Genomic DNA, 112112 nt, shown 5'->3' on the forward strand with positions numbered 1-112112 from the left:
CGGCCTGCCCTCAGAGCGGGTCGGCACCATGCCGCCCGGCCCCTGACCTCCGCCGGTCTCTACTCCTGCCACTCCCGTGAGCGGGTCGGCCCGGGACTCGTGCCCCCGCCGCACCGGTCCCTGTACTCCCGCGCGGATCCGACCCAAGGCAAAAATCGGGCCGCGCGGGCCGGCCCCACAGCGTAGGTCATCCGCCAAGGGGCCAGGGCGGGCGCCGCACCCCCGAGGGGAGCCCGCCCACCACAGCGCCGCCGGGATGGACGCCGCGGCGGCAGCAGGCCCAGAGGCGTCACGTCTCCTCGCCGTGCGGAGGGTCTGCTGGTCGTCCGCCCGGAGCGGACGCCGGGCGGACGACCCCCAAACGGCAGCCTCGGCGGGGGCCTTCTTTACGACTGCGGCGGAGCCTGGCGCAGGAGGTTGCGACGGCCAAAGGGCGTCGCTCTCGTGCCAGGCCACCTGACGGTGCGCGTGTGGTTGTCGGTCAGGTGCTCTGCTTGATGTGCTGAGAGACCTGGAAGGTGATGAACTCGGCTGGGCGGACGAGTGCGACCCCGATCTCGACGAGCAACTTGCCCTCGGCGACCTGCTCGGGCGGGTTGTTGGTCTCGTCGCAGGTCACGTAGAACGCCTCCTCGGGCGACTTTCCTACCAGCATCCCGCGCCGCCACAGCCCTGTCAGGAAGCTGGCGACCATGGCCTTCACGGACGTCTGGAGACGGTCGTCGTCCGGCTCGAAGACCACCCAGTTCGTGCTCTGGAGGATGGACTGCTTGATGAAGTTCACCGAGCGCCGCACATTGATATAGCTGTGCTCGACATCGCCGTCGTCAGCGGCCGCGAGGGTGCGGGCACCCCAGACCAGGATGCCCGCGCCGGGGAACGTCCGGATCGCGTTCACGCCCTGGTTGTTCAGCTCGACCTGCTCGGCGTCGTTGACGTCATGAGCCAGGCCGATCACGCCTCGAAGGGTCTCGTTCGCCGGGGCCTTGTGCACGCCTCGCTCCGCGTCGACCCGCGCCCACACACCCGCCACGTGGCCGGTCGGAGGAACCACCCGCGAGTCACCGTCTCCTTCGTGAGCGAGGATGGTGACCCACGGGTAGTAGACGGTGGTGTATCGCTGCGCCTCGGCGGTTTCGATTCCCAAGTCTTCCGGGGCGTTCTTCTGTGGAACCTCGTTGGGAAGGTGCAGGACCGCGACCCGGTTGCCCATTTTCTGGCAGTGGTCCGCGATCAGCCCGGCGGCCTTCCGGCCCTCCTCCCTCGTCTCACTCCACAGGTCCGGGGCAACGACGATGGTGATCTCCTCAATGCTCTGCAGGGACTGGAGCGGCTCCGGCGAGAGCGTCCTTGCCGCGGACGGGCGCCAAGTAGCACTTTCCGCCCCCGTGGTCGGCGTCGGCGAGGTAGTCGCAGATGAACGCCGTACGCACCGCACGCCCGAGTTCCTCGATCGCCCGGTAGGTGGGGTGCTTGGGTCCGCCGCCGGATGACCCGGCAGACGGTGGCGGGGGAGATCCCGAAGAGTGGGGCGAGCTGCCGCATCGTGAGGTTGGTGCGGTAGTAGACGGCCACCAGCAGCACCCGGTCGGCCAGCGGCAGGCACCACGGGCGACCGCCTCCGGGTCCGTTGCCGCCTCGCTCCCGCACCACCTTCAACAGGCCCGTAAAGCCACGCATCCGCAAGCCCGTGAACGTCTCCACCCACAACCGCTCAGCCCGCAACACCCCACCCATACAGGGAAAATGCCCAACCGACCACGTTCTGCAACACCCTTTAGTTGTTGTGGGGTGGGACGTTGACGACAACGCAGACGGCTATATGACGTCGCTGTGATCCTGGCTCTTGTGGCGCCAAGTCGAGGGGGTGTAGCCGTGGGTGCGCTTGAAGGCGACGCTGAAAGCGAAGGGGTCCCGGTATCCGACGGTGCTCGCTACGGTGGCGACAGTTGCGGTGGTGTCCTGCAGCAGGTCGGCTGCGATGGTCATGCGCCAGTTCGTGAGATAGGTGAGTGGGGGTTGGCCGACACGGTCGGTGAAGCGTGCGGCGAAAGCGGCGCGCGACATGCCGAGTTTGGCTGCCAGGTCGCCGACCGTCCATGGGTGGGCGGGCTGCTCATGGAGGAGTTGTAGTGCGTCGCCGATGGCGGGATCGGTCAACGCTCGGCACCAGGTGGGCAAGGTGGCTTCTGGGCTGACACACCATGCGCGTAGGGCGAGGACGAGCGTGAGGTCCAGGAGGCGGTGCAGGACGGCGTCCTGACCGGGGTCGTCACGGCGCGCTTCGCGGCTGAGCATCTGCAACACCGGTGCTGTCCGCGGTCCGGCTGGCACGATGGCAAGCGGCGGGAGCATGTCCAGCAGCCGATCGGCGACGTCGCCGCGGAGGTGGTAGGCGCCGCGGAGCATGACCGTCGCATCGGACGAGCCGTCACCGTAGGTCCGGGGGGCAAGGCCGTGGTGGTCCGCTGGCACGTCGCCTCTTCCTGCCAGGTGCTTCCGTCCCTTGTGGATGACGTACTGCGGAGGGGTGTCGGGGCTGTCGGCAATCGTGTAACGGTTTGTCCGGGTAATGAGGGCGACCTCACCTGCGTTGAGGTGCGCGGGTGATGGGCCCTCGTCGTCGAGCCGGATTGTGGCGGGGGCGCCGAGCGTCGCGACGACTGTGAGCGGAGGAGCATCGGCGTAGGTAATTGACCAGGGGGGCGGCTGGATGAGCTGTTTGATGTGCGCGTCTCTGGCTTGAGCCCGGAACAGGAGGTCGCTCAGTACGTCCATGCAGTCAACATAGACGGATACAAAGGGATCAGTGACGATCACCTATGGATCGTCTCACCGCGATGGCGTTGTGTGGACAGCATGTCCGATGTGCTCGTCCCTGACGACTTCAAGACCAATCACCACATTGCTCTGCGCTGTCCACGCGCCTCCAAGGAGTCGACCTTGCAGGGGGGATCGTGAACCGGGACGACGCCCAGCGCGTATTGTCTGGCGCTGGGCGAACCTCCGCGCAGGGCACCGCGAGTCTGTGGGCGCGCGACTGGATCGTGCTGGTTCTCACGTGCACGGCGCAGTTCATGTGCGTGCTCGACGACACGATCGTCAACGTCGCGCTGCCCTCGATCCAAGCCCACCTCGGCGTCTCCGACGTGGCTCTGCCGTGGGTGGTCAACGGTTACCTGGTGACCTTCGGCGGCTTGCTATTGCTCGGCGGTCGTGCCGCCGATTTGTTCGTTCGCCGCAACGTGTTCCTGACAGGCCTCGCTGTATTCGGTGCTGCCTCACTCGGGTGCGGCCTGGCGGCAAGCCCGACGATGTTGATCCTGGCCAGGGTCTTGCAGGGTGCGGGCGCGGCGTTGATGTCCTCGGCCGCCTTGACGATCTTGAGCGTGACGTTCACCGGTGCCGAGCGCAGCCGTGCGTTCGGTGTGTGGGGCGCCCTGTCCGGCACGGCGGGAGTCCTGGGCATGCTGCTCGGCGGGACACTGACCACGTGGCTGAGCTGGCGGTGGGTGTTTCTCATCAACGTGCCGATCGTCCTAGCCGTCGCCGCGCTCAGCCCGCGAGCCATTCCCGCAGAACGGACCGGTCAGCGGCGCCCGCTCGACATGCCCGGAGCGATCACCGGTACCGGTGGGATCGCATTGCTCATCTTCACAGTGGTGAACGCCGAGCAGGCGGGGTGGGCTTCTCCGGCCACGCTCGGCTGCTTGGCCGGCGTCGTCGCGCTGCTGATGCTGTTCGTCCTTGTTGAAGCGCGGCATCGCGTACCGCTCCTGCCCTTGCACGTGTTTCGGCGACGCAACGTCACCGGAGGCGTAGTCTGCGGGATTCTCCTCGCCAGTGCGATGCTGGCGTTGTTCTTCTTCCTCACGCTGTACTTGCAGCAGGTCCTGGGCTACAGCGCATTCCAAACTGGTTTGGCCTACCTGCCGATGTCGGGCATGGTGATCTTGGTTGCCGGGAGTATGGCTCCGCGGTTTGTGAGTCGTTTCGGGCGCAGACCCCTCCTAGCCGCCGGATTCACGTTGCTCTCCACATCGCTGGTGTGGTTCGCTCAGATCGACGTCGACACCCATTACTTTCCGGATCTCTTCGTTCCTGCGCTCATTGCTGGGGCCGGGCTCGGCGCAACTCTGGTCGGTGTCGTGATCACGATGATGCAAGCCCTCAGGAGCGAGGACGAGGCTGGGCTTGCCTCCGGTCTCGTCAGCGCCACCCAACAACTGGGTGGCGCACTCGGTGTCGCGTTTCTCTCTGCCGTCGCCTTCGCGCAAGTCGACGTCGACGCAGCAGAGACGCCGAACACGGTGTACGACAGCGCGACGGCACTCACCGAAGGCTTTCAACATGCCTTCTACACCGCGTCGGGGCTCACGCTCGCCGGCATCGCAGTCGCCCTACTCGTCACCACCTCAACCACTACCCATCGACGGTAGTCCTCGCGAATCGACGAGAACCTCGGCGCGACCAGTCAAACAAGATCTCCCCCGAAGGGACCTACAGGGCGCACCCCAAGTCGCCCTTGTCTTTTGAAGGGCGTCGACGCCTCCTCGGAGGCACCGGGCATCGCGCCAAGTGGGACGCCGACTTCGTCCGCGACGACCTGCGCGACTACGTGGTCGAGCACCTCGTCGACGACCAGGCGGTGCTCGTCGTCGACGAGACCGGCGACGTCAAGAAGGGCACCCACACCGTCGGTGTCCAACGCCAGCGGCATGATCGCCCGGTTCCTGGACGCCGGCCACCACGCCCGCTGGGTGGCCGGCGACGAGGTCTACGGCGGCAACCCGAAACTGCGCGCGGCCCTGGAGCAACGCGGCACCGGCTACGTGCTGGCAGTGGCCTGCAGTCACGAAGTCGCCACCCCAGCAGGCAAGTTCCGCGCGGACGCCCTGGCCAAGAAGCTCCCCAGGCGGGCCTGGCAGACGCAACCGCACCACCGGCGAACTCGCCTACTACCGCTGCTACTCGTCTCAGCCGGTGCCACTGACGGCCCTGGTGAAGGTCGCTGGATCGACGTGGCGAGTCGAGGAGACGTCCCAGTCCGGAAAGGGCCTGGCCGGACAGGACGAGCACCAGCTCCGCCGCTATACGTCCTGGTCTCGCTGGGTCACCCTCGCCATGCTCGCCTACGCCTTCCTGGCGGTCGTCCGCGCTGACGAAGGCGCCCGCCATGTGCCGGACGACCTGATCCCGCTTACCTGCAGCGAGATCGCACGTCTGTTCATCACGCTCATCGCCCAGCGCGTCCACGACACGGCCCACCGGCTCCGCTGGTCCCACTGGCGACGCCGCCACCAGGCCCGATCCCGAGCAAGCCACTACCGCCGCCAGGCTGCCGCCCCAACGTGATCACGGGCTACACGCTTTCTACTCTCGCGGCAGCCCGACCTCTCGTCATGCATCAGTCACCCTGCTGGTCCAGCGCGGCGAGCAACTGGCTCGCGCGTCCGTCCGCTGCGGCGAAGGTGAGGTGGTCGTGGAAGTCGCGGGTCTCGACGATCAGGCCGTCCCTGACGCGCAGGACCTGGATGTTGGCGGTACGGAAGGTGCGGCCGGTGGCGGGGTACAGGCCCTCGTAGTCGAACTCCGCGATCACGACCTCCGGGTCGTCGGTCTTGTGGACGTGGATGTTCTCGGCGCGCAGACGGATCGCGTCGGCGGCCTCCAGGGCGGCGAAGCGCTTACGGAGTTCCGCCCGGCCGTGGATACGGCGTGGGGGTACCGGCGAGAAGACGATCTCCACCTCGGCGTCCTCCGCGTAGAGCTCGGTGAGTTCACTCCACTTGCCCGCCGAGATGAGGCCGATCAACCGCCCGAAGATCTCCTGCGGCGTAGTTGGTGCAGACATGGCTGACCTCCATGATCCCGCCACCTATAATCGGATAGGCGACTCCGTTTGTGAACGATACGGATACGCGACTCCGTTTGTCCATGCATGGTGAGGGCCACTTGACGACTGATCAGACTCCCCCCGTCACGAGCGCGAAGCCCTTGCGCGCCGACGCACGGCGAAACCGCGCGCGGCTGCTGGAGGTCGCTGAGGCGGTCTTCACCGCGCGGGGCACCGGCGCGTCCACTGAGGAGATCGCCCGCGATGCGAACGTCGGAATCGCCACCGTGTTCCGGCATTTCCCCACCAAGGAAGCCCTGTTGGAAGCGGTGCTCGTCCGGCGATTGGAACGGCTGGCCGAGGAGGGACGACGCCTGGCGGCCGAGATCGGCCCGACGGACGCTCTCTTCGCGTTCTTCGACCTCGTGCTGGATCAGTCTCCGGTTAAGAATGCCTTCGCTGCGGCGCTCGCGGACGCGGGAGTCGATGTCCGGGCCGCCACCTCCGAGGCTGGACGTGCCCTGGGCGAGGTGCTCACCGGGCTCCTCGATGGCGCCCAGCGGGCTGGCGTGGTGCGACGGGACCTGGAGGTACCGGAGCTGACGGCGATCCTGGTGGGCACCTGCCGCATGCTGGAGCACCTGGACGGCCACTCGGAGTCCGCGAAGCGCGCCCGTGCGGTCGTCCGCGACGGGCTGAAGGCGTGCACCGGGAGCGTTGAAGGACCTTTGCCGCACGGACATTCCTGCTCCTGAAGGCGGAGCGGACAGCCTACGTTCCGGGCAGCCTAAAACCATAGGGATCACGATCTACGGCTGGAGTATTAGCCGTGGGGGACACGCCTTTGTGACTAAGAGGCCGCGCAGATAGGCGGCCGCTCATGGTCGGCGTTGGGGGCGCACATCCCAGCGGTGGGTGGTCCACGCCCGGCGGATCAGGCTACGAACGGTGATGATTGTATCGGCGAGTCGAAGAAGGCTTCGATGACCGTGATCCGGCGTTCGTAACAGCGGGCGAGTCGGTGGAAGGCGTTCTGCCAGGCATGGGTGCGCTCGATGTGCCACCGCTGGGTCGCTAGGACGGGCGCCTTGGTCCTCTTGTAGGCGATCTGACCGTGCAGCCTCCGCTTGCGAAGCACAGCACGGGTCTTGGCGGAGTCGTAGCCGGCATCCAGGTGCACGGTGATCTTGTCGGGCAGCGGTCCAAGAACGCCCAGAAGAACGAGAGTTGGGGCCAGAAGGGGTGAGTCGTGCTGACTGGCGCCGGCCAGGACTCGGCCGAGCGGGATGCCGTAGCCGTCGGTCATATTCGAACGTTTCATGCCCTGCTTGCCTCGGTCGATCGGGGATCGTCCGGCCGCTTCGCCGCCTCCGGGGGCCTTGGTTATGGCGCCGTCGATGGCGGTCTGGTCCAGGACGAGACCTACGACGCGGTCGTAGGCGTCCAGCACGATCTGCTTCAATCGCGCGAACAGGCCCAGGCGTATCCACTCGTCGCGTCGGTTGCGGATGGTCGTGGCCGAACAGGTGGAGTCCGCGATTGCCTCGTATGAGGATCCGAATCGCAGGACCTGGAGCAGCTTGTCGAACACGATCCGGTCATTGATTCGGCGTCGGTGGCAGCCCAGCGGGTGGGCCGGTTCGAACTGTGGTCGCTGCGGCAGCAGGGCAGCGAATTGGTCCCACAGCGGTTCGATCAGCCATGAAGGCAGCGCAGGCACATATTTCTCCAGTGATCACAGAGCGTCGCAACTACTTGATCACGGCACCTGTACCTGCCGCATCCGCCACCAGCCTCCCCGCCGCTTATCTGCAAAGCGTCGTACGACTGCTCAGCGGATCCGTGTGCGCAGGTGCCCCAGCGCCGGTTTCAGCGCGTCTCCGGCCGCGACGGCCAGGTCGGTTCGACGCCGACGCCTTCCCAGTTGGTGCCGGTGACCGGGTTGATCGAGCGGGCAGTGGGAACGGACACCGTAACGTGCGGGGCTACCGGAATACGGGCCGTAGGGTGGGCGCCACCTCGGGTGGTCTGGGCGATCGAGGTGGCGCGCCCCAGCACCTTCCGGTTGTACGCCAGCTCACCTTCGCCGGCGAAGGTGAGGTCGCTGGTCAGCACGGGGACCGGGCGGTCCAGTAGCGCGGGGCGGCGAGGTGTCCCAGGGGCCGTAGTGGCGGGTCACGTCAGTGGCCCGCTCGTAGATGTCGTTCAGGTGCGCGCGGTCATCAGTAAAGAAGTAGCTGCACCACAGTTGCACGCCCTCCGACTACGCTTGGCCCCTGTCGGATGCGCCGACTCTCGGCTGTCGGCCCAGTCCGGGTGCTGTGCCGCCCCCTCCCAGCCCAGCTGCTCGGCTCGTACGAAGTCTCGTCCGTTTGAGGCCGGGGCCGTGAGACAATGCCTGGCCCGGCCGGTGGCCGTCTCCGGACCAGGTGACTTGCCTGTGACCGGTGTTGACCGGACAAACCTGTCCTGGCTGGTGGGGGAGGCGGGATCGTTCCCTCAGAGGTGAGGGTGCAGCAGAGCGACCCGGCTGGCGAAGGTCCAGGGCGCTTCGGGTACAACAGTGTCCGCAGAGGAAAGCGACAGCGTCACCGGTTCCGCGCGGTGCACGCCCCGGCTCCGACCGCCGGTGGTCTCTGCTGCAAAGCCCGCAGGGGCGGCTGTCGGCCGCGGGGCCACGGGGTCGGCGCCACGTGCTTCGGGGCGTGGTGCCAGGTGCGGTACGGAGAGGGGCGGCTGTGCGAGTCATCGCGGACAGGTACGAACTGGTGGCGTTCGTGGGCCGGGGCGGCATGGGGGAGGTCTGGGAGGGCCGGGACAAGGTCATCGGGCGCCGTGTCGCGGTCAAACTGCTACCGGACCAGCAGCACGGCACTGCCTCCGACCTGTTCTTCCGCGAGGCGCGTACCGCGGGTGGCCTGAACCACCGCGGCGTCGTCACCGTCCACGACATGGGCCGCGACCCGCGCGACGGCGCGCTCTACCTCGTCATGGAGTACGTGTCCGGGCGCAACCTCGCCGTCGTCCTGCGCGAGGATGGCCCGCCCCGGCCCGCGGTGAGCGTCGAATGGGCCGCCCAGACCGCCGCGGCGTTGGCCGCGGCGCACGACGCGGGTGTGGTGCACCGGGACCTGAAGCCGGCCAACCTCATGCTGACCGACGGCGGCGAGGTGAAGGTCCTCGACTTCGGCATCGCCCGGTTCATGGCCGCCACCGACAAGTCCAGCCAGGTCATGGGCACCCTGGCCTACATGGCCCCGGAGCGGTTCGGGCAGCACTCCGGCGACGCGCGCAGCGACCTGTACGCGTTCGGCTGCGTCCTGCACGAACTGCTCACCGGGCAGACGCCGTTCACAGGGGGCGACCCGATCTCCCTGATGACCGCGCACTTGCACGAGGCTCCCGACGCGCCGAGTGCGAGGCGCGCCGGGCTTCCCGCCGGCCTCGACGCCCTGGTGCTGCGGCTCCTCGCGAAGGACCCGGCCGACCGCCCGCAGTCCGCGTCCGCCGTCCACGGCGAACTGCGGGCCCTGGACCTGGCCTCGGTGCAGGTGCGGACGCCCACCGTGCCCACACCCACCGCTCCCGCCGCGACTCCGGCCGTCCCCACCCCGGATGCGCCGGGCGGTCCGGGACAGCCGCTCGCGGCACACCAGTTGCCGACCCAGACGGGCACCCCGTTCGCACCGCCCGCATCCCCGGGGCCCGGCGGAACCCCGGCATCCGGGGCGCCCAGGACTCTCGGGCGGCGCAGCGCTTTGTTGCTCGGCCTGGGCGGGGTCGCCGTGGTGGCCGGTGGCATCGGCATCGCCCTGAAGACCGGCGACCACACCCCACCGAAGCCCAAAAAGAAGGTGGACCCGTGGGAATACGCAGTCGAGGGCCCGCACCATGACAATGATCCGCCTCCGTTCGCCGTGGCCGACGGCGCCCTGTACGTCTCCACCGAGGAGACCATCGTCGCCCTGGACGCGCGCACCGGACGCAAGCGCTGGAAAGGTCCCTCCGACTTCTCCCGGGAGTACAGGTTCAGGGACCCCCTCATGGCCAGCGGCGGGGCGGTGTACGCGGCCGGCCAGATCGGCACCACGTATGGCCTGTGCGCACTGGACGCGGACGGCAGGAAGAAGTGGTTCTGCTCCTCCTTCGCCGCCACCGGCCACAGTCCGGTCGTGACTGACGGAATCGTCTACTTCACGGCGGACGGCCATGTGTACGCCGTGCATGCGGACAACGGGCGGAAGCTGTGGAACCATCCGCTGGGGGACAAGGACTCCGGCGGTCTGGCGGTGGCCGACGGCACCGTGTACGTCAGCGGTGGCAAGGCCCTGTACGCGCTGGACGCGGCCGGCGGCGCCAGGAAGTGGGCCTTCCCTCTCGACTCCGGAGCGCGCCTCGACCAGCCACCCGTGGTGTCCGGCGGATTCGTGTACGTCCTCGACGATGTCACGAACCTCCACGCGCTCCACGCCGCCGAGGGCACCAGGAAGTGGTGGCTCAAGTACAACGGGCAGAGCGTCCGCGCCGCAGGTCACACGCTCTACCTCAGCGGCGGCGACGATGCGGGAAACGGAATAGTCCACGCGCTCGACTCGACGACGGGGAAGAGGAAGTGGGGCTACGAGGTGAGCACCAGTCAGCAGTCGGCCACGCAGCTCGCACTGGCGGGTGACCTGCTCTTCGTCGCCAGTACCGAGGACAAGGACGGCACCGTCTACGCCATCGACACCGGCGACGGCTCCCAGCGCTGGTCCACCAGGATCCTGGAAAAGCTGGGCAGCGACATGGCGGCCGCCCACGGCTTCGTGTACGCCTCCGTCACCGGCCGGGTGGTGGCCCTCGACGCGGCCACGGGGGCGGCGCCGACCTGAGCACGACATCGACGGGCGGCACCAGCTCGCCGGGGAACAGCCCGGCGGGATGATGCCGGGCGGCCCTGTGCGGGGCGTCCTTCTGTCGTGTGCGGGGATTCCAGAGCGCACCCACGCCTGGCAGAACTCCTTCCACCGGCTCGCACGCTGCTACGAACGGCGGGTCACCGTCATCGAAGCCTTCTTCGACCTCACCGACGCGATCATCACCGTCCGCAGCCTGATCCGCCGAGCCTGGACCACCCACGGCTGGGACACACGTCCTCGACTCCGACCATGACCGATGCCCGGCGTACGGACGTTCAGGTGTCGGCCGACAGCCGGTGCGGCGCGCCCCGCAGGCGGCGACGCCGGCGGTCAGCACCGTGGCTCCCCAGAGCGCGGCCACTGCCGCACCGACACGCACGACCGGCGCCAGCCAGTCGGCGCCCGCCGCCCGCATTCCCCGCACCGTTACGGCGTGGCAGGGGCCGGGCGGGGGGCGGCGCGGAGGACGAGTGGGTCCGTGAGCATGGGCGCAGGGGGGATGCCGGTGGTGGAGCGGTGCAGCGCCGAGCGGATCGTGGGGGCTGGTGGCGATGGCGTCGGTCGGGCTTCTCGTGGCCGGTGTCAAGTGGACGACGATGCCGTCCCCTCCGCCCTGGTCGAACACCGCGGGCTCCGGTGGTCGACGACTGGCTTCACACCGCAGCGATGTAGGCGACCAGTGCAGTGGGACGCATGCCATAACGTCGCTTGAAGTCGGGGTTGCGGCGGCCGAGTTCGAGGCGGCTGCGGCCGGAGGCAATGGCGTCCTCCATGACTGCGGCGAAGGCGGCGTAGAACGGGCTGAAGCCAGGTGTTGCCGCGTAGTTCACGCCCACCGACCAGAAGTGGTAGCGGTGTTGGTCGAGGAGGGTGATGGCGGATGCGATCAGGTGGCCGGAGCGGCGGAGTTCGATGACTCGGGCGCTGGTGCCCAGGGCCCGTACGAACGTCTGGAAGATTCCTGGGCGGTAGTAGTCGGCATTGCCGTACTTGGCGGCGGTCCGACGGGCGAGCTCGACGAAGCCGTCAAGGTCGGCTTTCTCCGGGGGCAGGACTTCAGTGGTGACTCCGGCTTCATGGGCTCGGCGCAGCACACGGGTGAGGTTTTGCCGGGGCTTGCGCGCCAGCGTGGCCAGGTAGTCATCGAGGCAGTGGAGGGGGGCGAGCCCGAGTCCGTGCCCGGTCTCGACCGGAATCGGTGTCATGCCGAGGCGTTCCAGGGCGGCTGCCGTGGGGCTGTGGGCAGGGACGTTGACGAAGCCGAAATGACCCGCATTCCACTGCTGGGCGAGTTCGCGCAGTGTGCCGGTCACGGCCGCAGTCGCGTCCAGGTCGGCGTCGGTGCCGGGCAGGGTGGTTTCGTAGCAGTGCCAGACATGGGTGAGCAGGACGGGGTGCCGGCGAGCGGCCGGGATGTGATCCGCGAGGACGTTCATCGGGTCCACGCCCTGCTGGAGGGTTACGGGGACGGCGATTCCGGCCCCGTCGTACTCCGGACGCGGGTCGCCGGGCGGTGTGGAGAGGTAGGCGTGGCGCAGTACGGGGTGCAGTGGGGCGTCCTCGAACGCCTGGAGGAAGGAGCGGTGATAGAAGACCGGGGCCGCCGTCACGGCTTCATCCCATCCCGGGGCGCTGCTGATGCGGTCGTGGATCTCGATGCCCATCTACGTGCCGCTCCCTGCCTTGACGCAGTCGGTGATCACCATGTGGGGGTGGGTGAGGTAGTCACGCCAGTACGGTTCCCCGTGCTCGGCGATGCCTTCCTCGGACACGGTGGGGTCGGTCCACCGCGGGCACGTGAAGCCTGCTGCCCGAAGGGTGCCTTCCAAGGTGGCGCGGGTCCAAAAGCGCGCGGTGACGGTCTCGTCGTGGCTCTGGAAGCACAGGTTCAGGGTGACCGGCGATCCGTCCGCCAGCGGCTCCCGGGCCGTCAGCCGGAATCCGTACGAGGTGTAGGAGACGGCGCCGGGGCGGAAACCAGGGTGGATGGGCAGTGTGACGAAGCGGCCGCCGGGCCGCAGCGCATGGGCGGCGGTGTCGCACAGCTGCCGTAGTTCGGCGTGCGTGGTCGCGTACGGGAGCACGTAGACGCCCAGCACCAGGTCGAAGGTGCCCGCCAAGTGGTCGGGCAGGGCGCCGAGGACATAGTCGACACCGACGGGGTCGGCGGCTTCCTGCGCGCGGGCGTGGCCGATCATCCCGGCCGAGACGTCGAGTCCGGTGGCGCGGGCGGCGCCGTGACGCCTGACCCACCTCGTGTAGACGCCGGAGCCGCAGCCCAGGTCGAGTACGGCGGCCCCGCCGAGATCCCCCAGGGCGCGCCGCACGCTCGGGATTTCCAAACAGGTGCGGAACCTGGTGGCGGTGAAGTCCTCATAAGTGGCCGGCAACGTGTCGAACTGACTGGTCATGAGCTCCTCGAGGTGATGGGTACCGGGCCGCGCCTCGCCGGTACTGGGATGGGCCCGGTCAGAGCGCGCAGCCGTGGGCTGTCGCAGTCGAGGGCCTGTGCGACGGTCATGGCCGACCGCACCGCGCTCTCCTGGCTGTCGATGTACGTCAGATGACTGCCGGCGAAGTAGAGGCCGCCCCGTCCCTGATGGCGGTTCAGTACTGTGCGGGCGCGCACTGCGTCGGTCGTGACCACGAGATGACGGAAGCGGCGGACGGCCAGGGATTCGGCGGGCTGGGCGCGATGCGTGATCCAGCTTTTGAAGAGGCCGGTGCCCGGTGCGCCGAGTACGGGGCCGTACCAGTTGCAAGCCTCTGTCCAGCCGTTGTGGCTGTGCAGGTTGACCGTCGACCAGTGGGAGCGGTCGGTGGGCATGTACGCGGGGTCGCGGTGCACGGCGATGGTGACGGGGGAGTAGGGGAATGCCGCGAGGGCACGGCGGCTCTCCTCGCAGCCCGCCACGGGCTCCAGCAGGTGCCGTGCCTCGTATGCGGGGAGGGCGAGGACCAGCCGGTCCACGGTGTGCGTACCGCCGCGTGCGTCGGCGATCTCGAAGTCTCGCTCCAGGCGGCGGAGGCCGACGACCGGGGTGCCGGTGCGCAGGTCGGTGCGGTCGAGCTGATTGCTGATCCGCAGGGCGATGTCCTGCAGTCCACGGGTCGCGTTGGCCCAGGTGGGGGCGTGTCCGGGTGCGGGCGGGGCGAGCGCGAGGAAGAAGGCCGTGGCGGCGCGGGCCGACAGCTGGGGGGCCTGACTGTCGGCGCAGCTGGAGATGTAGGCCATCAGCGGATGGATCACCTGGCGCTTGTGCTCCTCGGGCACGGGCAGCGGGTCGAGCAGTTCGGCGAGTGAGGTGGTCCAGTCGCCGTCGGCGGCGGTGAAGTCGGCGGCCGCGTCCAGGAAGGTGTTCAGTGACTTCCAGGCCGGTCCGGTGACCGGCGTGCGGCTGCCACGGCGTTCGTCGGGCGCGTGCGGGGAGACGATCAGCGGACGGTGGCCGGCGGCGCCCGCCGACATGGTGAACGACACCGGGGCATCGGCCAGTTCGCTGGGGTCGTGTCCCAGTGCCGCCATCAGACGGCCGTGGGTGGGGAAGCCGGCCGGCGAGACGTACTGGGCCCCGAGGTCGACCCGTACCGGGCCGTCCGACGTGGACACGGACACGGTGTCTGCATGCCCGCCGACCTGGTCCCCGGCTTCGAACAGGGTGACATCGTGGCGGGCTTCCAGCAGCCAGGCGGTGGTGAGTCCGGCGATGCCGCCGCCTAGGACTCCGATGTGCACGGGATGCTCCAATCCAGGACGACCTTGCCCGACGTGCCCTCGCGGGCGGTGGTGAAGGCGGCCTCGTAGTGCTCGTAGCCGAAGTGATGGGTGATGACGGGTGTCGGATCGAGGCCGCTGTCGAGCAGGGCCGACGCCATGCGCCAGGTATCGAAGATCCGGCGTCCGTGGATGCCCTGGATGCCGGTCATCCGAAGCACGATGGCGCTCCAGTCGATCTCGACGGCCCGGGCAGGAATGCCCAGCACGGCGATCCGGCCGCCGGGGGCCAGATGTCCCAGCGCGTCATGGATTCCGTCCGGATGGCCCGAGGCCTCCACGGCGAGGGCGAACCCGTCGTCGATCCCCGGTACGAGCGCGGCAAGGCTTTCCGTCAGCGGCCGGTCGCCCGGGTCGATCACACAGTGGGCCCCAACGCTCTGCGCCAGCTTGCGACGGTACGGCTCGGTCTCGGTGACGACGACCCGTCGTGCGCCGAGGTGCCGCGCCACTGCTGCCGACATCAGGCCGATCGGCCCGGCGCCGGTGATCAGTACGTCCTCACCGGTGACGGGGAACGACGTGACCGCATGTACGGCGTTGCCCAACGGATCGAAGAGAACGGCCGTTTCAAGCGCCGTTGTGGGAGGAAGCGTCCATATGTTCTCGGCGGGCAGGGTCATGTATTCGGCGAAGGCCCCGTCCCGTTCCACTCCGATCCGCTCGGTCTGTGGGCACTTATGGCGTCGCCCCGCCCGGCAGGTCCGGCACCGCCCGCACACGACATGCCCTTCGCCGCTGACGAGGGTGCCGGGCGCGGGGCCGCTTGGTGGCCCCGCCTCCACGACCCCGGCGAACTCGTGCCCGGGAACCCGGGGAGTGCACACAGCGCTCCGAGCCCAGTCGTCCCAGGCCTCGATATGCAGGTCGGTGCCGCAGATGCCGGTACGCAGCACGCGGACCAGCACCTCGTCCTCGGCCGGCACCGGCAACGGCAGTTCGCACAGCCGAAACCCGGGGCGGTCCCCGGATTTCAGCAGCGCTTTCATGCGCCCTTTCGACATGTGCTCAGGCCGGCTGGTCGATCGGTCCGATCAGCCAATTGCCCGGAGCATTCTCGTCGGCGCTGAGATAGAACTCGGAGATGGCTGTCCTGAATTCGGCATGGCTGATTTCGCCGCTTCCGTCACGGTCGAGCTTCTTGAAAGCGTCTCCAGAATGCTCAGGGGGAATTCCGAGAGCGCTGTACATGCGCACGTACTCATCCAGGCTCAGCACTCCGTCGCCGTTGGTGTCGAGGGCCCGCATCAGTGCGTCGGCGATCGCCAGGACCGCCCCCTCGAAATGTTCGGGAGAGGTGACGTTGGCCTCCATGACGTCGATGAACTCCTGGCGCGAGATCTGCCCGTCACCGTCCCTGTCGCCGTGCGCCAGCAGCAGCTGCCACCACCGCTCGAAGGCCTCCCGCATGGCCGTGGCATTCGCGTGGTCGTCCTCCGCGGCCAGTCCGGCGAAAAGCCCGGCCATCTCCTGGAAGTCATCGAGCGTGAGCCGGCCGTCCCCACCCTGGTCAAACCAGTCGAAAAGGGTATTGAACTTCTGACTCTTCACTGCGCTGGTCATTCTTACGCCCCTTCTCTCCGTTGGCGGTGCCGAGCGCACCACCACGATCACGGAGGATATTAATAACGAGAGATTTGAAGAGCCATCGCTATCGAGGCTTTCCATCCCTTAGAAGGAAATCCCGATAGGTAAACTTCGGACAGAGAAGCGATGGTCCAGGCGGAATGATGAAATGCGGTCGATGAAGTTTGCACGCCTGGTGCCAGAGGTTCGGGCGGTAAGTAATTTCCGACATTACGGGTGCGGATCGATGCCCGCTGTGCAGGTTCCCATCGCTCGCCGGTTGAGCTTCCGTATCACAGGGTGTGCTGTTTGCCCGGGCAGATCGGCGCCGGTGGGACGGGGAAGCGGTCTGCGCGGGCTGCCGGAGGGGCGACGCCAAAGGGCAATGTGTCGACAGCACCCCTCCGCGCCCGGCGAAGTGGCCGTCCGTGACGATCAGTGAACTGTGGACCCGTGCGACTGCCGACCGCTACGACGCCGAGGAGACCAAGAAGTCCTCGGCCGCCGTTCTCGGACCGACTCTCGCCTTCCTGGCCGAGTTTGCTGGAGACGGCCGGGCACTGGAGTTCGCCATCGGAACGGGACGGGTGGACGTCCCGCTCCGGGAACGCGGCGTGCCGGTGGTGGGCATCGACCTGTCCGAGCACATGGCAGCGGTCCTGCGGCGCACGTTCGACGAGGACACGCTCCCGGTACCCCGGAGCGACACGTCGGATCGGGGTGGGAATGCCAACTTGTCGCCAACCGCTTCGGGCACTTCACACTCTCTTGTGAGCCCGCTCGACGTAGGCGTGCCACCACCTCCCAGCGGTGAGCCGCGGTGTGCCGGGTTGGGCCTCATGTTGGGCACGTAGGCGGCGGTGAGTGCGTCAGGCAGTCCGGTCTCGATGGCGTCGCCCTGCTCGCCGAGGGAGTCGGCGAGGCCGGCGACGGCAGGGTGCTCGACCAGGGGGACACGTACGCCGAGGCGGTCGGTATCGCCCTGGTAGAGCCCGTGCAGAATGCGGCCGGGCTCGTGCCGCTCAAGGTGGCGCCATACGGTCGCCGCTTGCCGCCCGTCCTCCGGCCAGCCTAGCGACTGACGGGCCGCCAGTTGCAACGTTGGTTGACGTGGCGCACGCGAACTCGGTGGACAAGAAGGCGCGTTGGGCCTGCTGTCAGTGCCTGCCGCTACCGTGACCGGCATGACCAACCCTACGAACCCCACCACCGGCCCCGGCGGCGATCCGACCCGGCACCCCGACCTGCTCAGGTGGCTCGGCGAGCGGCAGGCCGACCACGACGCAGGGGCCCCCGGTCTGGAAGCAGCAGCTCCGGTCGCCTACACCGACGCGTTCCTTAACCGGCTGGAAACCCTCATCAAACGCGCCTACGACGAAGGCGACGGCGAGTTCACCAAGCTCACCGCCCACCGCCAAGATCCCCTCGTGCAGGCCGCCCTCTGGTATTTGGGCGAGACCATCCGCCGCCGCAAGGGCTGGGTGTGGAAGTACCTGCCCGACCCCAACTTCGGACTCCAGCCCTTCTACGCCGCCGAGCCGTCCTCCGCCCTTGATCACCCATGCGTAGGGCCCGCAGACGCTCCCGCTGAATCCGAACACCACTGGTACCCGCTCAACATGCTCCGCCGCACCCTCATCTGTGTAGATGACGTCGACAACGAGATTGACGAGTCCCTGGTCGGAATGGTCGAAGGCTGGTACGAGGAAGACGAAGAAGACGACGAGGAATGACGCTGCCGGTTTTCAACAGCGCGACCGTGCTGGTGGTGCTCCCAACCAGTATGCGGACGTCCCTCCGCCTTGCGATGCACCGCATCTGACGCCGCGCGCTGACCCACCAGGGATTACGGGACAACCCTCTGGCAGCGCACCGTCCCAGCACCGGCGGAGCAATACACAGGTAGTCCGGCTGTAGCCCTGAAGGAGATCGGGGTCCGGTCCCGATGGCGTGGCACCGGGACCGCACGCCGGATCCACGACGCGCTCCTGACCACCCGCGACGAACCGTATGTGACGCTGATGGTCAACCCTGCGGCTGGTGAGGGGAAAGTCCACGAGCTGTACCGATCGTGGGGGTATGAGGACATCGGGCAGAGCCAGCCCTCAGTGGCCTCCCCGGTCCTCAAGGTGATGATCCGCGCCACCCGCTGATCAGCGGGTCAGCCGAGCCCGGCGCAGAGGACCGCGGGTTCGGGACGACGTCACTCGCGCGGCTTCGCCTGGATCGCTTGCGTCGGGGCGTGTAGCCATAGGTGCTGGCCGTGCGGAGTGACCTTCAGGCCGAAGGCTTGGTTGTCAGGGCTGCCGAGGGCGGCGTACTCCGCCTCGATCTCTTCGGCCTCCGTCCACAGGTCTCGCGGGCCGTACACCGTCACCGTCCCACCGCTGGCGACGGCCGCTGAGCCGTCCTCGGCCTGGAGCCACACGGTCCGGACGTCCTGGTGGAAACCGTGTGTCATCCGTACGCCCGGTAGGCGGGCGCTGCCGTACAGGGCGAAGCCCAACGGGTAGAGCCTCTCGGGCTCAAGGTCGGTCTCCCGGCGCCGTGCAGTGGTGGTGTCCGGCGGAGCCAGCTTCTCCAGCCGGTGGGAGCGCATCGGCATGTACGAAGCACCGTGGAAGAACCGGCCGACGAGCTCCCCGTTGTCCTCGCGGACCAAGCGGACCGTGGCGCCGCCGTAGAAGACGTTGGTCATCGGGGCCACCAGGACGCCGCCGGGCACGAGCTGGCCAGCCAGGCACTGAGGTACCTCGCGCAGGGCGCACGTGGACAGGATCCGGTCGTACGGTGCGTGGTCGGCGAGACCCATCGAGCCGTCCGTGACCCGCAGGGTGGGGCGCAGCCCCTCGCCTTCGAGATTGGCCTGCGCCTGGTCGCCGAGCACGCCGTCGATCTCGACGCTGAAGACGTTCTCCTCGCCCACACGCCGGCACAGCAGCGCGGCCACGTAGCCGGTGGCTGTGCCGATCTCCAGGACGTGGTGGCCGGGCCGGATGTCCAGGGCGCTGAGCTGTCGGGCGACCATCGAGGGCATCGAGTTGGAGGACGTGGCGATGCCGGGCCCGCCCGGCTGACCGTTGTCCAACTGCGTGACCACGGGCTCATCGCTGTAGATCAGGTCCAACCGCTCGCGGCCGGTCACCAGCTCGCAGCCGCGCCGCAGTTGACGCCAGGCCGGATCCGGGATGAAGTGATGCCGCGGGGTGCGCTCCCAGGCGTCACGCCATTGGGGGGAGAGCAGGCCGCTCTCTGCCAGTTCCCTGACGAGCGCGGCCTGTCCCGGGTGGGCTGGCGAAGACTGTGTGGTCACGGAGCCACTTCCTGGGGGCGGCTGCCGTCGGGGCTCGGCTCCTCGTCCGGCACCGGCCACGGCTGGTCATCCGGCGGACCGCCGTGCCTACCGCCGTCAATCTGGATTACGGCCATGCGGGGAGTTAACACACGTCCTCCTCTGCGGATCAGAAATGTCGTGCTGGCGACGGTAGGACAGCTGGCGGGGGCCGGGAAGGGCGCACGGGGGCAGGCCCCCCGAAAGCGCGGATACCCCCTGATGCTCCCTCGGTCATCGCCCAGGGAGATGCCCTCATCTCGGTGGTTCGCCGTCCGGTTCATGCGGCCGAGGTGAAAGGCCGGGCCGCTGGTTCGCAGGATGCCGCCCGGCTATCGCCAGGGCTCGAGCTACGGCCCGCGCACCGTACCGGGCTGTCGCGCCGTCGTGGCCAATCTCGCCGATGAGCGCCAGCACCTCAACGAGCTCGACACCATCGGGCATCGGCCGGGCGGGACTGCCCGAGCCGGCACCGCACAGCAGGCTCTTCATCTGCTGGTGGTATAGCCAGCGCACCGTGCTGACCAGCGAAAATGGTGGGACGAGCGATATCTTGAAACGAACTGGTCCGGGAAGGGTACGGATCCCGATGTGTGCGATGCAGATGGGGGAGCGGCCCGGGGGTGCGATTCTCAGCCGCCTGAAAGGGCGACCGTCACCCGCAACCATGCCAGTCTGCTCGGACACCGCGCAGGCGGTAGCCGGAGCGGCAGCGATGAGCACGGTGGCACCACCATCCGGAGACGACGCAGCACGTTGCCAGGGGAGGAGCGGCCGGTGCCACTATGTGTTGCTCCACCCGGCTGTGCTGGAGTACGAGTCGAGCAGGTCCACCACGAAGACGAGGGTCGAGCCTGCTGGGATCAACGGTGAGGGTGACTGCTTGCCGTAGCCGAGACGCGGGGGAACGATGATCTCACGCCGGCCGCCGACCTTCATGCCTCTCATCCCCCGGTCCATGCCCTTGATGACCTTGCCACCGCCCAGGGCGAACTTGAACGGCTCGCCCCGGTCCCAGGAGGCGTCGAACTCCTTCCCGGACTCGTACGTCACTCCGACGTAGTGAACCCTGACCACCATGCCCGGCTTCACCTCGGCCCCGTCCCCGACGACCAGGTCCTGGATGGTCAGTTCGGTGGGGGCGTCACCCTCCGGAACGTCGACCTTGGGCTTCGTCGGTTGACTCACTGCAGCCTCATCATTCTCCGTTGGCAGCCCTCGCACGGGCCAACCGGACACGTGGACACTCCACGCTATCGAGAATGCCGATTCCCGGGGAACATCGAACCCAGCGGTGCACGGCGCCAGCCGGCATTCCGCGGGAAGGCCCGGTCCGGTGTGGTGGCCGCGCACGCTGGCGGTCTCGTCGAGGAGACCGATCTGTCTCCCCCGTCGGCGCCCAGCGGCAGAACCGTCTTATAGGGTCACGGGTGCCTTGCGACGAGCGGGCGACGGGTTCCGCGGTCGCTCCGTGCAGGGTCACACTGAGCAGATGGAGTCGACAGACGCCGCCGAGGCGTTCCTTCCCGCGCGCCGACAGCGGACTACTGCCAAGCCGCCCGGCGCCGCTGCCCATCCACTTTCGTACTGAGGCGGAGGGGAGCAGACATCTCAGGCGTTGCGCCTGGGCGCTGTCAGTTCGACGGACGCCTCGACAGCACGGCAACGGCCGGACGGCGCGTCCTCCCGGTACTGGACGATCAGGCGACCGTCGTGTTCGAAGGACGTGTTGTTGACTACTGGCGATCACGGCGATGTCACCTGTGGTGTTCCGACGCTTTCTTCGCCTTGGGGACATGGCCCAGCGTCGGCCGTAGGACCGGTGTCTGGCGGGCCAAGAAGTCCCACAGCTGGTCGGCGACTGGCCCGTGCGGTCGGTCGCGCCGGCGAGCTGCCGAGAGTTCCTCGACCACGCCTGGAAAGTGCCGTCCGGCGATGGAAAGCAGGCTTCCGTCACGCAACTCGGTCTCGATCATGAACCGCGGCACGTGTCCCCACGCCATGCCGTGCAAGATCAGCTCCTTCTTCATGAGGTGATCCGGAACGGAGCTCCGGGGCGCGCCTTCGACCAGGAAATGGCCTTGTTCCGACGGATGCCGCGCCGAATCCCGGACCATGCATTGGGTGAAGGCCTGCATCCGCTGCGGTGTGATGTCGGTGTCCGGAGGGAAGGGCAGGAAACCGGGCGCCACGACGGGCACCAGCGCGACGCGCCCGAGATCGATCCACTCCATCCGCACGTCGCTTTTGGGGACGCGGTGCACGATGAGATCGGCTTCGTCCTCCAGCAGCCGCTCCCAGGGTCCGGTGACCGCCTCGAACTGCAGGTGCAGTCGTGTCTGCGGGCACTGCGCGAAGAAGCGGCTGAGCATCTCCAACACCGGTGGGAGTGGACACAGGTCCCCTAGCACCACTCGCAGTTCGGCCTCTTCGCCCATCGCCAACTGCGCGGCGTAGGTCTGCAGTTCCTCGGCCTCATGCAGCAGGATGCGCACCTTGCGGTGGAAGGCGTGCCCCGCCTCGGTGAGCTGAACCCGATAGCCCGAGCGATCCAGCAGGTCCAGGCCCAGCTGGCGCTCCAGCTTGGCGACTGCTGAGAACACAGAAGGGTGCGAGCGGTGCAGCCGCTCGGCGGCGGCCTGGAAGCCGCCGTCGAGCACAACGGCGTTGAAGCACTGCAACTCGTGGAGCGTGAAGTTTGACATTGTCCAGCAAACCTACAGGGCTCTTTCGATCTTTGTAATAGAACTCTGCAGGTGGCATTCATAGGCTGAGTGCATACTTGCTGGATCACTGGAGCTGACATGACTTCTCAGACCCGTACTGCCATCACGACCGGCGATGGCGTCCGCATCGTCTACCGCTTCGACGGTGACGAGAACAAGCCGGTGCTGCTGCTCTCGAACTCCATCGGCACCGACCTCCACATGTGGGATGGCCAGGTGTCGGCTCTGACCGAGCACTTCCGGCTGCTGCGCTACGACGCGCGCGGCCACGGCGCCTCCGATGTCCCGAGCGGCCCGTATTCCCTGGACCGGCTGGGGCGCGACGTGGTGGAACTGCTGGATGCCCTAGGCCTGCAGCGGGTGCACGTGCTGGGCCTGTCGCTGGGCGGAATCGTCGCGCAGTGGTTGGGGATCCACGTTCCGGAGCGCGTTGATCGCCTGGTGCTCTCCAACACCGCCGCCAACCTCGGCCCGGCGAATCAGTGGGACCGACCGATCGCCGAACTGCTGGAAGCCCCCGACATGCAGGTCACCGCGGAGAGGTTCCTGCACAACTGGTTCCCGGCCCGCATGCTGCAGGGCGACGACGAGGTTGTCGAGGGCTTTCGCCGCACCCTGCTTGCCACGCAGCGCGAGGGCGTGGCTGGGAGCTGGGCTGCGGTGCGCGACTACGACCTGCGCCGCACGGCTGCGCTCATCCACAACCCGACACTGGTCATCGCGGGCGAGCACGACAGCGTCACGACCGCCGATCACGGGAAGGAGCTCGCCGCGACCGTCCCCGGCGCGCGGTTCATCGTCCTGCCCACGGTGCACATGGCGAACGTCGAAGGGCAGGCGGAGTTCGTGGACGCTGTGGTGGCCTTCCTCACGGAACAGTCTTGACAGCTACTGCGTTGTGTCGCGGCGGCTCCTTCCCGCTGTCCCGACCAACAGGCTCTGACAAGCCCCTGTCGTCCGATCCGGACCTCGCCGTTGATCGAACAGGGACCTGAATCCAATGAGTTGGCGCCCGTACGCGCATGAAGAGAGCGCCTCCTGGTAGCTCGCGGTTGTCGAAGCCAAAGCGAGCAGGAGGGGCGAGGCCCTGCGTCCTAGCTCCCCATGGCCAGTTTCGCCGTGTGCTCCGGGGCGGCATCTATCTTCGGGCGGTGATCGCCTTGCTAATGGGGAGAGGGAGGGCCGTCGGCGTTGGGGGGCTGGGTGGTGCGTGCCATTCGCTTGGGCCGTCGGCCGGCGATGACCGAGGCGGCGAGGCAGAGGGCGCCTGCGCCGTAGGCCCATGAGGCGGAGCGGGCGACGGCGACAGCGAAGAAGACCACGCCCAGCCCGGCGAGGGCGGCTTTGAGCAGCGGGGTGCGGGCGGTGGGCTGCCGGTTACCGGGTGCCATAGCGGTTCTCCTGATGTTCTGTGGCAGTCCGGTGCGACACGCACGGCTCGCCATCTGGGGGAGCGGACGGCGAGCCGAGCGAGAGGGTTCCAGCCTTCTGCGCCGCGGTGCCGACCGCTCCCCAGCTGCCGATCCTCTGGCCGTTGTTGGCGACCAGAGCGGCCTGGGTGGCGGTGTTCCACCTCATGAGCACCTTGGACTCGTCCCTGCGCGCATCGCGCTGAGGAATCCCACACCCTCCCGGGATGAGGGGCCCTGGTGATGCGCAGCGCGTGCTGGTGCGCTCGGCACGCTGCCGAGTTCACGCTGACCATGCGCCCGCCAGTGCGGCCTTCCACGTCTGCTCCGGCCTGCACAGCCCGCAGATCCCTCTCCCACGTGCCGTCAGCTAACCACCGGAGGTGCCGGTCGTGCACCGTCTTCCTCGCGCGACGAGGCCGGGCGCGGGCCGACAGCGCTGTTCCGGAGGGGCCTCAGCCCAGCGCCCTCTTGAGGAGCACGCTGATGCGCTCTTGCGCGACAGCGGCCTGCCTTCGGTGTACCCATCGCCCATGCAGCACCGGCACCGCCGCCCCCTCAGTCCGCGCCACCCGGAACCGAATTCACCGCGCGTTCCGGTCCGTGGTTCCCGGTCAGCCGGCAACCGTCGCACGGAAGAGCACGCCTGATCCGCGGACCTCCACCTCCGCACCCGCATTCCCATCCCCCCTCGTTCGCCGGGATGAAGGGCGACTCCCCTGGACCCAGAGCAAGTTGTGCACCCGTCGACAAGACCTCCAGCACGACCCGGCCCGCCGTGCACAACAGAATCTGCGGCGCGGCACCGCCGGTAATTCGTGCCTGGCCGACTACGACGTAGCGCGACAGTCGGAACTCGTCGACCGGTGTCCGGTATACCGCCTCCCCGTCGGCCGGCTCCGGACGCAGCACCTCCGGCGTATGTGCCTCGAAGCGGACGACGCTCAGGAGTTCCGGCACATCGACATGCTTGGAGGTCAGCCCGCAGCGCAGCACATTGTCAGAGTTCGCCATGATCTCGACGCCCAGGCCGGTGAGATAGGCGTGAGACGCGCTTGCATCCAGGCGACAAGAAGCGGTACGAGTCCGAGGCGGAGCGCTACGACGCGGGGGAGGGCGACGAGTCGGCAGATCCAACGTCACGGTGGCCGTTCGCCTGGCTGGGGTCGTCGCGCTCGTGACGCCGGAGGCTGGCGGGGAAGCGACTACGCCGAAGTCCTGACCGAAGAGGGCGCGATAGTACGCGACTTCCAGTTCGCGCTTCATCCAGATGTTGCCGGTGGGGGTCTCCTTCGTTGCATTGTCGGACCATCCGGTTGGTTTCCGCTGCGCTCTTCGAGATGCGCGACGAATGGATCGCCTTACCGCGCCGCCACCTCCCCGAAGGGGATATGGGTGATATCTGCCGTAAACTCTCTTTTAGTTCCTCTGTGCTACCCAACGCGCCGGAATGCAACCGCCAGTTGATCCCCAACAGCATGACGCGGGACACTGCCTTGTGGATGTGTGTTCCGGGCCGAGTGGCACTCGCTTCGGTATCCTCCTGAGCAGGTCATCGGAGGCCATTTACCCAAAGATTAATGGGCAGTTGACCTCAGGGTTTCGTGGTAGCGTCCTTGTTCGGAGGGACAATGCAACCTGAAAGGGAAAACGTGAACACGGAGAAGATCGCCGCTCGCCGCCTCTCGCTGGAAGAGGTGACGAAGCTCGGCGTGAAAGACAGGCTCTTTATTTCCGCCGACACGGCAGAACTCAAGCTTCCCGACTGCTATGTCCCTGCTTTTCTGACCAAGTCCGGTGAGGATTTCGAGGGCGGCTCGATCACGGCGAGAACCGTATTCCAGGAAGAGGTCTCCTGCCTTCCCGACGACGAGAATGAAGCCGGAATCTACTTGGCCGACGAGAACGGCTCGGTGACCATCGAGGTCCTCCAGTCCGCCGGAGTCGTGCTGGACCTGGCACTTTTCGTCCCTAGTGGGGACAAGGGGGCCCTCACGGCCCTTTACGCTGCGGCCCGGCAGGCCTTCGGCGCCGATGTCGTGCAGATCTGGCGCCAGGGCCTCAAGGAGGTTCCCGACGTGAAGGTCGACATCTTCGAGGAGCAGATTCCCCGGGGGCGCAAGGGGAGCGACAGCCCCAAGCGTGACCGTCGCGCGGTCGACACCTACCCCACCCGTGCGGACTTCATCGAGTTCTCCGCGGGGTGGAAGCCGGTTGTCGAGATTCACAAGCCGATTGTTGACGACACCCCGACCATCTGAGGCGGCGTTACCTCTCGTTCTCGGCCTAAGAGAACGCCGAGAACGCATGTGCCGGACCCGGTCGACCCATGAGCGGCCCAGGGAGCCGTCGGAAAATAGCTCACGAACGCCGAACCCGCCCTGTTCAGGGCGGTCGGCCCCACCCGTGACCGCGTACCCCAGAACTGCCTTGGTGGGCATGGTGAGACGGATGCGCGGTTGCTGTCATTGGTGGACAACGTGGTCGAGGTCGATGGAGAGCGTCTGCCGCTGCTGACACGTCAGCCCGAGAACGGGCGACTGATGTTCACGAGTTGGGGAGTCGGATGAGGGGATCGCAGTAACGCGTCCTCGCCGTTCGACCGGGTCCTGGAGCTGCTTCGCACGGAGCCCGACAGCAAACGCGGATACCTCCCGGTCTTCTCCGCCGCCGAGCTGAACGTCAGCGACAACCCCGGCATGGCGTGCCTGGCCGGACTGCACCTGCCCGCACGTGGCGGACGCCTGCACATGGTGTGCAATATGCGGGCCAACGGCCTGGACTGCGGCCTCCTGTCCGATGTCTTCAGCTTCACCATGATCCAGGAGTACGCCGCCGTCCAACTCGGCCTGGAGCTGGGCACCTACACCCATCACATCGGCTCGGCGCACGTGAACGACCGGAACACCGAGCGTGTCCAGAAGGTGCTGAACGAGGTGGACGCGCGGAGCCACCCGCAGCACTTCCCGTTCTGGGCGATGCCGACGGATACCAATCCCGACACCATCACGCGAGTCCTCGAGCACGAGGAGCTGCTCCGCACGAACAAGGTCCGCTACAGCGCAGCCGACATCGCGTACCTCGACGTAGACGCGTACTGGCAGCAGGTCCTGCTGCTGTTCGAGGCGTACCGGCAGGTCGTGCACGACCAGGCCGACGCCGTGAGCCGCGATGTGCTGGCCGCGCTGCGAGTCACGATCGCCAACCGCCGCGACGTCACCGTGCAGCCCTGGCAGGCCCACGTGCACTACTGGGACCTGCTCGTTGACGCCGACTGGTTCCCTGACCGCGATATCCCTGCCTGCCTGGACGCCGCGTACGCAGGCAAGACGGTCGCGGTTGCCCTCGCCTACGGGGAGCCCGGCATCCACGCTCGCCTGCACCACCTCATCGGGCACTTCGACCCGACCCGGGCCGCCGCCGGGACCATTCGAGGCGACCTCGGCAACGACAGCCCCGAACGTGCCCTCGCCGAGAAGCGCCTCGTACGGAATCTGGTGCACACCTCGGACGACCCGGATGCGGCCCGCAGGGACTTCGGCACCTGGTTCGGAGCCAGCCGCCGTGAACTCTTGGCGCCGCCCGTCCCGCCCCAGGCCGTCCCAACCGACGCCTTACTCCCTTCCTGGAGGACTCCATGACCGATCCTCTTGCCTCACCACGGCGCGCTCTGCCGATCCTGCCCCCGACAAGTTCGGATCCCTGAAGCCGGCGCTCGCCGACGTGATCGAGTACCGGAAGTCGGGGCTGTCGTTGAACTGGATCCTCGGCTGCCCACTGGAGTGCGGGTATTGCGTCCGGCACCTCTTCGACAACTTCGAGATGAAGATCCCCAGGCGCCTCATGAGCGATGAGGAGGCCGTCGCACGCCTCGTCAATCACTCGTACTTCCGGGCTCACAGGACGCCGGCAGTTTCTGAACAGAGCTACGGATCCCATGCTGCCAAGGGTGAAGCCTCACCTGTTCAACGTGCTCCGGCACTTGGACGACCAGGGCCTGACGAACCACGTGCTGATCATCACGCGCTGGCGCGTCGATGCCGAGGACTGCGCAGTCCTCAACTCTCTCAAGAACCTGCGCCTGACCGTCTTGGTCACCCACTCGGGCATCGACAACGAGAAGATCGAACCGGTCGACTCGAACATCGCCGCGGCCAGCCTACGCACCCTGTTCGACAACGCGGAGCGATACTGCACCGTCTTGTACTGGCGGCCGATCGTTCCCGGCCTCAACGACAGCGACGCGCACCTCGAACGGGCTCGTGGGCTGTCCGCGTATGCGCATGCCACCGTGTTCACGGGCTTGTTCTTCCGTGAGGAGATCGCCGAGTACTACGAGTCGCACGGCCTGCCGCTGCCGTACGAGGACACGGCCCGGCGCAAAATCATGCCGGAGACCGTCGAGCAGCGAATCCTCGACTACTTCCGCACGGACGAGAACCTATCCGCCCCCTGGGGAGCGCCGTTCCGCAAGACCTCATGTGCCGTCGCCTACGCCCATGGCGAGGCCGACTACAACGGCCACTACGGCATCAAGGAACTGTGCAACATCTGCCCCGAGGAACAGATCTCCCCGTGCAGGTCGGCGTGGGACAAGCCCGACCTTGCCGAAGTCACCGAAGAAGCCCGAGCCCTCGGCGCGACGGGCCCCGTGGAGATCGACGACCGCGCCATCATCGTGGAGGGACTGGACGAGCCGCCGCGCTACTTCCTCCAGCACGGATTCGGCTACCAGTGCCACGACCGAGCGAAGCCCCACCACTACCGTCAGCACGGCCGGGCCCCCATCGGCTGGCAGTCGGAGAACGGAAGCCCAACGCCATGAATTTCTCTGCCTGGCCGAAGCTGCTTGTCGTCGACGTCGAAGGCAACGGCGGGAACCCGCCCGACCTGGTTGAGGTCGCCGCGCTGCCCATCCGTGACGGCCAGGCGGACAAGCGCACGGCCGGGGCGTGGCTGATCCGCCCGCCCCGGTCCGTGACGCCGCACGCAACCCGGGTGCACGGCCTGCGCAACGAAGACCTGGCCGGTGCCCCTACGTGGGACAAGATCGCGGACCAGGTCCACGGCCTCATGAGGGACGCCTGGATCTGCGCCCACCACGCTCACGTGGACTACCGCGTGCTGAAGGCGCATCTGCCGAAGTGGGAGCCGGACGGAGTCATCGACACACTCCGCCTGGCCAAGGCCACCTACCCCGACGCGTCCTCCTATGGGCTGGACGCGCTGATCACCCACGTGAAGCCGGACCTCTCGGAAGCCCCCGCGGTCGGCCGGCACCGCGCCACGTACGACGCCTACGCCACGGCGCAGCTCCTCATCGCCATGGCCGCTCACTACGAGACCTGGGACCAGCTCGTTGCCGTGGCAGTTCCGCCCAGCCTGCCTGGCGCCCCCGAACCAGATAAGGACCCCACCCTGTGGTGATACAAGTGCCCATCCGCATCGGAGTTCTCGGTGCGCCCTCCACCTGCGCGACGACGCTGTTCAAGCGGATCGAGATGGAGTTGCGCGGCCACGGGATCACCGTGGCCCGCACGGGCCGCCTTGCCCAACGCGCTGCTGCCCTTGGTCTGCCGAAAATGCAGCACCACACCGCGGAATCCACGGAATGGATCATGGCCCAAGGCATCGCTGACGAGCTCGCGGCCAACGCTCAGGGCGCCCAGGTCGTCCTCGCGGACCGCGCCGTCCTCGACGCGTGGGTCTACTACTTGGCGGCGCTCGCCTACCGCGAGGAGGCCCACTACAGCATGGACCTGCACCTGATGGCCCGTGCGCAGTCCGCGAAGTACAGCGTGCTGTTGGCCACGGTGCTCGACCCGGCCGTCCCGCTCGCCTCGGACCAGGGTCCCGACTACGACCACGGCTTCCGCGCTCTGGTCGACCACCAACTGAACGAAGTCCTCACCGACGAGAAGCTGGCCAACGTGCTCCGCGTCACTAGCGTCCCCGGCAATCAGGCCGCCGCCGTCCAGCACACTGTCGATGTCGCCCTCAAGGCAGTGGCCGCATGAGCGGCACTCCGCCCGCGGGCACCATCACCATCGCCGGGAAGTCCGTCTCCCGGCTCGGCTTCGGCACCATGCGCCTGACCGGGCCCGGCACCCGGGGTGACCCTGAAGACCGGCACACTGCCATCAGAGTGCTCCGCCAGGCCGTGCACACCCACGGCATCACACACATCGACACCGCGGACGCCTACGGCCCGCACACCGTCGAGCACCTGATCCGTGAGGCGCTGTACCCGTACCCGGAAGACGTGCTGATCGCCACGAAGGTCGGTCTGGTCCGGCCCGCACCCAACGTCTGGGCCCCTCACGGCCACCCCGTCTATCTGCGGTCCTGCGTCGAGGCGAGCCTGCGTCGGCTCGGCGTTGAGCGGCTGGAGCTGTGCTACCTCCACCGCATCGACCCCGAGGTTCCGACCGCTGACCAGATCGGAACGCTCCGAGCTCTCCAGGACGAGGGAAAGATCGGAAGCCTCGGCCATGGGTCGGGCGCGAACTGACCCGCGCGGACTACCTGGCGATGATCGGCGAAGGCATCGGCCAGGATTACCCGAGCCTGGAGGCCGCAGCCCGGGCCGCGGGGTACGACGGCACACTGGCCGGCATCTATCTGTCCGGGCCCCGTCAGGAGTGAGGCTCTCGACCGCGCCCGCGTGTGGCCCGGCCGAGGGGACCAGCAGCACTACACCCGCTTGGCCGTCTCGTAGTCGGCCGCCTGCCCGGCCCACACGGGACGACACGAATCGTTCGCCCTCTGAAGACGAGGCATGCCCCGGGACGGGGTCAAGAGTTATCACCGCGAGCTGGCCGAAATCTTTCGACGTCGAGCAGAATGCGGGGCATGACGGACGGCGTGCCAGAGGAAGACATCATCGAAGCCGCATGGCAGAAGCTGCTTACCACCCAACGCGTGGACGGCAAGTTGCTACGCGCCGCCTACGCCGAGCCGCGACTACGGCAGCTGTTCCCCTGGGTCGGCATGGCCAAGTTGCACTTCAGCCGGTGCACAGAGCCGCGTTGGACCTGGGACGTCCCGTTCATCGCCCCGATGCTGGGCGGCGGCTTCTTCGTCGGTGGGCCCTCACGGTCCCAGAGCGTCGGCCCCGCCCCGACCGCGGAGGCTGCCATCGCGATGGTGGTCGAACGACTCCCGCCAGGCTGCGGTCGTGCCTTCGTTGGCACGCCCGAGGAACTGGCCGAAAAAGAACAGTCGGAGTAGTCAGGGCGGATGCTCCAGAGACCTCATAAGCCCGCTGAGGGCTGCCCGGCGTGGGGCAGCCCTCAGCGGTGGGGATGGATGGCGTCAGGAAGCGGCCTGGTGGTTGGCGAGGTGGAGGGCGTCGGTGGCCGCTGTCAGAGCAGCGTGAAGACCAGCGACCTCGTACAGCGTGGGATGGACGATGGGCGTCCGTCCAGTCACCGTTGAGACCGGGCCAGGTGGCGAGTACGACAGTGGTCGCAGCCAGCCCGAGGCGCGCGGTCACGTCCATGCCGCCGTCGCGGCCGGGCTTCCAACTCAGCAGGATCGCGCCGGGCTGGAGCCGCTCAGGTCCCCGGGCGGTGTCCCACATGGCGCGGATCGGCTCGGTGGGGCGGCGTGGGGGGACGGAGCGCAAGAGAGCACCACGCGCCGACGCGGGCATGGGGCGGCGAACAAGATTGCTGCGGTCCAGGTACGGGGCCGAGGGGCCGCTGGTCCACTGCTTGCAGCTGCGGGTCGCGAGAAATCGTTCCCGTCCGGTACATCCGTCGGTGAGGGGGCTGCCGGCGGTGGTGTGCCGATGTTCGGAGCGGCAGATGGTGCCGTCGGCATGATAGGCGGTCACGGCGATCGAGTGGCGAGTCATGCGGGATCTCCGGGTCAGATGCAGGGGCAGTGGCGGCTGGGGGAGGAGATGAGGGCGGCGAGGAATCCGGCGACGGCCTGTGTCGGGGTGTCCGGCCCGAAGCTCTGGTGCCAGGCGATTGTGCCGTTCGCCCCCTTAACGTGGATGTGCCGCAGCTCGCCGCGCGCCGCTGCGGAGCTCTCAGGGGGAGAAATCCCACGTAGACGCGTTGGTCGGGGCTGGAGCAGTGGACGTTGCTGTCCAGGTCAGAGGCGACGTCCCACCCCTGATTCTTGAGGAGGTCGGTGACGGGGCCTGCGCACTGGCAGTCGAGCAGCCACTCACGCTCGCCGAGGGCGGCGACGGAAGCGCGGCGGGAGCGTGGAACGGGGCGGTAGCGGTGAGCGTCATGAGCAAAAATCCCTTCGTTGACCTGCGGTTTTCCGCGGCGTCCGTACGTTGACATGGTCTGGGAGGGGGTCTCCAGTCCTGTCCGGCGGTGTGCGTCTGCCGTCGGCGAACTGGTTCCGCTGCCATCCAATCGAGTCGTTTGACGGCTAACCCAGCCGTTTCGGCTTTTGGCAGCGAACCTGGTCGTGCGGGGGTGAGCAGACTGGGGGTGTGACGGCCGCGAGACAGCTGAGTTGCGCCACGGTCAGGGCTCACGGCGTGGCTGGGTCGGGTGGGCATGCCGTCGAGGGGTGGACCTCCCAACACCTCGCAACGGAGGTTCAGTTCAGCACGCCGGCCGTCCGGCGCGGCAGGCGTATGCGGCGTGGACGGCGTGCATGGCATGCGACATAGTGCGCTTGTGAAGCGTGAGTGGAGTGCCTTGACTGCGGAGCGTGAGGCGCTCACCGCGCGAAGCGCCGAGTTGGGTCGCTCGCGTGTCCAACTCGCCTGCGCTGTGGGAACATTGCCCACATGAGTGACCTTGGTGCAAGGTCTTGGCGGTCGGTCGCGTGGCGGGTGGCGGTCCCGGTCCTGGTCTTCGCGGGCAGTACGACGGTGGTCATGACGCTCAGGTTCTCCTGGACCCCGCGAGCCGACAGTGACCGTTGGGCCGTGGCGATGGTCGTTGCCGTGTTCCTCAGCGGCTTGGCGGTCAGCGCCTTCGAGTGGATCCGCGGCAGCAGCACGCCCGAGACCGGCCCGGCCTCGACCGACAGGCAGGAGGTCACCGCAGGCCGGGACAGCGAGAACATCGTGGCCCGCGGGGACATCGGCGTCGCCGGGACAGGCGCGCCAGGACAGGCCGTGCGAAACAGACCGGCGGCGCCGCTCGATCAGCGCGTGAAGTCCGGCCGCCGCAGCCGGAACATCGTGGCCGGCGGAAACGTCGCGCTCCCGCCGGAGGAGAGGGAGTAGGAACCGGTGGGTGACGGGGACCGCCGAGCGGTGCGTCAGCAGGTCCGCTCCGGCAAGGGGAGTGTCAACACCCTGGCTGCGGGCGACGTGGGCGACGTACATGTGACGAACAACTACTACAGGACGAAATGGGCCAGTGCGATAGCGTTCGCCATGGTCGTCGGATTCGGCGTGGTCTACTACCTCGCCGGCAACCCGGATGCCAAGGACGCGATTGCCAGTGGCCCGCTGCTGCGGGTCACGGTCCAGACCAGGGACAGCATCATGAACCACAACGGGGCGTGGTTCTTCCCGGGAAAGCTGCTGAGCGCCGGACAGGCGGTCCACACCGAACAGGTGGCCGCGCTCATGTCGAAGCGGTCCGACAAGGTGGACACCTACGAGACGGCCACGCTGGTGACTCTCGAGGGCAACCGCAGCCACACCGTCGACATCACGGGCATCCACATCAAGGTCCGCAGCAAGGCCACCCCAACTCCCGGCGGGACCCTGCTCGTCTATCCGTCCCAGGGCGAGGACACCAACATCAAGATCGGGTTCAACCTCGACGAACCGGTCCCCGTCCCCCGCAACGCCGATCGCGAGGGGGAAGCGTTCGGCGAACGCTACTTCGACGGCCATTCGGTCTCCGTCAAGAAGGGGGAGATCGTGAACTTCGGCTTCACCTTCCAGACCGTCAAGTGGGATGTCACCTACGACCTCGTGCTCGACGAGGTCATCAACGGCGAGCACACCACACAGACAGTGACCAACGGATCCCGGCCGTTCCACACCAGGGGATTCGCCTCGGCCTACGACCAGGCGGTCGCCCCGGACAGTCAGGAGGACGGCTCCTTCGCCGTCACCGACCGCGCGAAGGCGATGGAAGGGATGTGCGGCACGCCCTGCACGGTCCGGCTGGCGCAGGGCACAGCGGCCACGGCGAAGTAGGTGAGGAACGGGTGAAGCCGGCCAGGATGAGCACGAACCGCAGGATGACGCTGGTGCTGGTCGTCGCCGTGATCGTGGCCGGGCTCGCCGGGTACCTGACGAGACAGTGGGATACCGGGGCTCCGGACTCCGCCACCCCGCACGCTGGCGCGACCACCCGCACCCCGCCAAGGTCCACCGCCGTACCGAGCCCCAGCCCGACCAGCGACAAGCCGTCCGCCTGGTGCGCCGCCGCACCGAACAAAGTCATCGAACCACGGCCGAAGATCGAGCTCGTGTTCTCCACCGCCACCTGGCGCAGCTGCACCACCAAGGTCACGCGCAGTGGAGCCGGAAAGGGAGGCATCCAGTACAAGGTCGACGCGACCCTGCCGGTCTTCTGGTCAGCGAACCCGGCCGTCGATGCGCTCAACTCGCAGATCAGGAGCCGGATCGACGACGACGTCAAGGGCTTCCTCGCCGCCCTCGACGAGACCACGTCCGACGTGGCTCAGGACGCGGCCTTCACCCTCTCCGAGCAGCCCAGGATCAATCAGGTCGGCAAACTGGCCGTGATCCAGCTCACCGGCCAGGTATATGTCGGCGGCAACCACGGTGGGGTGATCGACAACTGGATCAACATCGACACGGACACCTGGAAGATCCTGGACAAGGACCAGATCCTTCGTCCCGCCGCCCGGCAAACCGCAGGTGCCACCAGGCTGGCCAGGCTGATCGCCCCGAAGATCAGGGGCATGAACGGCGGCTCCTGCACCACGGACGCAAAAACCCTCCTCGCAGGCGGCCAGACGCCCGAGGGAACGGTCACGCCCAGCAGCTATCAGAAGAAGATGGAGGTGGGCTTGCAGGACGGCGGCGAACTCGTCGTCGACTTTCCCCCTTACTACCTCTTCGCCTACGGCTGCGGCATCGGCTCCGCCACGCTCGATCTCCGCGATCTCAGCGGCCTGATCAACCCGGACACGGCCGCCCTTGCCACGGCAACCGTCGCGCCCGAGGTGCCCCCTTCACCCTTCCACGGCTGAACCGAGGGCACTGGGGTCCTGTTGAACCCCGAGGGCGGATTGCCCGTTGTGCCGTCTGGCGGACCTGTCAGCACGAGCAGGCTCGTTGACGTAAACCTAGTCGGTCCAGGTCAGCGGGCTGCACACGACTAACTTCGCTGTCGAAGGACAACTAGCAAGGGGACCGGCCCCCGATGTCCGTGCAAGGGGAATGAATCGGCCGCCCGCGGTGCTGTTCCGGGGCGACCGATCGCTGTGGGAGGTTGGGTTGGAGAGCGAAGAGATCCGTACGTACGCCGAGGCGGTTGATGATGCGGAGGCTGCGTCCTTGGGCCGGGCCCGCATGGCCGATGGCAGACGGATCGAGCTGACCGTGGACGAGCTGGCGCAGCTGGTCGGTGCCGAAGCCACGGGCGAGCGTGGCACAGGCCTGGCACTGAGCATGTCCTCAAGGCGGGCCGTGAGCGCGTCGGCTGGCCGGTTGAGGGCCGAGAGCATGGTGAAGTAGTCCTCTTCGCTCAGGCCGGCTTCGTGCAGACAACCCGACCAGGGACCAGCCGTCCCCGGCCGTCGCAGCTTCAACCCGGTGCTTGCCCGCGTAGGAGACCATGCCCGCGTAGCGTGGATTTCGGAGCATTTTCGCGATCATTGTGGACGACCAGGTGCGCGCGGCCGGTGGCGTGACCCTTCGACGTTGAACGTCCTGGCGATGCTGTATGCCGATTCCCCCACCATGAAGTCCTGGAAGATCCGGGTGACCACGCCGACCTCTTCTGGAATGAGTTGGCCCTTGTGTTCCCCCCTGCGGACCCAGCCGTAGGCGATACGGCCCTGGGCAAGGCCGTTCTGGGCGGCGGAGAGGTGCTGGCGGGCGACGCGGCGGGCGGTGTCCTCGGAGGACTTGAGTGCCATCACGCACATCATTCGAGCCATATGGCGGTCGCTGTCGTTGATCAAGTTCATACGGCCGCCGGTGGCCCCGGTTTCCGGGTGCTTGACGTACTCGACGATGTCGATGAGGTCTTCGAGGTCCAGTGGCTGGCGGACGAGGCGATCGAGGCCGTAGAAGATGACGCCGTCGATCACGCCGTGCACGAGGTCGGCGAGCAGTTGGCGGAACTCGGGGCGCAGCACCGTCCAATCGACCGAGCCGTCAGCTTTGGCGATCTTGCGCTTCTTGAAGGCCGAGGTGTCGTTCTCTTTGTAGATCTTGGCGAATGGGCCCCAGCGAAGACGGGCCCGTGAGTCCTCGGCATCTTCGAGCTGGCGGTCGACGCCGGCTTCGAGGCCGAAGCGGTCGGAGGAGATACGTGCCGGGTCGCTTGGGCGCGTAGGCGGCCAGGTGATCGTAGAGGTTGAGGGTGACCTGTCCGCCGCGGGCGTAAGCGGGGACGTCGAAGTCCTCCCAGACGGTGGCGGGGGCTGCGGTTGTCACGACGGTTCGGCTCCTGGTGCTCGGTGGCTCCGATACCAGGCACTTTCCGTCGAACTCAGGGGCTTGGTGGCGCCGTGGATCCGCCGTAGGATCCGCGGCCGCCCGTGTGGATACTGATCACCATGCGTATCGACTTTGACCCCGCTGAGATGTCCCGCAACGAGTTCTACAAGCTGCTGACCGCGGTGGTGGTGCCGCGGCCGATCGCCTGGGTGTCCACCATTTCCGCCGACGGGGCTGCGAACCTAGCCCCGCATTCCTTCTTCAGCATCGCCAGTGTGGCGCCGCCCGTGGTGCAGTTCAGCTCGGTGGGGCGGAAGGACACGCTGCGGAATGTCGAAGCCACGGGGCAGTTCGTGGTGAATTTTTCGTCGGAGGGGATGGACCGGCAGATCAATGACAGTGGCACGGACTTTCCGCATGGTGTGAGTGAGTTCGAGGCGGCGGGAATCGCTTCCGAGCCGAGTGTGCGGGTGAAGCCGCCGCGGGTGGCGGACTCGCCCGTGGCGCTGGAATGCGAGGTGCACAGCACGCTCGGGATCGGGGATTCCACGGTGGTGTTCGGGCGGGTGGTGCATGCCGTGGTGGCGGACGATGTGCTGGTCGACGGGCATCCTGAGATCGCGAAGCTGCGGCCGTTGTCGCGGCTGGGCAAGGATGAATGGGGCACGGTCGCCGGCTTGCGGGAGATATCCCGGATCCGGCATGCGGACTGGCAGGGGCCCGCCGGGCGGAGCTGAGCGGGGGAGGTTTTCCGTCGGTTCGCTTCGGGGGTGCTTCCGGCTGATGGAGGTGTTCGAGACTCTGCGGTGACGGCGTCGGCGTCGGCCGGCGCGATGGACGAATGGAGTCGCTGTGAACGACCTTGTTCCCGTCCCCCGTGAGTCCCTGGAGCGGGTGTCTGACTCCAGTGCGGAGGCGGCGTCCGCCGTGCGTTCCGTGGTGGCGGCGTTCAGCCGGCGGTCTGCTCTGCGGGCGGCGGCCGCCGGGGCCGTCGCCGTGCCGGCGGTGGCGTACGGAGGCGGAAGCGAGGCCGCCGCCGCCGAACGGGGGCGGGGGAGGGGGCTGCGGGTGATGACCTTCAACCTGCGGTACGCCTCCGACAGCCGGCCGAATTCCTGGGCCGAGCGACGCCCCGTGATGCGGTCGCTGCTGCGGCGCGAGGCCCCGCAGCTGCTCGGGACCCAGGAGGGGCTCTACGGGCAGCTGCGCGACATCGCGGAGGATCTCGGTCCACGCTACGACTGGGTGGGCACGGGGCGGGGTGGTGGGAGCAGGGATGAGTTCGCGGCGATTTTCTATGATGCGCGGCGGCTCGCGCCGGTGGAGTACGACCATTTCTGGCTGTCCGACACTCCGTATCTGATCGGGTCGGCGACCTGGGGGAACACCGTCATCCGGATGGCGACCTGGGTCCGGTTCCGGGACCTGCGGACGGGCGGCGAGTTCTACGCCTGCAACACCCACCTCGATCATGCGCATCAGTACTCGAGGGAGAGGTCCGCCACGCTGATCCTCGAGCGGCTGGGGGCGCTCGAGCCCGCACTGCCCCGGATCGTCACGGGCGACTTCAATGTCGCGGCGCACAAGAATCCCGTGTACGAGGCGATGCTGGGCGGCGGGACGCTCGTCGACAGCTGGGACACGGCCGAGGAACGAAGCCCGCAGTACGCGACGTTCCATGGGTACCGGCCTCTGGTGCCGGACGGGGACCGGATCGACTGGATCCTCACCTCGGCGGGCGTGCGGACGCGGCGCGCCACGATCAATACGTTCTCCCAGCACGGGCAGTTCCCGAGCGATCACCTTCCGGTGCAGGCGTTGCTGGACTGGTGAGCCGACCGGGTCCGCGAGCCTGGCGCTCAGGGCTGGTGGGCGGCCGCCGAGCCACGGACCTGGAGGTTGTCCAGGAGGTCCTGCGTGGCGGCCGCCACGGCGTCCACCGCGCGCTCGAACACCTCGCGGTTGTGTGCGGCCGGCGCCCGGAAGCCGGAGACCTTGCGGACGTACTGCAAGGCCGCGGCCCGGATGTCCTCGTCGGTGACCTCGGGCGTGATGGGCGGGCGGAGGGTCTTGATGCTGCGGCACATGAGTCCAGTCTGCCTCCTGGGCCCCGGGTGCGGGCCGAGACCGCGGGAGCGGTTCAGCTGAGCCCGGTGACCCGCATCGTGATGTTGAGGCGGCCGCTGGTCAGACCGGATGCCGGGTCGCAGGTGCCCGGCCGGACCTTGGGCACCCCGTGGTACGCGAAGCGCGACGGCCCGCCGAAGACAAACAGGTCGCCGGAGGCCAGCTCGATGTCGGTGTACGGCTTGGTGCGCGTCTGCGTATTGCCGAACCGGAAGACGCAGGTGTCGCCGATGCTGAGGGAGACGACCGGTGCCCCCGAGCGTTCTTCCTTGTCCTGGTGCATGCCCAGTTTCGCCTGGGCGTCATAGAAGTTGATCAGCGCGGTGTCGGGCGTGTAGTCGTCGCCGGCGGCCGCGTCCTGGTACGCGTCGACCAGTGCCCGACGCCCCAACTTGACCATCCAGTCCGGGAATTCGGCGACCCGGGCGCCATTGACGTCGTCGGCGGTACGCGTATAGGCGTACGGCTGCCAGTGCCAGCCGATGCACACCGTCTGGACGGACATCACGCCGCCCCGGGGGAGCTTCGTGTGCCGGATCGGCGCCGGGCCGCGCGCCCAGTCCCGGCAGGCGGCGACCAGTTCGCGCTGCCGGTCCAGGCTCAGCCAGCCGGGGACGTGGACGGCACCGGGGGCGAGCACGCGGCGGGGGCGTTGTTCCTGGGTGTGGGACGGTGAGGAGTGGGCGGCGTCGGATATTCCCCCGCTGGGGAGATCGGTGGGCCTCGGCGGTCCGGTGAGCGCCCCGGGCCTTTCGACGTCCCCGACGTCCCCGAAGCCCCCAAGGCCCTCAGATGCCTCGAAGTCTTCGAAGCCGGGAAGTGGCGTGCTCATGTGCTCCTCGACCTGCCTCGTTGTCTCGCCCGCTCGTCGGCTGTCCGGCCGCCGCTGTGCAGCCGCTGGGTCGCCGCTCTCTTCAGCGTGCCACGGAGAGGCGTGCCGCGGAGGCGGGGCGGTCGGCGGGCGACGGTCGTCGGCCATATCTCGCCGCCCACCGGGCCCTACAGCGCCCCACAGTGCCCGATGGCGCCCGCCCGCTTACTTCAGATCGATCTGGAACACCTTGTCGGAGCCGGCGCCGCCGCCCCCGTTGTTGTCCGCATTCGTCGTAGTCAGCCACAGGGAATTCCTGCCGGGCACGGACTCGACCGTGCGCAGCCGCCCGTAGTCGTTGGTGTAGTACGCCTTGGGGGTGCCCGTGGTGGTGCCGTCGACGGGAATGCGCCACAGGCGTTCGCCGCGCAGTGCCGCCATGTAGATCGCCCCGTCGGCGTATGCGACCGCACTGGGCGAGGCATCCTTGACCGGCCACTGGCGCTTGGGGTTGGTCATTCCCTCGGTGGAGCAGTTGCCCTCACACTCGGGCCAGCCGTAGTTCTTGCCGGGTTCGATGAGATTGAGCTCGTCGTACTTGCTGTCCCCCAACTCGCCCTCCCACAGACGCCCTTGTGCATCCCAGGTGATGCCCTGCGGGTTGCGGTGGCCGTAGGAGTAGACCAGGGAGTGGAACGGGTTGCCGGGGGCCGGCCTGCCGTCGGGTGTCATGCGCAGAATCTTGCCGTTCAGCGACTTCTTGTCCTGCGCGAGATCCGGGGTCTGCGCCTCGCCCGTGGTGGCGTACAGCAATCCGTCGGGGCCGAATTTGATGCGCCCGCCGTTGTGGTACTTGTTCTTCTTGATGCCGTCGACCAACACCTTGTAGCCGCTGAGCCTGGTGCCGTCGAAGGTCATCCGGGCGATGCGGTTGCCTTCCGCGGCCGTGTGCATCACGTACACGTAATGATCCGTCTTCCAGGACGGCGATACGGCGATGCTCAGCAGCCCGCCCTCACCGCCCGTGGTGACCACGTCGGGGACCTTGCCGACCTGCTTCTTCGTGCCGTCCTGGGCGAGAGTGGAGACGGTGAACGCGTCGCGCTCGGTGATCAGGGCGGATCCGTTGGGAAGCCAGCTCAGGCCCCAGGGGATGGACCAGCCCGATGAGACAGTCCTGGGCGTGCCGGGTACGGAGGCGGGGCCGGCGGCTGCCGTGGCGGCGTCACCCGTACCGGCGGATGCGGCGAGAAATCCGGCGGCGAGGGCGGAGGCGGCGGCCACGGCGAGCGCGGCGTGACGTGCGGCTCTGGTGCGGATGCGCATGGGGTCTCCGGTCAGACGGGCCAGAAGGGTTAGAAGGGTTAGAAGGGCCAGAAGGAGCAGAAGGCGTGACGGGGTGTGCCCTCGGGTGGGCATCAGCGGCGCCGGGCTGATGGGGGAGCGGATGGCTGAAAGCGGAGCGAGGCTGCTGGGAAGTCGGCGGAGAAGCTGATAGGAAAGCCGACGGGGAGCTGATAGGAAAGTTTCCTGTCTGTCTCTCTGATGGCGGGAAAGTACTGCGCTCAAGACGACCGGTCAAGGGGTGGGAGATGGGAGGTATCTCCGGTTCCGCTGACGGGAGTTGCGGGTGCAAGATCTTTCGCTTGGATGTGCACCGGGCGTACATCCGCGGCGAGCTGGGGAATTGCGGGTGAGGGAGTTCCGATCGGTGCGCCGCTGTCGCGTTATAGGTCGGAGCATTTTTGTTCTGCCCCATTGACCTGGGCCCTGCGGCTGAGGATTCTGCAGAGCGACACAACGCAGCACCGCACCGCACAGCACCGTGCAACGTGGTCGATGAACCGCCGACGGCCGGCGCCCACTGGGACCGTTGGCGTGCGGACCGCGGCCGCTTCCCTCGCGGCGCGAGCGCGAGCGATGCGGGTCTGCCGTAGTGCGGCAAGTACTGCCCGATTAGCGGTAGTTGAGCGATGGTCGGCGGAGCACCGTCCACGTGATCCACGAAAGCCACGGGTGCACTCGGCCACCGAGCCCCCGCGGCCCACCCCCCCCGCGCAGTCACAGACATTTCCAGGCATCCCAGCCATCCCCACGCATCCAAGGACCCCCACAGACATCCACGAAAGGCCGGCCCCTGATGAACGACGCCACGGAACACGCCCCCCGCACCCCCGAGATCCCCCAGCACCCGCTCGCCACCCCGAGCGGCGACCAGGCCGCCTGGCAGACCCCGGACTACACGGTGATCGAGACCGCACTCGAGGTCACCGCCTATTCCCTGACCGCTCGCTGACCGCCCCGCCATGCTGCTGCAGGTGCTGGGCACCGCGGCGGGAGGCGGAGTGCCCCAGTGGAATTGCGCGTGCCCCGGGTGTTCCGGGGCGCGCGCCCATCCCGCCCGGCGCCGACGCCATGCCTCGCTCGCCGTACGAGCCGACGACGATCACTGGTATCTGATCAATGCCACCCCCGACCTCGCCGACCAGATCGAGAGCACGCCGGCCCTGCACCCGCGCCCCCTGGGACGCCGGACCCCCGTGGCCGGCCTGGTGCTCACCGACGCCGAACTCGACCACACCCTCGGCATCGCCCGGCTCCGCGAGGGCGACCGTATCGAGGTGCTCGCCACCGCCCCGGTCCGCTCCGCGTTATGCGACCGGGCCCGCCTGGACGGCCTCCTCACGCCGTACGCCGAGCTCGAGTGGCGGGAATTGGGCCCCGTGCCGGTGCCGCTGTGTGACGGCTCCGATGTCGTGATCAGCGCCGTACCGGTCTCGGACAAGCGGCCCCGGTACGCGGCCAATGGAGCCGGCACGGCGGGCGGTTCCGGCGCGCCCCGGAACGTCGACCCCTGGGTGATCGCCCTCCGCCTCCACGACCGCCGCACCGGCGGCACCGCCGTCTACGCGCCCGCGCTCGCTGCCTGGCCGGATGCGTTCCAGGAGGCGCTCGGAGGCGCCGACTGCGCCCTGATCGACGGCACCTTCTGGGATGACGAAGAGCCGCGCCGCAGCGGAATTTGCCCCCGTACGGCCACCGGCATGGGGCATCTGCCCATCGACGGCCCCAACGGCACCGCCCGGCGCCTCGCCCCGCTCACCGCCCGCTGTTTCTACACCCACCTCAACAACACCAACCCCCTCGTCGACCCCGACGCGTCGCAGCACAGAACGATGGCCGAAATGGGGCTCGCGGTGGCCGCGGAAGGGATGGAGATCGCCCTATGAGCCTGCCGTTCGACGAGCGGCCGAGCATGCCGTCGAGCCCGTTGTCGAAGGCGTCGTCGAGCGCGCCGTTCGAGGAGCGACTACGAGCCGTGGCGCGCGACAGCTATCACGACCGACATCCCTTCAACATCCGTATGCATCAAGGGGAATTGACGCCGGACGAACTGCGCCGCTGGATCCGCAACCGCTTCCACTACCAGCGCCATATCCCCGTCAAGGACGCCTTGATCACGGCGAAGCTGCCCACGCCGGAACTGCGCCGGATGTGGCTGCGTCGGATCGAGGACCACGACGGTCGGAAGCCGGGGGAAGGCGGCATCGAGCGCTGGCTGCGGCTCGGTGAGGCGGCCGGGCTCGACCGCGAGCTGCTGAAGGACGAGACGGGCGTGCTGCCCGGTGTACGGCTCGCCGTCGACGGCTACGTCAACTTCTGCCGGCTGCGCTCCCCGCTGGAGGCGGTCGCCGCCTCGCTCACCGAGCTGTCCGCCCCGGACATCATGCGCACCAGGGTCGACGCCTTCGAGCGGTACTACCGCTGGATCGACGCCGAAGGGCTGGCCTACTTCCGCGGCCGGCAGAGTCAGGGGCGGCGGGACAGCAAGGAAGCGCTGGCGCTGGTCCTCGACTGGGCGCGTACGGAGAGCGAGCAGGAGCTGGCGGTCGCCGCTCTGACCTTCAAGTGCCAGGTGCTGTGGGCGCTGCTGGACGCGGTGGAACTGGGGGAGCGGCCGTCGGGAGCGCCGCGGTGACGGCGCGGTGGCGGCCCGTACTCGCGCCCGCGGTCCATCTCCGCCACGACCGGGTGCGCGGGGCCGACCTGCTGCTGTTGCCCGAGCGCGTCGTGGTCCTCGAGGGCAGCGCGGGAGCCGTACTGCGATGGTGCGACGGGAAGCGTGAAGTGCCGGAAATTGTCCGTGAGTTGGCGAGGCGGTACCCGGGAGCGCCGGTGGCGGACGAGGTGCCGGAGTTTCTCGACCGGATGCGGGAGGAGGGCTGGCTGAGGTGACCGGCCCTTCCCCGCGTTCCGTTCCCTCTGCGTCCCCCGTGGCCTCCGTTCCCGCCGTGTCCTCCCCGCCGGCCCGCCCCTGGGCGTTGCTCGCCGAGCTCACCCATGGCTGCCCGCTGCATTGCTCGTACTGTTCCAACCCACTCGAACTCACCCGTAGATCAGAGGAGTTGACGGCATCGCAGTGGGCGGTGGCGCTTCGCCAGGCGGCCGATCTGGGTGTGGTCAGCGCGCATCTGTCCGGCGGTGAGCCGCTGCTGCGCCCGGACCTGACGGCGATCGTCGCGGCCGCCGACGCCGCCGGGATCCACACCCAACTCGTCACCAGCGGCGTCGGCCTCAGCAGGACGCGGCTCGATCGGCTCATGGACGCCGGGCTGCGCAGCGTACAGCTGTCCGTCCAGCACGCCGAGTCGGCCGCCTCCGACCTGATCGCCGGCCGCCGTTCCTTCGCCGCCAAGGAACGGGCCGCCGCACTGGTCCGGGCCGCCGGCCTGCCGCTCGGCCTCAATGTCGTCCTGCACCGGCACAACCTCGACGCCCTGGACGCGCTCATCGACCTCGCCCCTGCCTGGGGCGCGGACCGTATCGAACTCGCCAACACCCAGTTCTACGGCTGGGCGTTGCGCAACCGCGCCGCGCTGCTTCCCTCCCGCCGGCAGCTCGACGAGGCGGCGCGGACCGTACGGCGCCGACGTGCTGAGCTGGCCGGCGAACGGATCGAGGTGGTCTGGGTCGTGCCGGACTACTTCGACGGCAACGCCAAGCCCTGCATGGGCGGCTGGGGCGCCGTCTCGCTCACCCTCACCCCCGACGGCACGGTCCTGCCCTGCCCGGCGGCCGCGACGATCCCTGGGCTCGACGTGCCCAATGTCCGAGACCGCGACCTGGAATGGATCTGGAACCACTCCCGGGCGTTCGCCCGCTACCGGGGCACCGAGTGGATGCGCGAGCCATGCCGCAGCTGCGATCTGCGCGCACACGACTTCGGCGGCTGCCGCTGCCAGGCGTTCGCGATCACCGGCGACGCGGCGGCCACCGATCCCGCCTGCCGGCTCTCCCCGGACCACCACCTCCTCCGCGACCTCGTGGACGCCCCGCCCGATCCGGCCGCCCATGGACTCGGTCAGCCGCGCAGGCCCACCCGCCCCGCCCGCACCCCACGCCCCCAAGCCGCACCACTACACCCACCCCACGAGCCCCGGAAAGAAGCCACCTCATGACCCGACCGCACCCCCCGCGCCCCCTGTCGATCGCGTTCTGCACCGCCACACTGGTGCTCTGCAGCGGCGGAGCCACGGCGGCCGCCGGCGCGGCCCCCGCCCCCGTCCCCGGCTCCGCCGATGCGCTCCGGGCGGCCGTCCCGATGGCCGCCGCGCCGTACGAATACCTGGGTTGGGGCAACCCCCAGAAGCCCACGGAGGTGATGGCGGCGACCGGAACCAAGTGGTTCACGCTGGCCTTCATCCTTTCCGACGGCGGCTGCAACCCGAAGTGGGACGGCAGCCGGGCGCTGACCGGCGGCAGCGATGAGGCGGCCATCAAAGCGATACGCGCCAAGGGCGGCGATGTGGTCATCTCGGCCGGTGGCTGGAGCGGCGCCAAACTCGGTGAGAAATGCGGCAGCGCCGCCACGCTCGCCGGGGCGTACCAGAAGGTGATCGACGCGTACCACCTCAAGGCACTCGATATCGATATCGAGAACACCGAATTCACCAACGCCACGGTCCGCAAGCGCGTGATCGACGCCCTGAAGATCGTCAAGACCAGGAATCCGGGCATCATCACCTACATCACCATGGGCACCACCCCGAACGGCCCCGACGCCAACGGCAAGGACCTCATCAAGAAGGGCGCGGCGGCAGGACTGGACAACGATGGCTGGGTCGTCATGCCCTTCGATTTCGGCGGCCACAGCGGGACCATGGGGCAGGCCACCATCAGCGCACTGGAAGGCCTCAAGTCCGCGGTCAAGAACGCATACGGGTTCGGGGACGGAGACGCCTACCGCCGGATCGGCGTCTCCTCGATGAACGGCAAGACCGACGAGGCCGACGAGACCGTCACCCTCGCGGACTTCGGGACGATCCTCGACTACGCCCGGCAGCACCACCTCGCCCGCTTCGCCTTCTGGTCGGTCAACCGCGACCGCCGCTGTGGCTCCGGTGACGACGGCGACAGCTGCAGCGGAGTGTCGCAGGCGCCCTATGCGTTCACGAAGATCGTCGTCAAATACACGGGGTGAGTACGGGGTGAGTACGGGGTGGCGTAGGGCACTTGCGTCGTGGGCGCAGGACACCTGTGTCGCGGGAGCGCCGCCCTGGGCAGGCGCTCCCGTTGACGGACGAGGCCTACGCCGCCTCCACCACCTCTGCACGCACCGCCGTCGTCCAGATCTCCAGCAGCACCGCATACTCCGCCATGTCCTGCGCCGTCCACGCCAATCCGTGCCGGGTGCGCACAAATCGCCGGATCGATTCATTGGCCTCGGACGCGCGAACGGGCACCCCTGGAGGGGGAGAAGGAGTTGGGGACATGTGAGACATGCTAGGGGCAGTCACTGACAATTCATCACCGCGTGCGCCCCTCTGTGCGCCCCTCGCCCCCCTCCTGCCCCCGCCCCTCCGCCACCCCAACTCTCTGACCAGCAAGGACCATCGGGGGCCAGCCGGCACCTCGCTCTCTGCATGTGTCCAGTCCCACACGCTCCGCGTTCGCTGAACTTCCGGTTCGTCGATCCACCCGTATGGCCCCCATGGGTCGTGAGCGGGACGGCAGGGGGGAATGGGGGGAACGCCAGCGGAGACATCGGCCGGAACTCCGACGGGCCGCTGGTGGGCGGCCAACCATCCGTCAGTTCAGGAACAGGCAGAACGGGTGTCCTGCGGGGTCGAAGAAGACGTGGACGTCGTCCTGCGGCTGGACCTCCGCCCGCGTCGCACCCAACGCGACCGCATACGCCCCGGCCTCCTCGAGGTCGTCGACCCGAATGTCGAGATGGAGCATCTTCTGTTGCTCCTCCGCCCGTTCCGGCCACACCGGGGGCCGATATCCCGGCTCCGACTGGAACGAGAGCCCCGTATGGGCCTCCGGCGGCCTGAGCAGCACCCAGTCCGGTTCGCTGGCTTTCACCTCCCATCCCAGAAGCCGCCGATAGAAGTCCGCGAGCGCATGGGCGTCCGCACAGTCCACCGTCACCGTTGCCAGCGAGAACCGAGGTCTCTCGGCCATCACCCTTCCCCTCGTCATGCCACGCCGCAGCCGCCTGCTGCGGCCCGGGACCCTGACCGTCCCCTGCTTCGACCGCCGTTGTCAGTGGTCCCCCGTACCGTGGTCCCCGTAACTATCCGAGCTGCTGGCGCTACTCGGACCCGCCCCGCCCCTGTGACAGCGCACGGGGGCGGGGCCTACGTCCACGAGGGGGGCCCGCTTGGAACCGGGCCACCCGATTACGGTCGGGCCGTCGGCAGGGCGAAGCCCTCCTGAGCACGGAGCTGCGGCAGGCTGTTGTGCGGTGTCCCCGGCTGAGTGACTCCCTCCGTCCCGCACAAGGCCCGAGCGATATGGATGCTCATGGCGGTGTCGATCGGATCGGGCTTGGGTTGGCCGTTCCCATCGAGCTTTTGATAGTGAGTCAAATTGGCACCGAGGGATATTTGATGGCGGCCGTCGGCGCTCGACAGTGACCAGGTCATTGCCCCGAGCACCATGCCGTTGTGTCCCCAGAATTCTCCGCAGGGAAGTTTCGCGCTGAGCAGGCCCAGGCCGTAGCGTGCGGTGCTGCCTTCGATCGGCACCGTGGTCTTCATCTGTTGCAGTTGGGTGGGGGCCAGAAGCTTGCCGCCCAGCAACGCGCCGTAGAAGCGGTTCAGGTCGGGCATGGTCGAAACCAGCGCTCCGGCCGTCCCGGCCCAGGAGACGTTGTAGACGCTGAAGTCACGGGGCGGGTCGAAGGCTCCATAGAAGGCTTCGTACATCTTCGCGTGCGGTTTCGTGAGGTACGGCGAATTCGGGAAGTAGGTGTGCCGCAGGCCGGCCTTACGGATGACGTGTTCGGTGATGTACTTCTCGGGGGATGTGCCGGTGACCTTTCGCAGCAGGAGTCCGGCGATGGCGTAGTTGGTGTTGGAATAGTGATGTGCCTGGCCTGGTTTGCCCAGGGGTGCCGCCTTCAGCCCCAGCCTGGCCAGGTCCTCGGGATCGAAGTGATGGAAGCGGTTGTCTTCCAGGCTTTCCTTTGTGGGGAAGATCGAGCTGGTGTATTCGCCGATCCCGCTGGTGTGATTGAGCAGCATTCTGACGGTGATGGCCCGGCCGCGGTCTCCGGTGACGAGGGCGGGCAGATAGCGCCCTATCGGCGCGTCGAGGTCGATGCGTCCCTTCCCCACCTGCTGCAGCACGGCGACCGAGGTGAAGGTCTTGGTGATGCTGCCGATGCGGTGTTCCATCCGCGGGGTGGTGGCTCGTCCGGTGCCGACGTCGGCGAGTCCTGCGGCGCCCTGCCACTGCGCGGAGCCGTCACGCACCGCAGAGTAGGCGCCGTACATCCCGGCGGCATGGATCGCCGTGAGCGTCCTGTCCAGGGCCGCGCGGTCGATTGCGGTCCGGCCGGTGGCCGGTGCCGCGGGGGCATCGCTGACCGACATTGCGGAGGCCGGGGCCGCGGAGGCCGGGACCGCCGAGGCCGCGGGGATCGTCAGCGCGAATAAGGCGGCCGCGGCCGTCCCGGCGAGCCGCGTGCGGCGGCGGTTCGGGTGGGCAACAGGCATGGTGGCTCCATTGGTTCAAGGCCTGTGGCAGGCATTCGATCTTCGTAGATCTCGATTGTGGCGGCGGGGCGGCAGCGCGCCATCAACCCACGGAACTACCTTGATCCCAAGTCCAGATGACAAATGTCAGGTTTATCGTCGCCGGCGTGGCCCGAATCGCTGGTTTCGCCGCGCTCCCTCCTGAGGCGCGGCGGGCCTGTGTGAGTGACGATGGAATAGCAGAGGCGCGGCGGCGGACCAGGCAGGCGAGCAGGAGGGGCGCCGCGGACGCCTGCAGAGTTATTTCGGGAGGCCCCGATGGATTACCCGGAACTCTATGAGCTGGTATTTCAGGCTCTCGCCGTGGAAGACGATGTGGTGGTCGTCCGGCGAACCGAGCGGGCGGGAGCGGGCGGGTATCCGGTCTACGAAGATGAATCGGGGATCGTACGCGCGGAGATCAGTGACCGGGGCGAGGTTCGGATGATCGCCAGCGGAGGACACCAAGCGCCGCGGACGCCGCTGCTGGCGCGGCCGCTGAGCTAGGGCGAGTCCGCAAACCGCCGCCTGCCAGGCTCGGTCCGCCGGTGCCTGCGGCGATGCCGGGGTCCGGTGACGGGCTGCGCCGGCGCGCGGGGCGGCGCTCGTCGTTCGCCATGAGGGGCGGCGCAGAATTAGCGGCGGTAGTACGAAGCGAGCGGGTGCGAAGCGAGCGGATGCGAAGCCAGGGGAGGAGTGGCCAGGGGGCGAGCCGGGGGCGGGTGGAGCGTTCCTGCCGGGGCGGGGCGGGGCGGGGATGGGAGGCGGCGGGGGGCTCGCGATCATGGCCCCGGGTGCAACCGGCGCCCGGCACTCAGTGTCACGGAAGCCGGGGCGCCGCCGCGGCCGGGCGTGGGTGACCGGCCGCTACAGGCTCCGGAGGTGGGGCCGGGGCCGGGGCTCTTCCTCGTCGGCCGGCCGTTCGGCGGCGGACCGCTCGCCGGGCTCGTCCGTCGTCTCCGGCTCCGGCTCGGGTTCGGTGGCGTGTCCTTCGAGTACTGCCATGGCGCGTTCCAGCGTCTCTCCGGTGATCTGCATCCGGATCTTGGCCAGTCGTTCTAACTCGGTGTGCGACACCACGTCAGAGTACCCGGCGTGAGTTCAAACCTCGGTCCCCGCGCGGGATTTATCGCGCTGTGCGCAGGGTGGGTGGGAGCGGTTGCGCGAGCCGGCGGTCACCGGTGCCTGAGCCGGGCGGCTTACGGCGCGTCGGCCAGGGCCCGGCGGACCGCCGCTTCGGCATGCAGGCGGGTGGTCGGGAAGACGGGGACCGGGCTGTCGTCAGCGCTGATCAGCAGCTCGATCTCGGTGCAGCCGAGCACGATGCCTTCGGCCCCGGCGGCGACCAGGTCCTTGATGATGGCCTGGTACGCCTCGCGGGACTCCTGCCGGACGATCCCGACGCAGAGCTCCTCGTAGATCACCTGGTGGACGGTGCTGCGACCGGCGGCATCCGGCACGAGTACCTCAAGGCCGTGCGAGGCGAGCCGGCCGCGGTAGAAGTCCTGCTCCATGGTGAAGGCGGTACCCAGCAGCCCCACGCGGCGGAGGCCATTCGCGCGGACGGCGTCCGCTGTGGTGTCGGCGAGGTGCAGCAGCGGGATGGAGACCGCTGCGGACACCTCGTCGGCGACCTTGTGCATGGTGTTGGTACAGATCAGCAGCATGTCCGCGCCCGCGGCCTCCAGGGCCCGGGCGGCCCCGGCCAGGACCTCGGCCGCCTCGTCCCAGCGTCCCTCGGCCTGCAGCCTTTCGATCTCGGCGAAATCGACGGAGTACAGCACACATCGCGAGGAGTGGAGGCCGCCCAGACGCTCGCGCGTCAGCTCGTTCAGCAGCCGGTAGTACTCCGCCGTCGACTCCCAGCTCATGCCGCCGAGCAACCCAATAGTCCGCATCGAGCCACTCTCGCACATTCCTTCCGACTGGCCCTGGCCGGGCCCTATTTCGCCGGGCCGACCAGCTCCGGGAAGGTGCGCCGGACCTCATCGAACAGGGCCGGATAGCGGCGGCCGAACGTGACCGCCGCCGCGTACAGCGCATCCAGTGCGCCCTGCAGGGGATCGTCCTCCTTGGCATCGAAGATGGCGGGCATCGCGGCCGCCTGTTGCGAGATAGTGCGATGCGTCCCGTCCATCGAGATCACGACCGTATCCGGCACCTGGGGATCGTTGACGAGGCGCCGCCATACGTCGTCCCAGTCGTCGAACGGCGGCGGCAGGGAGTATCCCGCGTCGAGTGCGTCCAAAGCCGGTGCTATCCAGTCGATTTCCGCCAGGCCCGCCACTGTGTACGCGCGCCGTGCGGTCCAGCGCGCTATCGCACGCTGCGTATGCGGCCCCGCCCCGTCGACCTCGTCCACAAGGAGGCGGTCGAGCTGCACCATGCCCCGTATGTTGCCGCCCACGTGCCGTAGCCGGTCGCTCGGCAGCCGTCCCTGCCAGGCCTCCTCGTCGGCGCGACGGTGGGCCTCCGCCGCCTCGCGCTCGTGCGCCAGTGTGGCGGCCAGGCGCTCGGCTTCCGCGCGCTCCTCGCCAGTGGGCGGCGAGGGAAGCGCCCGGGCCCATGCGTGCGAGGCTTCGGCGGTCTTACTCGTCTGCCGTATCACCCGGTCCGCCGCGGCGGGAGCGGGCCAGAACTGGAGGAGGCGGCGCTCCACTTGGGGCTCCCCCTCCAAGAGCGTGTCGCGCGCTCGTCCCTCGTCCATGCCGGTGCCGCAATAGCGGACGCGGTAGTCGATCTCGTCGAGGTCCAGTGCCCAGGAAGCTGCACCGGCCCACTGCACCAGCGCCACATGCGGCGAGGCAGGACGGAAGGAGACCTCGACGATGTCGTCCCATTCCGCCGAGAACTCCGGCGCCGTTGCATGGAGTTCGACGGTGAAACCGACGTGGCCGGAGTGCAGTCCCGTGGACAGGAACAGCCCGCCGGGCACCGCGGCGCCGCAGAGCCCGTTGACCTGCCCGGCGAAAGCCGCGTAGAGGTCCCCGCAGATCGGTTCCGCGTCGCTCTCCACGTAAAGCTGCCAGTACGAGACCTGTACTTCCCCGGCGAACAATGTCTGCATCGATCCAGGCGTCGGCGTCGGCCTCGGCCTCGGCGTTGACGCCGGTGTCCGATTCGGTGTCGCCATCGTCATTTCCCCCGTCTCTGCGCTGCTTTCTGACTGTTTTCTGTGTGGTCCATCCCAGTGTCGCGCGAGGGTCTGACAGTCGACGGGTATTGCCCGGTGTACCCGCATATATCCGATGGTCTTGGGCTCTACGGTCGGTTCTTCCGTGAGGTGCTTGTGGCCGTGCCGATCTGAGAAGCGGACGGGGGCGAAGGGGGCGCGGTGACACGAACCGGCGGGGCGGACGAGGTAGGTGAGGTAGGCGGCCCGGACGAAGTACGGGAATCGGCCGGTCTGTTGCGCCGGCTGAAGGGGTGGTCCGGCTGCCAGCTATGCGGCGTTGGCGCGGCGGAGCTGCGCGGAGGGCGTGGGCGGGTACGTGCGGACAGGTACGGGGCGAGGCCGCTCGGGGCCGGAGCGGGACGTTATTGCGGCTCGCTCTTCCAGCGAATCGGTAGCCGCTCCGCGCCCCGGATGAGCAGTCCGGAGCGCCAGGTAAGAGCCTTCGGATCGCAGTCCAGCGCGAGGTCGGGGCAGCGGTCCAAGAGGGCGCCGATGGCGATTCGTGCCTCCAGACGGGCCAGTGGGGCACCGAGGCAGAAGTGGATGCCGTGGCCGAAGGCCACGTGGCCGCGGGGCTCGCGGGTGATGTCGAAGTCATCGGCGTCAGCGAAGCGTTCGGGGTCGCGCGAGGCGGAGGCCAGGACGACCAGTACGGGGTTCCTGGCGGGGATGACCGTGCCGCCGATCTCGACCGGCTCCGAGGTGAAGCGCCAGGTGGCCGTCTCCACCGGGCCGTCGTACCGCAGCATCTCCTCCACGGCGTTGTTGAGGAGGGAGCCGTCGGCGCGCAGGGCGGCCAGTTGGGCGGGATGCTCGAGCAGCGCGTGGACCCCGTTGGAGATCAGGCTGACGGTCGTCTCATGGCCGGCGACCAGCAGCAGGAAGGCCATGCCGACCAATTCGTCGCGGGAGAGCCGGTCGCCGTCCTCGTCGCTCGTCCGGATCAGGGCGCTGAGCAGGTCGTCACCGGGGGCGCTTCGCTTGTGCTCGATGAGACCGATGAGGTATTCGGCCATTGCCTGGGTGGCGCTCAGCGCGGCCTCCGGGCCGGTCGGCGCGATGATCTCGTGGGACCAGGCGCGAAAGGCGTCCCGGTCCATCGCCGGGACGCCGATCAGTTCGCAGATGACTGTCATGGGCAAGGGGAACGCCAGCGCGTCGACCAGGTCGGCACGTCCGTCCGGGGTGGCCAGCATCGCGTCGAGCAGCTCGTCGGTGATCCGTTGCACGCGGGGCCGCAGCGCTTCGACGCGGCGCGAGGTGAACTCCTTGGCCACCAGCTTTCGCAGCCGGGTGTGGTGCGGCGGATCCGTATCCAGCATGTTGGTGAACAGCGGCGAATCCTCGGTTTCGCTCACCAGCCCGGCAGCGCGCCAGTCCTTGCCGAACCGCGAATCGCTGAGCACGCCCCGGACCGCTTCGTGGCCGACGACCAGCCACACCTCCTGGCCTTCGGGCGTCCGGGCACGGTGTACGGGACCCTGAGCACGCAGCTTGGCGTAGTAGGGGTAGGGATCTGCGATGAAGTCCGGTCCGTACGCACCCAGGTCGATGACTTCCGAAGTCTCAGGCATATGTCCCCCTGCGTTTTTCCGGCCACTGGTATTCGAGGCTTCGACACTTCGACGGCCCGAAGCCCGGCTCTGTACTTTCACCGTCCCCGTCACCGTACGCAGGTGTCGTGTGCCCAGGCATCAGCCGATGGGAGGAGCCGGACCCGGACCGCACCCTGGAAAGGCCCCGGGCCCCGGGCCCCGGGCCCCCGGCCAGCGTGGGGCCGCGCGATCGTGCCGCCCGGCCCCACGCCCGTGGTGCCGCCGGCCTACCCGACGCGCTCGATCCGGGCACGGCGGATAAGGAATTTCCCGGGCTCACGTACCTGCTCGAAGGCAGCGTTGTTGAGGAGCACGCAGCTGCCCGAGGTCGAAGTGACGGACACGGTCGCCGACTTGTTGTTGTCCAGGTTCGTCACCTTCAACTTGGTACCCGTGGGGAATTGATTGCTCGACGCCGCCGGGGCGCCTCCCTCGCCGGAAACGGTGACCGTCGAGCCGGGGCAGACGACGTCGGAGGAGGGCGGATCCGCTGGTGCGGACGCGGAAGCCGTTGCGGATGCCGTTGCGGAGGGGGATGCCGGTCCCGATGCCGATGCGGATGGTTCCGTTGATCCGGGTGATGAAGGGGTGGCGGGCGCCGGAGCCGCATCACCGTCCCCGCCGTCGGTGCATCCGGCGGCCTTCTGACGGGCCTGGATCTGTGCGATCACCTCGTTACGGTTGGCGATCCGGGCGGCTGACTGGGCGTCCGGATTGGCCTGCTGGGCGGCGACGAACTTCTGGTTGTTGCTCAGTGCGGTGGCCAGTCCGTCGCACAGCACCGATGCCTGGCTGGTACCTGTCATGGCGACGGCGATGCCGCCGACCAACGCCGCGGAACTCACGAAGATGACTATCTTCTTCCCCCGGCCGATTCTTCTCTTTCGGGACACGCGCAACTCCTGTCCTTGAGGGAACCCTTGGCTCGGGTCCGATACCGCCCAGTACGGAGAGGAGCTGCGGCCCGATTCAACGGGGGGCCGAAGTTGTCCGCGGATGCCAATTCCCGGTCAATGCAGGCCCGTTGATGAGCGGACTACCGGCACCGGCTGCCGTCGACGGCGCTGGGTTCTGGGCGCGCGGTGGACCGCCCCGTGCGGACAGGGGCGTCGGCCTCTCGCCGCCCGCCCCTGCCGCTCGGTGGCGTACCGAAACGGCCGACCGCCGCGGAACTTCCGTCGAACATCCGCCCCGTCAGCAGCGCGCGTGAGCAGTGATGTCCGCCGCGAACTCGTCGACCATCGCAGGCGTAACGGTCGGCCGGCACTGGGAAATGGCGGCGAGATAGTCCTCGGTGCTCGCCCCGAGCCGGCTCTGGTTGCCCGCCCCGAGGCCGATCGACTCCAGGTCCCGCTCGAACGAAGCCTGGGCGGCCACCCGGGCGGCATGCTCGATATCGGCCGGGGTGAACAGCTCGCTGGCCGCCACCAGTGCCGGCACATCGACATCGGCCCGGCCGTCCGTGTAACGGGACCAGATCGCCGAACGGGCGGCCTCGTCCGGCGTACCGATGGGGATCAGGTAGTCGAACCGGCCGGGGCGGAGGAAGGCCGGGTCGAGCGAGCGGATGGAGTTGGTCGCACACACCAGCAGCCGTTCGTCCCGCTCACGGAACCCCGGTATGAGCTTGAGGAGTTCGTTGGTGACGCCGTGCAGCCCGCCGGGCTGCGCCGGCTCGGCGCGCACCGGAGCGATCTCCTCGACCTCATCGATGAAGACGAGCACCCGTTCCAGCTCCGCGATCCGGGCGAACGCGCTGCGCAGGGCCGCCGCGAGGTTGCCCTCGTCGGCGAGCCGGGACGGCAGCAGCTCGACGAACGGCCAGCCGAGCTTGGCCGCGATACCCCGCGCGAACGTGGTCTTCCCCGTCCCTGGAGGGCCGAACAGGGCGATGGCCCGAGGCGGTCGTACGCCGTGCCTGGCAGCCCGCTCCGGCTCCGCCAGCGGCAGCACGACACGCCGTTCTATCAGGTCCTTCTCCGCCTCCATGCCGGCCACCTTGGCCCACAGGTCGGCGGGCAGGAATCGCCCGCCGAGGTCGTCCAGCAGGCTGGCCGCGGGGCCGTGGTGAGGTTCGACCTTCTCGAAGTAGGCCACGGCGGGCTGCCGCGTATAGCCCGCGTTCAGCAGCCCCTCGCCCAGGAGGTCCTCCTCGGGCAGTACGTACGCGATACGGCTCACCCGCGCGGCAATCAGCCGCCGCTCCAGCTCCACCAGCAGCGCACTCGCCAGCCCACGACCACGCCAGGCCGACGAGATGGCGATCCGCATCACCCAGCCCCGCTCGCCCGCCACGCAGGCGAGCGCCGTCCCGATGGGCACGCCCTGGTGGACGGCCACCACGGCGGGCTGCCGGGAACTCAGCGCGCTGATGCACTCGGCGAGCGAGAACACCGACTCCTGCCCGAGTTCGGCCGTGGAGTCGATCAGGTGGACCACGGCAGCGAGATCGTTCTCGCGGTAGTCGTGGATGAGCCAGTTCACCGGTACCGCCCCTCGTTGGTGATGTTGCAGCGAGGCTAGGGGCGGTGCTGGATGGGGGCCCGCTCCACCTTGCACAAACCGGAGCGGCAATCGCTACGTTCCGTATGTAGCCAGGTCCGAGCCTTGCCGAGGGGGCACTGACGGCGCTCTGGGCGCTCAGTTCGTCGCGAGGGCATGGGGGGAGATGGGAGGGGATCAGCGGAAAATCTTTGTTGCCCGCTATCCAACTATTTGGCGCCTCTGTCGGTCGGCTCGCCGAGGTGTCCGATCCCGTCGATCTCGTCCCCTTCGCCCGAGATTTTTCGATGGATGCCGAGACGCCGGGCCGAGTTTCGGGAGGACTGTCGACCTTGATGCCCTTACAGGTCAAGCGAGTTGGCGGCGCTGACAGGGTACGCGAATCATCAACTACCGCTCTGTATCTGGAAGTTGCGGAGTGCCCCGGTGTGGCGTGAGGCTCGTATCCCCTCCGCCAACCGTCCGCCCCTCACCCGCCGCACCCGGCCGCCCGCCGGCACCCCCCATCCCCTGCCGCGCCGCCAAGCCCCCTGCCCCCCGCCCGGTCGCCCTGCAGCCCTCCCGTCCACCCCTCCCCCCCCCCGCCCTTCCGGCCCTCCGCCGCTCACGCACCGCGACGGCGCGGCGGGCCCTGCCGCTCATGTCCGCCATCCGGGAGGCCCGCTACACCCTCGACGCCGCGACACGCCGAAGGGGCACACCGTCGAACGGGTGACAAATGGGGCCTCGGCCACCCGAAGAGCGGACGTTGTACCCCGAATGCGGCGCTCTCCGGTGGTGCCGAGCCGCGATCTGGCTGACGTTGATCACGTCGCTGCTGCGTCCCGTGAGCCGATGACGAGTCGGCCTTCGTAGGAGCGATGTGAAAGGACATGTCTCCATGCGCACAGCTCGCACCCTGTTTGCCTCGGCCGCCGTCACCGCGGTCCTGGCCATCACTACTCCTGCCGCCCAGGCCATCACTGTGGTGGGCGACGACGGTGGACACTCCAGCAGCCGTGACCACAACGGGCGCGGCGACAACGACCACGGCCGTGGAGGCCGTGACCACGGCCGCGGTGGCGGCCACGACGGTGGCGGCTACGGCCGCGGTGGAAACGGCGGCGTCAACCGGCCGGCCGGTGGCGTGAACACCGGTGGCGGCGCCATGTCGAAGGTCGTCACCGAGGGTGGCGGCGACGGCGGTGGCTGGGGCGGTCGTGACCACGGCCGCGGCGGTGGCCGCGACGGTGGCGGCCGTGACGGTGGCGGCCGTGACGGCGGCCGGGACCACGGCCGTGACGGAGGCCGTGACCACGGTCGCGGTGGCGGCCACGACGGTGGCGGCTACGGCCGCGGCGGAAACGGCGGCGTCAACCGGCCGGCCGGTGGCGTGAACACCGGTGGCGGCGCCATGGCCAAGGTCTTCACCGAGGACTGGGGCGGCGGCGACGGCGGTGGCTACGGCGGTCGCGACCACGGTCGCGGCGGCGGTGGCGGTGGCCGTGACCACGGTCGCGGCGGCGGCCACGACGGTGGCGACCACGGCCGTGGCGGAGACCACGGCCGTGGCGGAGACCACGGTGGTGGCGGCTACGGCCGCGGTGGCGACCACGGCCGCGGTGGCGGTGGCGGCGACCGGCCGACCGGTGGCGTCCACACCGGTGGTGGGGGCATGGCCCTCTCCGGCAGCAGCCTGGCCGCCGGTTCGGTGCTGATGCTCGGCGGTCTCGGTGCCGGGGTCTACGTGCTCCGTCGCCGTAACGCGTCGGGGAGCGCTTCAGCCTGATCCAGCTGCGTCGCCCGACACAGTTCGCTGTGCCGTCGCGGCCACCGTCGCAGATGGACGGTGGCCGCGACGACTGCCGTTGCCGCCGATCGCCCCTCCAGCCAACGCCCGTTCCCTCTCGAAAGGCAGCGCTCCATGGCCCACCAGCAGCCGTCCCAGCCGAACTCACCCCGGATCGCGCCCGGGTCCGGCCTCTTCAGCCGTCGGCTGATGTGGCCCGCCGGGGCGTTCCTTCTGGGGACCCTGCTCGTCTACAACTCCATAGACACGCCAGCGGACCCCAAGCCCCAGCAGTCCCGTCCCGGGGCGGCCGCCGCAGCCAGACCCGGCGCCGCAGCCCGAAGCATCCCCGCACTTCCCCAGTCCGTTCCCAAGCGGCTCATGATTCCCGAGATCGCCGTCGACGCGCCCTTCACTCCGCTGTCGATCGGCGCGAGCGGGCAGCTGAATGCGCCGCCCGGAGAGAACAAGAACCTGGTCGGCTGGTTCCAGGGCGGCGCGACGCCCGGTGAGCGCGGCGCCTCGATCGTCGCGGGCCATGTCGACACCAAGACCGGCCCGGCCGTGTTCATGCAGCTCAGCTCGCTCAAGAAGGGCAGCAAGATCGACATCACGCGCGCTGACGGCATCGTGGCGACATTCAAGGTCGACGCCGTCGAGACGTTCAGCAAGGCGCAGTTCCCCAACGACCGGGTGTACGCCGACACCCCGGACGCGCAGCTGCGCGTGATCACCTGCGGTGGCGCGTACAACAGGGCCGCCAAGGACTACGAGTCCAACGTCGTGGTGTTCGCGCATCTCGCCGCGACAGCCCGTAAGTAATTCCGTACGGGACGGGGGCCGGTCTCTTCGGGTGAGGGCCCGTACCCGGAGGACCGGCCGCCGTCCCCTCGGCAGCGCGCCGATCGCCCCTTCGCGGCGGGGAGTTCGCGGCGGGTACCCGTGGCCCGGCCCGCCCTCCCATCGTGGTAGCTTCTGCATGCACCTGCATACAACTCGTATGCGGAATTCGCGGCGGCCGGCCCCCCTTGACGGGTACCGCTCTGTGCACCGCGCCGCGCATCGCAGGTGCACCGTCTGGTGCGACGGGAAATCCGCACGGAAATCGGCGGAGAAAATCAGCGGGGAATCAGCGGGGAGCGGTGGGAATCGCGATGGATAAAACGATGGACGACGCCATGGGAAAAACGATGCAGTCAGGGCGGGAGAAGGCCTACGCCTATCTCAAAGACATCATCCTGACCGACCCTGAGATGCAGGACCGCTTCCTCTCCGAACAGGACCTCGCGGACCGGATCGGTATCTCACGCACCCCGATCCGGGAAGCCCTGCTCCTGCTCGCCGCCGAGGACTTGGTACGGCTGGTTCCCAAGCGCGGCGCGCATATCGCTCCGCTTTCGGGGCGCGACATCGGCGAATTGATGGAAATGCGCGGCCTGATCGAGCGCTTCGCCGCCGAGCGTACGACGACCCAAGGATCGGCCCCGGTCTCGGCGATGGCCGCCCTCCTTAACCACCAGGAAACACTGCGCGGCGAGGAATCCACCAAGGAATTTCTCGCCGCCGGTCACCGCTTCCACGCCACCCTCGTCGACGCCGTCGGCAGCGCCCTGATGAGCCGCCAGTATGACGCGCTGCGCAGCCGCCAGATCCGGGCCGGCGTCCTCGCGCCGTACCGCTCGGGCAAGTGTCAGGACGCGGTGCTGGCCGAACACCGGCAGATCCTCGATCGCCTGGAGGCCGGCGATGTCGCCGCGGCCTGCGCGGCGATCGACAGGCACATCCAGTCCACCCAACGCATCCTGCTGTCCGCGTAGCAAGGGCCGGTCCGCCCGACGCCACCGGGCCCCTGCCCTCCCGGCGCCCACCGGTCACCCCCGCCCGGCACCACTCTGCTGAAGAGAAGCGGCGACGTCCGCCACATCGTTCCCGATGTTCAGCACGCCCTTGATGCCGGTGCCGGGCGCCGAGGCGCCATTCACTCCGGCGAAGAACACCGCGAAGTTCCCCTTCCGCGTCTCCAGATAGCCGGCCGCGGTCTCGGCACCGACGGCCAGCCGGTCGTTGAGCGCGTCACCGCCCGCCACGGTGCCGGTCTTGGCGAAGACCTTGCCGCGCGCCGGGCAGTGACGGCAGGAATCCGCCAATGTGCCGTCGATGCCCAAAATCGGCAGTGACCTGCGGAAACGCTCCGCGTCGGGAGTGCGCTGCCAGTACGTCAGGATCTCTGCCAGGGCCCGTGGTGTGGCCCGGTCGACCGGGTTTCCGCCCCGGCCGTCGGCGAGCTGGACGGCCTTGCGGTCCACCTTCGCGCCGTTCAGAAACTTGGCGAGCACCGGGAATCCGTCCGCACACTGCGAGCTTCCTGAATGCGTGGCCATCAGACAGATCCCGAGGTTCGCCCCGAGGTTGTGACTGACCTTGAGGATGAGCTCGGCGTACTTGGCGTACGAAGGGGAGGCGTACCGGGCCACCGCGGGCGAGCCCGCATACGAATCCGGCAGCTGACCGACCGGGTTGGGGCCGGTCGTGGACGCGCGGACCTCGACCCCGGCCCGCCGGAGCGCCTCGATCAGGGCCGTCCGGCCAAAGGCGTTCGGGTCCTTGACATCGGCCGTCCGCAGGACGGGGCGGGCGTCGGCGGCGATGGTGCCGGACAGCCGGATACGGGTGCCGCCGGGGGAGACGGCGACGTCGATGTCGGACGGCTTGCCCGCGGCGACGGTGCGTACGGCGCTCGTGACCTGGTACGGCGCCACCTTCGGACGCCACTCCAGGCGGGCGGGCGCGCCCGGAGCGGCGCCGGGGGAGGTCAGCAGGTCGATGAGGTTGTCGTTGATGATCAGTGGGGTGGGCGTCGGATCGAGCACCGGATCGGGCCGGAACAGCCGGGCATCGACGACCACATCACCGTCGACCCGCTCGATTCCCGCGTCGCGCACCTGCCGGGCCAGCTGATCGATGCCGGCCAGCGGATTCTGCGGGGTGAGGGTGGCTCCTGGGATGTCGTTGGCGTAGGTGTGATCGAGGTTGGTGTAGGCAACGGTGCCGTTCTTGCGCGTGCGTCCGCCGAGGGTCAGATCACCCTGCGCGACCAGGTCGAGATCGCCGTCGAGCGTCGTGCCCCGGCGCCGGCCGACTGCGTGGACCGGAGTGACGAAGCGGTGGTCGCCGCCAAGGGTGTGCCATGTGCCGCTGACGCTGAAGAGCTTGGCCGACGACCCCGGGATGAAGAACTGGTCCGCATTGCGCGACCGCACCACCTCGCCATGGTCCGGGTCCTGTTGGAGCAGCCCCCACTGGGCGTGCCGGTACTCCGGTTTCCGCATGATCGACGAGATGCGCGGATCGAGGTCGTCCCGCGACGGCGACGGCGTCGCCTGGACCAGGCCGCCCACGACGGCGCCGACGGCCAGCAGCAGGCCCAGGGCGCAGGCCACACGCCGCCGGACCCTCCGCCGCATCACGAGTGATGACATGCGCACTCCACCGATCCTGCCCTTGCGCCCAGTGCCCTCGCGTCCGGTGTCGCTCCCCGCCGCGTACGCACCGTCAGGCACGCACACCGAGGCACGCACGCCGAAGTACGCACCGCCCTGCGCCGTCGTCAGAACGTACTGCTCAGCACCGCCGCATCCGCGCAGCACCTCGCCGAGGTCCCCCAAACGCCCCAGCGCAGCGGCCCGCGGGGGACGGTGGCTCAGTCCTCCGCCCGCTGCGTCACAGAGGATTCGGTGCGGTCCCCCAGGAACTCGTACCACCGGCGCTGCAGACAGACGTAGCGGGCATCGGCTTCGACAAGACTCAGAAAGGCCCTGACCGTCTCCCGTAGACGCTGGTGCAGCCCGGCGTCGGTCAACTGCCCGTCTTCGGTGAAGCCCTGGTGGGCCGCGGGAAGGCTGAACATGTCGGGGTAGACACGGGTGCCGAGGTGCTCCAGCGGAACTCTGAGCGCCCACAGCCCGCGGTTCCCGCCCACCAAGGAGGGAGAGGCGGAGAGCAGCAGTGCATGCTTGGTCTTGAACGGCTGGGGCCGCACGCGCGAGACCCAGTCGATCGCGTTCTTCACCACTCCCGGAACGGAGGCGTTGTACTCGGGGGAGGAGAGCGCAAAAGCGTCGCACCACTCGAGCCGGTCGCGCAGGGCCAGCGCGCCGTCCGGGATGCCGTGCTCGGTCTCCCTGTCACCGTCGTACAGCGGCATGTCGAATTCCCGCATCGAGGCCAGATCGACTTCGGCGCCGGCGTCGGCCATCATGCCGCTCACAAGCGAGGCCAGGCGGGCGTTGGTCGACCCGGACCGCGCAGACGCACCGAGGACCAGTACGCGCAACGGGCCGGGGTGGGCATCTGTGGCCATGGTGACGTCCTTCCGGCAGGCGAACGCGTGCGGCGCAAAGGGGCCATGTGAACGCGCGCTGTGCAATGGGGGCATGAGGACGGGCGCTGCGGCGCAACCGTCATCACGGCGTAGGGTATCGGCGACATTGCCGCATGTTCGGTACGAACCGCGACAAACCCCGACCGGATGTCGCCCCGCGTCTCACCACCGGCCTCATGGGATCGTCAGCGGTTCCACCAAATGAGTACGCCCCCCAGCACCAGCAGCAGACAGATGCCGAGATTGACCACCTTGTGCGCGAGGAACACCGCCGCGAACTCGCGGATCGTCGCGCTGGGCCAGAAGTAGGCGGCAGTGGGGGAGCCGACGACCTGACCGTTGACGCCGGCCTTCCGCGCCATCAATGCCGCACGAAACGCGTGGTAGTTGTTGGTGACGACGACGCAGCGGTAGTCCGGCTTCGCGCTCTCCATGATCGCCCTGCTGTGGCGCAGGTTCTCCTCGGTGGTACGGGAGCGGTCCTCCCGCTCGATCCGGTCCGCCGGAAAGCCGCGCTCGATGAGGTAGTCGGCCATCGCGTGGGACTCCGGAAGCTTCTCGTCCGGTCCCTGCCCACCGGAGGTCAGCAGCACGGGCGTATTGCCGCGGGCGGCGAGCCGTTCGTACACCGCGCGCCCGCGCTCCAGCCGACTGGCCAGCAGCGGTGGCACCTTGGAGCCGCCGATGAGCCCGGAACCCAGTACGACCACGTAGTCGGCGTCCCGGCGGACCCGCAGCCGCCCGTAGAGAAAGGCGTAACCCACGAAGCACAGGAAGAGGAACGAGACATAGCCGACCAGCCCGGTGGCGGTGACGCCGACCACGAGCAGTGTGCGCGAGCGCAGGGTGAGCGCCGCGATCAGCAGGGCGATGAGGGCGAGAATGCCGAGCCCGGCGAGCAGCGACAGCAGGTTGGCGGGGCGTCTGCCTTCCTTGCGCACCATTTTCACGCCGTTGGAGATCAAGAAGCAGGCGAGTACGACGGTCCCCAGCGCCGGCAGCACCAGCAGCGCCGCGATCGCTAGCTTCCCAACGAGCGAATCGGCCCGCCCGAGCCTGCCGACCAGCGCGAGCAGCGCGAACGTGACGGCGAGCCCCAGAAGGACGGCGTTGCCGAAGCGGCGGCGGTCGCGCAGCACACCGACGCCGAAGAGAAGGGAGAAGAACACCGCAGGGGCGAAGGCCAACATGCCTATATGTTAGGCAAATTCGCCGTGGCCGGAGTCCGCTCTCGGCGGCAGGGGGCAGGGGGCAGGGGGCAGGGGGCAGGGGGCAGGGGGCATTCGCCCGGCCGCCTTGCTGTGTGCCGTCCTTGACGGGCTCGATCGCGCGGCGACTTCCGCTCGGCGACCAACCCATCGTCCGCCGAAGCCCATTGATGTCAGACCCTCCGCCTACCGTGTCGTACACGCACACGAGCAGGAGGCAAGGCGTTGGACACCCGGCACATCCCGCACCCGTCGACGACGGAGGCCCAGCTCCCCGACGAGAACACCTTCACCGTTCCCGAGGCATGGCTGCCCCATATCCACCCGTGGCGCGGCGGACCCGGCGCACCGGTCAGCGGGATCGACAGCGGCGCGGTCGACGCGGTGCGGAGACAGGTGAAGGAGCGGCTGCGCCGGATGGAGACGGCCGCCGGGCTCCCGGAACTGCTCGAAGCGGCGCAGGCGCAGCTGCGCGGTGAGGCGAGCCCGCTCGGCGCGGCGGTGGTCACGGCCCTCGTCACGGTGGACCTGCCGTCGGGGGAGTGGGAACGGCTCTGGACGTTCGCCGACGCGTGGGTCGCGGAACACGGCCTCGTGTTCGCGGCCGCCGCGACCGCCGAACTCGCCGGCCTCTTCGTCGAGGTGGAGGCAGGGGAAGCGGAGGAGGGCAAGGCGTGCGTCGTTCGCTACCGATGCGACGACGACCGGCGGTGGGACGGCTGGGTCGCGGGCGACCGGATCGCCGAGCGGATCCGTGCTCTGCTCGCCGCGGCCGACGAGCGGACCTACCAAGAGGCCATCGACGCCCTGGCGCACCGCCGCCGCGATCAGTTCCAGCGAGCCGTCACCGGCTATCTCGTTCCGACCCAGGCACAGTGGGTGGACGAGGTGTGTGCCGCCGCCTCGCCCGCGCGGCAGGACGGCTATCCCGCGACCGTGCTGGGCTCGCTGAGTTCGATGGAGCAGCTGAGTCTGTTCCGTGCCCAGGACGAGCGATGGTGGCATCTCTGCGCGCTGGACACCCTCTACACCGCGATGGCGGGCATCGGGCCGGGCATCGCTCCGGTGGTGGCGGAGCTTCTCGACGGGGCGGTTCGCGACAGGGGGATCAGCAAGGACATTTACGCCGCGCTCGCTTCGCTGCCCACCGATGAGGCCTTCGCGCTCGTGCTGGCGCGCCTCGACCGGCCGTTCGCCCACGCCGCCGTGATCGAAGCGATGGGGCGCTACCCCGTTCGCGCGCTGAGGCTCCTGGCCGCCGCGGCCTCGGACGCTGCCCCGGAGATCTCCGCGTACGCAGGCGCGCTGCTGCGCCGGCATGTGACGGCCAACGCGGAACTCACCGCGGCCATGTCCCCCAGGCTCTCCGCCGCGGCGCGGGCCGGGATCGAGCTGGTGACCCAGGCGCCGCAGGCGACGCCGGAGGGGCGGGCCGCGCGGGGGACCGGTTGGATCGACGATGCGCCGGTCGAAGCGCTGCCGCGGTTGCTGGCCGAGCCGCCGTGGACGCGGCCGCGCCCGAAAGCGAAGGCGGTCGTCATCAAGGACCTGGTGGCGCCCGCCGAGCCGGCCCTCGTCTGGGCCGCGGGCGAGCACCAGGAATGGGCCGAGACACAGGCTTCCTACCGGGGGTGGGATGACGGCACGGACTGGCAGCAGGCCGTCGCCGACTTCCGGAACGGGAAGCTGCGGATCTTCGAGCAGCCGGGCCTCTTCCTGGACGGGCCCGAAGACCTGGTACGTCCCCTCCTGTCGGCCTGGAAGCCGGAGCCGTTGTGGGAAGGAAGGTGGATGAAGCCGCTCGTGGCCCGGTTCGGTGCCGACGCGCTGCCCGCGGTGCTGGCGCTCGTCACCTGCGATTCGGTGGCCCTCGCGCCTTTCTTGCTGCCGTTCACCGGAGTCGAGGTGGCGATGCAGATGGCCGACTGGCTGGTGACGCGCAAGAAGGTACGTCCGGTGGTGCACACCTGGTTCCGTCGCCATGCCGATTCCGCCGCCCGCGCCCTGGTCCCCGCGGCGCTCGGCAAGGCCGGCAAGGCCCGAAGCCGGGCCGAGGCGGGGCTTCGGCTCATCGCCTCCCAGGGCGATCCGGAATCCGTCCGCAACGCCGCCCGCGGGCACGGCGACAAGGCTGCTGCCGGCATGGACGCGTTCCTGGCCCGCGATCCCCTGGACGCGGTACCGGCCCACATCCCCGACGACTTCCACCTGCTCGATGTCCATCTGCTGCCGCGGATCCTGCTGCGCGACCGCCGGCAGGCCCTGCCCGCGGCCGTCGCCCGCCACCTCATCACCATGCTGGCGATATCCAAGCCCGGTGAGCCCTACGCGGGCATCGAGGTGGTCAAGGAGCTCTGCGATCCCGAATCGCTGGCCGCATTCGGCTGGGAGCTCTTCCAGCAGGAGACCTCTTACGCATCACGAGTGACAGCGGACGACTGGACGCTCACCGCCCTCGGCCGGCTCGGCGACGACGAGACGGTACGCAGGCTCACCCCCCTCATCCGCTCCTGGCCCGGAGACGGCGGCCACACCACCTCGGTCGCCGGGCTGGACGTGCTCGCCACCATCGGGACGGATGTCGCCCTGACCCATCTGAACGGGATCGCCCAGAAGTCGAAGTACCAGGGCATCAAGAAGAAGGCGGGCGAGAAGATGACCGAGCTGGCGCACGAACTCGGCCTGACCGCAGAGGAGTTGGCCGACCGGCTCGTCCCCGACCTCGACCTCGGCGAGGCCGGCAGCACGACCCTCGACTACGGCCGCCGCCGCTTCACTGTCGGCTTCGACGAGCACCTCAAACCGTATGTGGCCGACGAGGCCGGCAAGCGCCTCAAGACCCTGCCCAAGCCCGGCGTACGCGACGACCAGGACCTGGCCCCGACCGCCCACAAACGCTTCGCCACGCTGAAGAAGGACCTGCGGGCCGTGGCCGACGAGCAGATCCGCCGCCTGGAGCGGGCCATGATCACCCAACGCCGCTGGAGCACGACCGAGTTCCGGGACCTGATCGTCGGACATCCCCTGCTGTGGCACATAGCCCGCCGCCTGGTCTGGGTCAGCGACGACGGCCGCTCCTTCCGCCTGGCCGAGGACCGCACCCTCGCCGACGCCCACGACGACACCCTCACCCTCGACGACCCGGCCCGCGTCGGCATCGCCCACCCCCTGCACCTGACCGGCACCCTCGACACCTGGACGGAGGTGTTCGCCGACTACGAGATCCTCCAGCCGTTCGACCAGCTGCGCCGCCCGACCCACACGCTCACCGACGACGAACGCACCTCACGGGAACTGCGGCGCTTCGCCGACACCACCGTGCCGGTCGGCAAGCTGCTCGGCATGGAACGACGCGGCTGGGAACGCGGCACCGCAGAGGACAACGGCATCCAATCCTGGATCTCCCGGCTCCTGCCCGGAAACCGCACCGTCGTGATCGGCCTCGACCCGGGCATCGTGGTCGGTCACCCCGAGTACTGGCCGGAACAGCGGATCGACCGGGTCCGGCTCCACGACGGCACCGAGCCGGGCCGGCGCCGGGAGCCCCGCGAGCTGCCCTTCGGCGAACTCGATCCCGTCATCGCGTCCGAAGTACTCGTAGACCTGGTCGAGTTGACGGGCTGAGCGGAGTGAGGGATGTGTGTGGCCGGCCCGGACGGGATTGATGTCGGCCGGGGGAGAGGGCACCACTCCTCCCACGGGCGGCGACGGCCTCCGGGGGCGGCGAGGGAGGCACTTCGCATCTACCTGCCGTCTGTCCGTCGGGGGGCACGCCGCCCGACCCGACTCGCCCCGGACCTGCCCCGCCCGACCCGCTCCACCTCACCCGATCCGTGGACGGGAACGGGGGCCGCCCGCCCGGTGCGCCGGATCATCACCGGTGGCCGGGCCAGTGCGGGTCCTCCCAGCGGTCGGGGCCGGAGAGGCCGAGCAGCCGTATCCGGTGCAGCAGTTCCCCGGATACGCCGTGAGCGCGGAGTCGGTCAGAGGCATGGCGGATCAGCCAGGCGGTCAGCTCGGCGCGCAGCTCCTCCTCGTCGTCCCAGGTGTCCCAGGGGAGCCGGTCGCCGAGCAGGTACGACTCCCAGTGCTCCGCCGCCGCGGCCAGGTGACCGTCGGCCGTGGGGCCGGTCTGCGCTTCCCAGGCGCTCAGCCAGGGGCTCAGCGCCGTCGAGGCCTCGGCGCTCAGGGCAAGGACCTCGTACGCGGGTACGGCGGGCGCCGGGTCGGCGAGCGTATGGGCCCACCAGGCGTGGAGGAATTCCTCGACCGCCGCGGCCTGCTCGGCGGGCCACCGCTGCCACCGGCCTCGAGCGAACGCACGCCCGGCCTCCTGCATACCGAAGGGCGGTTCGACGTGGCCGCTGACGAGGGCCGTGGCGAACTGGGGCAGGATCCGGCGCAGCACGGAGGCGTGGTCACTCCAGTCGGGGGCCTGCCAGGTGCGCTGCAGGAGGTCGGGGTCCAGTTCCGTACCGGGCACCTTGAGCTGTGCCAGGTCTTCCGCGCTGCCCCAGTGGCAGATGCAGTTGTGCTCGTCGGGATGGGCGGTCATCCCGTCAAAGGTGGCCGCCAGGGCGCTCAGGGCCGTGTCGAGGCGAGTGCGTGCCGGGTGCGGGTCGAGGTTCATAGCGCGTTCGCCTTCAAGGACTCCGGGAAGTTGGCGCCCGAAGGTTGCCACCTTACCGGGCCCGTATTCCGGCCGGAGCCCGGGCCGTCGGGCTTCGCGACCTGCGCGTGACCTGGGTCATGGGGCGCCGATTTGACCTTCACATCGATGTGAGGGTTTGAGTATCTCCATCAAGCAAGCACAGCCGGCAGCATTCAGCAGACCCGAGGTGAGCTTTGATGGTCAACCAACTCTTCGACTACAGCCCGATCGTCGAGCGCGAGCCCGTGCACTGGCCGGAAGGCGCTCGGGTCGCCTTCTACGTGGGGCTGAACGTCGAGCACTACCAAGTCGACCGACCCTCGACGAGCATCTTTCCGGGCACCGCCGCTCTGGCGCCCGACCCCTTGAACTACGGCTGGCGCGACTACGGTCCCCGGGTGGGCATCTGGCGGCTGATCGAGAGCCTCGACCGGCACCGGATACGCGCGAGCGTGATGCTCAACTCCGACGTCGCCGAGCGCTACCCGCAGATCATCCAGGCCGGCCGGGACCGTAACTGGGCGTGGGCCGCCCACGGCAAGAACAATTCCATCTTCCAGGCCGATATGACTCCCGAGGAGGAACGCGCCTACCTGGCCGAGGTGATCGGCACGATCGAGAGGGCCACCGGCCGTCGGCCGCGCGGCTGGCTGGGACCGGCGCTCACCGAGACCTTCCGAACGCCGGAGCTGCTCGCCGAACTCGGCCTGCACTACGTGATGGACTGGTCCAACGACGACCAGCCCTACCGGCTGAACGTGCCCGGGATGCTGAGTGTGCCGTATTCCATCGAGGTCAACGACATCAGCCTGTTCGTCGGCAAGAGCCTGAGCGGACCGGACTTCGTCCAGATCGTCAAGGATCAGCTGGACCAGCTCTACGCGGACTCGGCGGAGAGCGGGCGGGTGATGTCGCTGGTACTCCACCCGTTCGTCATCAACCAGCCGTTCCGGCACAAGTACCTGGACCAGGCGCTCGAGTACATCGCGAACCATCCCGGCGTCTGGCTGACGACCAGCGACGAGATTGCCGAGCACTACGCGAAGACCGCCGCCCCGGACCGGACTCGCCCAACGCAGCGAGACAACTGAGCAGAGGACTAGCACTGCGTAGGAGCGCTCAGGGCGACGGAGGGCGACAGCCTCAGGATGCCGGGGCCATGACATCGCTCGTCGCCGACCCGCCTCCCCACCCGCCCCGACCTCGGCCGTTCCGTGAACGCCAGGACGCCGTCTTGTCACGGGCAAGGCGTCGGCCCACAGTTGCCTTGCGCAACGGGACGCAGCGGAACGCAACGGATTCCGTTCGGGCGGAAGGAAACGGGGGCGGCGCGAGTGCACAGCAAGCAGAGGGTGATGGCGTCGGTTGTGGCGGCCGGGCTGGCGACGGTCGTGCTGGCAGGGTGCGGCGGTATCGATGGAAAGATCGGAAACTACGACACGGTCACGGTCTGGCCGGCGGCCGATCCCCGGGGCCAGCAGCCGGTCGACAAGCTGACCACGCTGACGCCGGTAACGGTCGAGTGCTACACACCGGGCGAAGTGGACGCGACCGGATTCGGCTACGGCGCGACGTACAAGATCTCCTACGACGGCGGGTCCGGCTATATCGACGAGAGCACGTCGATCATGAGCGACGGCGGCGAGGTGTCCCCGAGCCGGGTACCCAAGTGTTAGGGGAGTGTTAGAGGCTCGACTGTGAGGGCCCAGTGTTAGGGCCTGATCCATGGGACAGGCCCTAACGGTGGCGATGCTCGGGTCGTGGGGTTGGCCCTAGGTAGCGTCTAACCAGCTTGTCCATCGCGCCATAGGGCACCGCCGGATGCGGAAGACCGTCGGCGGTCCGAGTTTCCGTCTTCAGGTCCGAGGTGTGCACCGGTGCGGGGGATTGCTCCCGCTGCGACGAGGAGAGCGATGGTTTCGGGATGAGGGCCGTGGTGTGCCCAGTCCAAGGGGGACAGGCCCGTGCCGTGATCTTCATGAAGGTTCGGATCGGCGCCATGCGCCAACAGTTCGCGCACCGCTTCCGCATGCCCCCAGCATGCGGCTGCGCACAACGGCGTGCCTTCCGCGCCGAGCCCGCTGCTCTCGGCGTCCGGGGAGGCTCCGGCCGCCAGGAGCAGGCGGGCGATCTCGGCTTCGCCATTCACGGATGCCTGATAGAGAGGGGTGGTGCCCTCGCTATTCGCCCGCTCCGGGTCGGCCCCGGCACGCAGCAGCGCCTTCACGAGGGTGCGGTCGCGCAGGAGGACCGCTGTGCACAGGCGCCGGGAGAGTTTCTTCCGCTTCCGCTGGTTCATGAGGGCCGAGGCTAGCGACCGGGTGCGCGGCGCGGCCAGCCATTATCCCCTCGCTGATGACGGTGACCAGCAGGCGATAGCCGTCGGTCTCCCCGTCACAGACGGCGTCCTGCCCGTCGACGTCACCGCCCATCGAGCAGCAGGGTTCGAGCCCCGTCGCCCGCGAGAGCAGGTTGCAGAACCGAACGGCCTCCTGCCAGACCTCGGTCACCGGCGTCCGGGGCCCGCCGTACTCTTGGGCGCCTCGCCTCGCCTCGAACGGCGCGGTAGAGCTCACGCATCACGGGATCACGCGGTCGGCGATGGCCTTGCCTGACGACTTGCCTGACGACTGGTCAGGGAATCGGCGTCATACGCAAGGGTTTTCGCCAGGACCAATTCCCTGCGCTCGCCGTCGGGCAGCAAATCCCCCAGCTTGTCCGTGGCCGTGAATCCGTGGCGTTCATAGAGCGCGAGTGCCGCAGGGTTGTCCGGCATCACCGACAGCATCAGTTTCCTGGCGTGCCTCTGGTGTGCCCACCGCTCAATCTCTCCGATCAAGCGGTCTCCCACTCCCCGCCCCCGTGCTCGGGGGCCGACCCACATGGAGATCAGCTCCGCGGTGTCCGGTTCCTCGGCCGGAACCCCACTGGCCATGCCGACCGGCCGGCCCTCGAGGACCGCGATGACATTGTGCGAGCCGCGCATCCCCAGGCGGGCCCGCCAGCGTTCCTCGCGATCGCCGTCCCCCTGCCACTCCGCCAAGGTGGAGCCGAACGCATACGGCGCTTCGGCGAGCGCGGTCAGCCGCAGTGCGCGCCATGCGCTCCAGTTGTCCGGGCCCAGGACCCACAGTTCAGTCATCGCCCAGACACTGCCTTGCAGATGAGGCGACGGCAAGCGGATATGCGGGCGAGGCCGCCGGGAGAGTCCACCGTGCGTATCGCCGCAGATGCGCACCGCTGCCACCCATGGACGATCGGGCCCTGAACAAGATCACCGCTGGGACGGTGGCGGGTGCGAATGCCAGTGATCGCGAACGCCCCAACCCGGACGCCGACACGAAGATCCGTCGCTCAGGCCCTTGATCGGCCCATTCCCGAACCCTCCGTGCAACCCATTTCCCCTTCCCTCTTGACTCTGGACGAACTGGGAGGAAACTGGTGAATACACCAGAAAACCGGAGAGCCGCACCGTCAGCAGAGACGTCTGTTGGCAGGAGACCCTTGACGTGGCCCTGGCTAGGCCCCCGGAAGCCCCGCGTGCCGGAGACTCAGCGACGACTGAGGTAGATGGCGACGACGCGGACTCCCGGGGACTGTTTTGTTTGCGTGCACCGCATTATCTGTATGCGCTGCTTCTGATCCTGATTCTCCTGATCGAAAGTCCCCTCCGCGTTTGTGTCGCGTTCGAGCTCGCGTTGCGTCCGAGCTCCCGTCGCGCCGGAGGAATCGAGAAGCCGCCCGCTGCGGGTACGAGCCGCGCATCTACGCTCCACTCATGCACGAAGACGGAACAGACGCGCGGGGACTCTTCCACGCACTGCATGAGCACGACGGCCCGGGAACCCACGGGACGGTCGTCGTGCCGTGGCTGGAGAAAGCGGCGGGTGACTACCGTGCCTCGCTCGCGCGGGCCGCCGTTCACGAGCCTTGGTGGGCCGGGGACACAAGCCCTCAGGCGAGCCCGTCCCTCACCCGAGAGCTCTACGCCCTGAGCCGCGTAAGCGACGTACTGCTCCTGGGATTTCAACCCGCCGCTGACACTCCGTCCGAGTGGCCGAGTGCCGACCGCCACCGACCGCCGGGCCAATGGCCGGGTGTCTCCCTGTCCGAATATCTCGAATTGTTCGGCGCGCTGGGAATGGCACCGTTCGACGACGCCGACTTCGACCCGTTTCTCCATGAGATCGTCGAGGTCGAGCAAGCCGACGAACCGGAGACCCCGATCAAGATCACCCAGGTCGTATGGCCTGGGCTGATGCTCGGCGATCTGCTTTTCAGCCGGGCCGGAGTCCGCGTCCGCGCCGGAAGAAATCACGCGCAGCGCGGCGTCGCCGACCGCTTTCCGCTGTACTGGACCTTCCGGCGCCGCTACCGGCCCACGGTCGATGAATCCCATGGCTGGGGACACAACTCGCAGTGGGCCACCGACTTTCGCCTCGATTACCGCACCTCAACCGCCGTGCACCTCAATGTCGCCGGAGAGACGCCAAGGTCAGGGCCGGGGGAATTCGGCGAAGAGGCGACGCTGTTGACGCCGGGGGAGCGAAGCGAACTCCTGCGCCACCGCTGTCTCCTGCGGGCGCCCGAGGCCTCCGATGCACTTGCCGAGCTGCCCGGATGGGAGAAGGACCTCGCCCCCTTCGGATGGCGGCTGCCCAACTTGGGGGAGTGACCCACCTCGTGTGGTCCGCGTCGGCGGCGCGAGTGGTAGCCGCCGACGCAAGCCACCACGGTCGTCGGTACGACGTCGGCCCGCCCACCGCGCCTGCGCGAGGGACGGGCCGACCCGTTGGTGCCCCGGAGTCAGCGGCGGACGTGCCGCGTCAACGCCTCCAGCGCCCGCTGCCAGGAGTCGGCGGCGGCCTTGTCGTCGTACGTCTCCGAGCGCTCGTCGTTGAAGAAGCCATGCCCGACGCCCTCGTACGTCACCTGCTCATGGGCGACCTCCGCGTCCCGCAGGCGCTCACCGACCCGGTGCCACTCGTCCAGCGGCATCACGAAGTCGTCCGCACCGAAAAACGCCAGCACAAAGCCGGTGTTCGCGGCGATCTCCGCCGCCCGGCCCACCGGGGCGACCGGCTCGGCCAACGGGATGCCGCCGTCCAGCAACCACCCGCCGTACCAGCTGACGACCAGGTCGAACCGCAGTTCCGACGCCCCGAGCATCGCGACATGCCCGCCCAGGCTGAACCCGAGCATGGCGCTGCCGCCCTCCCCGCCGTACCGGCGCGCCACCGCCTGCGCGGCCCGGAGATCCGCGACGACCTCCTCGGGGCGCAGCGCCGTCATCAGCCGCCGCCCCTCGGTCCGGCCGTCCTCGTCGTAGCCGAAGCCGGCCCGGCGGACACCCCGCCAGTACAGATCCGGCGCGAGGACCGCGTACCCCTCGCCGGCCAGGCGCTCGCAGACCGCCTTCAGATGTGGGGTCACCCCGAAGAACTCTCCAGCCACCACGACCGACCCGCGTGGTTCCCGCTCCTTCGGCAGGACCAGCCAGCCCTCGGGTCCGTCACCCTCGGTGAGATCTATCCAGCGAGCCGAAGCACCGTCACTCATCGTTCCCCCTGCTAATCATCCCAATACTGGCCGGGATTCTAGCCATGGCCATACCTGATGACCCGCCATATGCCGGCGATGGCGGGCCCGAACGCCCGGAGGGCGACGCCCCGGCTGTCGGGCGCCCTCCGTCCGGTGCCGCCGTGGACGCCGACGGCCCCGCTGTCCGGAGTCGCGTGAGCGCTGAGCTGACTGGCGCACCAGTCAATCTTGCTATGCTGCCGGGCCCGTCCCAAGAAGGGCTGCCAGCATGCCGAGACCGAGCGTCGAAGCCGAACGCCGCGCCCAGATTCTGGCGGCCACCTGCAAGGTCATCGCCCGTACGGGGATCGTGGCGTTCCGGGTCGCGGACGTGGCCAAGGAGGCCGGGCTCTCCCCCGGCATCGTCCACTACTACTTCGACACCAAACAGGACCTGATCCGCGCGGCGTTCGAGCGGAACTTCCTGCACTCGCTCGAGCGCCGCGCCGCGATCTTCGAGTCCGGCCTGGAACCCGTGGAGAAGCTCCGGGCGCTCGTGGAGGCGTACCTTCCACAGGGCGACGAGACCGTCGAGGCATGGCACGTCTGGGCCGAACTGTGGGTCACGGCCCTGCACGACACGGAGCTGCGCGACCTCAACGACCGTGCGTACGGGGAATGGCGCCGGATCATCGCCGGCATCGTGCGCGAATGCCAGGCGGCCGGGCGGATGGGCGGCGACACGGACCCGGTGGACGCCGCCAACATGCTGGCCGGCCTGCTCGACGGGCTCGCCCTGCAGGTCCTCGTCGGCTCGCACGCCATGACGCTCACCCGCATGCGCGCCACCTGCCAGGCGTTCATCGACGGCCTGGTCGCGTCGTCCTGAGCCGTTCCTGAGTCGCTGGCTAACCACCCTTCCGCGTCGCTCCTCAATAGTTGCCGAGCGGCTGCGAGGCCCCTCCTCGGCTGTCGCTCCGCGGAGCCGGATCCACCCGTCCAGGTTATTGACTGATGGATCAGTTATAAATACTGTCGCGGCCATCCGACCGACGGCATCCGGCCGACCGACAGCCGGGCGATCCCGAGGAGCTGGCCGAGTGACACTTCCTACCGAGTTGACGGAACTCAGCCCCGAACAGCTGGCGATCATCGACCTCTGCCAGCACTTCGCGAAGGACAAGATCAGGCCCGCTGCGCGAGCGGTCGACGAAGCCGACACCGAAGTCCCCTGGGAAATCTGGGGAGAGGCCGCCAGGGTGGGGCTGACCTCATTCATGCTTCCCGAGCAATACGGGGGCGGCGGGTCCACCGACATGTTCACCCAGTGCCTCGTGCAGGAAGAGCTGTGCGTCGGCGATCTGGGCCTGGGCAACCTGCTGACCGCCAACGGCTTCTTCGCCCACCCGGTCCTCGAACTCGGCACCGACGAGCAAAAGGAGCGCCTGCTGCGGCCGCTCGCCGGCGAAGCCCCGCCGATGACCTCGCTCGCGGTCACCGAGCCCGACGTCGGCTCCGATGCCGCCGCGCTGCGCACCCACGCCGTACGCAAGGGTGACCGCTATCTCCTCACCGGCCGCAAGGCATGGATTTCCAACGCCGGTGCGTCCGAGTACTACATCATCTTCGCCACCGTCGACCCGCGGCTGCGCGCCAAGGGCATCACCGCCTTCGTCGTGCACCGCGACACTCCCGGACTCACCGTCTCCGCGCCGTGGAAGAAGATGGGCCAGCGCGCGCTGATCAATGCCGAAGTCACCCTCGATGACGTCGAGGTGGACGCCCGCGACCGGCTCGGTGAGGAAGGCCAGGGCTTCATCGGGCTGATGCAGACCTTCGACCGGTCGCGGACCATCCTGGCCGCCGCGGCCACCGGGGTCGCACGCGCCGCCACCGAGTACGCCATCCAGTACGCCAACGAGCGCAGGCAGTTCGGCAAGCCCATCATCGACCATCAGGCCGTCGCCTTCCGGCTGGCCGACATGGAGACCCGCGTCGAGGCGGCGCGCCTGATGACCTGGCGCGCCGCCAAACGCATCGACAGCGGCCGGCGCGCCACCCGCGAATCGGCGATGGCGAAGCTGACGGCCTCGGAGACGGCGATGTTCGCCACGTGGGCGGCGGTGCAGACGATGGGCGGCTGGGGCTACTCCCGGGAATTCCTCGCCGAGAAGTGGATGCGCGACGCCAAGCTGGAGGAGATCGAAGAGGGCACCTCGGACATGCAGCGGATGATCATCTCGCGGAGCCTCCGTGACCACGTCTGAAGCGGCCCGCGTGCCGGAGCCGGTCCCGGAGCCCGTCCCGGAGCCGGTACCGGGGGCAATCGCGGAGCCCGTTCGCGATCCCGAAGCGGTGCCGCTGGGCGGGCCGTTGAGCGCCGATGCCGCTCTGACGCCACTGTGGCGGCCCGCCTCCGTGGCGGTCGTCGGGGCAAGCGACGACCCCGCCAAATGGGGGCACTGGCTGGCGCGGGGCGCGCTTCTCGGCCGCGAAATCCGTGCGGTCCACCTCGTCAACCGGCGCGGCGGACGGGTGTGCGGTCGGCCCGCTTTCCCCTCGCTCGGCGGACTGCCGCAAGCACCCGAGCTGGTGGTCATCGCCGTACCCGCGCCGGCCGTGGAGGCGGCGTTCGACGATGCGCTCGCCGCGGGCGCCCGTGCCGTGCTCGTGATCAGCGACGGGCTCGGGAGGCTCACCGGAAATCCTCGTCTGGCCGACCGCCTGGGCGACCGGGCGCGCGAGCGGGGCGTCCGGTTGCTCGGGCCGAGCTCGCTCGGCATCGTCGACACTCAGGCTCAACTCCGGCTCGCCTGGGGCGACTTCTCGGCCGGCCCGGTGGGTGTGGTGACGCAGAGCGGCCAGATCGGTACGGAGATCGCGTACTTGCTCGCGCGGCTGGGCTCGGGCGTCTCCCGATTCGCCTCGACCGGGGCGCAGGCCGACATCTGCACCGAGGACCTGCTCGACAGCCTCGCCGGCCACGACGCGACACGAGCGGTGATCGCCTACGTGGAAGGAATTCGCGACCCCCAGCGGTTTCTGCGCGCGGCACACCTGCTGCGCGAAGCCGGTAAGCCCCTGGTCCTCCTCACCGTCGGCAGCAGCCCCGTCGGCAGCGCCGCCGCCCTGTCGCACACCGGTGCGCTCACCTCCGGCACCGATATCCTCGAAGCCGTATGCCGCGGCGTCGGCGCCGTCCGTGCCACGACACCGGCGCATGCGGCGGACCTGGCCCATGCCCTCGCCCTTGGCGTCCGCCCACGCGGCAGCCGGATTCTCGTGGTGTCCGACTCCGGTGGCCAAGGGGCGCTCGCCGCCGACCTCGCCACGGAACGGGGACTGGACCTCGCGACACCCCCCACCACCCCGCCACAGTCTCCGGTTCCGGCTCCGGTAGAGCCACGCAACCCCGTCGACCTCGCGGGCGCCGGAGAACAGGATCTGACGGTCTACGCCTCGGTGGCCGAGTGGGCGGCAGCCGCCGGCACATACGACGCCCTGGTGCTGACGGGCTACTTCGGCCGTTACGGCGAGGACATCCCCACACTGGCGACCGCCGAGGCGGAGGTGGCCGCCCGCCTCGCCCGGGTCGCGCCAACCCTCCCCGTACTGGTCCACACCATGGCCGGCGGCTCTCCCGCCACCCAGACGCTGCGCGCCGCGGGCGTACCCGTCTACGCCGACATCGACAGCACCCTGCGGGCACTGGCGGGCTGCGCCCAATGGCAGGCGGCCACACCGCGCCCACCCGGCCGCCACCCCACCGCACCGCCCGGCCCGCCGGGACCCCAGCTCCCCTACCTTCAGGCACGCGAGGTCGCGCGGGCGGTGGGAATCGCGTTCCCCGAGGCCGGGGTGGCGGAAAGCGCCCGGGAAGCGGTGCGGATCGCCCGGGCCTGGGACGGCCCGTCCGTGGCGAAGGTCGTCGGGCATACGCACAAGACCGAGGTCGGCGGGGTCCGGCTCGGCCTGGAGACCGACGCCGACATCACCGCCGCCTTCGAGGACTTCGCCACCCGGCTGGGCGCCCGCTCCGTAGTGATCGAACGCATGGACACCCGCCCGGACACCGTCGAGCTGATCGTTGGGTTGCGGTACGACCCCGGCTTCGGTCCGGTCGTGCTCGTGGGCGCCGGCGGCACGTCGGCCGAACTGTGGCGGGACACCGCCCTCGAACTCGCGCCCGTGACCATCGACGGCGCTCGGGCCATGCTGCGCCGGCTGACCTGCCGGCCGCTGCTGAACGGCTGGCGCGGCGCCGCCCCGTGCGATGTGGACGCCGTCGCCGCGGCCGTCGCCGCACTGTCCACGCTGCCCGGCCGCGATCCAACGGTCGTCTCCGCCGAGATCAACCCGCTGCGGGCGGGACCGGACGGGGTCCTCGCGGTCGACGTCCTCATCGAGCGCGCGGCCGCACCCGCCGCCCCCACGGCAAACCACACCGAGACCACTGAGGAGGAGAGCTGACATGACTGCCACCACTGACATGAAGGCAATGACTTCTACGGCTGACAGGACTGCCATCGCCCCGTTTCGGGGCAGGGTCGCGATGATCACCGGGGGCGGGTCGGGCATCGGACGCGCCACGGCGCTGCGCTACGCCAAGGGCGGCGGCACCGTCATCGTGTGCGGCCGCCGCCCCGAACCGCTCGCGGAGACCGCCGAGCTGATCCGCGGCGCGGGTGGCCGGGCCGGCACCTTCTCCCTCGACGTACGCGATGCCGACGAGGTGCGCCGGGTCGTCGACGAAATCCGCGGACGCCACGGACGTATCGACGCGCTGGTGAACAACGCCGCGGGCAACTTCGTCGCCCCCGCCGAGAAGCTGAGCGCCAACGGCTGGCGAGCCGTCATCGACATCGTCCTCAACGGCACTTTCTACTGCACCCGCGCCGCCGCCGACGTCATGCTCGAGCAGGGAAGCGGCAGCGTGCTCTCGGTGATCGCTTCGTACGCCTGGACCGGCCACCCGGGCACCGTTCACAGCGCGGCGGCCAAGGCCGGCGTCCTCGCGATGACGCGTACGCTCGCGGCCGAGTGGGCCTCGCGCGGGGTGCGGTTGAACTGCATAGCGCCGGGCCCGACCGCCACCGAGGGGGCGGGGCAGGCCCTTTGGCCCGACGGTGACAGCCATCGGCGGGTGGTCGACAGCGTTCCCGCCGGCCGGTTCGCGTCACCGGAGGAGATCGCGGACATCGCCGCGTTCCTGCTCGAGGACCGCTCCGCGTACATCACCGGCGAGGTGCTGACTGCCGATGGCGGGCAGTGGCTGGGCCGCCAGGTCTACGGCGTACCGCTCGGCAGAGAGGGCTGAGACGAGTCCGTAGCCGAGTCCGTAACCGAGCCCCTTGGTTCTCCGCCTTGGTTCTCCGACGCCGAACTGCCCTCCACTGCGGGCCCGTTCAGGTATCCGGTACGGGTCGGTCTCGATCCGGCGGTGAGCCGCCTGCGGAACAATCCACGGCCCGACCGATGAGAGACCGACCCTGACGCTCGCCCCCGACCCCTACCCCAGGAGCACCGGCAAGTCGAACAGTTCGTTCTGCGTCACGACCGGCTTGTTGCGCAGTTCGGACCGGGGGACCGCCAGGCTCAGCCGGGGGAAGCGGGCGTAAAGGGCGGGCAGGGCTATGGAGGCCTCCATCCGGGAGAGCGCGGCGCCGGGGCAAACGTGCGGGCCGTGGCCGAAGGCCAGGTGGCGGTTGGGGGAGCGGGTGATGTCGAAGACGTTGGCGGAGGGGCCGTGCGCGTCTTCGTCGCGGCCGATTGCCGCGTGCGAGATGATCACCGCTTCGCCTTTGGCGAGGACTCTGTCGCCCACGGGGACGTCCTCGGAGGCGAACCGGATCAGTACGTGTGAGGTGGGTGAGGACCAGCGCAGGGTTTCCTCGATGACCCCCTCCCAGCTCGCCTCTCCCGCCTGGACGAGCGCGAGCTGCTCGGGGTGGGTGGAGAGATTGACGACCGCGTTGACGATCAGCGAGATCGTGGTCTCGTGCCCGGCGGCGATCATCACCCCGATGGTGTTGAGGATCTCGTCATCGGTCAGCCGGTCGCCGTTCTCGCTGGCGTGGACGAGGGCGCTGGTGAGGTCGTCCGCGGGTGTCGTACGGCGTGCCTCGATGATCCGGAGGTTCATCTCGCGCAGCTCGGTCAGGGTGGCGCCGACCTCTTCGGGCGGGGTCTGGGTGGAGAAGAACTTGTCGAAGAGGACCTTCAGACGGGGGTGGTCGGCGCGGTCGACGCCCAGCAAGTCGCTGATGACCCGCATCGGCAGGGGGTAGGCGAACTCCGTCTTGAGGTCCACCACCTCATCGGGCGCGCGGCCGGTGAGGCCGTCGAGCAGATCCTCGGTGAGTTCCGTGACGCGCGGCCGCATCTCGTCGACGCGGCGCGGGGTGAGGGCCTGCGCGACCAGGGAGCGCAGCCGGCGGTGCTCCTCGCCGTCCACGGTGAGCATCGAGCGGCCGGGATTCACCAGCCCGATCAGCGGCCAGTCCTCCGGGATTTCGCCGCGCTGCCAGGCGGTCCACAGCGAAATGTCCTTCACCACCCGCCGGTCGGTCATCAGCGCGCGGGCCTCGGCATGGTGGGTGACGGCCCACACCGGGACGCCGCCGGGCAGTTCCACCGCGGCCAGGGGGCCATCGGCGCGTAACCGGGCGGTCTCCGCCTCCAGATCGGCGACGAAGGGGTCGAGCGCGATGCGGCTGGTGTGAGTGGTGGTGCCGGCGTTGGTGGTGGCCATCGGTTGGTCTCCCGGGATGGGGGGCGGGGTGAAGGGCTCAGGCAGTTCGGTCAGAGGACGCGGCAGGCCGTCGCGGACGGGAGGGGCACCATTGGTTTGGCGGGTGCGGTCTATGACCGGGCTCTTGGCGGGGACATGGGGGTGGGGCCCGCTGCGCTGCTCACGTCGCGCCTCCTGAGGCCGTACCGGGTGGCCGGCGCGGTGTCGCGAGACGGCGTGCGGTGCCAGATGACGAACGGCTGGCCGGCCGACGGGCGTTGCCCTTTCCGGACACTCTCTGATCAACGTGGGAACACTATAGGTAAGTGCTGATCGTTCCGTGGCCCGTTCCGCGAAGTTTGCAGGCGGAGGGCGAGGCGGAGGGTGGTCCGCTTGCGTCACCTGCCCGGCGAGGTGGCGCGGTCCCGGCCGCCGTAGGGTGGGTTGGCCGCTCGGGGAGAGGGTGGGGGAGAGACCGTGGAGATCACCGTCCAGTGGATCCGGACGTCCTGGACGAAGGAGTCGCGGGGAGGGGAAGCCGCCGCGCGCAGAAATGCGGTCCCGTCCGGCTTCGCTCTGCCACACGCCGTAGCCCCCTTCACGCATGTGATCCGCATGGATGAGCGGAATGGCTTCAAGCCGTATGACAGCCGGGAAGAGGTGGGAAAGGCCGACATCCAGCTCCGCGAAGCCGACGGCCGGCTACGCGTTTTCCCCCGGGTGAAGCCGCTGTTCTCGTTGCCGCCTCGGCCTCGACGGCCCCCGGCTGTGCGGATTCTCCCTGGGCAGTGGGTCCGGTGGCAGCTCAACTACCGATTCAGTAGTGCGTCGGGGATTCGGGACTGGTCGTACTGGCTGGACACTTTCAACATTGCATACGGCCCGGTGAACGCCGACGTTTTCTTGTCAGAGCCCACCGTGTTGGTCGATGAGCGGGGACCGGTCCGGTAATTGCGCAGAGCGATGAAGTCGCCGCCGGGCGATTAGTTGGAGGCGAGGGCGACGCTGCCGGTCGAGTTGGCGCCCTGTCGATCCCGAACGCGACCACTTCGAGCCGCAAGCCGTTCCGCTGGCCGCGTGGCCCGATGACCGCACTGCTTTGTACTGGTGGCGCTATCGGGACACCGGGTTCCGGCGCGCCGCCCGTTGATGTCGGTAGCGGGCGGGCTCGCGTGATGGCTTCGGTAACTCTGGTTGTCATCCCCGTGGAGGGTAACTAGAGTTGTCGTCATGACGTCTCCTGAGATCACCGACGCGGAACTGTCAGCCCTCAACGCGGCCCTCTGCGACGCCCTCAACCCACTCGCCTCGGCCATGCGTGCCCGAGCAACCGGACTTCCGGAGGACCGCATGTGGGATGCGGACCCCGTCGAGGTGAGTCTGTCGGTCCTCAGCACCTGGAAGGTGGTGGACGCGCAGGTCAAGCGATTGACGGCAATCGCGGCAAAGACCGCCGGCTCCTACGGTGCGAGCTACGAACAGATGGGTGGCGCATGGGGTATCACCCGGCAGGGCGCTCGTAAGAAGTGGCCCGAAGCCATGGACAGGTCGGCGCCTGCGGAAGGGGAGGCGAGCATCATCGAACTCTTCGGTGGTACCGCGGAATTGACGCGGGATGCGTCCGCGGGCGGATGGCGGTGGACCGGACGGGGGGCCGACGGTACGTGTGGCCCCGAATCCGACAGCGCCACCTGCCACGCCACGAAGGAAGAGGCTGCCGCCCATGCAGGCGCCTTTCTGAGGGACCACGTCGCCGACAGCGATTGACCACGAGGGCGAGCGGGGTGTGCTGCTGGAGGGGGCAGATCCGCTTCAGCTGGGCGGTCCGGGGCGGAGCGTAGGTTGATCGACTTCGAGGCACCTCAGGCGGATGAGGCCGCCATCAGCCGCACTGCCAGGTGAACATCGCCGAGCCGGCCCACCGCCCCGTCCGGCCCGGCGGCCGCGTCGAGGCGCACACCAGGGCGCAGCAGGCCGACCCACCGCTCCGCCGCATCGGCGGGCAGGTGTTGCAGAGCGAGCGAACGGAGGGCCTCGGAGGATCCATGTGTCATGTGTCCGATCATGCACGACGCCACTGACACACCAGGGACGGCGGAATCTCCCGCACGAAGGGTGCGGGGTTCACCGAGACGGATGGCCGCGGCGTCCGCTGCTCCCGGTGCGGCAGTTACCGGTGGTACCCATCTCGCGTGCCAGGGCCACCGTCAGGGCACGGAAGATACGCACTTCGGGATTGGTGTCGGTAGTGCGGGTGGCGAGGACGCTGTGCGCCCGAGGAGCATCCAGCACCGGTACGTATCGGGTGCCGGGCCAGGGGTAGTAGCGGGCGAAGGATTTGAGGCCGGAGCCGGCGCCACGGCCCGCCGCCACGCTGGTGAGGATGTCCTGAGGGGTGAGGGCGTAATCGGGTGCACGGCGCTCGCCGGTTTCGAAGTACAGGTAGTCGGTGAAGTCGCGAGGCGTGTGCGGGGGCAACTGCAGGTAGGGCAGGTCGATGACGTCGGCCACGTGGACACCCGTTACGGCCGCGTCCGCGAGGGGGGAACGGGCCGGTACCGCCACGATCCTTTGCTCCGAGGTGAGGATGTCCACCTCGACGCCCTCGGCTTCGAAGGCGGGCCGGACGAAGGCCACGTCCACGCGGTCTTCGCCCAGCGCACTGATGTGTTCGGTGAAGTTCAACTGGAGGAGTTCCAGCGGTACTTCGGGGCGAGCGCGACGGAAGGCGTTGACGGCGGCCGGGGTGACCTCGGCCGAGCCGTGACCCATGATGCCCACCCGCAGGGGGCGGGCGGCGGCCGCCGGCGGAGCGAGGGCGGCCTCGGTCACGTCCTCGACGGCCGCATTCGCAGCAGCGAGCAAGGCGCGGGCATGGGAGGCCAGCCTCCGTCCGGCGACGGTCGGCACCACGGGGCCGTTGCCGCGGTCCAGCAGTCGGGTACCGAACTCCCGCTCCAGCTGCTGTACATGCAGGGTGACGGCGGCCGGCGACAGAAAGAGCCGGGTGGCCGCCCGCCCGTAGTGTTCCTCCTCGACCACCGCCAGAAAGGAGGACAGCTTCCGCAGATCCATACGAACCACGATACGACCGCGCTGCGCCTGGTCACGAGGGCATTCAGGATTCCTGAACGGGGGCAGCGCCGGCCACCGCCCGGCCCGTACAACGGTCGGCATGAGCAAGTACGCCACCCCGACCGCTACACCTACAGCTTCCCTCCCCACCCCGCCGACGGGCTCGGGCACACCCGCTCCCGCACCCCGGTACTGGCTGAGGGCGGGCTGGGTGATGACGGCCTCCGGCTGGAGCGCCAACCAATTCTCCGCCTTGCTGGGTTCCTACCGCAGTGAGCTGGGCCTGAACACAGCCGGCACGACCGCCCTGTTCGGCATTTACGTCCTGGGACTCATTCCCGGCCTGCTGCTGGGCGGGCCGCTCGCCGACCAGCGGGGCCGTCGGCCCGTCGTCTTCCTCGCGCTGGGCACCTCGGCCCTGGCCACCGCTCTGCTGATGACCGGCCCCGCCGCCTCCGCCTTCTTGTGGCCCGGGCGCTTCTTGACCGGGATCGGAGCCGGCGCCCTGCTGACGGCGGGCAGCGCCTGGATCAAGGAGCTGTCTTCGCCCCCGCACGGCACCGCCCCCAACCCGGGGGCGGCGGCCCGTCGCTCCGGCCTGTTTCTGTCCGCCGGCTTCGCGACCGGCGGCCTGGCCGCCTCTCTCATCGCCCAGTGGGCGCCGCACCCCATGGTCACCGCGTATATCCCACACCTGATCCTCTCCGCGATCGCGGCGCTCTGCGCCGCCCGCACCCCCGAATCCTCACCGGTTCACGCAGGCCACGCCTCGGCGGCTCCCGAGCCTGGTGCGCGGCGGGAGCAGCGCGCCTCGGCGGCCGAGTTCCGCCGCCTGGTCGCCCCCGTGGCTCCGTGGGTATTCATCGCCCCGGCGGTGGCCTTCGCCACTCTGCCCGGCCTGGTCGACGCCGACCTGAAGGGCTGGCAGACCGTTTACGCCGGTGTGATCACAGCTGTCACCCCAGGCGCCGGCATTGTTGTGGCGCCCTTCGCGCGTTCGCTCGCCGCCCGGCACCGGATAGCCACCGGCGCCGGCGGACTGGCCGCCGTCGCCCTCGGGCTGCTGATCGCCGCGCTCGCCGCGGCGCAGGCCCAGCCCGTAATCGCCCTGATCGCGTCGATGGTGCTCGGCGCGGGCTATGGCCTGTGCGTCGCCTACGGCCTCACAGAGATCGCCGCCCTTGCGCCGGCACACCGGCTGGCGCGGTTGACCTCCTACTTCTGGACGCTGGCATACCTGGGATTCCTCGCCCCATACGTGATCACCCTGTGCACCGGGGTGTTTTCACCGCCCACCATCCTCGTCGGCGCCGCCGTGCTGGCCGTGGTGACGCTCATGGCCGTCGCCTACCGCGGCACCCGCCAGGCGCATACGCACTGACCCCGAACCCGCCACGGCCGGGACCGGCCGGCCACGGCGGACGGACCAGGAGGCACCCCGGAGCCACACCCTCGCTCCTGGGTCTCCGAACCCGCAGCGCACCGTGCACACCAGGCAGCACCAGCGTCGGCGTGCTCCGACGGGCATGGCCGGGTGTCCTCGACAACCAGGACCGCGCCCGGCACGTCGACCGGCACGGCGCCGAGAGCACGAGGTGCGGGACGAGTCTCGTCAAGGTCGGCTATCCGGCCGTTGGCGCTCGGCTTCCGGACAGGGCCGCGCCCGGCACCAGGCAGGCCGCTCCGGCACCGTTACAACGGAAGTCCCGGACGCAGGAGGCGGCTTGATGAATCTCGGGACGATCGGAATCTGGAGCTGGGCGTTCACCCACGGGGACCGGGCCGAGGCACGGGACGCCGCGGCTGAGGTCGATGAACTCGGCTACGGAGCGATCTGGCTGGGTGGCACACCGGGCGGCAACCCCCGAGGGGATCTGGTCGCGGCCGCCGAAATCCTGACGGCAACCCACCAGGTCACCGTGGCCACCGGATGCGTGTCGATCTGGGGCACCACACCGGAGCGCCTCGCCGCCGCCTACCATGCGCTGCCGCCGCGGCACAGAGCCCGGCTCCTGCTCGGACTCGGCGTCAGCCACGCCGATTTCGTCGATGGCTACCGCGAGCCGTACCACGCACTGCACCGCTACCTGGACGCGTTGGACACCGTGCCCGCTCCGGTGCCGCCGACCGCGCGGATCGTGGGCGCGCACGGCCCGCAGATGACCCGGCTGGCAGGGGCGAAGTCCGCCGGAGTGCATCCCTTCCTGGTCAGCCCCGCGCATACCGCGTGGGCCAGATCGTTGCTGGGCGACGGCCCGCTGCTGGCGCTGGAGCAGGCCGTCATCCTGCACACCGACGCCGAAACGGCCCGCGCCGAAGCCAGGGCGATGCTTGCTCCCTACCTGCGACTCGCCAACTACCGGGCCGCCTGGCTCCGTATGGGATTCGCGCCCGAGGACTTGGGCGGTGGCGGCAGCAACCGGCTGATCGACGCGCTCTTCGCCTGGGGAAAGCCGGACGAGGTCGCCGGACGACTCACCGAGCACCGCCAGGCCGGAGCCGACCACATCGCCGTCCATGTGGTCACCGCCTCCCCGGAGGCCTTCTCCCGTCCGGCATGGCGTGAACTCGCCGCGGCGCTGCTCTGAACAGGCGCGGCATCCGCCCACGGGCGGTCGCCCCAAATGCCCGGCGCGGCCGCCGCCCATGGCCGCACACACGATGCCGGCGGAGTCCGGCACGCGTGGCGCGGCCACCCCGCCCGGCACGTCACAGGGTCGGGTCGCGGTGGGTGGGGCGGCCGTCGAGGACGGTGAGCAGCACGGGCAGGTCGGGCAGGTCGGTGGCGGGGGTGGTGAGAGGGCTGTCCGCGTAGACCGTGAGGTCGGCGCGGTGGCCGACGGCGAGGCGGCCGGCCTCGCCTTCCTCGCCCGCCGCGTACGCGGTGTTGTTGGTCATGGCCTGGAGGGCCTCCAGGGCGGTCAGGGCTTGGTCGGGGCCGTGCGGGGGCCGGGTGAGATCGCGGCTGGGGCGGCGGTGGCGGGCTCCTGCCATGACGGCCAGCGGGGGAAAGGGGGCGATGGGCCAGTCGGAGCCAAGGACGACGGTGGCGCCGGAGTCCCACAGGTCGCGGCAGCGCCAGGCGCGCAGGGCGCGCTCCTCGCCGAGGCGGCGCGACCAGTTGTCGGTGTGGTCGGCCCGGGTGAAGTCGCAGCAGTGGGTGGGCTGCATGGACGCGATGACGCCGAGCTCGGCGAAGCGGCGCAGGGTGTCGTCGGGCACGGTCTCGATGTGCTCGATCCGGTGCCGCACCCCGCGATTCCCTGTGGCCAGGGCCTTCTCGACGGAGTCGAGGACGTGCCGGACGGCGGCGTCCCCGATGGCGTGGGTGGCGGTGGGCACCCCGGCGCGGTGGAGTTCGCCGATGGCGTGGGTGTAGGCGTCGGGGTCGGGCCAGAAGGCGTGGGTGGACTCGCCGTGGCAGTCGGGGCGCTCCAGCCAGGCGGTGCCGTTGTCGATGGTGCCGTCCATGAAGAGCTTGACGCCGTCGACGCGCCAGAGCCCGCCGCCGGTGCCCTGCTGCTCGATGAGGGCGCGCAGCGCGTCGGCGTCGGTGCCGGGCTGGCACCAGGGCGCGACCCGCAGCCGCAGCGGCAGCTCGCCGGCAGCGTCCAGCTCGGCGTAGAGGGCGAGGCTCTCGCCGCCTGCGTCCATGGCGTGCCCGCCGGTGAGTCCGGCGGCGGCCATGTTCCGCAGCGCGGTGGCGAGGCGGGCGCGGCGCTCCTCGTGCGTGGGCTGAGGGGCGGCCCGCTCGACGAGTTCGCAGGCGGCGTCCTCCAGGAGCAGGCCGGTCGGCCGGCCCCGCTCGTCGCAGACGATCTCGGCCGCCTGCTCGAAGCGGCGTGGCCCATCGATGCCGGCGAGTTCCAGTGCGCGGGGGCTGACCAGCATGGAATGGGCGTCGAAGAGCTGCAACAGGGTCGGGATGCCGTCGAGCACGGGAGCCAGCGCGGCGGCTTCGAGCGGCCGGTCGCCGAAGACGTTCGGGTCCAGGCCCCATCCGTGCAGCCACGCTCCGGGCGCGAGGGTCCGGGCCTCGCGGGCCAGGGCCTCGCGCACGGCGTCGAGGTCGGCGCAGCCCGACAGGTCCAGGCCCTGGGTGAGTTCGGCGCCGGAGACCGGGTGGAGGTGCCCGTCAACCAGACCGGGGGTCACCACCGCCCCCTTCAGGTCGATCACCGTGGTCGAGGCGTCCGCGAGCGAACGTATCCGGCGGTCGTCGCCCAAGTCGGCGATCCGCCCTCCGGAAACGGCCAGGGCGGTCTCCGGCAGCAGTTGACCGGTGACGGGGTCGAGCAGACGGGCGGAGAGCAGGATGAGGGGGTACCGCCCCGCTCGAGCGACGTCGAGGGCTTGGGGGAGGGTGCGCACAGCGGCTCCTTGGAGGAGGGTCGGTTCGGGGTGGTCGGCTGCCCGCCGGTGCGACGGTGGCCGGCTACTCGGCAGCGGGACGGTCGTCGGCTCCGGGTGACCGAGGCGCGCCCGCGGGGCTCGCGCCGGGCTCGTCCCCGGGGCGGATGAGCGTGCCGCTCGGCAGGCCGAGTTCGCGTTCGGCGGTGGTGACGGCCATCCGTGTCACCGCGGGCGGACGGTTGTCGGTGTCGGTGTTGGCGTGGGCGCCGAGGCCGTCGAGCACGACCAGGATCTGGATGCTGGTCACATAGGGATCGTCCGTACGGAACTCGCCCCGCTCGACACCCTCGCGGACGAGGCCCTCCAGCCGTCCACGCCAGGCGGCCTCCTGTTCGCCGACCCGGTCGCGAAGAAGCGGCCGGTAGCGGCTGAGGTGCCGGGCGTTGATCCAGAGCCGGCTGATGTCGTCGTACGCCTCTCCCATCGCATGTGCGAAGAAGCGGGCGAGGTGCTGCGTGGGGGTCCCATCGGGGCGGTCCGCCGGAAGGAGCGCATCGAGTTCGACGCTCGCGGCGGTGCCGAACGCCTCGGCCACGAGGTCCTCCGCCGCGGGGAAGTAGTGACTGATCAGTCCGGGGCGGACGTCGAGCTGTTCGCCGATCCGCCGCAGAGTGATGCATTCCAAACCCTCGGTGAGGGCGACGGCGGCCGCCGCGTCGACGATTTCCACACGTCGGTCGGCCGGCGATTTCCGAATTCGCTTGCGCTGGATGCTTGACGACATACCCGCGATGCTATTGAGTGTGCGACCAATAAGCAACCAGGTGGGCACACGACCAGCACCGGAGGGCTCCATGGCTTCTACGACTCCCGACCCGCTCCCAGGCGCGGACGGCAGACACGACACGCCGCCGCCCTCGGACCGGCCGGGCCGTATCGAGGCCCACGGCATCGACCACATTCCCGACCGGGAACGCCACGGCCGTGCCCGGGAACTCTTCGCCGTCTGGGCGGCGGCGAACGTCAACTACCTGAGCCTGGTGGTCGGCGGCGCCCTCATACTCATGGGCCTGAGTCTCGGGCAGGCTCTCGCGGTGATCGTGGTGGGCAACCTCTTCTGGGTGCCGGTCGGGCTGCTGGCCGTCTCGGGCCCGGCCTCCGGAACGCCGAGTGAAGTGATCATGCGAGCCATGTTCGGCGTCCGCGGCAACCGGGTGAACATCGCGATCACCGGCTGGGGCATCTGCATCTGTTACATCGCCCTCAACCTGGCGGCGGCCGCGCTCGCCGCCTTCTCCCTCGTCGAGAAGGCCGGCATCGCGCCCGACACCGGCGTCAAGGCCGTCGTCGTGGTCGGCATCGCCGCGCTCACCCTGGCCATCAGCGTCTACGGCCACGCCACGATCCTGAAGCTCTACCTCCCGATCACCGTGGTCCTCACCGCGGCGTTCGCCGTCGTCGCCTTCAGCGTGCTCGGCCACGCCGACTTCGGCTACGAGCCCGCCGATCCGCTGACCGGCGGCAGCCTGTGGGCGGCCCTCGCGGGCGGCGTCACCCTCATCGCCTCAGGGCCCCTCTCGTACACCAACAGCGCCGACTTCTCCCGCTACCTGCCCCGCACGGCCTCCCCGAAGGCGATCGTGGGCTGGACCGCCCTCGGCGGCTTCCTGCCGAGCGTCGCCGTCTGCTCCCTCGGCGCCATCGCCGCGACCGCGGTCGACATGACCGACCCGCAGACCGCCCTGGGAGCGATCCTGCCCACCTGGTTCACCCCCCTCTTCCTGCTCGCCCTGGTGCTGGGCACCATCGCCATCAACGCCATGACCGCCTACAGCTCCGGGCTGGCCCTCCAGGCCATCGGCGTCCGCCTCCGCCGCTCCCTCACCGTCATCGTCGACGGAGTCCTCGCCGTCGCCGTGACCCTGTACGCGCTGCTCGTGTCCAACTTCCTGGACACCGTCAGCAACGTCCTCCAGCTGACGGTCGTTCTGCTCGGCCCCAGCATGGCCATCTACGCCACCGACATCCTGGTGCGCCGCAACAGTTACGACGGGCCCGCACTGACCGACGAGACCCCCAGCAGCCCCTTCTGGTTCACGGCCGGCGTCAACTGGGCGGGCGCCCTCGCCCTCACCGCGGGCACCGCCGCGGCCGCCCTCTGCGTGAACACCCTCTACACCGGCCCGCTCGCCCACGCCCTCGGCGGAGTGGACCTCGCGCTGCCCGTCGGCATCGTCGTGGCAGCGGCGGTCTACGCGGTCATGATGCGACGCTCACGACGGGACCGCACAGGAATGACGGATTGACCTCTGACCGTAGCCGGTACGCCCCATCATGGGGTGTCATGAGTACGGGTACTCATGACACCGCACGCCTACCCCGGTGAAGTTGGCCGGGTGAACACAGATTCCCCACGCACCGGCAAGGGCGTGGCCGTGGCCCTGGCCGTCATCGAGCTGGCGGCTCTCGTCCTGATCTGGCTGTCCTGGGCCGGGACGTATTGGTCGTGGGACCCGCAGCACTACGGCGACCCGCCCGGCCCCTATCTGAAGTGGGCCGCGTTCGTGCCGGCCGCGGCCTTGGTCTTCGCCGTGGTGGCCGGGATCCGGCGCGTACGTGTGGTCGCTGTCAGCCAGGCGGTGACGGCCCTTGCCCTCTGCGGGATCGTGCTCGGCGCGAAGGCTCCCGGAGAGCGCGTTTACGAGTCCTCCTATCAGTCCGCCTGTCACGCGGGCCTGGGCTGCGAGACAGGCGGTCCGCCCGCGCGGTAGCCGTGCGGGCGTTCAACGGTGCCTTCGTACGGAAGGGCCGGCGCGCGGAAACCGGCCCTTCCGTACAGGGACGGGGGAGTGGGGCGGCGCTCTGGTTCTGCCGCCGCGCCGCAGACGTCCCGCTGTCGCCCCGCCCAACCGGGCTCCGGTCACGGCATCCGATCGGTCGGGCCGGGCGGTCTCGTCGAGGAACCCGGCCTTCGGGCGGCAACGGCGGACCACGTCAGGGCACGGAACTGGCTGGGCGACATCCCCACCACACCACGGAAGGCGCGGCTGAAGTCGGCCGGCCGGGGAAATCCCCATCGAGCGCCGATGGCATGGACGGTGAGGTGCCGCAGGCCGGGGTCGGCCAGATCGCGTCGGCAGCGGTCCACGCGCCGGCCTTTGATGTAGGCGCTGACGGAGGTGTTGTGCTGCTGGAAGAGCCGGTGCAGCGACCGCAGCGACAGCCCGTGAGCCGACGCCACCGTGGTGGGCCCTAGCTCCGGGGCGCGCAGGTGCTGATCGATGAAAGAGGCGATACGCAGGAACAGGACCTGCTGCGGCGACCGCAGCGGCACGGCCGCTCCCTCGTCGAGATGGTGGGCCAGCACGGCCGTGGCCAGATCGAGCGCCGTATTGCCCAGCCGCGCCAAGTCACCCGGGACGTACGTCGCGTGCTCATCGACCAAACCGGCCATGAACTGTGCGAAGAGCCGGCCGACTCCCTGCGTCCCCGAGAGCGGCACCGCCAGCAGCCGCGTCACCTTCGCCTCCGGCAGGGGCAGCAACCGCTTGGGGAACTGCAACAGCAATGACGCGGACCTCGCCTGGCAACCGGCGCCGACGACGGCCTCGAAGGGGCGGGAGCTGTCGTAGAAGACCAACTCACCGGCCCCGAGACGGCTGCGGTTCCGGGCCTGCTCGATCCCCTGACTCCCGCTGCGGACAAGGGCGATCTGATACTGCTCGGGATCCGACCGCCGGATCATCGCGGGTGTCCGCTGCGACACCAACGGCCCGTAGGACATCGCCGTCACCTGCGGAAACCCCAATGACATGGTCCGCAGACACGCGTCAAAGGAGCCCGGATCCGCAAGCTTGACCTTCGTGGTCACCAGCGCCAGCGCCGTGGTCTCCCTCCAGGCCTCGGCACGCTCTTGGGCGGGTAACCACGCGCTGTCGAACACCGTCTCCACAACAACCCCCGTATATGGCGATGACGGCCGCTCCAGCCTCCCGCGACGCCCAGGCGAACCGATGCGGCGCTGTACGCCAACAACATGGCGCTCACCGCTAACGACGCACCGAGGTGGAGACGGCAGCCTGTGAATATGCATGGCGGCCGGTTATGACCACCCGGTCGTCATGTTGGCGCAACACCCGACCAAAGGGGGAAGATTCATGAAATTCGCCAACAGTCGAAAGAGCCCGCTGCTGCGCGGCGGCCTGGCCACCGCGGCCGCGACGACCGTTCTGCTCGGCGCCGCTCTGACGGGCTTCGCCGCAACGGCCGATGCCGCACCGCAGTCGGCTCAGACCCATGCCGCGGTAAGCCACGCCACCACCGGCGACGCCGTGGCCACGAGGACGGGGTGGAGCTTCTACCGCGCCTACTGGACCAAGTCCGCTTGCGTGTCAGAGGGCAAGAGGGGCAAGGCCAAGGGCTGGTGGTCCGGCTACAGCTGCAACAGGGAACAGGGCAACGACGGCAAGATGAAGTGGTTCCTCTACGTCTACAACCGCGTGGGCGGATGACCGGTCCCGAGGACCATCTGGCCTGAACTGCTCATGGCGGCCCGTCACTTCATGTGGCGGGCCGCCTAGCGTGCGGCGGGCCGCCGACCGGGTCGCGCAACCCCGCGGTCCCCACCAGGATGGTGGGGACCCGCCCCCGCAGGACAGAAGGATCACCCACCATGCCCGCACCGATACGCCAGACCAGCAGCACCGTCCACGTGGACGCCACCGCCGTCGACCTGTGCGGGGAGGACCTGGTCGTGGAGTTCGAACCGGAATGGACGGCCAACGGCCTGGTCGAGGCCGACCCCGACGGCGACGGAGCCCGCATCCTGACCGGCCAGGAGATCGGCCGCATCCACGTCACCGCCCAACTGTGGGACGGGCGGCCGCCGCTGTCCGACGACAACGACACCTGGCAGGACATCGCCGAAGTCTCCGTCGCCTGGCGTTCCGCGTTCCTCGACTTCGGCACCACCGGCGCCGACGAAGACTCGGCGCAGCAGATCGCCCTTCCCGGCCCGGGCGACTATCGACTGCGCGTCCACGGACGCCACCGCGACGACGGCGACCCACGCGACGACCGTGATCCGCTGGAGGAGTACCTGATCCAGATCTGGCCCGCGTCGCCGGCCGCGGACCGCGTCATCAGGACGACCAGTAGCACCGCCGCCCGGTGGAGGAGCTAGCAAATACCCGCGGAATTCGGCGAATTCCAGGCCCTGTTCCGGCGGGGATGGCTGCCCCGTCAAAGTGACGTGCAATGCCGGCGCGGCAAGCCGTAACGTCCGGGGATGAGCAGCTTCAACACGCACCGCAGACGGGTCTTCGACGAGAGCCTGCCGGCCCGCGTCAGGCACACGAATCTGCGGTCGTGCCTCGTGCATTTCGCGCCCTACGGATTCCGTGCCACATATCACCATCTCTGCCTCAGTGCGCGGATCCCGAAAAACCCCGAGAGGGATCCGAGCTCGCTCCTCCGCGCGGCCGAGGAGCTGCAGCACGCCCGGCAGCTCTGGCTCGCTGACGAGCGTGCCTATGCCGACAGGCGCCGGGCGGACAAAGCTCGTCGCTGCCGGCAGGCGCAACCCGATGACTCCTGGCGCGGCCGGCAGCGCGGGTGGGGGAACATCGCCTACTGCCCCGAGCCGACGATTCATCCCACCGAGCCGCTGCCGGTGGTGGTCGAGCGGGTGCTTCGTTCGTCGGTCCCGCCCGACGAAGCTCTCGCGTTGAGGTGCCGAGTATGCGGAAGCCGGGGCGACACCATCGCCTGGCACGACGGCGCCTACCGGATCCATCAGCTGTGCAGGAGGTGTGGCGTCAGCCTGGCGGTGCAGCGGGCCGACGCACGCGACCCGCTGCTGACGGCCGCACATGAGCGTCAATGGCGGGAGATCTGGCGGCTGCGCAGTGAATCCCCTGAGATAACCCCGTGAGGAATCCCTTTGAGGAATCTCCTTGCGCATTGCACACGTCATGCCGTGCCATGCCATGGATGGCATGCCGTGCCACGCCATGCCACGCCGTGCCACGCCCGGATCGGAGCGGTTTCGGCGGCCGACGATGCGACAGAAAATCCCTTGACCGACCTGTTTATGGTGTGGAAATGACGACCGCATTCCGTCTGGAGAGAATCACCCCGGACAACTTCGACATCGCCATCGGGCTGAAGGTCCGCTCCGACCAGGGACACCTCGTCGCGCCGGTGGTGAAGTCCCTCGCCGAGGCGTATGTCCACCCCGGCATAGCCTGGCCTCGTCTCATCGTTGATGACGGCCGGCCCGTCGGTTTCCTCATGGCCTTCTTCGATATCGACTTCGCCGGCGACGGCACCGGAACCGACATTCGCTCAGGCCTCTGGCGGCTCAACATCGCGGCCGGCGAACAGGGCCGCGGCTACGGACGTTTCGCGGTCGAGTCCGTGGCCGACGAAATTCGCCGCCGGGGTGGCACCCGTCTCACCGCCAGCTGGCATCCGGGCGAGGACGGCCCCGAGGGCTTCTACCTGGGGCTCGGATTCCGGCTGACGGGAGAGATGAGCGGGGATCAGGCAGTCGGAGAGCTGGACGTGCGGTAGAGGGATTCCCCGTATGGGGTCGGTGATATCGGGTGGGACCGGTTGGCCGGGGCCGGCCGCGCTCGCCGCCCGGCGGGGACCACCGCATGCGCGACGCGAATCGCGCGGCGCCGGCGACCCGATAGGGGAACATGCGTGTACCTGCGCGCATTCACTCTTGCTGGCTATGATGCGGCCTGTCTTCCCGGCCTGAGAGGTGTGACGTGTCGAATCGCATGTTGGCCGCGCTTGCCGTGGGCTCCCTCGTGCTGGTCGCGGGATGTTCGGGTAGCGGCACTGACGCCAAGAGCGAAGCGCCGACCACCAACGCCGAGTCGTCGCCAAGCGTCTCCCAGCCCAAGTACACCAAGTTCGCCGATTTCCCCGGCAAGGGCCTCGTAACCACCGAACCGGGCCTGAAGCTTGGCGTGCAGGTAAAGCCCGTGGACACCAGCTGGGCACCTGAACTGATCGGTAAGTCGGCCGACCCCGGGAATCACTACTTCGCCGTCTATGTCGCCGTGACCGGAGAACTCCCCGACCGCGGGGTGGAAAACGTCAAGCTCAGCTATCTCAGGCTGAAGTTCAAGACGACGGTGCAGAAGTGCGGCCCTGTGCAGAGTGACACCTGCTACATGGAGGCCTACCCCAGCAGCGGGCTTGACGAGGTCGCGGACGGCGCGTGGCGAAACTCCACCTGGAGCGAAACCATCATGGGGACCAATATCGAGCGCGGCGAGACCAAGATCGGCGTGGTCGGGTTCAAGATGCCGGACATGGAGAACGCCAAGTCGTTCGAACTGTGCGGCCCCACTAAGGACGCCGAGGTGGACCCCGACCGATTCTCATGCGTCCCGGTCAAGGCCCCGTTCAGGAAGGCCAGCTGACGAACGAGTACCCGGGGTCGAGGCCGAGCATGGCCTGATGGTCCCCCTCGGACTTGGTGAATGCCCGGCAGTCGTCACGACTGCCGGGCATTGGCACGACGATTCCAGGAACTCCGATTGCCGTGCGGGGAGCGCAGGAGTAGCAGGACTGCAGGAGCCTATGTGCCAGGCCGGTCGTCCGACCGGCCGCCCGACGCGTCATCCGGCCGGTCGCTCAGCGAGGCCAGAATCTCCCGCCGCAGGGCAACCGTCGCCGGGTCGCCCTGCGCCTGGCGTTCGCGCGGCCGCGGTACGTCCAGCACCCGGCCGCTGCCCAGTAGCGCGACCCGGTCGCCCAGGAACAGCGCCTCGTCCACGTCGTGGGTGACGAAGACGACGGTGGCATGGGTGCCGCGCAGCGCCGTCACCAGCAACTGCTGCATCCCGGCCCGGGTCTGGGCGTCAAGCGCACCGAACGGCTCGTCCATCAGGACGGCGCGCGGCCGCCCGGCCAGCGCGCGGGCCAGCTGGGCGCGCTGGCGCTGGCCGCCGGAGACATGGTGCGGCAGGCGGCCGGCATGCTCGGTGAGCCCGACCCGGGCCAGCCAGTCATCGGCCCGCGCGCGGCGCTCCGCGCGCGCCACGCCCCGGACAGCCAGCGGGAGTTCGACGTTGGCCCGCAGAGTGCGCCAGGGCAGCAGCGCGTCCTCCTGGAAGACCAGTGCACGGTCCGCGCCCGGCCCTTCGACGGGACCGCCGTCCTGACTCAGCCGACCGCCGAGCAGCGGCAGCAGACCCGCCAGCGTACGCAGCAGGGTGGATTTGCCGCAGCCGGACGGCCCGACGACGGTGAGGATCTCGCCCGGGGCGATCTCGAGGTCCAGGCCGTGCAGCACGGCGGCACCGGACCGGCCGAGCACGGCACCGGTGACGGCCAGCCGTACGCCGTGCGCGGGCGGGGGTGACTGCGGCCGGGCCGCTGCGGTGATGTCGGTGCTGGTCACGATGGTTCCCGCTCTCCCTCTTGCGCTCGGCGGCCGGCCGCGCCGTCGGCGCTCGGGGTGACGTGCCGGACTTCGGTGTCGCCCCGTGCCGCGGTGTCCTGCTCCGGGCCGGGGCTCCGCTCGCGGGCCCGCACAGCACCGGTCTCCGGCCGGGCGGGCAGCCGTGACCGACGGCCCGGATTCCGGCTCGGGCCGGTCGCGGTGCGCGGCAGCCAGCGCGTCACGCGCCGTCCCAGCACCTCCACGGCCGTGGAGGTGAGCCAGCCGAGCAGTCCGATGGTCGCCATCCCGACGAAGACGCCCGGGTAGTCGACGATCGTGTAGTCCTGCCAGGTGCGGTAGCCCACGCCGTACTCGCCGGAGATCATCTCGGCGGAGATCACACAGATCCACGAGACGCCGATGCCCACCGACAACCCGCCGAAGATCCCGGGCAGCGCCCCCGGCAGCACCACGGACCACAGGACCCGCCACCGGCCACCGCCCATGGTGCGCACCGCCTCCTCCCAGACGGGCGTCAGCGCCCGTACCGCGTGCCGGGTGGAGACCGTGACGGGGAAGAACGCCGCGGCGAAGGTGATGAAGACGATGCCCTGCTCATTGCTGGGGAACAGCAGGATCGCCACCGGCACCAGCGCGATCGCCGGTATGGGACGCAGGACTTCGAGCAGCGGGCCGAGCAGATCGGAGACGACGGGGGAGCGGGCGACGGCGGTGCCGAGGGCGACACCGAGGACGGCCGCGAGGGCGAAGCCGCCGATGATCCGCGTCAGGCTGTCGGTGAGGTCCTGCCAGTACGTGGCGCCGCCGAGCCGCTGGACGAACTCGCGGGCGGTCTCGGTGACCGTCGGGAACTGCGAGAACCGCAGCCATGCAGTCACCCGGAACTGGGCGAGCAACTGCCACAGGGCGAGCGCGGCCAGAACCGAGGCCGTACGCCGCGCGTAGCGGTCCCACGGCCGGCGTCGTCGGCCCGCCCGACCAGGGTTGGTGACCGTCGGCGCGGTCGCCGTGCGGACGGCGGCGGGCGCGCTCACCGGGCCCGCTCCCATGCGGCGGCGTAGCTCACGGTGTGCGCCCCCGGGTGACGCCGCGTCCATGCGGCGGCGGTGGCCGGCGTGGCGAAGGGCAGCAGCCGCGCGCCGTCGCGGACCCAGACCGACCGGTCGGCGAACCACCGGGTGCCGGTCGTCGCATCGGCCGCGTACGCGGCCCGTACCGTTTTGTGGTGCGCGGCGACGAACCGCAGCAGGTCGCCCGGATCGTCGAACGAGTGGGTGCGGTCCTCGCCCCGCAGCCATACCTCGTCGGCCGACGGATGGGCGGTGGAGCGCCGGGCCTTGGCATACCCGCTGCCGTAACTCTGCCTGAGGTAGCGGTCGTCGACGAACGAGCCGACGTCCACCGGCCCGGTCAGCTTGGCCGCCCGCAGCACCGAGACGTCCTTCTTCAGCGCGGCGACCAACTGCGGCTTGAGGGTGGGATCGAAGGTGGCGATGCCGCCCGCGCCGTTGTAGAGGTAGACCACCTCGGCCGGCAGTCCGGTGGCCTTCGCGACCCGCTGGGCGGCGTCGACCGGATGCGCCTCCAGGGAGCGGGTCGCGTCGCGCTGCGCGGCGAGGAACGCCTTCACCACACCCGGATGCCGGCCGGCGAAGGCGTCCCGCACGGTCACGCCGTGGAAGGTGGGCAGGTCGAGCGCACCCCCGTCGTAGAGCGCCCGTGCCTTGCCCTGAAAGGCGAGCAGCCCCGGCCAGGCGACGAACTGCGAGAGCGCGTCCACACTGCCCGACTGGAGCGCGGAAGCCCCCACGGCCGGCTGCTGATTGAGCTTGTGGATGTCCCGCTCCGGATCGATCCCGGCCCGCTGCAGGGCCCGTACGAGGGTGCCGTCGGAGGCCGAACCGACGCTGCTGGAAACCTTCTTGCCCCGCAGGTCGGCCAGCGAGCGCAGGTGGGATCCGGGCGCGGTGACGATGGTGTTGAGCGCTCCGCGCAGGTTGTAGCCGGTGACCGAGACCAGCCGGGTCGGTGCGCGTAGTTGCTTGCCGCGCGCGGAGTTGATGAGCAGCGGGAAGTCGCCCATCGAGCCGATGTCGACCTTCCCCGCGACCATCTGCGCGGTGATCGGCGCACCGGTCGCGTAGTCCTGCCACACCACCTTGTACGTCTTGCCGTCGCGCTTGCCCTGGGCGCGCAGCTCGCGTTCGAAGTAGCCGAGCGAGCGCAGCAGGGTGCCTGCGGTGACGGTGTTGATGGTCTTGGACTGGTAGCCGACGGTCACGGTGACGGTCTTGCCGTCCGCGGCGTCCGCGGTGGTGCCGCAGGCGGTGAGCGAGGACAGTAGGGCGGCAGCCGTGAGGGCCGCGGCGAGCGCGTTCCAGCGGGCCGTACGAGGTGCGCGGACAGTGGGTCCGGGCGGGGCCGGGAGGGAGGAATCCGACGCGGCCCGCGACGACGGCACGGGCAGGGACGGGAGGGGCGGGAAGGGCGGGGGCGGCATGGACGGAGAGCCTCTCATCGCAACAGATAGGGCATGTTGACCGTGACGGCGCCGGTGGGACAGCGAGCGGCGCACGGGCCGCAGTACCAGCACTCATCGACGTGCATGAACGCCTTGTTGCTGGCCGGATCGATGGCGAGCGAGTCGAGCGGGCACATGTCGACGCACAGCGTGCAGCCGTCGATGCACTTGGACTCGTCGATGGTGACGGGCACATCGGTGCGCTGGGGCGCGAGGGCCATGGCGGTCTCCGGGAATCTGATCGTCGGCGGCAGGGCGGCAGGGCGGCAGGGCGGCCGTATCGGGCAGGGCGGCCGCAGGAAGAGGGGGAGGGGGAGGGGCGAACGGGACGCGCTCAGCGCATGCGGTGCAACAGGCCCTGCATGGTGATGCGATCCCCGCGGAAGCGGATGAACTCCAGGTCGACGGGACAGCCGTCGGCGAGATGGGTGAGGCGTTCGAGCATCAGCACGGCCGCGCCGCGGGGAGCCTCCAGAACGGCGGCCGAGTGCGCATCCGCGCTGACCGCCTCGAGGGTGATCTCGGCCGTGCCCAGCTGCTGTCCGGCGGTCTCCTCGATCAGCTGGAAGACGTCGTTGTTCTCCAGATCGGCGTCGAGCAGCGGCAGGCCGATGTCCATCGGGATATACGTGAGGTCCAGGGACAGCGGCACCCCGTCGAGCCGGCGCAGCCGTTCGACATAGAGCACTTCGGTACGCGGCGGGAGCCGCAACCGGTCCGCCACCGGAGCCGGTGCGGCAACCGGGCTGATGGTGCGTACCTCGTTGGTGACCCGGCCGTGCGAATGCAGGGTCTCGGCGAGGCCCATCAACCGGTCCAGCGCATGCGGGTACTTCTGGCAGACCACCACCGTGCCCACGCCCGGCTGGCGCGTCACGAGCTGCTCGGCGCGCAGCAGGTCGAGGGCCTGGCGGACGGTGTTGCGGGACGCGCCGAATTCCGTGCCGATCACGTCCTCGTGCGGCAGTACACCCTGGGGAAAGCGACCCCCGAGCACCTGGTGGCGCAGCAGGTCGGCGAGCTGCCGGGCGCGGTCCGCGCGGAGCCGGCGGCGGCGCGCGGCCGCCACCGGACCCGTGTGCTGGGGGATGCGTTCGGCTGGCATGAGGGGACCATACCGAGGGGGCCCTGACACTGGTGTTGCCACAGTATTGCGCCACTGGCGAACCCGCGGACGACGGCTGTGACCTGCCACTTCGGGACCGCGGACGCGAGACCTGCCACCGCGCGCCGGCCGGAGTGGGGCCGCCCGCGCCAAGCCGGGGCGAGTGCGCACGTACGTCGCGGTCAGCGCCCCGGCAGTGTCTCCTGCAGCCAGTCGAAGACGATGTCGCAGTGCTGCTGCGGGGCCATCGGGGAGCAGTGCAGCTGCGCGCCGGTGGCCGAGGTGAGCTTCACATAGTCCTTGGGGGAGGTCAGCTTGTCGAACATCCGGCGCGGCTGGCCCGGATAGAACTGCTCGTACTCGTAGTCAAGGACCAGGGTGGGCATCGTGATGCGGCCCACGACATCCGTGATGGTCAGCGACTCGATGCGGGTGGCGGGGGTGTAGAAGTCGGTGAAGACCTTGCCCTGGCGGGCGGCGAGCATCGCCGGGACGGAGAAGGGCTCGAAGCGTTTCTTGATCGTCGCGGCATCGGCCGCGGACAGCCCGGGGACGACGTCCTTGTTCCAGATGTTGTTGGTCTCCGCCTTGCTCGGCGTGCGGACCTTGCGGATCTCCGGCGGGAAGCCCAGCCAGGGCTCGAGGCATCCCGGCATCGCCACCAGGGCGGCGATCCGCTTCTCGAAGGCCGCGGCCCGGGGGGCCAGGTTCCCCGCCATGCTCAGCCCGGTCAGGGCGATCCTGTCGGCGTCCACGTCATCACGGGCGACCAGCCAGTCGAGGAGCGGCGTGACCACCCTCTCCCAGCGCGGTGTGAAGACCACCCGGTCGACGAAGAGCAACTGCCCCTGGCCCGGCCCGTCGTACACGAGGGCGTTCCAGCCGCGCTCCAGGGCGGCCGAGACGCCGTAGGTCCACATGTCGACGTTCTGTCCGTCGCTGCCGTTCGTGAGGATCACGGTGGGACGCCGCTCGCCGGAGGCGTCCGGGCGGAAGAACCACACCGGCATCGGGGTCCTGCCGTACGGGACGTTCGCCGTGACCGGCGCCAGGTCGCACAGGTTGCAGAACCTGTCCCAGGCGCCGCGCCCGGCCTTGTAGAGCTGCTCCTCGCTGTCGGGGTTGTCGGAGCCGAGGACGAAGAACAGCGCCTGGGCGTAGTACTGAGCGGCCCGCAGCGCGCGCAGGCGTTTGGTCTCCCGGTCGGGCCTGCTGCCCTCGGGCGCCTTTGACACCTGGTCGCCGAGCTTCCTGAAGGTATCGACGTACGTCTGCGCGGACGGCCCGGCCTTGTTGATCTTGTTCACGGCGGTGAGTACCTCGCCCACCTCGCTGCCGCCGAACCCGGCCGCGCCGAGGGCCAGAAGGCCGCTGAAGTTGAACGACGGGTCCTTGAAGAGCGTCATCACCCCGGGCGTGGCCTCGCCCGCCGAGCCGGTGGCCGAGACCGACGGACGAGCGGCGGGGCCTTGTGCGGAGGTTCCGCTCGAGGCCGAGCAGCCGGCTGCCAACGCTGCCCCGGCTCCACCGACGAGCCCGGCGAGCGCGGTGCGCCGGCTCAGGTGGGATGCGTCCTGCGATACGTGCGTCATGCCAGCTGACCGTAGGAGCTGCGCGACCTGCACCTTCCCGCACGACACAGGCCGTTCCCCCGAACGGCCATCCCGACAACCCCCGGTCAGCGACCACATGCCGCGATCCGGGTGGCCGACACGCTAAGAGGCACGGCGCGCCGGCCGAGCGGCTGGTGCGCAGGCGTGGGCTCAGTGGCCCAGGCCGGCGGCCTTGACCTCGCGTCGGGCGAGGACGTCCTCGTAGCGGTCGTCCATCTGCCGTAGCGCGTCGCGGCGGTCCCGTTTCGAGAGCCGGTCGAGATACGTGTGTCCGAGAAGGTGATCGGTCTCGTGCTGCAGGCAGCGGGCGAAATAGCCCGTTCCCTCGATCACGAGGGGGTTCCCGTCCTTGTCGAAGCCACGCGCGACGGCACGATCGGTCCGGGGGACCGCCATGGCGGCACCGGGCACCGACAGGCACCCTTCGGCGTCGTCGATGAGTCGACGGTGGCTGGCATCGGGCTGGTCGAGAACGGGGTTGATGAGGTGGCCGACATGCCGGATCCCGTGGTCGTCCGGGCAGTCGTACACGAACAGCCTCAGGTCCACACCGACCTGATTGGCAGCCAGGCCGGCGCCCTCGGCCACGTACATGGTCAGGAACATGTCGTCGATCAGCGCCGACAGCTCCGCGGTGCCGAACCGTGTCACCGCACGGCATGGACGGTTGAGGATCTCCTCGCCCACCACCGTGATCCGGCGTACCGAGCCTCGGTCGGCTTCCGGAGGCAGCGCCGGATACGAGTCGACCGGCGCGCCCTGGACACGGACTCGCCGGTCGGTGGCGCGAGGTCGGTCGTGAGGAATGGACATGGTGGTTCCCCCTTCTTGTGGAACAAGGCCGTCGCCCAGCGGCGACCCGAATCCTTCGCGCAATAGGGCCAGTTGCGAAGTTCTTTGCAAAGTAGCAGACTTTGCAAAGTGACTGAAGAAGACGTTGACCCCCCGGCCGCCCGGTCCCGTACCGCCGGCGAGGGATTGCGCGAACACGAGGTCCGCACGGCCCTGCTCGAGCTGCTCGCCGAGGTCGGGGCCGTCACGGCGACCGAAGCGGCCGCCCGGCTTGGCTACAGCTCCGGACTCTGCTCATTCCATCTGCGCCAGCTCGCACGCCACGGACACATCGAAGAAGCGCCTCATAGCGGAGGCCGCGCACGTCCTTGGCGTCTGCGGCGGTCCGCTTCCGCGTCCGATCCATCCGAGGATTTCGGCGACCTCGCCCGCGGCCTGGAGGACGAGAGCTGGCAGCACTGGCTCGGCCAACGCGAGCAGGCCCCCGCCGAGTGGCGCCGCGACGAAGCGTTCAGCGCCGTCGCGTATCTGACACCCGAGGAGATGAGCCGGATGGCAGCCGTGATCCGAAGGGCACTCGCCCCCTACCAGGACCGCGACCAGCGACCCTTGGCCCGGCCCGAGGGTGCCCGACCGGTTGCCCTCATCACCCGGCTGTTTCCGCTGCTTCCCCACCCGACGGACGACGACACGGGCGAGGACTGAACGGCATCGACGCTCCCCCTACCTGCCCCGTCGGCGCTCGCCCCGTCCCGAATGCCGCGCACATGACAGGAAGCCGGACGGTTGACGGCCCCAGCGAGGGCCGCTGAGGGACGCCGTAGACCCGGATACCACGAGCCGGCTCACCCAGCCTCACCCGGCCTCATCCACGAGAGCAAAAAAATTTGGCCGGCGATGTCGAGAACCCGTGACTGGCTCCGTCCCCGAGGTGAATGCGACCACAATGGGTCGCACCAGCACCGAGGAGAACCACGATGGCCAAGTACTTGCTGCTCAAGCACTACCGCGGCGCCCCGGCTCCGGCCAACGACGTGCCCATGGACCGGTGGACGCCGGAGGAGATCTCGGCGCACGTGCAGTACATGCAGGACTTCGCGGGCCGGCTCGAGAAGACCGGCGAGTTCGTCGACGGCCAGGCGCTCGCCCCCGAGGGGACTTGGGTCCGGTACGACGGTGAGGGGCGGCCGCCGGTCACCGACGGCCCGTTCGCCGAGACCAAGGACCTCATCGCCGGCTGGATGGTGATCGACGTCGACAGCTACGACCGCGCCGTCGAGCTGGCCGGGGAGCTGTCGGCCGCCCCCGGGGCGGGTGGGAAGCCGATCCACGAGTGGCTCGAGGTGCGCCCGTTCCTGGCCGCCCCGCCCACCATCACGGAGTGACCTCTCAGGTGTCTCAGATGGATGAGGCCCTGCTCAGGAGCCTCACGCCGAGCGTGCTCGGCATCCTCGTCCGCCGCGGAGCCGACTTCGCGGCGGCCGAGGACGCCGTACAGGACGCGCTGGTCGAGGCGGTCCGCGTCTGGCCGGCCGACCCTCCGCGGGATCCGAAGGGCTGGCTGGTCACCGTGGCCTGGCGCCGGTTCCTCGACGCGACCCGGGCGGACGCCGCCCGCCGCAGGCGTGAGGACCGCGTCGACGAGGAACCGGCGCCCGGGCCCGCGCCCGCGGTGGACGACACGCTGCAGCTCTACTTCCTGTGCGCCCACCCGTCACTGACGCCGTCGTCCGCGGTCGCGCTCACGCTGCGTGCCGTCGGAGGGCTCACCACACGCCAGATCGCCCAGGCCTATCTCGTTCCCGAGGCGACCATGGCGCAACGCATCAGCCGGGCCAAGCGCACCGTCTCCGGCGTTGGGGTATCCCCTGCTCGAGCGAAGCCGAGAGCTTGGGGAAGGTTCGACCAGCCCGGCGACGTCGCCACCGTGCTGCGCGTGCTCTACCTGGTCTTCAACGAGGGCTACTCCGGCGACGTCGACCTCGCCGCCGAGGCCATCCGGCTCACCCGGCAGCTCGCGGCCGCGATCGACCACCCAGAGGTGGCGGGGCTGCTCGCCCTCATGCTGCTCCACCACGCCCGGCGCGCGAGCCGGACCGCGCCCGACGGGAGCCTGGTGCCGCTCGCCGAACAGGACCGCGGCCGGTGGGACACCGACTTGATCGCCGAGGGCGTCATGATCCTTCAGTCGGCCCTCTCCCGCGACCGGCTGGGCGAGTTCCAGGCCCAGGCCGCCATCGCCGCCCTCCACGCCGACGCGCCCACCGCCGGGGAGACCGACTGGGTACAGATCGTCGAGTGGTACGACGAGCTCGTGCGCCTGACCGACAGCCCGGTCGTCCGGCTCAACCGAGCCGTGGCCGTCGGCGAGGCCGACGGACCGCGTGCCGGGCTGGCGGCGCTCGCGACACTCGACGACGCTTCCCCAAGCTCTCCGGGCAAGGGATACCCCATTCCCCGCCACGCCGCGGTGGCCGCCTACCTCCACGAGCGCGACGGCGACCTGGCGACCGCGGCACGGCTGTACGCCGAGGCCGCCCACAAGGCACCCAACCTCGCCGAGCGCGACTACCTCACGCGCCAAGCCGCCCGGCTCAATGCCCGCCGGTGTCCCTGACGGGGCGCGGCCGGCTCTTCCCGCAGCACTTGGCGCGGCCCCGCGGCCAGAGCGGTCGCCTCGAAATGAGTGGCCACCCTGCGGGTACGGGGAGTGGCAGCGTCAAGTCGTGTCCGACGCTCCCTCGACAGCAGCGACATCACCTCTGCGCGGTGACCAGCGGTGCACCATCCTCCGGGAGGAACACGACGAATTCGCGAGCGCCGTGGACCACGCGTGCCAACCCCAGCCGGCCGCCGTCTCCGCGCACCACAGCCTCGATCGCTTCGGCGCCCTCGACGATCCGGTCGAGCTGCGCGTAGTGCCGTATCACCTGCTCCGTCGGTCCATTGACCCACAGCCTGACGTCGGCGCCGCTCCGGAGCGCCGCAAGCAGTTCCTCGCGCAGACAGCCCGGAACCGCGGTCTTGACTCGGTGGTACAGGCGTTCCTGGGGCCCGGGCTCGGTGGGAGCGCCGACTGCCCGTTCCCTGCACTCCCCACAGGCCCCTCTCCTCCTGGGGAAGAACAGATGCCGATACACGGTCACCTGATCCCGCGGAATCCCACAGAGCGTCTCGTTGGCCGCCGCCATCGCATGTTCCAAAGCCGGCGAGTCCGTCTTGCGGCATGCGGTGAAAGACGCGGCCACACGCACGAATCCGGGAGAGCAGTCGTGATCATCAAGCCCTGACATGGTCATCACTCTGGCATGCCCGCCCAGCCGATGACCTGCAGTTGAACGACAAACTCAGCTCCGCCGAGGACAGAGCCGGTCACCGGAGCGCCGCAGGCATTGATCACCATTCATGATCAGTGTGGGCGCGGATCGGTCATTGGTCGGCCGGGGAGATAGCGGTTGGCTGGGGCCGTCATCACGAACCGCGGGGGCCTGCAAGGGCCCACGAGGAGGAAAAGGAAACCGTCATGCCTCACTTGGACGTCAACGACACCACCCTCTACTACGAAGACGAGGGGACCGGCCCCGCGCTGCTGTTCCTGCACGGCTGGGGCACCAGCGGCCGGACCTGGGGCGCGCAACTGCCCGACTTCACACCGGACCACCGGGTGGTCACGGTCGACTGGCGGGGCTGCGGGCGCTCGGCCCGGCCCGTGCGGGGCAACACCACCGCCGAGGTGGTCACCGACTTGGTGGCCCTGATCGGCGCACTGCAACTGGACCGTCCGGTGGTCATCGGCTCGTCGATCGGCGGGGTGTTCGCCACCGAACTGGGCCTCCGACGACCGGAGTTGATCGGTGGCGTGATCTCGGTGGGCGCCCCGGGCTACTGGCCGACGACGGAGGCTCAGGCGGAGCTGGTGGCGGATCTGCGCCGCGACCGGGCCGGCACGTGCGCCGGCTGGGTGCCGACGTGGTACGCCCCGGGCACCTCACCCGCGCTCATCGACTGGACGATCCGTCAGATACTGGATTCCGGCGTCTACATCGACGAGCACCAGGCCACCGCCGGCGGCTACGACCCGCGCCCGGCACTGCCGGGCCTGCAGGTGCCGATCCACTACCTCCACGGTGAGCTGGACCTGATCCCGGTAGAGGTCCCCCGGACCTGCGCCGCGCTCACGCCGGGCGCCGGGGTCACCGTCATCACCGGCTCCGGCCACATGCCGCACCAGGAATGCCCCGACGCCTTCAACTCCGCCCTGCGCGCCGCGCTGGCCCACCTGGCACCCACCGCTCGCGCCACCGCCTGAACGTCCGGTCCTGACCTGCTGCTTGAGCGGTCTGCCGCCGTTCTCCGGTGAGGCGAGGCTGCGACGGTGCCAGGGGCCGGTGCGTGGCGGCGGGATGGCGTGCCGAAAGGCTTCAGGTGGTCGCCAGCAGCAGGTCCTCTCCGCTTGACGGGCGGAGGCCGTCGGTGCGACCGGCGAAATAACGGTGGGCGAGCGAAGCTCCCGACAGGTGTCGGGCGTCTTTGAAGCCGGTTTCGCGGGCCAGGGACAGCATCTCGGGCGGAGTGTAGAAGCTGATGAACGGCGTTCCGGATGCTTGCGCGCCTTCCTTGCTCGCCCGCAGGCCAGGGCGGTCGGCTTCGTCGACGAGTTCGCTGGGCAGCAGAAAGGTCATGGCGAGCGTCGAGCCGGGGGCGAGCCCGGAGATTTGGCGCAGGGTGGCCGCGGTGGCGTCTTTGGTGAGGTACATGGTGACGCCGGTGGAGACGATGACCGCCGGCCGGCCGGCATCGAAGCCGGCAGCGGCCAGCTGCTTCAGCCAGTCTTCGCTCGCCTCGAAGTCGACGGGCACCAATTGCAGCCAGTCGGGGATGCCGTAGCCGAGTTCGGTCAGGCGCCGTCGCTTCCATGCTTGCGGGCCGGGCTGGTCGACCTCGAAGACCCGCAGGCGGGAGGCGACCTCCGGCCTACGCTGGGCAAAGGTGTCCAGGCCGGCTCCCAGAATGACGTACTGGGTGACGCCGTGGTCGGCCTGCTCGGCGATCAGGTCCTCGATGAAACGAGAGCGGGCCACCATGGCCGCCCGGAACGCGCTGGTGAAGTGCGGATCCATGTCGGGGCGGCGCCGCCAGTCATCGCCGGGAGCAGCCAGCTGCAGCCCGACCTCGTCCTCGAGTACGTGCGGCGGTGGGTCGACCTGGACATGCATCGCCCGCCAGAGGGCCGTCCGCACCGCGGTGTTGTCCGGCGCCTCGGTCTGCTCGTCTGCCATGGTGTTCCCCCTTGTTTTGCGGTCAGTTTCGTTGCGCTCGGTTTCGTTGCGGTCAGTTCTTGCCGGGAGCCTGGAGGTTCCACAGGCGCCCGTCGGGGTCGCGGACGGTCATCTCCTTGGTTCCGTAATGGGTGTCCTCGAACGGTGTGACGACCTCGACCGGGGAATCGGCACGGAACGCGTCCGCGTCCGGCACCTTCAGCACGATCTGCGTCTGGGTCTCTTGGTCCTCGGGGATCTCGGAGATGAAGACGTAGGGCCCGTCGCCGTTGCGGAGTTGGCCGGAGTTGTGGTCGGTCTCGAAATCCAACTCGTAGCCCAGAGCCTGGAAGAACTTCGCCGCCTTACCCCAGTTGTGGGTCGTCAGGAACACGGCCTCGATGCCTTCGGTCGCCATGTCAGGTCTCCTTCTCGGTCGATTGCTGTTCGTGTCCATGGGCGTCGTCGAGATAGGCGCGCAGCGCGTCAGCCACCAACGCCGACAACGACATGCCCGACTCGATGGCGCGGTACTTGACCTGCTTGATCAGCCCGATCGGCAGGTACACGTTGAACTGCTTGACTTCCTCATCACCCACGAGTGCGATGCTAGCATTCTAGCAAGCTAGATACCAGGCGCCGATGCGGCCGACCAACCCGAGCGGCCTCAGGACGTAGACATCGGCCTTCACGTCCCACCGCGGGCCGCTCCTTTGCGGGTCAGGCGCTTGGCCATCACGGTGATGAGCGCGCAGGTGACGATGGGCGGCCAACTCGCCCACTTGCTCGCCGTGATGCCGCTGCCTTCGGGCTCGCTCGGACACCGGACTGGCTGGCCTATCGGCACATAGTTTTCGCCGGCCCCGACCCCGACCAGCCCCTCTTCCGGGACATCCGGAAGGCCTGGCCCGGCCTGGCCCGGCACTCGGATCGGCAATCCTGTGCTGGCTCCGCCGCCCGGGCCGTCACCCGCGCCTCCGGTGCGATGATGACCGCGATCGGCAGGTTCCTGCTGGTGGAACGCCTGGCCCGGCTGACGAATCCGCCTGATCCGAACGCATACAGAGATGCCCGCCGAAGGAGAGCACGTGGAAGGCCAGATGCCGCAAGAACAGGCGAGCCCTGAGACAGAGGCGCGCATCCGGGAAAGCTTCGACCGGCAGGGGCTGATGACCCTCCTCGGCGCCAGGATCACGCAGATCGCGCCCGGCCGCGTTTACATCGCGCTCCCGAACCGGCCCGAAGTGACCCAGCAGCACGGCTACTTCCACGCGGGTGCCACCAGCGCGATCGCGGACAGTGCGGGCGGCTACGCGGCGTTCACGTTGTTCCCCGAGAACGCCGAGGTACTCACCGTCGAGTACAAGATCAACCTCCTCGCGCCCGCCGTCGGCGACCACATCGAGGCGGTTGGAACGGTCCTGAAGTCCGGACGCACCCTGACGGTGTGCCGGCTGGAGGTTTTCGGCGTCCAGGATGGCCGTCGAACGCTCGTCGCGAACGGTCAGCAGACGCTGATCCGGGTGAACCGGTCCGAGCCGTGAGCCCGCGTCCCTCGTCGGTCTCCTCGCCCCCCACGCCGAGGAGACCGACGCGTGGGCCCGGGCGCAGGCAGTAGCCGTCGACTCGGTCGTGAAAACCACTGGTACTCCGACCACGTAGGCGGCAATGCCCACCTGCAGGCGCAAGGCAGCCTCGGACGTTCCCCACTCGGCGAGGCTGCCCTCGCTGCCCCCTGCCCGCGTCTGAGAGGGGCAGGCCAGAACGGCAAGGCAACGGGCGTGGGCCACGGGGCCACGAGACGGTGAGCGAACGTCAGGAAGGACGCCCGCTCGTCCGCCCGACTCGCTTCTGGCTCCGTCCTTCAGCCGGCCGAGGGCAGACACCGTGCCGGGCGGCTCGCCAGATGGCCAGCGGTGAAAGCTCCTCCCGCTCTGCTGTCACCCAGCAGCCGGAGCGGTTCGATCGTGTCTCGTGCTTCTGCCTGGGGCGGTAGCGGCAGACGCTCCTCGTCGGCCCCCAGCACGTCGTCCACCAGGGTCATCAGCCGTTCGTCCCACTCGCCCATGTCCGCACATCGCAGAGCCGCCCGGAAGCGCCACGGCCACCCAGCTCGCAGGTCGTGTCCGGCGTCGGGCGGCTGGCCACGCTCATGCAATTGCCCGCAACGCGGCAGGAGTCTCCTCCTCAAGGCCGTTCGGCACTCGGCGTTGTGGTGTTGGGGCCGGGGCGCGGATCGGGGGCTGGTCCCGGAGTTGGGCCTGGCGTGGGGGGTGCTGGGTGGGGCGGCACCGGGTCCGGTTCGGGGCGCGGAGGGGGCGGGGGCACGGGGTCGGGGCCGGGCGCGGGAACTGGTCCGGGAGCGGGCCCGGGCTGGGGGCCCGGCGGGCCGGGGCCCGGCCCCGGTGTGGGCGGGACCGGATCCGGGCGGGTGGGCCCGGGCGGCCCCGGGGGCTGCGGGACTGTCATGTCGTCCTCCGTCCATCGGGGAGAGCGTCCCCTCCACCCTACGACGAAGGGCGCTGATGTCCGCGGATCCCAGCGCCTCCACGCTGCCTTCGGGCACATCGATCCCCAACGACTACGGATCGAAGAGATACCGCCGGGTTGGGGGCCTGTCCTGCCGGGTCTGGCGCGCGGAGCGTTCGGATTCCTCCAGCACGGCGAGCAGGTTCTGGGCGGCTGCGGCTGCGGCTGCGGCGTGGTCGGGGGAGTTCTGCGCTCCGGCCCGTTCGTCGGTCGGCTGAACTGCGAGCCGTAGTTCCCCTTCGGTCTGGAGCGGCTACATCGCCACGCGAGTCGAGGACCTCAACCCCCAGGGAATACCGCAGCCGTGGGACAGCGTCCCCTCTCCCCTGGGCAGGGTGATCGTGACTACCACAGCAGGAACGCAGCGGTCGGCCATCCGGGCAGTACGAGCAGGAACGCCGCGACGGCCACGCCAAGGCCTCGCCGATCTCTGACGCCGAGGGCGATGAGCGGCAGCGACACCATCGAGAGGCCGAGGGCGGCGATGGCGAAACCGTTCCACCCCACCGGCTGCTGCACTGGTGCACCGCTGCGCCGGGAAAGGAGGAAGGGCCGGGCGCAGCGCGCCACTCGAGACCCATGAGGGGGCCGGGTGTCACGCTCGGGGTCGGATCGAAATCCGTCATCGGAGGGTGCCTCCCGGTTCTGGCTGAGGCCGTGCGGTGCGCCGGCCGCCCAAGATTCGCACACATACGTGTGGACGGGGCCGCCCTGGGGCGCGGACGGACGGCCCCTGACTGAATTCCTGATTCAGGCAGTCCCCGTGGGACCGTAGCCCTCGTGAGCGGCTGTCCCGTTGCAGCTGGGTGGGCCATCGGATCAAGCGCCGTCGCCAACCAAGGCGTTCAGGCGCAGCGAAACCGCGCGGCGTGTCGACGCCACAAGCTTGCTCTCGAACGAATGGGGCATCCCTTACCTTTCCCTTGGTCAGCCGTTCCTCAACGTCGCGCACCTGACGCCTGCTCCGTCGCCGCGCGCCGGATCCACCGCCGGTTCGGCCTGGCCGGGGGAGTGCACCGGTTCGGTCGACTTCCGCCGCGATGGCCGTACGGGGGTATGACGCTGATCTCCCACTATCCGGTCGATCTCCTTGCCTGCCTGATCGCAGCCGGAAGAGACTGGTGTCCCTTTGGTGGGGAACGGCGGGAGAGCGATGGCCACGATGAGAACCGACACAGTCCGAGGGGCGGACGGACCGCCGCCCCCGCCGAGGGTCGGCCGGAACCGGCTGGTGGGTGCGGCGCTGACCATTCTGTCCCTGGCCGCCGCACTGACCTGCTCTTTCGTCTTCACCACCTGGCTGCCCACCGATCGCACTCTGTACCGGGAGTACAGGGCGGCCGAGGCGTGCCCCGCCCGCAAGGTGATACCGAGGCACGAAGACTGCCTACGGAAGGTCACCTTCACTGTCGAGGACACCCGGAACACCTCCAAGAACATGCGGGCGACCCTGCTCGGCCCAGAGCCCTTCCCAAGGATGGTCGTGCCGTTCGGTGACTCGGAGCCGGTGCTGAGCGGGCTTCGGCGGGGGGACCGGGTCGCCGGTACCGTGTGGCGCGGTGTCGTCGTGGTGGTCGCCGAGGGAGACGGCCGGCAGGATTCCGCCGACGCGCCTCGCGACGAACCCCAGATGACAGCCGCCATCGGTACGTTCGCGGGGCTGCTGGCGGCGCTGGCGCTGATGTTCGGAGCGATGCGGCTGGCCAGGCCGCGCGACCCCGGGCTCTTCACCTGGCTCCCGTACGGCAAGTGGCTGCTCATCGTCACGGGGGCCACCTGCGCCGTCGTGGGGCTGTCCACCGTGTGGACGGGCCTCCCGTGGTTGCTCGTGCCCACGGTCTGCGGGGCGATCGTCACGGGTACGGCGTGGTTCCTCGGCCGAGATCTGCGGCGTCGGGCCGGCCGCTAGACCGGGGATGGCATGGAGCCTGCGGGGCCACGGAGCGGCTGTCCCCGCCGGGGCATCAGCGGCACCGGCGGGCCGTATCCCGTCCCGCCGAGACCGTGTCACCGGCAGGCGGGACATAGCACCGGCCGACGTGCAGGGCGTGGCAAGGTGGAGGCATGTGCGGCCGATACGTCTCCACCCGCCGTCCGCAGGATCTTGTGGACCTGTTCGATGTCACGCGCTGGGATCCCGACCAGGTTCTGGAGCCGAGCTGGAACGTGGCACCGACCGATGACGTGTGGTCGGTGCTGGAGCGCGTCGAGCACGACACCGGCGAGGTCACCCGGCAGCTGCGGCCCTTGCGCTGGGGCCTGGTGCCGTCGTGGGCGAAGAGTCGGAATGTCGGCGCGAAAATGATCAATGCGAGGGTGGAGACCGTCGCGCAGAAGCCGGCCTACCGCCGGGCCTTCGTCAAGCGCCGCTGCCTCCTGCCGGCCAACGGCTTCTACGAGTGGCAGGCCGTCGCCGCAACCGAGACGACCAAGGCCCGCAAGCAGCCGTACTTCATCAGCCCCGAAGACGGCCAGGTCATGGCGCTCGCCGGGCTGTACGAGTTCTGGCGTGACCCCGCCGTGGCCGACGACGACCCCGGCGCCTGGTGGACCACCTGCACGATCATCACGACCGAGGCCACCGACGCCGCCGGACGGGTCCACCCCCGCATGCCGCTCGCCATCGCATCCGACGGCTGGGACGCGTGGCTCGACCCTGCTTACCAAGACACCGACGAACTGCGCGCCCTACTGGGAGCTCCGGCCGCCGGCCACCTGGACAGCCGGGCGGTGTCCACCGCGGTCAACAACGTACGCAACAACGGCCCACACCTCCTGGACGACTTCGCCGAGGATCACACCGACGCCTGAGGCCCGGGAGCCACTCGCCAG

At 69.3% G+C, this 112112-nt stretch carries 109 protein-coding genes and 11 pseudogenes; 60 read left to right on the plus strand and 60 right to left on the minus strand.

Annotation, left to right across the window (positions count from 1 at the left end):
• Window positions 1–481 precede the first annotated feature (481 nt).
• The 4 genes and pseudogenes from ACIRPT_RS25945 to ACIRPT_RS25960 form a co-directional block, all read right to left on the minus strand.
• Window positions 482–1321, minus strand: coding sequence for a phage tail sheath family protein (locus ACIRPT_RS25945; RefSeq protein WP_403831644.1), 840 nt, complete (start codon window positions 1319–1321; stop codon window positions 482–484).
• A pseudogene (locus ACIRPT_RS25950) lies at window positions 1308–1466 on the minus strand (hypothetical protein); the annotation flags it as partial. The gene ACIRPT_RS25945 and the pseudogene ACIRPT_RS25950, both read right to left, overlap by 14 nt.
• Window positions 1467–1482: 16 nt before the next feature.
• Window positions 1483–1737 (minus strand): annotated as a pseudogene (locus ACIRPT_RS25955) (transposase family protein); the annotation flags it as partial.
• An 81-nt stretch (window positions 1738–1818) separates the two neighbouring features.
• Window positions 1819–2778: an AraC family transcriptional regulator gene (locus ACIRPT_RS25960; RefSeq protein ID WP_403831074.1), complete on the minus strand. Its 960-nt coding sequence runs from the start codon at window positions 2776–2778 to the stop codon at window positions 1819–1821.
• Between the two features lie 179 nt (window positions 2779–2957).
• Here ACIRPT_RS25960 and ACIRPT_RS25965 point away from each other — a divergent pair, with 179 nt between their 5' ends.
• From ACIRPT_RS25965 to ACIRPT_RS25980, 4 genes and pseudogenes are all read left to right on the plus strand, one after another.
• Window positions 2958–4439 (plus strand): MFS transporter, encoded by a 1482-nt coding sequence (locus tag ACIRPT_RS25965; protein WP_403831076.1) that lies wholly within the window; start codon window positions 2958–2960, stop codon window positions 4437–4439.
• A gap of 86 nt (window positions 4440–4525) precedes the next feature.
• Window positions 4526–4598: pseudogene (locus ACIRPT_RS25970) on the plus strand (hypothetical protein); the annotation flags it as partial.
• Window positions 4569–4835, plus strand: a pseudogene (locus tag ACIRPT_RS25975) (hypothetical protein); the annotation flags it as partial. The pseudogenes ACIRPT_RS25970 and ACIRPT_RS25975, both read left to right, overlap by 30 nt.
• A gap of 148 nt (window positions 4836–4983) precedes the next feature.
• Window positions 4984–5355, plus strand: a complete 372-nt coding sequence (locus ACIRPT_RS25980; protein ID WP_403831079.1) for a hypothetical protein — start codon at window positions 4984–4986, stop codon at window positions 5353–5355.
• A gap of 52 nt (window positions 5356–5407) precedes the next feature.
• Here ACIRPT_RS25980 and ACIRPT_RS25985 read toward each other — a convergent pair whose 3' ends face one another.
• Window positions 5408–5854 carry a nuclear transport factor 2 family protein gene (locus ACIRPT_RS25985; RefSeq protein WP_403831082.1) on the minus strand — a complete coding sequence of 149 codons (447 nt, stop codon included), beginning with the start codon at window positions 5852–5854 and terminating at the stop codon, window positions 5408–5410.
• A 143-nt stretch (window positions 5855–5997) separates the two neighbouring features.
• Between ACIRPT_RS25985 and ACIRPT_RS25990 the strand changes: the two genes are divergently transcribed.
• Window positions 5998–6591: a TetR/AcrR family transcriptional regulator gene (locus ACIRPT_RS25990; RefSeq protein ID WP_403831084.1), complete on the plus strand. Its 594-nt coding sequence runs from the start codon at window positions 5998–6000 to the stop codon at window positions 6589–6591.
• 123 nt (window positions 6592–6714) lie between these two features.
• Here ACIRPT_RS25990 and ACIRPT_RS25995 read toward each other — a convergent pair.
• A pseudogene (locus tag ACIRPT_RS25995) lies at window positions 6715–7556 on the minus strand (IS5 family transposase).
• Between the two features lie 149 nt (window positions 7557–7705).
• Window positions 7706–7951: a hypothetical protein gene (locus ACIRPT_RS26000; RefSeq protein ID WP_403831087.1), complete on the minus strand. Its 246-nt coding sequence runs from the start codon at window positions 7949–7951 to the stop codon at window positions 7706–7708.
• Window positions 7952–8574: 623 nt separating this feature from the next.
• Between ACIRPT_RS26000 and ACIRPT_RS26005 the strand changes: the two genes are divergently transcribed.
• Complete coding sequence (locus ACIRPT_RS26005) at window positions 8575–10707, plus strand: PQQ-binding-like beta-propeller repeat protein (protein ID WP_403831090.1); 2133 nt, start codon at window positions 8575–8577, stop codon at window positions 10705–10707.
• Window positions 10708–10810: 103 nt separating this feature from the next.
• Window positions 10811–10987 (plus strand): annotated as a pseudogene (locus ACIRPT_RS26010) (IS5/IS1182 family transposase); the annotation flags it as partial.
• A 400-nt stretch (window positions 10988–11387) separates the two neighbouring features.
• On the opposite strand, the gene ACIRPT_RS26015 reads toward ACIRPT_RS26010, so the two are convergent.
• Genes ACIRPT_RS26015 through ACIRPT_RS26035 form a run of 5 tightly spaced genes read right to left on the minus strand, consistent with a single transcriptional unit; the run spans window position 11388 to window position 16072 of the window.
• Window positions 11388–12398, minus strand: coding sequence for a GNAT family N-acetyltransferase (locus ACIRPT_RS26015; RefSeq protein WP_403831092.1), 1011 nt, complete (start codon window positions 12396–12398; stop codon window positions 11388–11390).
• Complete coding sequence (locus ACIRPT_RS26020; RefSeq protein WP_403831094.1) at window positions 12399–13145, minus strand: class I SAM-dependent methyltransferase; 747 nt, start codon at window positions 13143–13145, stop codon at window positions 12399–12401.
• On the minus strand, window positions 13142–14470 hold the full coding sequence (locus ACIRPT_RS26025; RefSeq protein WP_403831096.1) for an FAD-dependent oxidoreductase: 1329 nt from the start codon (window positions 14468–14470) through the stop codon (window positions 13142–13144). Before ACIRPT_RS26025 ends, ACIRPT_RS26020 begins: the two co-directional genes overlap by 4 nt.
• On the minus strand, window positions 14452–15498 hold the full coding sequence (gene tdh / locus ACIRPT_RS26030) for an L-threonine 3-dehydrogenase (RefSeq protein WP_403831098.1): 1047 nt from the start codon (window positions 15496–15498) through the stop codon (window positions 14452–14454). Before tdh ends, ACIRPT_RS26025 begins: the two co-directional genes overlap by 19 nt.
• A gap of 19 nt (window positions 15499–15517) precedes the next feature.
• A complete protein-coding gene (locus ACIRPT_RS26035) occupies window positions 15518–16072 on the minus strand; it encodes an EF-hand domain-containing protein (protein WP_403831101.1) in 555 nt (184 codons plus the stop codon).
• A gap of 431 nt (window positions 16073–16503) precedes the next feature.
• On the opposite strand from ACIRPT_RS26035, the pseudogene ACIRPT_RS26040 reads away from it, so the two are divergent.
• The 3 genes and pseudogenes from ACIRPT_RS26040 to ACIRPT_RS26050 all read left to right on the plus strand — a co-directional run.
• A pseudogene (locus ACIRPT_RS26040) lies at window positions 16504–16782 on the plus strand (SAM-dependent methyltransferase); the annotation flags it as partial.
• A gap of 477 nt (window positions 16783–17259) precedes the next feature.
• Window positions 17260–17808, plus strand: coding sequence for a hypothetical protein (locus ACIRPT_RS26045; RefSeq protein WP_403831104.1), 549 nt, complete (start codon window positions 17260–17262; stop codon window positions 17806–17808).
• Window positions 17809–17931: 123 nt separating this feature from the next.
• Window positions 17932–18228: pseudogene (locus tag ACIRPT_RS26050) on the plus strand (GNAT family N-acetyltransferase); the annotation flags it as partial.
• A gap of 50 nt (window positions 18229–18278) precedes the next feature.
• Here the strand turns inward: ACIRPT_RS26050 and ACIRPT_RS26055 are convergent.
• The 3 genes from ACIRPT_RS26055 to ACIRPT_RS26065 form a co-directional block, all read right to left on the minus strand.
• Complete coding sequence (locus ACIRPT_RS26055; RefSeq protein ID WP_403831107.1) at window positions 18279–19388, minus strand: methyltransferase; 1110 nt, start codon at window positions 19386–19388, stop codon at window positions 18279–18281.
• An 801-nt stretch (window positions 19389–20189) separates the two neighbouring features.
• Window positions 20190–20594, minus strand: coding sequence for an FKBP-type peptidyl-prolyl cis-trans isomerase (locus tag ACIRPT_RS26060; protein WP_403831109.1), 405 nt, complete (start codon window positions 20592–20594; stop codon window positions 20190–20192).
• 569 nt (window positions 20595–21163) lie between these two features.
• On the minus strand, window positions 21164–22111 hold the full coding sequence (locus ACIRPT_RS26065; protein ID WP_403831112.1) for a LysR family transcriptional regulator: 948 nt from the start codon (window positions 22109–22111) through the stop codon (window positions 21164–21166).
• 99 nt (window positions 22112–22210) lie between these two features.
• Here ACIRPT_RS26065 and pcaD point away from each other — a divergent pair, with 99 nt between their 5' ends.
• The gene (pcaD, locus tag ACIRPT_RS26070) at window positions 22211–23017 is read left to right on the plus strand and encodes a 3-oxoadipate enol-lactonase (protein ID WP_403831114.1); all 807 of its coding nucleotides are present in this window, start codon (window positions 22211–22213) and stop codon (window positions 23015–23017) included.
• A gap of 278 nt (window positions 23018–23295) precedes the next feature.
• Here the strand turns inward: pcaD and ACIRPT_RS26075 are convergent, their stop codons facing one another.
• The 4 genes and pseudogenes from ACIRPT_RS26075 to ACIRPT_RS26090 all read right to left on the minus strand — a co-directional run.
• Entirely contained in the window at window positions 23296–23523 is a 228-nt protein-coding gene (locus ACIRPT_RS26075) for a hypothetical protein (RefSeq protein WP_403831117.1), read from the minus strand.
• Entirely contained in the window at window positions 23510–23710 is a 201-nt protein-coding gene (locus tag ACIRPT_RS26080; RefSeq protein ID WP_403831120.1) for a hypothetical protein, read from the minus strand. Before ACIRPT_RS26080 ends, ACIRPT_RS26075 begins: the two co-directional genes overlap by 14 nt.
• Window positions 23625–23984 (minus strand): annotated as a pseudogene (locus ACIRPT_RS26085) (hypothetical protein); the annotation flags it as partial. The gene ACIRPT_RS26080 and the pseudogene ACIRPT_RS26085, both read right to left, overlap by 86 nt.
• Window positions 23985–24155: 171 nt before the next feature.
• Window positions 24156–24606 (minus strand): annotated as a pseudogene (locus ACIRPT_RS26090) (mannose-6-phosphate isomerase, class I); the annotation flags it as partial.
• 587 nt (window positions 24607–25193) lie between these two features.
• Between ACIRPT_RS26090 and ACIRPT_RS26095 the strand changes: the two are divergent.
• The 7 genes from ACIRPT_RS26095 (at window position 25194) to ACIRPT_RS26125 (ending at window position 30771) form a co-directional block, all read left to right on the plus strand.
• Window positions 25194–25802, plus strand: a complete 609-nt coding sequence (locus ACIRPT_RS26095; RefSeq protein WP_403831122.1) for a hypothetical protein — start codon at window positions 25194–25196, stop codon at window positions 25800–25802.
• Window positions 25803–26150: 348 nt separating this feature from the next.
• Entirely contained in the window at window positions 26151–27182 is a 1032-nt protein-coding gene (locus ACIRPT_RS26100; protein WP_403831647.1) for a thymidylate synthase, read from the plus strand.
• 308 nt (window positions 27183–27490) lie between these two features.
• Complete coding sequence (locus ACIRPT_RS26105) at window positions 27491–28366, plus strand: radical SAM protein (protein WP_403831125.1); 876 nt, start codon at window positions 27491–27493, stop codon at window positions 28364–28366.
• The gene (locus ACIRPT_RS26110; RefSeq protein WP_403831127.1) at window positions 28363–28968 is read left to right on the plus strand and encodes an exonuclease domain-containing protein; all 606 of its coding nucleotides are present in this window, start codon (window positions 28363–28365) and stop codon (window positions 28966–28968) included. The genes ACIRPT_RS26105 and ACIRPT_RS26110 overlap by 4 nt, the downstream gene beginning before the upstream one ends.
• Window positions 28962–29558: an AAA family ATPase gene (locus ACIRPT_RS26115; protein ID WP_403831129.1), complete on the plus strand. Its 597-nt coding sequence runs from the start codon at window positions 28962–28964 to the stop codon at window positions 29556–29558. Before ACIRPT_RS26110 ends, ACIRPT_RS26115 begins: the two co-directional genes overlap by 7 nt.
• Window positions 29555–30052 carry an aldo/keto reductase gene (locus tag ACIRPT_RS26120; RefSeq protein ID WP_403831131.1) on the plus strand — a complete coding sequence of 166 codons (498 nt, stop codon included), beginning with the start codon at window positions 29555–29557 and terminating at the stop codon, window positions 30050–30052. Before ACIRPT_RS26115 ends, ACIRPT_RS26120 begins: the two co-directional genes overlap by 4 nt.
• Before the next feature lie 341 nt (window positions 30053–30393).
• Window positions 30394–30771 (plus strand): DUF6193 family natural product biosynthesis protein, encoded by a 378-nt coding sequence (locus ACIRPT_RS26125; protein WP_403831134.1) that lies wholly within the window; start codon window positions 30394–30396, stop codon window positions 30769–30771.
• A gap of 642 nt (window positions 30772–31413) precedes the next feature.
• Here the strand turns inward: ACIRPT_RS26125 and ACIRPT_RS26130 are convergent.
• The gene (locus ACIRPT_RS26130; RefSeq protein WP_403831650.1) at window positions 31414–31626 is read right to left on the minus strand and encodes a DUF317 domain-containing protein; all 213 of its coding nucleotides are present in this window, start codon (window positions 31624–31626) and stop codon (window positions 31414–31416) included.
• A 676-nt stretch (window positions 31627–32302) separates the two neighbouring features.
• On the opposite strand from ACIRPT_RS26130, the gene ACIRPT_RS26135 reads away from it, so the two are divergent.
• From ACIRPT_RS26135 to ACIRPT_RS26150, 4 genes are all read left to right on the plus strand, one after another.
• On the plus strand, window positions 32303–32746 hold the full coding sequence (locus ACIRPT_RS26135; RefSeq protein WP_403831136.1) for a hypothetical protein: 444 nt from the start codon (window positions 32303–32305) through the stop codon (window positions 32744–32746).
• 6 nt (window positions 32747–32752) lie between these two features.
• Window positions 32753–33676, plus strand: a complete 924-nt coding sequence (locus tag ACIRPT_RS26140) for a hypothetical protein (RefSeq protein WP_403831139.1) — start codon at window positions 32753–32755, stop codon at window positions 33674–33676.
• A 26-nt stretch (window positions 33677–33702) separates the two neighbouring features.
• Entirely contained in the window at window positions 33703–34701 is a 999-nt protein-coding gene (locus ACIRPT_RS26145) for a hypothetical protein (RefSeq protein WP_403831142.1), read from the plus strand.
• Between the two features lie 247 nt (window positions 34702–34948).
• A complete protein-coding gene (locus ACIRPT_RS26150; RefSeq protein WP_403831685.1) occupies window positions 34949–35188 on the plus strand; it encodes a hypothetical protein in 240 nt (79 codons plus the stop codon).
• On the opposite strand, the gene ACIRPT_RS26155 is transcribed toward ACIRPT_RS26150, so the two are convergent.
• Together ACIRPT_RS26155 and ACIRPT_RS26160 are read right to left on the minus strand one after the other, a co-directional pair.
• A complete protein-coding gene (locus ACIRPT_RS26155; protein WP_403831144.1) occupies window positions 35129–35329 on the minus strand; it encodes a hypothetical protein in 201 nt (66 codons plus the stop codon). The two genes, ACIRPT_RS26150 and ACIRPT_RS26155, sit on opposite strands and share 60 nt — an antisense overlap.
• Window positions 35326–36027, minus strand: coding sequence for a recombinase family protein (locus ACIRPT_RS26160; protein ID WP_403831653.1), 702 nt, complete (start codon window positions 36025–36027; stop codon window positions 35326–35328). The genes ACIRPT_RS26155 and ACIRPT_RS26160 overlap by 4 nt, the downstream gene beginning before the upstream one ends.
• Window positions 36028–36237: 210 nt before the next feature.
• Between ACIRPT_RS26160 and ACIRPT_RS26165 the strand changes: the two genes are divergently transcribed.
• Together ACIRPT_RS26165 and ACIRPT_RS26170 are read left to right on the plus strand one after the other, a co-directional pair.
• The gene (locus ACIRPT_RS26165) at window positions 36238–36855 is read left to right on the plus strand and encodes a flavin reductase family protein (protein ID WP_403831146.1); all 618 of its coding nucleotides are present in this window, start codon (window positions 36238–36240) and stop codon (window positions 36853–36855) included.
• 199 nt (window positions 36856–37054) lie between these two features.
• On the plus strand, window positions 37055–37951 hold the full coding sequence (locus ACIRPT_RS26170) for an endonuclease/exonuclease/phosphatase family protein (RefSeq protein ID WP_403831656.1): 897 nt from the start codon (window positions 37055–37057) through the stop codon (window positions 37949–37951).
• A gap of 26 nt (window positions 37952–37977) precedes the next feature.
• Here ACIRPT_RS26170 and ACIRPT_RS26175 read toward each other — a convergent pair whose 3' ends face one another.
• The 3 genes from ACIRPT_RS26175 to ACIRPT_RS26185 all read right to left on the minus strand — a co-directional run bounded on the left by ACIRPT_RS26175 (window position 37978) and on the right by ACIRPT_RS26185 (window position 40382).
• A complete protein-coding gene (locus ACIRPT_RS26175; protein ID WP_403831148.1) occupies window positions 37978–38205 on the minus strand; it encodes a DUF2277 domain-containing protein in 228 nt (75 codons plus the stop codon).
• A 53-nt stretch (window positions 38206–38258) separates the two neighbouring features.
• Window positions 38259–39077 (minus strand): alpha-ketoglutarate-dependent dioxygenase AlkB family protein, encoded by an 819-nt coding sequence (locus tag ACIRPT_RS26180; RefSeq protein WP_403831150.1) that lies wholly within the window; start codon window positions 39075–39077, stop codon window positions 38259–38261.
• A gap of 204 nt (window positions 39078–39281) precedes the next feature.
• Window positions 39282–40382: a PQQ-dependent sugar dehydrogenase gene (locus tag ACIRPT_RS26185; RefSeq protein WP_403831152.1), complete on the minus strand. Its 1101-nt coding sequence runs from the start codon at window positions 40380–40382 to the stop codon at window positions 39282–39284.
• A gap of 814 nt (window positions 40383–41196) precedes the next feature.
• Here ACIRPT_RS26185 and pqqA point away from each other — a divergent pair.
• The 6 genes from pqqA to ACIRPT_RS26215 are packed head-to-tail and all read left to right on the plus strand — an operon-like array spanning window position 41197 to window position 45537.
• Complete coding sequence (pqqA, locus tag ACIRPT_RS26190) at window positions 41197–41352, plus strand: pyrroloquinoline quinone precursor peptide PqqA (RefSeq protein ID WP_403515824.1); 156 nt, start codon at window positions 41197–41199, stop codon at window positions 41350–41352.
• A 10-nt stretch (window positions 41353–41362) separates the two neighbouring features.
• Window positions 41363–42286: a pyrroloquinoline quinone biosynthesis protein PqqB gene (pqqB, locus tag ACIRPT_RS26195; protein ID WP_403831154.1), complete on the plus strand. Its 924-nt coding sequence runs from the start codon at window positions 41363–41365 to the stop codon at window positions 42284–42286.
• 26 nt (window positions 42287–42312) lie between these two features.
• Complete coding sequence (gene pqqC, locus ACIRPT_RS26200; RefSeq protein ID WP_403831658.1) at window positions 42313–43035, plus strand: pyrroloquinoline-quinone synthase PqqC; 723 nt, start codon at window positions 42313–42315, stop codon at window positions 43033–43035.
• Window positions 43032–43292 carry a pyrroloquinoline quinone biosynthesis peptide chaperone PqqD gene (gene pqqD / locus ACIRPT_RS26205; RefSeq protein ID WP_403831156.1) on the plus strand — a complete coding sequence of 87 codons (261 nt, stop codon included), beginning with the start codon at window positions 43032–43034 and terminating at the stop codon, window positions 43290–43292. Before pqqC ends, pqqD begins: the two co-directional genes overlap by 4 nt.
• A 56-nt stretch (window positions 43293–43348) precedes the next feature.
• A complete protein-coding gene (pqqE, locus tag ACIRPT_RS26210) occupies window positions 43349–44515 on the plus strand; it encodes a pyrroloquinoline quinone biosynthesis protein PqqE (RefSeq protein ID WP_403831159.1) in 1167 nt (388 codons plus the stop codon).
• Entirely contained in the window at window positions 44512–45537 is a 1026-nt protein-coding gene (locus ACIRPT_RS26215) for a chitinase (protein WP_403831161.1), read from the plus strand. Before pqqE ends, ACIRPT_RS26215 begins: the two co-directional genes overlap by 4 nt.
• A gap of 106 nt (window positions 45538–45643) precedes the next feature.
• Here the strand turns inward: ACIRPT_RS26215 and ACIRPT_RS26220 are convergent, their stop codons facing one another.
• The 3 genes from ACIRPT_RS26220 to ACIRPT_RS26230 all read right to left on the minus strand — a co-directional run bounded on the left by ACIRPT_RS26220 (window position 45644) and on the right by ACIRPT_RS26230 (window position 48061).
• Complete coding sequence (locus ACIRPT_RS26220; protein WP_403515832.1) at window positions 45644–45799, minus strand: hypothetical protein; 156 nt, start codon at window positions 45797–45799, stop codon at window positions 45644–45646.
• A 346-nt stretch (window positions 45800–46145) separates the two neighbouring features.
• The gene (locus ACIRPT_RS26225; RefSeq protein ID WP_403515834.1) at window positions 46146–46523 is read right to left on the minus strand and encodes a VOC family protein; all 378 of its coding nucleotides are present in this window, start codon (window positions 46521–46523) and stop codon (window positions 46146–46148) included.
• 218 nt (window positions 46524–46741) lie between these two features.
• Entirely contained in the window at window positions 46742–48061 is a 1320-nt protein-coding gene (locus tag ACIRPT_RS26230) for a serine hydrolase domain-containing protein (protein ID WP_403831164.1), read from the minus strand.
• Between the two features lie 297 nt (window positions 48062–48358).
• Between ACIRPT_RS26230 and ACIRPT_RS26235 the strand changes: the two genes are divergently transcribed.
• Window positions 48359–48586: a DUF6296 family protein gene (locus tag ACIRPT_RS26235; RefSeq protein WP_403515838.1), complete on the plus strand. Its 228-nt coding sequence runs from the start codon at window positions 48359–48361 to the stop codon at window positions 48584–48586.
• A gap of 360 nt (window positions 48587–48946) precedes the next feature.
• On the opposite strand, the gene ACIRPT_RS26240 is transcribed toward ACIRPT_RS26235, so the two are convergent.
• The 6 genes from ACIRPT_RS26240 to ACIRPT_RS26265 all read right to left on the minus strand — a co-directional run bounded on the left by ACIRPT_RS26240 (window position 48947) and on the right by ACIRPT_RS26265 (window position 55333).
• A complete protein-coding gene (locus ACIRPT_RS26240) occupies window positions 48947–49156 on the minus strand; it encodes a hypothetical protein (protein ID WP_403831167.1) in 210 nt (69 codons plus the stop codon).
• A gap of 122 nt (window positions 49157–49278) precedes the next feature.
• Window positions 49279–49977, minus strand: coding sequence for an aspartate/glutamate racemase family protein (locus ACIRPT_RS26245; RefSeq protein ID WP_403831169.1), 699 nt, complete (start codon window positions 49975–49977; stop codon window positions 49279–49281).
• A gap of 44 nt (window positions 49978–50021) precedes the next feature.
• The gene (locus tag ACIRPT_RS26250) at window positions 50022–51146 is read right to left on the minus strand and encodes a hypothetical protein (RefSeq protein WP_403831172.1); all 1125 of its coding nucleotides are present in this window, start codon (window positions 51144–51146) and stop codon (window positions 50022–50024) included.
• Window positions 51147–51616: 470 nt separating this feature from the next.
• Window positions 51617–52828 (minus strand): cytochrome P450, encoded by a 1212-nt coding sequence (locus ACIRPT_RS26255; RefSeq protein ID WP_403831174.1) that lies wholly within the window; start codon window positions 52826–52828, stop codon window positions 51617–51619.
• A gap of 248 nt (window positions 52829–53076) precedes the next feature.
• Window positions 53077–53742 (minus strand): hypothetical protein, encoded by a 666-nt coding sequence (locus ACIRPT_RS26260; protein ID WP_403831177.1) that lies wholly within the window; start codon window positions 53740–53742, stop codon window positions 53077–53079.
• A 301-nt stretch (window positions 53743–54043) separates the two neighbouring features.
• Window positions 54044–55333: an ATP-binding protein gene (locus ACIRPT_RS26265; RefSeq protein ID WP_403831180.1), complete on the minus strand. Its 1290-nt coding sequence runs from the start codon at window positions 55331–55333 to the stop codon at window positions 54044–54046.
• An 898-nt stretch (window positions 55334–56231) separates the two neighbouring features.
• On the opposite strand from ACIRPT_RS26265, the gene ACIRPT_RS26270 reads away from it, so the two are divergent.
• The 3 genes from ACIRPT_RS26270 to ACIRPT_RS26280 all read left to right on the plus strand — a co-directional run bounded on the left by ACIRPT_RS26270 (window position 56232) and on the right by ACIRPT_RS26280 (window position 58936).
• Entirely contained in the window at window positions 56232–57119 is an 888-nt protein-coding gene (locus tag ACIRPT_RS26270; RefSeq protein ID WP_403831183.1) for a hypothetical protein, read from the plus strand.
• 135 nt (window positions 57120–57254) lie between these two features.
• Complete coding sequence (locus ACIRPT_RS26275; protein WP_403831184.1) at window positions 57255–57941, plus strand: class F sortase; 687 nt, start codon at window positions 57255–57257, stop codon at window positions 57939–57941.
• A gap of 368 nt (window positions 57942–58309) precedes the next feature.
• On the plus strand, window positions 58310–58936 hold the full coding sequence (locus tag ACIRPT_RS26280) for a GntR family transcriptional regulator (protein ID WP_403831661.1): 627 nt from the start codon (window positions 58310–58312) through the stop codon (window positions 58934–58936).
• A gap of 54 nt (window positions 58937–58990) precedes the next feature.
• Here ACIRPT_RS26280 and dacB read toward each other — a convergent pair whose 3' ends face one another.
• The 3 genes from dacB to ACIRPT_RS26295 form a co-directional block, all read right to left on the minus strand.
• Window positions 58991–60598 carry a D-alanyl-D-alanine carboxypeptidase/D-alanyl-D-alanine-endopeptidase gene (dacB, locus tag ACIRPT_RS26285; protein ID WP_403831187.1) on the minus strand — a complete coding sequence of 536 codons (1608 nt, stop codon included), beginning with the start codon at window positions 60596–60598 and terminating at the stop codon, window positions 58991–58993.
• A 221-nt stretch (window positions 60599–60819) separates the two neighbouring features.
• A complete protein-coding gene (locus tag ACIRPT_RS26290) occupies window positions 60820–61479 on the minus strand; it encodes an NADPH-dependent FMN reductase (protein WP_403831190.1) in 660 nt (219 codons plus the stop codon).
• A gap of 206 nt (window positions 61480–61685) precedes the next feature.
• Window positions 61686–62690, minus strand: coding sequence for a YdcF family protein (locus ACIRPT_RS26295; protein ID WP_403831192.1), 1005 nt, complete (start codon window positions 62688–62690; stop codon window positions 61686–61688).
• A gap of 243 nt (window positions 62691–62933) precedes the next feature.
• Here ACIRPT_RS26295 and ACIRPT_RS26300 point away from each other — a divergent pair, with 243 nt between their 5' ends.
• On the plus strand, window positions 62934–66332 hold the full coding sequence (locus ACIRPT_RS26300; RefSeq protein WP_403831195.1) for a DUF4132 domain-containing protein: 3399 nt from the start codon (window positions 62934–62936) through the stop codon (window positions 66330–66332).
• 250 nt (window positions 66333–66582) lie between these two features.
• On the opposite strand, the gene ACIRPT_RS26305 is transcribed toward ACIRPT_RS26300, so the two are convergent.
• Window positions 66583–67338: a hypothetical protein gene (locus ACIRPT_RS26305; RefSeq protein ID WP_403831198.1), complete on the minus strand. Its 756-nt coding sequence runs from the start codon at window positions 67336–67338 to the stop codon at window positions 66583–66585.
• Window positions 67339–67556: 218 nt separating this feature from the next.
• Between ACIRPT_RS26305 and ACIRPT_RS26310 the strand changes: the two genes are divergently transcribed.
• Together ACIRPT_RS26310 and ACIRPT_RS26315 are read left to right on the plus strand one after the other, a co-directional pair.
• Window positions 67557–68450, plus strand: a complete 894-nt coding sequence (locus tag ACIRPT_RS26310; protein ID WP_403831200.1) for a polysaccharide deacetylase family protein — start codon at window positions 67557–67559, stop codon at window positions 68448–68450.
• Between the two features lie 264 nt (window positions 68451–68714).
• Window positions 68715–69035, plus strand: a complete 321-nt coding sequence (locus ACIRPT_RS26315; RefSeq protein ID WP_403831203.1) for a hypothetical protein — start codon at window positions 68715–68717, stop codon at window positions 69033–69035.
• A 203-nt stretch (window positions 69036–69238) separates the two neighbouring features.
• On the opposite strand, the pseudogene ACIRPT_RS26320 reads toward ACIRPT_RS26315, so the two are convergent.
• Together ACIRPT_RS26320 and ACIRPT_RS26325 are read right to left on the minus strand one after the other, a co-directional pair.
• Window positions 69239–69658: pseudogene (locus ACIRPT_RS26320) on the minus strand (ankyrin repeat domain-containing protein); the annotation flags it as partial.
• Between the two features lie 288 nt (window positions 69659–69946).
• Entirely contained in the window at window positions 69947–70606 is a 660-nt protein-coding gene (locus ACIRPT_RS26325) for a GNAT family N-acetyltransferase (protein WP_403831206.1), read from the minus strand.
• 531 nt (window positions 70607–71137) lie between these two features.
• Here ACIRPT_RS26325 and ACIRPT_RS26330 point away from each other — a divergent pair.
• On the plus strand, window positions 71138–72034 hold the full coding sequence (locus ACIRPT_RS26330) for a hypothetical protein (RefSeq protein ID WP_403831209.1): 897 nt from the start codon (window positions 71138–71140) through the stop codon (window positions 72032–72034).
• A 131-nt stretch (window positions 72035–72165) separates the two neighbouring features.
• Here ACIRPT_RS26330 and ACIRPT_RS26335 read toward each other — a convergent pair whose 3' ends face one another.
• On the minus strand, window positions 72166–72918 hold the full coding sequence (locus ACIRPT_RS26335) for a dienelactone hydrolase family protein (protein ID WP_403831211.1): 753 nt from the start codon (window positions 72916–72918) through the stop codon (window positions 72166–72168).
• Between the two features lie 250 nt (window positions 72919–73168).
• Here ACIRPT_RS26335 and ACIRPT_RS26340 point away from each other — a divergent pair, with 250 nt between their 5' ends.
• The 4 genes from ACIRPT_RS26340 (at window position 73169) to ACIRPT_RS26355 (ending at window position 78196) form a co-directional block, all read left to right on the plus strand.
• Window positions 73169–73768, plus strand: a complete 600-nt coding sequence (locus ACIRPT_RS26340) for a TetR/AcrR family transcriptional regulator (protein ID WP_403831213.1) — start codon at window positions 73169–73171, stop codon at window positions 73766–73768.
• Between the two features lie 211 nt (window positions 73769–73979).
• Entirely contained in the window at window positions 73980–75146 is a 1167-nt protein-coding gene (locus tag ACIRPT_RS26345; RefSeq protein ID WP_403831215.1) for an acyl-CoA dehydrogenase family protein, read from the plus strand.
• Window positions 75133–77349, plus strand: coding sequence for an acetate--CoA ligase family protein (locus ACIRPT_RS26350; protein WP_403831217.1), 2217 nt, complete (start codon window positions 75133–75135; stop codon window positions 77347–77349). Before ACIRPT_RS26345 ends, ACIRPT_RS26350 begins: the two co-directional genes overlap by 14 nt.
• 1 nt (window position 77350) lies before the next feature.
• On the plus strand, window positions 77351–78196 hold the full coding sequence (locus ACIRPT_RS26355) for an SDR family oxidoreductase (RefSeq protein ID WP_403831219.1): 846 nt from the start codon (window positions 77351–77353) through the stop codon (window positions 78194–78196).
• A gap of 192 nt (window positions 78197–78388) precedes the next feature.
• On the opposite strand, the gene ACIRPT_RS26360 is transcribed toward ACIRPT_RS26355, so the two are convergent.
• Window positions 78389–79630, minus strand: coding sequence for a cytochrome P450 (locus ACIRPT_RS26360; RefSeq protein WP_403831221.1), 1242 nt, complete (start codon window positions 79628–79630; stop codon window positions 78389–78391).
• A gap of 456 nt (window positions 79631–80086) precedes the next feature.
• Between ACIRPT_RS26360 and ACIRPT_RS26365 the strand changes: the two genes are divergently transcribed.
• Window positions 80087–80560, plus strand: coding sequence for a hypothetical protein (locus ACIRPT_RS26365; RefSeq protein WP_403831223.1), 474 nt, complete (start codon window positions 80087–80089; stop codon window positions 80558–80560).
• 279 nt (window positions 80561–80839) lie between these two features.
• Window positions 80840–81376, plus strand: coding sequence for a hypothetical protein (locus tag ACIRPT_RS26370; RefSeq protein WP_403831226.1), 537 nt, complete (start codon window positions 80840–80842; stop codon window positions 81374–81376).
• Between the two features lie 95 nt (window positions 81377–81471).
• Here the strand turns inward: ACIRPT_RS26370 and ACIRPT_RS26375 are convergent, their stop codons facing one another.
• Both ACIRPT_RS26375 and ACIRPT_RS26380 read right to left on the minus strand, forming a co-directional pair.
• Window positions 81472–81663, minus strand: a complete 192-nt coding sequence (locus ACIRPT_RS26375) for a hypothetical protein (RefSeq protein WP_403831228.1) — start codon at window positions 81661–81663, stop codon at window positions 81472–81474.
• A 70-nt stretch (window positions 81664–81733) separates the two neighbouring features.
• The gene (locus ACIRPT_RS26380; protein WP_403831231.1) at window positions 81734–82684 is read right to left on the minus strand and encodes a LysR substrate-binding domain-containing protein; all 951 of its coding nucleotides are present in this window, start codon (window positions 82682–82684) and stop codon (window positions 81734–81736) included.
• Window positions 82685–82784: 100 nt separating this feature from the next.
• Between ACIRPT_RS26380 and ACIRPT_RS26385 the strand changes: the two genes are divergently transcribed.
• Together ACIRPT_RS26385 and ACIRPT_RS26390 are read left to right on the plus strand one after the other, a co-directional pair.
• The gene (locus ACIRPT_RS26385; protein ID WP_403831233.1) at window positions 82785–84065 is read left to right on the plus strand and encodes an MFS transporter; all 1281 of its coding nucleotides are present in this window, start codon (window positions 82785–82787) and stop codon (window positions 84063–84065) included.
• A gap of 346 nt (window positions 84066–84411) precedes the next feature.
• The gene (locus ACIRPT_RS26390) at window positions 84412–85272 is read left to right on the plus strand and encodes a TIGR03620 family F420-dependent LLM class oxidoreductase (protein WP_403831236.1); all 861 of its coding nucleotides are present in this window, start codon (window positions 84412–84414) and stop codon (window positions 85270–85272) included.
• 121 nt (window positions 85273–85393) lie between these two features.
• Here ACIRPT_RS26390 and ACIRPT_RS26395 read toward each other — a convergent pair whose 3' ends face one another.
• Together ACIRPT_RS26395 and ACIRPT_RS26400 are read right to left on the minus strand one after the other, a co-directional pair.
• Window positions 85394–87055 carry an amidohydrolase gene (locus tag ACIRPT_RS26395; protein ID WP_403831239.1) on the minus strand — a complete coding sequence of 554 codons (1662 nt, stop codon included), beginning with the start codon at window positions 87053–87055 and terminating at the stop codon, window positions 85394–85396.
• A gap of 64 nt (window positions 87056–87119) precedes the next feature.
• Window positions 87120–87821: a TetR/AcrR family transcriptional regulator gene (locus tag ACIRPT_RS26400; protein ID WP_403831241.1), complete on the minus strand. Its 702-nt coding sequence runs from the start codon at window positions 87819–87821 to the stop codon at window positions 87120–87122.
• Between the two features lie 70 nt (window positions 87822–87891).
• On the opposite strand from ACIRPT_RS26400, the gene ACIRPT_RS26405 reads away from it, so the two are divergent.
• Complete coding sequence (locus tag ACIRPT_RS26405; RefSeq protein ID WP_403831243.1) at window positions 87892–89343, plus strand: purine-cytosine permease family protein; 1452 nt, start codon at window positions 87892–87894, stop codon at window positions 89341–89343.
• A 90-nt stretch (window positions 89344–89433) separates the two neighbouring features.
• Window positions 89434–89808: a DUF6234 family protein gene (locus tag ACIRPT_RS26410; protein WP_403831246.1), complete on the plus strand. Its 375-nt coding sequence runs from the start codon at window positions 89434–89436 to the stop codon at window positions 89806–89808.
• 149 nt (window positions 89809–89957) lie between these two features.
• Here ACIRPT_RS26410 and ACIRPT_RS26415 read toward each other — a convergent pair whose 3' ends face one another.
• Entirely contained in the window at window positions 89958–90989 is a 1032-nt protein-coding gene (locus tag ACIRPT_RS26415; RefSeq protein ID WP_403831248.1) for a helix-turn-helix domain-containing protein, read from the minus strand.
• Between the two features lie 205 nt (window positions 90990–91194).
• Here ACIRPT_RS26415 and ACIRPT_RS26420 point away from each other — a divergent pair, with 205 nt between their 5' ends.
• The 5 genes from ACIRPT_RS26420 (at window position 91195) to ACIRPT_RS26440 (ending at window position 94476) form a co-directional block, all read left to right on the plus strand.
• Entirely contained in the window at window positions 91195–91548 is a 354-nt protein-coding gene (locus ACIRPT_RS26420) for a hypothetical protein (protein WP_403831251.1), read from the plus strand.
• Window positions 91549–91709: 161 nt separating this feature from the next.
• Entirely contained in the window at window positions 91710–92219 is a 510-nt protein-coding gene (locus tag ACIRPT_RS26425; RefSeq protein WP_403831253.1) for a hypothetical protein, read from the plus strand.
• A gap of 105 nt (window positions 92220–92324) precedes the next feature.
• On the plus strand, window positions 92325–92969 hold the full coding sequence (locus tag ACIRPT_RS26430) for a hypothetical protein (protein ID WP_403831256.1): 645 nt from the start codon (window positions 92325–92327) through the stop codon (window positions 92967–92969).
• 170 nt (window positions 92970–93139) lie between these two features.
• Window positions 93140–93610, plus strand: coding sequence for a GNAT family N-acetyltransferase (locus tag ACIRPT_RS26435; RefSeq protein ID WP_403831258.1), 471 nt, complete (start codon window positions 93140–93142; stop codon window positions 93608–93610).
• A gap of 203 nt (window positions 93611–93813) precedes the next feature.
• Complete coding sequence (locus ACIRPT_RS26440) at window positions 93814–94476, plus strand: hypothetical protein (RefSeq protein WP_403831260.1); 663 nt, start codon at window positions 93814–93816, stop codon at window positions 94474–94476.
• A gap of 158 nt (window positions 94477–94634) precedes the next feature.
• Here ACIRPT_RS26440 and ACIRPT_RS26445 read toward each other — a convergent pair whose 3' ends face one another.
• The 7 genes from ACIRPT_RS26445 to def all read right to left on the minus strand — a co-directional run bounded on the left by ACIRPT_RS26445 (window position 94635) and on the right by def (window position 101514).
• A complete protein-coding gene (locus ACIRPT_RS26445) occupies window positions 94635–95462 on the minus strand; it encodes an ABC transporter ATP-binding protein (protein WP_403831664.1) in 828 nt (275 codons plus the stop codon).
• A complete protein-coding gene (locus tag ACIRPT_RS26450; RefSeq protein WP_403831263.1) occupies window positions 95456–96511 on the minus strand; it encodes an ABC transporter permease in 1056 nt (351 codons plus the stop codon). Before ACIRPT_RS26450 ends, ACIRPT_RS26445 begins: the two co-directional genes overlap by 7 nt.
• Window positions 96493–97962: an ABC transporter substrate-binding protein gene (locus ACIRPT_RS26455; RefSeq protein WP_403831266.1), complete on the minus strand. Its 1470-nt coding sequence runs from the start codon at window positions 97960–97962 to the stop codon at window positions 96493–96495. The genes ACIRPT_RS26450 and ACIRPT_RS26455 overlap by 19 nt, the downstream gene beginning before the upstream one ends.
• A 14-nt stretch (window positions 97963–97976) precedes the next feature.
• A complete protein-coding gene (locus tag ACIRPT_RS26460; RefSeq protein ID WP_403514869.1) occupies window positions 97977–98204 on the minus strand; it encodes a ferredoxin family protein in 228 nt (75 codons plus the stop codon).
• Between the two features lie 113 nt (window positions 98205–98317).
• Complete coding sequence (locus ACIRPT_RS26465) at window positions 98318–99088, minus strand: GntR family transcriptional regulator (RefSeq protein WP_403831270.1); 771 nt, start codon at window positions 99086–99088, stop codon at window positions 98318–98320.
• A 182-nt stretch (window positions 99089–99270) separates the two neighbouring features.
• Complete coding sequence (locus ACIRPT_RS26470; RefSeq protein ID WP_403831273.1) at window positions 99271–100680, minus strand: alpha/beta hydrolase family protein; 1410 nt, start codon at window positions 100678–100680, stop codon at window positions 99271–99273.
• Window positions 100681–100851: 171 nt separating this feature from the next.
• Window positions 100852–101514, minus strand: a complete 663-nt coding sequence (def, locus tag ACIRPT_RS26475) for a peptide deformylase (RefSeq protein WP_403831276.1) — start codon at window positions 101512–101514, stop codon at window positions 100852–100854.
• A gap of 108 nt (window positions 101515–101622) precedes the next feature.
• Between def and ACIRPT_RS26480 the strand changes: the two genes are divergently transcribed.
• From ACIRPT_RS26480 to ACIRPT_RS26490, 3 genes are all read left to right on the plus strand, one after another.
• The gene (locus ACIRPT_RS26480) at window positions 101623–102198 is read left to right on the plus strand and encodes an ArsR/SmtB family transcription factor (protein WP_403831278.1); all 576 of its coding nucleotides are present in this window, start codon (window positions 101623–101625) and stop codon (window positions 102196–102198) included.
• Between the two features lie 272 nt (window positions 102199–102470).
• Window positions 102471–102878, plus strand: a complete 408-nt coding sequence (locus ACIRPT_RS26485; protein ID WP_403514876.1) for a YciI family protein — start codon at window positions 102471–102473, stop codon at window positions 102876–102878.
• A 17-nt stretch (window positions 102879–102895) separates the two neighbouring features.
• Window positions 102896–104110 (plus strand): RNA polymerase sigma factor, encoded by a 1215-nt coding sequence (locus ACIRPT_RS26490; RefSeq protein ID WP_403831281.1) that lies wholly within the window; start codon window positions 102896–102898, stop codon window positions 104108–104110.
• Window positions 104111–104249: 139 nt separating this feature from the next.
• On the opposite strand, the gene ACIRPT_RS26495 is transcribed toward ACIRPT_RS26490, so the two are convergent.
• On the minus strand, window positions 104250–104786 hold the full coding sequence (locus ACIRPT_RS26495; protein WP_403831283.1) for a hypothetical protein: 537 nt from the start codon (window positions 104784–104786) through the stop codon (window positions 104250–104252).
• A gap of 230 nt (window positions 104787–105016) precedes the next feature.
• Here ACIRPT_RS26495 and ACIRPT_RS26500 point away from each other — a divergent pair, with 230 nt between their 5' ends.
• Window positions 105017–105802 (plus strand): alpha/beta fold hydrolase, encoded by a 786-nt coding sequence (locus tag ACIRPT_RS26500; RefSeq protein WP_403831286.1) that lies wholly within the window; start codon window positions 105017–105019, stop codon window positions 105800–105802.
• Window positions 105803–105914: 112 nt separating this feature from the next.
• Here ACIRPT_RS26500 and ACIRPT_RS26505 read toward each other — a convergent pair whose 3' ends face one another.
• Genes ACIRPT_RS26505 through ACIRPT_RS26515 form a run of 3 tightly spaced genes read right to left on the minus strand, consistent with a single transcriptional unit; the run spans window position 105915 to window position 107350 of the window.
• Window positions 105915–106772 carry a class I SAM-dependent methyltransferase gene (locus ACIRPT_RS26505; RefSeq protein WP_403831289.1) on the minus strand — a complete coding sequence of 286 codons (858 nt, stop codon included), beginning with the start codon at window positions 106770–106772 and terminating at the stop codon, window positions 105915–105917.
• A 52-nt stretch (window positions 106773–106824) separates the two neighbouring features.
• Window positions 106825–107169, minus strand: a complete 345-nt coding sequence (locus tag ACIRPT_RS26510) for a VOC family protein (protein WP_403831292.1) — start codon at window positions 107167–107169, stop codon at window positions 106825–106827.
• A gap of 1 nt (window position 107170) precedes the next feature.
• Entirely contained in the window at window positions 107171–107350 is a 180-nt protein-coding gene (locus ACIRPT_RS26515) for a CopG family transcriptional regulator (protein WP_403514885.1), read from the minus strand.
• Window positions 107351–107851: 501 nt separating this feature from the next.
• Here ACIRPT_RS26515 and ACIRPT_RS26520 point away from each other — a divergent pair.
• On the plus strand, window positions 107852–108295 hold the full coding sequence (locus tag ACIRPT_RS26520) for a PaaI family thioesterase (RefSeq protein WP_403831666.1): 444 nt from the start codon (window positions 107852–107854) through the stop codon (window positions 108293–108295).
• Window positions 108296–108615: 320 nt separating this feature from the next.
• Here ACIRPT_RS26520 and ACIRPT_RS26525 read toward each other — a convergent pair whose 3' ends face one another.
• Window positions 108616–108819, minus strand: a complete 204-nt coding sequence (locus tag ACIRPT_RS26525) for a hypothetical protein (RefSeq protein WP_403831294.1) — start codon at window positions 108817–108819, stop codon at window positions 108616–108618.
• An 806-nt stretch (window positions 108820–109625) separates the two neighbouring features.
• The gene (locus ACIRPT_RS26530; RefSeq protein WP_403831297.1) at window positions 109626–109799 is read right to left on the minus strand and encodes a hypothetical protein; all 174 of its coding nucleotides are present in this window, start codon (window positions 109797–109799) and stop codon (window positions 109626–109628) included.
• A gap of 643 nt (window positions 109800–110442) precedes the next feature.
• Here ACIRPT_RS26530 and ACIRPT_RS26535 point away from each other — a divergent pair.
• Both ACIRPT_RS26535 and ACIRPT_RS26540 read left to right on the plus strand, forming a co-directional pair.
• The gene (locus ACIRPT_RS26535; RefSeq protein ID WP_403831298.1) at window positions 110443–111189 is read left to right on the plus strand and encodes a hypothetical protein; all 747 of its coding nucleotides are present in this window, start codon (window positions 110443–110445) and stop codon (window positions 111187–111189) included.
• Window positions 111190–111344: 155 nt separating this feature from the next.
• On the plus strand, window positions 111345–112091 hold the full coding sequence (locus ACIRPT_RS26540) for an SOS response-associated peptidase (protein WP_403831301.1): 747 nt from the start codon (window positions 111345–111347) through the stop codon (window positions 112089–112091).
• The last annotated feature ends 21 nt before the right edge of the window (window positions 112092–112112 follow it).

Origin of the sequence: Streptomyces sp. NPDC101227 (assembly GCF_044767545.1) — a bacterium.
Lineage (GTDB): Bacteria > Actinomycetota > Actinomycetes > Streptomycetales > Streptomycetaceae > Streptomyces.

Bases quoted from the DNA above. Each gene is read 5' to 3' on its own strand.
- ACIRPT_RS26435 (WP_403831258.1), top strand. From the start codon at position 93,140: ATGACGACCGCATTCCGTCTGGAGAGAATCACCCCGGACAACTTCGAC.
- ACIRPT_RS26520 (WP_403831666.1), top strand. From the start codon at position 107,852: ATGCCGCAAGAACAGGCGAGCCCTGAGACAGAGGCGCGCATCCGGGAA.
- ACIRPT_RS26400 (WP_403831241.1), bottom strand. From the start codon at position 87,821: ATGTCGTCAAGCATCCAGCGCAAGCGAATTCGGAAATCGCCGGCCGAC.
- ACIRPT_RS26460 (WP_403514869.1), bottom strand. From the start codon at position 98,204: ATGGCCCTCGCGCCCCAGCGCACCGATGTGCCCGTCACCATCGACGAG.
- ACIRPT_RS26310 (WP_403831200.1), top strand. From the start codon at position 67,557: ATGGTCAACCAACTCTTCGACTACAGCCCGATCGTCGAGCGCGAGCCC.
- ACIRPT_RS26185 (WP_403831152.1), bottom strand. From the start codon at position 40,382: ATGCGCATCCGCACCAGAGCCGCACGTCACGCCGCGCTCGCCGTGGCC.
- ACIRPT_RS26535 (WP_403831298.1), top strand. From the start codon at position 110,443: ATGAGAACCGACACAGTCCGAGGGGCGGACGGACCGCCGCCCCCGCCG.
- ACIRPT_RS26110 (WP_403831127.1), top strand. From the start codon at position 28,363: ATGAATTTCTCTGCCTGGCCGAAGCTGCTTGTCGTCGACGTCGAAGGC.
- ACIRPT_RS26295 (WP_403831192.1), bottom strand. From the start codon at position 62,690: ATGTTGGCCTTCGCCCCTGCGGTGTTCTTCTCCCTTCTCTTCGGCGTC.
- ACIRPT_RS26335 (WP_403831211.1), bottom strand. From the start codon at position 72,918: ATGAGTGACGGTGCTTCGGCTCGCTGGATAGATCTCACCGAGGGTGAC.
- ACIRPT_RS26470 (WP_403831273.1), bottom strand. From the start codon at position 100,680: ATGACGCACGTATCGCAGGACGCATCCCACCTGAGCCGGCGCACCGCG.
- ACIRPT_RS26510 (WP_403831292.1), bottom strand. From the start codon at position 107,169: ATGGCGACCGAAGGCATCGAGGCCGTGTTCCTGACGACCCACAACTGG.
- ACIRPT_RS26425 (WP_403831253.1), top strand. From the start codon at position 91,710: ATGCCCGCACCGATACGCCAGACCAGCAGCACCGTCCACGTGGACGCC.
- ACIRPT_RS26390 (WP_403831236.1), top strand. From the start codon at position 84,412: ATGAATCTCGGGACGATCGGAATCTGGAGCTGGGCGTTCACCCACGGG.
- ACIRPT_RS26125 (WP_403831134.1), top strand. From the start codon at position 30,394: ATGACGGACGGCGTGCCAGAGGAAGACATCATCGAAGCCGCATGGCAG.
- ACIRPT_RS26245 (WP_403831169.1), bottom strand. From the start codon at position 49,977: ATGCGGACTATTGGGTTGCTCGGCGGCATGAGCTGGGAGTCGACGGCG.
- ACIRPT_RS26485 (WP_403514876.1), top strand. From the start codon at position 102,471: ATGGCCAAGTACTTGCTGCTCAAGCACTACCGCGGCGCCCCGGCTCCG.
- def (WP_403831276.1), bottom strand. From the start codon at position 101,514: ATGTCCATTCCTCACGACCGACCTCGCGCCACCGACCGGCGAGTCCGT.
- ACIRPT_RS26500 (WP_403831286.1), top strand. From the start codon at position 105,017: ATGCCTCACTTGGACGTCAACGACACCACCCTCTACTACGAAGACGAG.
- pqqA (WP_403515824.1), top strand. From the start codon at position 41,197: ATGAACGACGCCACGGAACACGCCCCCCGCACCCCCGAGATCCCCCAG.
- ACIRPT_RS26215 (WP_403831161.1), top strand. From the start codon at position 44,512: ATGACCCGACCGCACCCCCCGCGCCCCCTGTCGATCGCGTTCTGCACC.
- ACIRPT_RS26065 (WP_403831112.1), bottom strand. From the start codon at position 22,111: ATGTCAAACTTCACGCTCCACGAGTTGCAGTGCTTCAACGCCGTTGTG.
- ACIRPT_RS26225 (WP_403515834.1), bottom strand. From the start codon at position 46,523: ATGGCCGAGAGACCTCGGTTCTCGCTGGCAACGGTGACGGTGGACTGT.
- ACIRPT_RS26315 (WP_403831203.1), top strand. From the start codon at position 68,715: ATGGCGTCGGTTGTGGCGGCCGGGCTGGCGACGGTCGTGCTGGCAGGG.
- ACIRPT_RS26495 (WP_403831283.1), bottom strand. From the start codon at position 104,786: ATGTCAGGGCTTGATGATCACGACTGCTCTCCCGGATTCGTGCGTGTG.
- pcaD (WP_403831114.1), top strand. From the start codon at position 22,211: ATGACTTCTCAGACCCGTACTGCCATCACGACCGGCGATGGCGTCCGC.
- ACIRPT_RS26490 (WP_403831281.1), top strand. From the start codon at position 102,896: ATGGATGAGGCCCTGCTCAGGAGCCTCACGCCGAGCGTGCTCGGCATC.
- ACIRPT_RS26165 (WP_403831146.1), top strand. From the start codon at position 36,238: ATGCGTATCGACTTTGACCCCGCTGAGATGTCCCGCAACGAGTTCTAC.
- ACIRPT_RS26380 (WP_403831231.1), bottom strand. From the start codon at position 82,684: ATGGATCTGCGGAAGCTGTCCTCCTTTCTGGCGGTGGTCGAGGAGGAA.
- ACIRPT_RS26035 (WP_403831101.1), bottom strand. From the start codon at position 16,072: ATGACCAGCGCAGTGAAGAGTCAGAAGTTCAATACCCTTTTCGACTGG.
- ACIRPT_RS26385 (WP_403831233.1), top strand. From the start codon at position 82,785: ATGAGCAAGTACGCCACCCCGACCGCTACACCTACAGCTTCCCTCCCC.
- ACIRPT_RS26450 (WP_403831263.1), bottom strand. From the start codon at position 96,511: ATGGGAGCGGGCCCGGTGAGCGCGCCCGCCGCCGTCCGCACGGCGACC.
- ACIRPT_RS26280 (WP_403831661.1), top strand. From the start codon at position 58,310: ATGCAGTCAGGGCGGGAGAAGGCCTACGCCTATCTCAAAGACATCATC.
- ACIRPT_RS26370 (WP_403831226.1), top strand. From the start codon at position 80,840: ATGACGTCTCCTGAGATCACCGACGCGGAACTGTCAGCCCTCAACGCG.
- ACIRPT_RS26080 (WP_403831120.1), bottom strand. From the start codon at position 23,710: ATGAGGTGGAACACCGCCACCCAGGCCGCTCTGGTCGCCAACAACGGC.
- ACIRPT_RS26430 (WP_403831256.1), top strand. From the start codon at position 92,325: ATGAGCAGCTTCAACACGCACCGCAGACGGGTCTTCGACGAGAGCCTG.
- ACIRPT_RS26075 (WP_403831117.1), bottom strand. From the start codon at position 23,523: ATGGCACCCGGTAACCGGCAGCCCACCGCCCGCACCCCGCTGCTCAAA.
- ACIRPT_RS26505 (WP_403831289.1), bottom strand. From the start codon at position 106,772: ATGGCAGACGAGCAGACCGAGGCGCCGGACAACACCGCGGTGCGGACG.
- ACIRPT_RS26465 (WP_403831270.1), bottom strand. From the start codon at position 99,088: ATGCCAGCCGAACGCATCCCCCAGCACACGGGTCCGGTGGCGGCCGCG.
- ACIRPT_RS26145 (WP_403831142.1), top strand. From the start codon at position 33,703: ATGAGCACGAACCGCAGGATGACGCTGGTGCTGGTCGTCGCCGTGATC.
- ACIRPT_RS26255 (WP_403831174.1), bottom strand. From the start codon at position 52,828: ATGCCTGAGACTTCGGAAGTCATCGACCTGGGTGCGTACGGACCGGAC.
- ACIRPT_RS26405 (WP_403831243.1), top strand. From the start codon at position 87,892: ATGGCTTCTACGACTCCCGACCCGCTCCCAGGCGCGGACGGCAGACAC.
- ACIRPT_RS25960 (WP_403831074.1), bottom strand. From the start codon at position 2,778: ATGGACGTACTGAGCGACCTCCTGTTCCGGGCTCAAGCCAGAGACGCG.
- ACIRPT_RS26330 (WP_403831209.1), top strand. From the start codon at position 71,138: ATGCACGAAGACGGAACAGACGCGCGGGGACTCTTCCACGCACTGCAT.
- ACIRPT_RS26360 (WP_403831221.1), bottom strand. From the start codon at position 79,630: ATGGCCACCACCAACGCCGGCACCACCACTCACACCAGCCGCATCGCG.
- ACIRPT_RS26290 (WP_403831190.1), bottom strand. From the start codon at position 61,479: ATGGCCACAGATGCCCACCCCGGCCCGTTGCGCGTACTGGTCCTCGGT.
- ACIRPT_RS26525 (WP_403831294.1), bottom strand. From the start codon at position 108,819: ATGGGCGAGTGGGACGAACGGCTGATGACCCTGGTGGACGACGTGCTG.
- ACIRPT_RS26540 (WP_403831301.1), top strand. From the start codon at position 111,345: ATGTGCGGCCGATACGTCTCCACCCGCCGTCCGCAGGATCTTGTGGAC.
- ACIRPT_RS26045 (WP_403831104.1), top strand. From the start codon at position 17,260: ATGACCAACCCTACGAACCCCACCACCGGCCCCGGCGGCGATCCGACC.
- ACIRPT_RS26270 (WP_403831183.1), top strand. From the start codon at position 56,232: ATGCGCACAGCTCGCACCCTGTTTGCCTCGGCCGCCGTCACCGCGGTC.
- ACIRPT_RS26155 (WP_403831144.1), bottom strand. From the start codon at position 35,329: ATGATCGCGAAAATGCTCCGAAATCCACGCTACGCGGGCATGGTCTCC.
- ACIRPT_RS26340 (WP_403831213.1), top strand. From the start codon at position 73,169: ATGCCGAGACCGAGCGTCGAAGCCGAACGCCGCGCCCAGATTCTGGCG.
- ACIRPT_RS26230 (WP_403831164.1), bottom strand. From the start codon at position 48,061: ATGCCTGTTGCCCACCCGAACCGCCGCCGCACGCGGCTCGCCGGGACG.
- ACIRPT_RS26235 (WP_403515838.1), top strand. From the start codon at position 48,359: ATGGATTACCCGGAACTCTATGAGCTGGTATTTCAGGCTCTCGCCGTG.
- tdh (WP_403831098.1), bottom strand. From the start codon at position 15,498: ATGAAAGCGCTGCTGAAATCCGGGGACCGCCCCGGGTTTCGGCTGTGC.
- ACIRPT_RS26120 (WP_403831131.1), top strand. From the start codon at position 29,555: ATGAGCGGCACTCCGCCCGCGGGCACCATCACCATCGCCGGGAAGTCC.
- ACIRPT_RS26305 (WP_403831198.1), bottom strand. From the start codon at position 67,338: ATGAACCTCGACCCGCACCCGGCACGCACTCGCCTCGACACGGCCCTG.
- ACIRPT_RS26250 (WP_403831172.1), bottom strand. From the start codon at position 51,146: ATGCAGACATTGTTCGCCGGGGAAGTACAGGTCTCGTACTGGCAGCTT.
- ACIRPT_RS26420 (WP_403831251.1), top strand. From the start codon at position 91,195: ATGAAATTCGCCAACAGTCGAAAGAGCCCGCTGCTGCGCGGCGGCCTG.
- ACIRPT_RS26355 (WP_403831219.1), top strand. From the start codon at position 77,351: ATGACTGCCACCACTGACATGAAGGCAATGACTTCTACGGCTGACAGG.
- ACIRPT_RS26015 (WP_403831092.1), bottom strand. From the start codon at position 12,398: ATGGGCATCGAGATCCACGACCGCATCAGCAGCGCCCCGGGATGGGAT.
- pqqC (WP_403831658.1), top strand. From the start codon at position 42,313: ATGCCGTCGAGCCCGTTGTCGAAGGCGTCGTCGAGCGCGCCGTTCGAG.
- ACIRPT_RS26175 (WP_403831148.1), bottom strand. From the start codon at position 38,205: ATGTGCCGCAGCATCAAGACCCTCCGCCCGCCCATCACGCCCGAGGTC.
- ACIRPT_RS26375 (WP_403831228.1), bottom strand. From the start codon at position 81,663: ATGACACATGGATCCTCCGAGGCCCTCCGTTCGCTCGCTCTGCAACAC.
- ACIRPT_RS26180 (WP_403831150.1), bottom strand. From the start codon at position 39,077: ATGAGCACGCCACTTCCCGGCTTCGAAGACTTCGAGGCATCTGAGGGC.
- ACIRPT_RS26020 (WP_403831094.1), bottom strand. From the start codon at position 13,145: ATGACCAGTCAGTTCGACACGTTGCCGGCCACTTATGAGGACTTCACC.
- ACIRPT_RS26455 (WP_403831266.1), bottom strand. From the start codon at position 97,962: ATGCCGCCCCCGCCCTTCCCGCCCCTCCCGTCCCTGCCCGTGCCGTCG.
- ACIRPT_RS25985 (WP_403831082.1), bottom strand. From the start codon at position 5,854: ATGTCTGCACCAACTACGCCGCAGGAGATCTTCGGGCGGTTGATCGGC.
- ACIRPT_RS26275 (WP_403831184.1), top strand. From the start codon at position 57,255: ATGGCCCACCAGCAGCCGTCCCAGCCGAACTCACCCCGGATCGCGCCC.
- pqqB (WP_403831154.1), top strand. From the start codon at position 41,363: ATGCTGCTGCAGGTGCTGGGCACCGCGGCGGGAGGCGGAGTGCCCCAG.
- dacB (WP_403831187.1), bottom strand. From the start codon at position 60,598: ATGTCATCACTCGTGATGCGGCGGAGGGTCCGGCGGCGTGTGGCCTGC.
- ACIRPT_RS26135 (WP_403831136.1), top strand. From the start codon at position 32,303: ATGAGTGACCTTGGTGCAAGGTCTTGGCGGTCGGTCGCGTGGCGGGTG.